Source organism: Micromonospora sp. NPDC048894 (genome assembly GCF_040649765.1).
In the GTDB taxonomy this organism is placed as follows: domain Bacteria; phylum Actinomycetota; class Actinomycetes; order Mycobacteriales; family Micromonosporaceae; genus Micromonospora; species Micromonospora antibiotica.
In genome coordinates, this window is the sequence record NZ_JBEZFY010000005.1 from 56,578 (window position 1) to 170,811 (window position 114,234).

At 72.4% G+C, this 114,234-nt stretch carries 104 protein-coding genes, 1 tRNA gene and 2 pseudogenes (2 of these 107 cut by a window edge); 54 read left to right on the forward strand and 53 right to left on the reverse strand.

What is annotated here, in order from left to right; all coding sequences use genetic code 11:
• Both AB0C22_RS12375 and ssb read right to left on the reverse strand, forming a co-directional pair.
• Positions 1-841, reverse strand: partial view of a cobalamin biosynthesis protein gene (locus AB0C22_RS12375; protein ID WP_357534921.1) — the 5' portion only. The gene continues 197 nt to the left of window position 1, outside the view; only the first 841 of its 1,038 coding nucleotides appear in the window; the start codon lies at positions 839-841; its stop codon lies beyond the left edge, outside the window.
• Between the two features lie 692 nt (positions 842-1,533).
• Positions 1,534-1,902, reverse strand: a pseudogene (gene ssb / locus AB0C22_RS12380) (single-stranded DNA-binding protein); the annotation flags it as partial.
• 433 nt (positions 1,903-2,335) lie between these two features.
• On the opposite strand from ssb, the gene AB0C22_RS12385 reads away from it, so the two are divergent.
• Positions 2,336-2,764: an HPF/RaiA family ribosome-associated protein gene (locus AB0C22_RS12385; RefSeq protein ID WP_219464356.1), complete on the forward strand. Its 429-nt coding sequence runs from the start codon at positions 2,336-2,338 to the stop codon at positions 2,762-2,764.
• 128 nt (positions 2,765-2,892) lie between these two features.
• The gene (locus AB0C22_RS12390; protein WP_357534923.1) at positions 2,893-3,885 is read left to right on the forward strand and encodes an alpha/beta hydrolase; all 993 of its coding nucleotides are present in this window, start codon (positions 2,893-2,895) and stop codon (positions 3,883-3,885) included.
• A gap of 17 nt (positions 3,886-3,902) precedes the next feature.
• Here the strand turns inward: AB0C22_RS12390 and AB0C22_RS12395 are convergent, their stop codons facing one another.
• On the reverse strand, positions 3,903-4,586 hold the full coding sequence (locus AB0C22_RS12395; RefSeq protein ID WP_357534925.1) for a hypothetical protein: 684 nt from the start codon (positions 4,584-4,586) through the stop codon (positions 3,903-3,905).
• A 150-nt stretch (positions 4,587-4,736) separates the two neighbouring features.
• Between AB0C22_RS12395 and AB0C22_RS12400 the strand changes: the two genes are divergently transcribed.
• The 3 genes from AB0C22_RS12400 (at position 4,737) to AB0C22_RS12410 (ending at position 8,374) form a co-directional block, all read left to right on the forward strand.
• Positions 4,737-4,809 (forward strand) — tRNA-Arg (locus tag AB0C22_RS12400).
• Positions 4,810-5,114: 305 nt separating this feature from the next.
• On the forward strand, positions 5,115-6,683 hold the full coding sequence (locus AB0C22_RS12405; RefSeq protein ID WP_357534927.1) for a hypothetical protein: 1,569 nt from the start codon (positions 5,115-5,117) through the stop codon (positions 6,681-6,683).
• 269 nt (positions 6,684-6,952) lie between these two features.
• Positions 6,953-8,374: a hypothetical protein gene (locus tag AB0C22_RS12410; protein WP_219464360.1), complete on the forward strand. Its 1,422-nt coding sequence runs from the start codon at positions 6,953-6,955 to the stop codon at positions 8,372-8,374.
• Between the two features lie 103 nt (positions 8,375-8,477).
• Here the strand turns inward: AB0C22_RS12410 and AB0C22_RS12415 are convergent, their stop codons facing one another.
• Entirely contained in the window at positions 8,478-9,089 is a 612-nt protein-coding gene (locus AB0C22_RS12415) for a TetR/AcrR family transcriptional regulator (RefSeq protein WP_219464362.1), read from the reverse strand.
• A gap of 77 nt (positions 9,090-9,166) precedes the next feature.
• Between AB0C22_RS12415 and AB0C22_RS12420 the strand changes: the two genes are divergently transcribed.
• Entirely contained in the window at positions 9,167-10,120 is a 954-nt protein-coding gene (locus tag AB0C22_RS12420) for a 2-dehydropantoate 2-reductase N-terminal domain-containing protein (protein WP_357534930.1), read from the forward strand.
• Positions 10,121-10,188: 68 nt separating this feature from the next.
• Here AB0C22_RS12420 and AB0C22_RS12425 read toward each other — a convergent pair whose 3' ends face one another.
• Positions 10,189-10,542, reverse strand: a complete 354-nt coding sequence (locus AB0C22_RS12425) for a hypothetical protein (protein ID WP_357535261.1) — start codon at positions 10,540-10,542, stop codon at positions 10,189-10,191.
• A 417-nt stretch (positions 10,543-10,959) separates the two neighbouring features.
• On the opposite strand from AB0C22_RS12425, the gene AB0C22_RS12430 reads away from it, so the two are divergent.
• From AB0C22_RS12430 to AB0C22_RS12465, 8 genes are all read left to right on the forward strand, one after another.
• The gene (locus tag AB0C22_RS12430; protein WP_219464364.1) at positions 10,960-11,184 is read left to right on the forward strand and encodes a winged helix-turn-helix domain-containing protein; all 225 of its coding nucleotides are present in this window, start codon (positions 10,960-10,962) and stop codon (positions 11,182-11,184) included.
• 60 nt (positions 11,185-11,244) lie between these two features.
• Entirely contained in the window at positions 11,245-11,442 is a 198-nt protein-coding gene (locus AB0C22_RS12435; RefSeq protein WP_219464365.1) for a DUF397 domain-containing protein, read from the forward strand.
• A 103-nt stretch (positions 11,443-11,545) separates the two neighbouring features.
• Positions 11,546-12,085 (forward strand): DUF4240 domain-containing protein, encoded by a 540-nt coding sequence (locus tag AB0C22_RS12440; protein WP_219464366.1) that lies wholly within the window; start codon positions 11,546-11,548, stop codon positions 12,083-12,085.
• A 25-nt stretch (positions 12,086-12,110) separates the two neighbouring features.
• Positions 12,111-12,944: an alpha/beta hydrolase gene (locus AB0C22_RS12445; RefSeq protein ID WP_308290892.1), complete on the forward strand. Its 834-nt coding sequence runs from the start codon at positions 12,111-12,113 to the stop codon at positions 12,942-12,944.
• A gap of 155 nt (positions 12,945-13,099) precedes the next feature.
• Entirely contained in the window at positions 13,100-14,293 is a 1,194-nt protein-coding gene (locus AB0C22_RS12450; RefSeq protein ID WP_357534933.1) for an ATP-binding protein, read from the forward strand.
• A complete protein-coding gene (locus AB0C22_RS12455) occupies positions 14,283-15,560 on the forward strand; it encodes a hypothetical protein (RefSeq protein WP_357534935.1) in 1,278 nt (425 codons plus the stop codon). The genes AB0C22_RS12450 and AB0C22_RS12455 overlap by 11 nt, the downstream gene beginning before the upstream one ends.
• Entirely contained in the window at positions 15,530-16,246 is a 717-nt protein-coding gene (locus AB0C22_RS12460) for a response regulator transcription factor (RefSeq protein WP_208570427.1), read from the forward strand. Before AB0C22_RS12455 ends, AB0C22_RS12460 begins: the two co-directional genes overlap by 31 nt.
• 75 nt (positions 16,247-16,321) lie before the next feature.
• Positions 16,322-17,044: a hypothetical protein gene (locus tag AB0C22_RS12465; RefSeq protein WP_208570426.1), complete on the forward strand. Its 723-nt coding sequence runs from the start codon at positions 16,322-16,324 to the stop codon at positions 17,042-17,044.
• An 894-nt stretch (positions 17,045-17,938) separates the two neighbouring features.
• Here AB0C22_RS12465 and AB0C22_RS12470 read toward each other — a convergent pair.
• The 9 genes from AB0C22_RS12470 to AB0C22_RS12510 form a co-directional block, all read right to left on the reverse strand.
• The gene (locus AB0C22_RS12470) at positions 17,939-18,688 is read right to left on the reverse strand and encodes a lysophospholipid acyltransferase family protein (protein WP_219464374.1); all 750 of its coding nucleotides are present in this window, start codon (positions 18,686-18,688) and stop codon (positions 17,939-17,941) included.
• A gap of 94 nt (positions 18,689-18,782) precedes the next feature.
• Positions 18,783-20,843 carry a glycogen debranching N-terminal domain-containing protein gene (locus AB0C22_RS12475; protein WP_357534938.1) on the reverse strand — a complete coding sequence of 687 codons (2,061 nt, stop codon included), beginning with the start codon at positions 20,841-20,843 and terminating at the stop codon, positions 18,783-18,785.
• The gene (locus AB0C22_RS12480) at positions 20,843-21,214 is read right to left on the reverse strand and encodes an SCP2 sterol-binding domain-containing protein (RefSeq protein WP_208568487.1); all 372 of its coding nucleotides are present in this window, start codon (positions 21,212-21,214) and stop codon (positions 20,843-20,845) included. The genes AB0C22_RS12475 and AB0C22_RS12480 overlap by 1 nt, the downstream gene beginning before the upstream one ends.
• A gap of 216 nt (positions 21,215-21,430) precedes the next feature.
• The gene (locus AB0C22_RS12485) at positions 21,431-21,847 is read right to left on the reverse strand and encodes a CBS domain-containing protein (protein ID WP_219464378.1); all 417 of its coding nucleotides are present in this window, start codon (positions 21,845-21,847) and stop codon (positions 21,431-21,433) included.
• Positions 21,848-21,971: 124 nt separating this feature from the next.
• Positions 21,972-22,997: an aspartate-semialdehyde dehydrogenase gene (locus tag AB0C22_RS12490; protein WP_357534941.1), complete on the reverse strand. Its 1,026-nt coding sequence runs from the start codon at positions 22,995-22,997 to the stop codon at positions 21,972-21,974.
• Positions 22,998-23,314: 317 nt separating this feature from the next.
• On the reverse strand, positions 23,315-24,661 hold the full coding sequence (locus AB0C22_RS12495) for a pitrilysin family protein (RefSeq protein ID WP_219464380.1): 1,347 nt from the start codon (positions 24,659-24,661) through the stop codon (positions 23,315-23,317).
• Positions 24,658-25,950, reverse strand: a complete 1,293-nt coding sequence (locus AB0C22_RS12500; RefSeq protein WP_219464381.1) for a pitrilysin family protein — start codon at positions 25,948-25,950, stop codon at positions 24,658-24,660. The genes AB0C22_RS12495 and AB0C22_RS12500 overlap by 4 nt, the downstream gene beginning before the upstream one ends.
• A 313-nt stretch (positions 25,951-26,263) precedes the next feature.
• Complete coding sequence (locus AB0C22_RS12505) at positions 26,264-26,533, reverse strand: hypothetical protein (RefSeq protein ID WP_307799436.1); 270 nt, start codon at positions 26,531-26,533, stop codon at positions 26,264-26,266.
• 54 nt (positions 26,534-26,587) lie between these two features.
• Entirely contained in the window at positions 26,588-27,742 is a 1,155-nt protein-coding gene (locus AB0C22_RS12510; protein ID WP_357534943.1) for an alkaline phosphatase PhoX, read from the reverse strand.
• Positions 27,743-28,055: 313 nt separating this feature from the next.
• Between AB0C22_RS12510 and AB0C22_RS12515 the strand changes: the two genes are divergently transcribed.
• From AB0C22_RS12515 to AB0C22_RS12525, 3 genes are all read left to right on the forward strand, one after another.
• On the forward strand, positions 28,056-29,159 hold the full coding sequence (locus tag AB0C22_RS12515) for a 3-deoxy-7-phosphoheptulonate synthase (RefSeq protein WP_208568481.1): 1,104 nt from the start codon (positions 28,056-28,058) through the stop codon (positions 29,157-29,159).
• Between the two features lie 37 nt (positions 29,160-29,196).
• Positions 29,197-29,439: a hypothetical protein gene (locus tag AB0C22_RS12520; RefSeq protein WP_208568480.1), complete on the forward strand. Its 243-nt coding sequence runs from the start codon at positions 29,197-29,199 to the stop codon at positions 29,437-29,439.
• Between the two features lie 64 nt (positions 29,440-29,503).
• Positions 29,504-29,713 (forward strand): hypothetical protein, encoded by a 210-nt coding sequence (locus tag AB0C22_RS12525; RefSeq protein WP_219464383.1) that lies wholly within the window; start codon positions 29,504-29,506, stop codon positions 29,711-29,713.
• Positions 29,714-29,779: 66 nt separating this feature from the next.
• On the opposite strand, the gene AB0C22_RS12530 is transcribed toward AB0C22_RS12525, so the two are convergent.
• From AB0C22_RS12530 to AB0C22_RS12540, 3 genes are read right to left on the reverse strand one after another with little or no spacing between them, the layout of a single operon-like run.
• Positions 29,780-30,322, reverse strand: a complete 543-nt coding sequence (locus AB0C22_RS12530) for a DUF1360 domain-containing protein (RefSeq protein WP_219464385.1) — start codon at positions 30,320-30,322, stop codon at positions 29,780-29,782.
• Positions 30,323-30,376: 54 nt separating this feature from the next.
• Entirely contained in the window at positions 30,377-30,694 is a 318-nt protein-coding gene (locus AB0C22_RS12535; protein WP_219464387.1) for a hypothetical protein, read from the reverse strand.
• Positions 30,694-31,014 (reverse strand): DUF6158 family protein, encoded by a 321-nt coding sequence (locus AB0C22_RS12540; protein WP_208568476.1) that lies wholly within the window; start codon positions 31,012-31,014, stop codon positions 30,694-30,696. The genes AB0C22_RS12535 and AB0C22_RS12540 overlap by 1 nt, the downstream gene beginning before the upstream one ends.
• 128 nt (positions 31,015-31,142) lie before the next feature.
• Here AB0C22_RS12540 and AB0C22_RS12545 point away from each other — a divergent pair, with 128 nt between their 5' ends.
• Both AB0C22_RS12545 and AB0C22_RS12550 read left to right on the forward strand, forming a co-directional pair.
• Positions 31,143-31,565, forward strand: a complete 423-nt coding sequence (locus AB0C22_RS12545; RefSeq protein WP_219464388.1) for a hypothetical protein — start codon at positions 31,143-31,145, stop codon at positions 31,563-31,565.
• Between the two features lie 24 nt (positions 31,566-31,589).
• Positions 31,590-31,919 (forward strand): DUF3817 domain-containing protein, encoded by a 330-nt coding sequence (locus AB0C22_RS12550; protein WP_208568474.1) that lies wholly within the window; start codon positions 31,590-31,592, stop codon positions 31,917-31,919.
• Positions 31,920-31,931: 12 nt separating this feature from the next.
• Here the strand turns inward: AB0C22_RS12550 and AB0C22_RS12555 are convergent, their stop codons facing one another.
• Positions 31,932-32,450, reverse strand: a complete 519-nt coding sequence (locus AB0C22_RS12555; RefSeq protein ID WP_219464389.1) for a DUF6232 family protein — start codon at positions 32,448-32,450, stop codon at positions 31,932-31,934.
• A gap of 483 nt (positions 32,451-32,933) precedes the next feature.
• On the opposite strand from AB0C22_RS12555, the gene AB0C22_RS12560 reads away from it, so the two are divergent.
• The gene (locus AB0C22_RS12560) at positions 32,934-33,917 is read left to right on the forward strand and encodes a C40 family peptidase (RefSeq protein ID WP_219464390.1); all 984 of its coding nucleotides are present in this window, start codon (positions 32,934-32,936) and stop codon (positions 33,915-33,917) included.
• 129 nt (positions 33,918-34,046) lie between these two features.
• Here AB0C22_RS12560 and AB0C22_RS12565 read toward each other — a convergent pair whose 3' ends face one another.
• The 4 genes from AB0C22_RS12565 to AB0C22_RS12580 all read right to left on the reverse strand — a co-directional run bounded on the left by AB0C22_RS12565 (position 34,047) and on the right by AB0C22_RS12580 (position 38,308).
• On the reverse strand, positions 34,047-35,036 hold the full coding sequence (locus tag AB0C22_RS12565) for a sigma-70 family RNA polymerase sigma factor (protein WP_208568471.1): 990 nt from the start codon (positions 35,034-35,036) through the stop codon (positions 34,047-34,049).
• A 492-nt stretch (positions 35,037-35,528) separates the two neighbouring features.
• Entirely contained in the window at positions 35,529-36,428 is a 900-nt protein-coding gene (locus AB0C22_RS12570; RefSeq protein ID WP_357535263.1) for an N-acetylmuramic acid 6-phosphate etherase, read from the reverse strand.
• Between the two features lie 71 nt (positions 36,429-36,499).
• Positions 36,500-37,414 carry a MurR/RpiR family transcriptional regulator gene (locus AB0C22_RS12575; RefSeq protein WP_208568470.1) on the reverse strand — a complete coding sequence of 305 codons (915 nt, stop codon included), beginning with the start codon at positions 37,412-37,414 and terminating at the stop codon, positions 36,500-36,502.
• Positions 37,415-37,564: 150 nt separating this feature from the next.
• Positions 37,565-38,308 (reverse strand): thymidylate kinase, encoded by a 744-nt coding sequence (locus tag AB0C22_RS12580; RefSeq protein WP_219464391.1) that lies wholly within the window; start codon positions 38,306-38,308, stop codon positions 37,565-37,567.
• Between the two features lie 156 nt (positions 38,309-38,464).
• Here AB0C22_RS12580 and AB0C22_RS12585 point away from each other — a divergent pair, with 156 nt between their 5' ends.
• From AB0C22_RS12585 to AB0C22_RS12605, 5 genes are all read left to right on the forward strand, one after another.
• Positions 38,465-39,070 (forward strand): nucleotidyltransferase, encoded by a 606-nt coding sequence (locus AB0C22_RS12585; RefSeq protein WP_208568468.1) that lies wholly within the window; start codon positions 38,465-38,467, stop codon positions 39,068-39,070.
• On the forward strand, positions 39,067-39,333 hold the full coding sequence (locus AB0C22_RS12590) for a hypothetical protein (RefSeq protein WP_219464392.1): 267 nt from the start codon (positions 39,067-39,069) through the stop codon (positions 39,331-39,333). The genes AB0C22_RS12585 and AB0C22_RS12590 overlap by 4 nt, the downstream gene beginning before the upstream one ends.
• Positions 39,334-39,343: 10 nt before the next feature.
• Positions 39,344-40,066, forward strand: a complete 723-nt coding sequence (locus tag AB0C22_RS12595; RefSeq protein WP_219464393.1) for a metallophosphoesterase — start codon at positions 39,344-39,346, stop codon at positions 40,064-40,066.
• Between the two features lie 42 nt (positions 40,067-40,108).
• Positions 40,109-40,252 (forward strand): GPGG-motif small membrane protein, encoded by a 144-nt coding sequence (locus AB0C22_RS12600; protein WP_007464364.1) that lies wholly within the window; start codon positions 40,109-40,111, stop codon positions 40,250-40,252.
• A gap of 211 nt (positions 40,253-40,463) precedes the next feature.
• Positions 40,464-40,958 carry a TspO/MBR family protein gene (locus AB0C22_RS12605; RefSeq protein ID WP_219464394.1) on the forward strand — a complete coding sequence of 165 codons (495 nt, stop codon included), beginning with the start codon at positions 40,464-40,466 and terminating at the stop codon, positions 40,956-40,958.
• Between the two features lie 76 nt (positions 40,959-41,034).
• Here the strand turns inward: AB0C22_RS12605 and AB0C22_RS12610 are convergent, their stop codons facing one another.
• A complete protein-coding gene (locus AB0C22_RS12610) occupies positions 41,035-41,787 on the reverse strand; it encodes a peptidoglycan DD-metalloendopeptidase family protein (RefSeq protein ID WP_357534949.1) in 753 nt (250 codons plus the stop codon).
• 298 nt (positions 41,788-42,085) lie between these two features.
• Here AB0C22_RS12610 and AB0C22_RS12615 point away from each other — a divergent pair, with 298 nt between their 5' ends.
• The 5 genes from AB0C22_RS12615 to AB0C22_RS12635 all read left to right on the forward strand — a co-directional run bounded on the left by AB0C22_RS12615 (position 42,086) and on the right by AB0C22_RS12635 (position 48,383).
• Positions 42,086-43,426, forward strand: coding sequence for an ABC transporter substrate-binding protein (locus AB0C22_RS12615; protein WP_219464396.1), 1,341 nt, complete (start codon positions 42,086-42,088; stop codon positions 43,424-43,426).
• Positions 43,427-43,500: 74 nt separating this feature from the next.
• Entirely contained in the window at positions 43,501-44,550 is a 1,050-nt protein-coding gene (locus AB0C22_RS12620) for a sugar ABC transporter permease (protein WP_208568462.1), read from the forward strand.
• Position 44,551: 1 nt separating this feature from the next.
• Positions 44,552-45,517, forward strand: coding sequence for a carbohydrate ABC transporter permease (locus AB0C22_RS12625; RefSeq protein WP_208568461.1), 966 nt, complete (start codon positions 44,552-44,554; stop codon positions 45,515-45,517).
• Positions 45,518-45,586: 69 nt separating this feature from the next.
• On the forward strand, positions 45,587-46,660 hold the full coding sequence (locus AB0C22_RS12630) for a LacI family DNA-binding transcriptional regulator (RefSeq protein ID WP_219464397.1): 1,074 nt from the start codon (positions 45,587-45,589) through the stop codon (positions 46,658-46,660).
• 82 nt (positions 46,661-46,742) lie between these two features.
• Positions 46,743-48,383: a glycoside hydrolase family 13 protein gene (locus tag AB0C22_RS12635; protein ID WP_357534951.1), complete on the forward strand. Its 1,641-nt coding sequence runs from the start codon at positions 46,743-46,745 to the stop codon at positions 48,381-48,383.
• Between the two features lie 512 nt (positions 48,384-48,895).
• Here AB0C22_RS12635 and AB0C22_RS12640 read toward each other — a convergent pair.
• The 3 genes from AB0C22_RS12640 to xylA all read right to left on the reverse strand — a co-directional run bounded on the left by AB0C22_RS12640 (position 48,896) and on the right by xylA (position 53,202).
• The gene (locus AB0C22_RS12640) at positions 48,896-50,308 is read right to left on the reverse strand and encodes an MFS transporter (protein ID WP_219464399.1); all 1,413 of its coding nucleotides are present in this window, start codon (positions 50,306-50,308) and stop codon (positions 48,896-48,898) included.
• Positions 50,309-50,515: 207 nt separating this feature from the next.
• The gene (gene xylB / locus AB0C22_RS12645) at positions 50,516-52,003 is read right to left on the reverse strand and encodes a xylulokinase (RefSeq protein ID WP_219464400.1); all 1,488 of its coding nucleotides are present in this window, start codon (positions 52,001-52,003) and stop codon (positions 50,516-50,518) included.
• 11 nt (positions 52,004-52,014) lie between these two features.
• Entirely contained in the window at positions 52,015-53,202 is a 1,188-nt protein-coding gene (gene xylA, locus AB0C22_RS12650) for a xylose isomerase (RefSeq protein WP_208568456.1), read from the reverse strand.
• A 73-nt stretch (positions 53,203-53,275) separates the two neighbouring features.
• Between xylA and AB0C22_RS12655 the strand changes: the two genes are divergently transcribed.
• From AB0C22_RS12655 to AB0C22_RS12665, 3 genes are all read left to right on the forward strand, one after another.
• Positions 53,276-54,538 (forward strand): ROK family protein, encoded by a 1,263-nt coding sequence (locus AB0C22_RS12655; protein WP_219464401.1) that lies wholly within the window; start codon positions 53,276-53,278, stop codon positions 54,536-54,538.
• Positions 54,539-54,720: 182 nt separating this feature from the next.
• Positions 54,721-56,343, forward strand: coding sequence for a PP2C family protein-serine/threonine phosphatase (locus AB0C22_RS12660; protein WP_357534954.1), 1,623 nt, complete (start codon positions 54,721-54,723; stop codon positions 56,341-56,343).
• Positions 56,344-56,492: 149 nt separating this feature from the next.
• On the forward strand, positions 56,493-57,476 hold the full coding sequence (locus tag AB0C22_RS12665) for a cobalamin-dependent protein (protein ID WP_357534956.1): 984 nt from the start codon (positions 56,493-56,495) through the stop codon (positions 57,474-57,476).
• Between the two features lie 10 nt (positions 57,477-57,486).
• Here AB0C22_RS12665 and AB0C22_RS12670 read toward each other — a convergent pair whose 3' ends face one another.
• Positions 57,487-57,999 (reverse strand): MarR family transcriptional regulator, encoded by a 513-nt coding sequence (locus tag AB0C22_RS12670; RefSeq protein WP_208568506.1) that lies wholly within the window; start codon positions 57,997-57,999, stop codon positions 57,487-57,489.
• Between the two features lie 93 nt (positions 58,000-58,092).
• On the opposite strand from AB0C22_RS12670, the gene AB0C22_RS12675 reads away from it, so the two are divergent.
• Positions 58,093-59,226: a PP2C family protein-serine/threonine phosphatase gene (locus AB0C22_RS12675; RefSeq protein WP_357534958.1), complete on the forward strand. Its 1,134-nt coding sequence runs from the start codon at positions 58,093-58,095 to the stop codon at positions 59,224-59,226.
• Between the two features lie 32 nt (positions 59,227-59,258).
• Here the strand turns inward: AB0C22_RS12675 and AB0C22_RS12680 are convergent, their stop codons facing one another.
• The 7 genes from AB0C22_RS12680 to AB0C22_RS12710 form a co-directional block, all read right to left on the reverse strand.
• Positions 59,259-60,731, reverse strand: coding sequence for a sugar transferase (locus AB0C22_RS12680; RefSeq protein ID WP_255598569.1), 1,473 nt, complete (start codon positions 60,729-60,731; stop codon positions 59,259-59,261).
• A 233-nt stretch (positions 60,732-60,964) separates the two neighbouring features.
• A complete protein-coding gene (locus AB0C22_RS12685; protein WP_357534960.1) occupies positions 60,965-62,707 on the reverse strand; it encodes a substrate-binding domain-containing protein in 1,743 nt (580 codons plus the stop codon).
• Between the two features lie 168 nt (positions 62,708-62,875).
• Entirely contained in the window at positions 62,876-63,907 is a 1,032-nt protein-coding gene (locus AB0C22_RS12690) for a lactonase family protein (RefSeq protein WP_219464407.1), read from the reverse strand.
• Between the two features lie 108 nt (positions 63,908-64,015).
• The gene (locus tag AB0C22_RS12695) at positions 64,016-64,618 is read right to left on the reverse strand and encodes an ATP/GTP-binding protein (protein ID WP_208568448.1); all 603 of its coding nucleotides are present in this window, start codon (positions 64,616-64,618) and stop codon (positions 64,016-64,018) included.
• A complete protein-coding gene (locus AB0C22_RS12700) occupies positions 64,599-64,988 on the reverse strand; it encodes a DUF742 domain-containing protein (protein WP_208568447.1) in 390 nt (129 codons plus the stop codon). Before AB0C22_RS12700 ends, AB0C22_RS12695 begins: the two co-directional genes overlap by 20 nt.
• Positions 64,978-65,400 (reverse strand): roadblock/LC7 domain-containing protein, encoded by a 423-nt coding sequence (locus AB0C22_RS12705; protein WP_219464408.1) that lies wholly within the window; start codon positions 65,398-65,400, stop codon positions 64,978-64,980. Before AB0C22_RS12705 ends, AB0C22_RS12700 begins: the two co-directional genes overlap by 11 nt.
• Positions 65,400-67,742, reverse strand: coding sequence for a nitrate- and nitrite sensing domain-containing protein (locus AB0C22_RS12710; protein ID WP_357534963.1), 2,343 nt, complete (start codon positions 67,740-67,742; stop codon positions 65,400-65,402). The genes AB0C22_RS12705 and AB0C22_RS12710 overlap by 1 nt, the downstream gene beginning before the upstream one ends.
• 422 nt (positions 67,743-68,164) lie before the next feature.
• Between AB0C22_RS12710 and AB0C22_RS12715 the strand changes: the two genes are divergently transcribed.
• From AB0C22_RS12715 to AB0C22_RS12735, 5 genes and pseudogenes are all read left to right on the forward strand, one after another.
• Positions 68,165-68,758: a hypothetical protein gene (locus AB0C22_RS12715; protein WP_219464411.1), complete on the forward strand. Its 594-nt coding sequence runs from the start codon at positions 68,165-68,167 to the stop codon at positions 68,756-68,758.
• Between the two features lie 340 nt (positions 68,759-69,098).
• A pseudogene (locus AB0C22_RS12720) lies at positions 69,099-69,299 on the forward strand (hypothetical protein); the annotation flags it as partial.
• Positions 69,300-70,124: 825 nt separating this feature from the next.
• Positions 70,125-71,783: a sodium:solute symporter family protein gene (locus AB0C22_RS12725; RefSeq protein ID WP_208568442.1), complete on the forward strand. Its 1,659-nt coding sequence runs from the start codon at positions 70,125-70,127 to the stop codon at positions 71,781-71,783.
• Positions 71,784-71,814: 31 nt separating this feature from the next.
• A complete protein-coding gene (locus tag AB0C22_RS12730) occupies positions 71,815-72,120 on the forward strand; it encodes a hypothetical protein (protein WP_208568441.1) in 306 nt (101 codons plus the stop codon).
• Between the two features lie 73 nt (positions 72,121-72,193).
• Positions 72,194-72,568, forward strand: coding sequence for a hypothetical protein (locus tag AB0C22_RS12735; RefSeq protein WP_219464415.1), 375 nt, complete (start codon positions 72,194-72,196; stop codon positions 72,566-72,568).
• Between the two features lie 203 nt (positions 72,569-72,771).
• On the opposite strand, the gene AB0C22_RS12740 is transcribed toward AB0C22_RS12735, so the two are convergent.
• Entirely contained in the window at positions 72,772-74,571 is a 1,800-nt protein-coding gene (locus tag AB0C22_RS12740) for a glycoside hydrolase family 6 protein (protein ID WP_357534965.1), read from the reverse strand.
• A gap of 547 nt (positions 74,572-75,118) precedes the next feature.
• Between AB0C22_RS12740 and AB0C22_RS12745 the strand changes: the two genes are divergently transcribed.
• Both AB0C22_RS12745 and AB0C22_RS12750 read left to right on the forward strand, forming a co-directional pair.
• Positions 75,119-76,138, forward strand: coding sequence for a hypothetical protein (locus tag AB0C22_RS12745; protein WP_357534967.1), 1,020 nt, complete (start codon positions 75,119-75,121; stop codon positions 76,136-76,138).
• Positions 76,125-76,862, forward strand: a complete 738-nt coding sequence (locus AB0C22_RS12750) for a class F sortase (protein ID WP_357534969.1) — start codon at positions 76,125-76,127, stop codon at positions 76,860-76,862. Before AB0C22_RS12745 ends, AB0C22_RS12750 begins: the two co-directional genes overlap by 14 nt.
• Before the next feature lie 100 nt (positions 76,863-76,962).
• On the opposite strand, the gene AB0C22_RS12755 is transcribed toward AB0C22_RS12750, so the two are convergent.
• A complete protein-coding gene (locus AB0C22_RS12755) occupies positions 76,963-82,038 on the reverse strand; it encodes an NAD-glutamate dehydrogenase (RefSeq protein WP_357534971.1) in 5,076 nt (1,691 codons plus the stop codon).
• Between the two features lie 339 nt (positions 82,039-82,377).
• Between AB0C22_RS12755 and AB0C22_RS12760 the strand changes: the two genes are divergently transcribed.
• Positions 82,378-84,339, forward strand: coding sequence for a penicillin-binding transpeptidase domain-containing protein (locus AB0C22_RS12760; RefSeq protein WP_357534973.1), 1,962 nt, complete (start codon positions 82,378-82,380; stop codon positions 84,337-84,339).
• Between the two features lie 62 nt (positions 84,340-84,401).
• Here AB0C22_RS12760 and AB0C22_RS12765 read toward each other — a convergent pair whose 3' ends face one another.
• The 4 genes from AB0C22_RS12765 to AB0C22_RS12780 form a co-directional block, all read right to left on the reverse strand.
• Positions 84,402-85,487: an arginase family protein gene (locus AB0C22_RS12765; protein ID WP_357534975.1), complete on the reverse strand. Its 1,086-nt coding sequence runs from the start codon at positions 85,485-85,487 to the stop codon at positions 84,402-84,404.
• Positions 85,488-85,552: 65 nt separating this feature from the next.
• Entirely contained in the window at positions 85,553-86,476 is a 924-nt protein-coding gene (locus tag AB0C22_RS12770) for a tetratricopeptide repeat protein (protein WP_219464419.1), read from the reverse strand.
• Between the two features lie 111 nt (positions 86,477-86,587).
• The gene (locus AB0C22_RS12775; protein WP_219464421.1) at positions 86,588-88,276 is read right to left on the reverse strand and encodes a methylmalonyl-CoA mutase family protein; all 1,689 of its coding nucleotides are present in this window, start codon (positions 88,274-88,276) and stop codon (positions 86,588-86,590) included.
• Positions 88,277-88,398: 122 nt separating this feature from the next.
• Positions 88,399-88,737, reverse strand: coding sequence for a hypothetical protein (locus AB0C22_RS12780; RefSeq protein ID WP_357014983.1), 339 nt, complete (start codon positions 88,735-88,737; stop codon positions 88,399-88,401).
• A 330-nt stretch (positions 88,738-89,067) separates the two neighbouring features.
• Between AB0C22_RS12780 and AB0C22_RS12785 the strand changes: the two genes are divergently transcribed.
• Positions 89,068-89,571, forward strand: coding sequence for a hypothetical protein (locus AB0C22_RS12785; RefSeq protein ID WP_357534978.1), 504 nt, complete (start codon positions 89,068-89,070; stop codon positions 89,569-89,571).
• 194 nt (positions 89,572-89,765) lie between these two features.
• Here the strand turns inward: AB0C22_RS12785 and meaB are convergent, their stop codons facing one another.
• Positions 89,766-90,701: a methylmalonyl Co-A mutase-associated GTPase MeaB gene (gene meaB / locus AB0C22_RS12790; protein WP_255598571.1), complete on the reverse strand. Its 936-nt coding sequence runs from the start codon at positions 90,699-90,701 to the stop codon at positions 89,766-89,768.
• A gap of 236 nt (positions 90,702-90,937) precedes the next feature.
• Positions 90,938-92,131: an acetyl-CoA C-acetyltransferase gene (locus AB0C22_RS12795; RefSeq protein ID WP_208568429.1), complete on the reverse strand. Its 1,194-nt coding sequence runs from the start codon at positions 92,129-92,131 to the stop codon at positions 90,938-90,940.
• A gap of 63 nt (positions 92,132-92,194) precedes the next feature.
• Between AB0C22_RS12795 and mce the strand changes: the two genes are divergently transcribed.
• The 4 genes from mce (at position 92,195) to AB0C22_RS12815 (ending at position 98,334) form a co-directional block, all read left to right on the forward strand.
• The gene (gene mce / locus AB0C22_RS12800; RefSeq protein WP_357534980.1) at positions 92,195-92,671 is read left to right on the forward strand and encodes a methylmalonyl-CoA epimerase; all 477 of its coding nucleotides are present in this window, start codon (positions 92,195-92,197) and stop codon (positions 92,669-92,671) included.
• 486 nt (positions 92,672-93,157) lie between these two features.
• Complete coding sequence (locus AB0C22_RS12805; protein WP_219464425.1) at positions 93,158-94,423, forward strand: DivIVA domain-containing protein; 1,266 nt, start codon at positions 93,158-93,160, stop codon at positions 94,421-94,423.
• Between the two features lie 177 nt (positions 94,424-94,600).
• Positions 94,601-96,742 (forward strand): hypothetical protein, encoded by a 2,142-nt coding sequence (locus AB0C22_RS12810; protein ID WP_357534982.1) that lies wholly within the window; start codon positions 94,601-94,603, stop codon positions 96,740-96,742.
• A 200-nt stretch (positions 96,743-96,942) separates the two neighbouring features.
• Positions 96,943-98,334, forward strand: coding sequence for an AI-2E family transporter (locus tag AB0C22_RS12815; RefSeq protein WP_357534984.1), 1,392 nt, complete (start codon positions 96,943-96,945; stop codon positions 98,332-98,334).
• A gap of 233 nt (positions 98,335-98,567) precedes the next feature.
• Here the strand turns inward: AB0C22_RS12815 and AB0C22_RS12820 are convergent, their stop codons facing one another.
• From AB0C22_RS12820 to AB0C22_RS12835, 4 genes are all read right to left on the reverse strand, one after another.
• Positions 98,568-99,368: an alpha/beta hydrolase gene (locus AB0C22_RS12820; protein ID WP_219464427.1), complete on the reverse strand. Its 801-nt coding sequence runs from the start codon at positions 99,366-99,368 to the stop codon at positions 98,568-98,570.
• Positions 99,369-99,507: 139 nt separating this feature from the next.
• Positions 99,508-99,834 carry a hypothetical protein gene (locus AB0C22_RS12825; protein ID WP_219464428.1) on the reverse strand — a complete coding sequence of 109 codons (327 nt, stop codon included), beginning with the start codon at positions 99,832-99,834 and terminating at the stop codon, positions 99,508-99,510.
• A 111-nt stretch (positions 99,835-99,945) separates the two neighbouring features.
• Positions 99,946-101,730 carry a 3-hydroxybutyryl-CoA dehydrogenase gene (locus tag AB0C22_RS12830; protein WP_219470323.1) on the reverse strand — a complete coding sequence of 595 codons (1,785 nt, stop codon included), beginning with the start codon at positions 101,728-101,730 and terminating at the stop codon, positions 99,946-99,948.
• Between the two features lie 420 nt (positions 101,731-102,150).
• Positions 102,151-102,618 (reverse strand): FHA domain-containing protein, encoded by a 468-nt coding sequence (locus AB0C22_RS12835; protein WP_357534986.1) that lies wholly within the window; start codon positions 102,616-102,618, stop codon positions 102,151-102,153.
• Between the two features lie 193 nt (positions 102,619-102,811).
• Here AB0C22_RS12835 and AB0C22_RS12840 point away from each other — a divergent pair, with 193 nt between their 5' ends.
• The gene (locus AB0C22_RS12840) at positions 102,812-104,311 is read left to right on the forward strand and encodes an aldehyde dehydrogenase family protein (protein ID WP_219464430.1); all 1,500 of its coding nucleotides are present in this window, start codon (positions 102,812-102,814) and stop codon (positions 104,309-104,311) included.
• A 147-nt stretch (positions 104,312-104,458) separates the two neighbouring features.
• Here the strand turns inward: AB0C22_RS12840 and nucS are convergent, their stop codons facing one another.
• Positions 104,459-105,118, reverse strand: a complete 660-nt coding sequence (gene nucS / locus AB0C22_RS12845) for an endonuclease NucS (protein WP_091250735.1) — start codon at positions 105,116-105,118, stop codon at positions 104,459-104,461.
• A gap of 71 nt (positions 105,119-105,189) precedes the next feature.
• On the opposite strand from nucS, the gene AB0C22_RS12850 reads away from it, so the two are divergent.
• Positions 105,190-105,807, forward strand: a complete 618-nt coding sequence (locus tag AB0C22_RS12850) for a DUF4126 domain-containing protein (RefSeq protein WP_357535267.1) — start codon at positions 105,190-105,192, stop codon at positions 105,805-105,807.
• 66 nt (positions 105,808-105,873) lie between these two features.
• On the opposite strand, the gene AB0C22_RS12855 is transcribed toward AB0C22_RS12850, so the two are convergent.
• Positions 105,874-106,470 (reverse strand): hypothetical protein, encoded by a 597-nt coding sequence (locus AB0C22_RS12855; protein WP_219464432.1) that lies wholly within the window; start codon positions 106,468-106,470, stop codon positions 105,874-105,876.
• Between the two features lie 742 nt (positions 106,471-107,212).
• On the opposite strand from AB0C22_RS12855, the gene AB0C22_RS12860 reads away from it, so the two are divergent.
• From AB0C22_RS12860 to AB0C22_RS12870, 3 genes are all read left to right on the forward strand, one after another.
• Positions 107,213-107,509, forward strand: a complete 297-nt coding sequence (locus tag AB0C22_RS12860) for a DUF1540 domain-containing protein (protein ID WP_208568419.1) — start codon at positions 107,213-107,215, stop codon at positions 107,507-107,509.
• 234 nt (positions 107,510-107,743) lie between these two features.
• Positions 107,744-108,646, forward strand: a complete 903-nt coding sequence (locus AB0C22_RS12865) for an ABC transporter ATP-binding protein (protein ID WP_219464433.1) — start codon at positions 107,744-107,746, stop codon at positions 108,644-108,646.
• The gene (locus AB0C22_RS12870) at positions 108,646-109,488 is read left to right on the forward strand and encodes an ABC transporter permease (RefSeq protein WP_219464434.1); all 843 of its coding nucleotides are present in this window, start codon (positions 108,646-108,648) and stop codon (positions 109,486-109,488) included. Before AB0C22_RS12865 ends, AB0C22_RS12870 begins: the two co-directional genes overlap by 1 nt.
• Positions 109,489-109,583: 95 nt before the next feature.
• Here AB0C22_RS12870 and AB0C22_RS12875 read toward each other — a convergent pair whose 3' ends face one another.
• A complete protein-coding gene (locus AB0C22_RS12875) occupies positions 109,584-110,432 on the reverse strand; it encodes a 3-hydroxyacyl-CoA dehydrogenase family protein (protein WP_219464435.1) in 849 nt (282 codons plus the stop codon).
• Positions 110,433-110,560: 128 nt separating this feature from the next.
• On the reverse strand, positions 110,561-112,000 hold the full coding sequence (gene murA / locus AB0C22_RS12880; protein WP_219464436.1) for a UDP-N-acetylglucosamine 1-carboxyvinyltransferase: 1,440 nt from the start codon (positions 111,998-112,000) through the stop codon (positions 110,561-110,563).
• Between murA and AB0C22_RS12885 the strand changes: the two genes are divergently transcribed.
• Positions 111,999-112,571, forward strand: a complete 573-nt coding sequence (locus AB0C22_RS12885; RefSeq protein ID WP_208568414.1) for a cob(I)yrinic acid a,c-diamide adenosyltransferase — start codon at positions 111,999-112,001, stop codon at positions 112,569-112,571. The two genes, murA and AB0C22_RS12885, sit on opposite strands and share 2 nt — an antisense overlap.
• On the forward strand, positions 112,547-112,969 hold the full coding sequence (locus AB0C22_RS12890; RefSeq protein ID WP_208568413.1) for a VOC family protein: 423 nt from the start codon (positions 112,547-112,549) through the stop codon (positions 112,967-112,969). The genes AB0C22_RS12885 and AB0C22_RS12890 overlap by 25 nt, the downstream gene beginning before the upstream one ends.
• 106 nt (positions 112,970-113,075) lie before the next feature.
• Here the strand turns inward: AB0C22_RS12890 and AB0C22_RS12895 are convergent, their stop codons facing one another.
• The 3 genes from AB0C22_RS12895 to AB0C22_RS12905 form a co-directional block, all read right to left on the reverse strand.
• Positions 113,076-113,531, reverse strand: coding sequence for a DUF2550 domain-containing protein (locus tag AB0C22_RS12895; protein WP_208568412.1), 456 nt, complete (start codon positions 113,529-113,531; stop codon positions 113,076-113,078).
• A gap of 12 nt (positions 113,532-113,543) precedes the next feature.
• Positions 113,544-113,822 carry a F0F1 ATP synthase subunit epsilon gene (locus tag AB0C22_RS12900; RefSeq protein ID WP_219464438.1) on the reverse strand — a complete coding sequence of 93 codons (279 nt, stop codon included), beginning with the start codon at positions 113,820-113,822 and terminating at the stop codon, positions 113,544-113,546.
• 134 nt (positions 113,823-113,956) lie between these two features.
• Positions 113,957-114,234: the final stretch of an LCP family protein gene (locus tag AB0C22_RS12905; RefSeq protein ID WP_308290898.1), read on the reverse strand. Its footprint extends 955 nt past the window's final position; only the last 278 of its 1,233 coding nucleotides appear in the window; its start codon lies off the right edge, out of view — the gene reads right to left on this strand; the stop codon is at positions 113,957-113,959.

Sequence of the window (114,234 nt, forward strand, 5' to 3'; positions counted from 1 at the left end):
GGCCGTCACCGAGGAACGGTCGCACCTCGGACCGCCCGAAGTAGACGTTGCGGCCGCCCAGCCGGACGCCCAGCGCGCCGGCCATGGCCGCCTCGCACTGCCCGGCGTTGGGGCTGGGGTGGTCGTGGCGGTCCCGTCGCCAGACCTGCCAGGCCCGCTCCCGGTCGCCGTGCACGGTGGGCGCGGCGGCGACGGTGAGCAGCCCGGTCAGTCGGGCCGGCACCAGGTTGAGCAGGTCGTCGAGCCGGGCGGCCGGGGTGCCGAACCGGGCGTAGCGGGGTGAGCGGTGCCCGACCATCGCGTCGAGGGTGTTGGCCGCCCGGTAGCCGAGCAGCCCGGGCAGCCCGGCGAGGGCACCCCAGACCAGCGGGGCGACCACCGCGTCGGAGGTGTTCTCGGCGACCGACTCGACGGTGGCGCGGGCCAACTCGCTCTCGTCGAGCCGGGACGGGTCCCGGCCGCAGAGGTGTCCGAGCCGGTGCCGGGCCGTCGGCAGGTCACCGGCGCGCAGGGCGGTGCCCATCACCGTCGCCTCGTGGCGCAGGGTCCGACCGCCGAGCACGGTCCAGGTGCCGGCGGCCACGACCAGGGCCCGGGCCACCGGGTGTCGCCGGGTGGCCCGGCTGGCGACCGCACCGAGCAGCACCGGCGCACCCACGGCCACGGCGGTGAAGACCGTTCCCGCCCGACGATCGGCGCGGTAGACCCGACGTTCCAGGGCACCGGCGGCCCGACCGAAACCGGCCACCGGATGCCAGCGCCGTGGATCGCCGAGCAGGCTGTCCAGCGCGTACCCGGCCACCAGGCCGACCGCGTCCGCCGCCGCTGTGCGCCGCCCCACCCGCACCACCTCCGGCCGGCCAGCCTAGTCGTACGCGGGGTGGCCACGTCGCCGTCGCCACCCCGCCCCCGTTCGTACGCACCGCGACCCGCGCCCCTTCCCCGGCGCGGGCCGGCGGCTCAGGCGGGGGCCGGCACCCGGCCCCGGCCACGTCGGGCCCGACCCGCCGGACCGAGGGCCACCTCGCCCGGCGTCGCCACCGCACCACTCGACCGGCCCGCGCCACCGGACCGGTCCCCGTCGGCCGGCTGCCCCCCGTCGGCCGGCTGCCCCTCGTCGGTCGGCTGCTCCGCGTCGTCGGGCTGCCCCTCGCCGCCCGACCGCCCCGCACCGCCGGGCACGCCCGGTCCGTCCGACCGGCTCTGTTCGCCCGACCGGTGCGGCTCGGCCCAGTCGCCGGACCGGGCCGTCGGGTCGTCACCGGTGTCGGTCCCGTCGTCGGGCAGCGGGGTGAGGTCGTCGTCGGGCTCGTCGTCGAACGGGTCGGTCGCCGGGGCGTACCCGCTGCCGGGCAGGTCGTGGTCGGGCAGGTCGTGGCCGGCGCGCGGGAAGCCGAAGCCGGACAGCTCGAAGTCGTCGTCGAGGGGCCGGTCGTCGGGCCCGGCGGGAGCCTGCCCGACCGGGACCGGCTCGGTCGGCTCACCCTGCACCCGCTGGGCCGCCTCGTCGTCCTCCACCGCGCTGGTGGCCATGCTCGGCCGGTTGCGCAGGAAGCGGGACCGGCCCCGGGACAGGTCGTGGCCGACCGCGACCGCCTCCAACTCGTAGAGGACCCGGTGGTTGCCGGCGTCGTCGGTCCAGTCGCGGGTGTAGAGCCGCCCGGCGACCACCACCGGGTCGCCGACCATGACGGAGGCGGCCACCCCCTCGGCCAGCTTGCGCCAGCAGTTGACCCGGACGCGGAGGCTGTTGCCGTCCACCCACCGGCCGCTGTCCCGGTTGAGGCGGCGGGCGGTCGAGGCCACCTTGAAGTTGGCGACCAGGGTGTTGCTCTGCGCGGTACGACGCCACTCCGGCGCGGTCAGTACGTTGCCGACAATAGTTACATAAGTGTCAAACATCGTTCCCCCTCCCAGGGGTCCTGCGGATGCGGTGGCGAGTCGACTCGGGACCGAGCCTGACCCGCGCGGCGCGACGATGCGAGCCCCGCGCCCCGCCCTGTGGACAACCGGAGCGCCTGTGGACGACGACCTGATCAAGGTCCCGTCGTGCTAGGTCGACCGGCCCTGGAGGACCCTGCCGGGCCGGGACCAGGATGGGACCAGAGGCCACCGCAGGGGCGGGTCGACGACCGGCATCGGAGGGAACGACCGGCATCGAGCGACAACGACACCGAGAAGACGGCGTTACCCGGAGTGAGGTCGACCCCGACTGGGTAATGAGTTGATCAACCAGGTACCACCAGGCACGACGTCCGAAGAGAAAGGCAGTGCTGATGATTCGGACCCCGCTCCGTACCACCGGTTCCGTCCGCACCGAGCGGGAGGTGCGGCGATGAGCGCGGTGACGAACCCGGCGACCGTGGCCGAGTGCCTGCGGATGGGCGCGGGCTTCTCCCAGGGCGACCGGAACTGGATCGTCGAGCAGTTCGGCACCCTGGACGCCCGGCTGGCCGCCTTCCACGCCGACGCCACCGAGCTGGAGGTGTCGGTCAAGGACCGGGAGGCGCGCGGGCAGAAGGTCACCCTGGAGTGCTGGATCGCCGGTCGGCAGAAGATCGTCACCACGTCGAGCGAGGAGGATCTGCGGGCCGCCCTCAACGACGCCCGGGACGACCTGCGCCGCAAGCTCAACGACGCCAAGACCAAGCAGGAGCCCCGGCACAACAAGCACATCCGGGAGATGGCCCAGCCCGTCCCCGCGCCGCTGCCGGACCTCGACGCCGACAACGACACCCACCGGGTGGACGCCGAAACCGCCTGACCGGTCACCGGGTCGCCCCTGCCCAGGCGTTACGCCAGGGCGGGGGCGACCCGTCGCGTCGACGTGGGGTTCGGCCACCCCGGCACCGGGGCTACCGCCGGGTAGTCGGCGGGCGTAGCGTCGCGGTCGTGGAACAGGACGTGCTGGGGCCGCCGTACGAGCGGCAGACGATCGACCTGGGCACCGACGACGAGGGGCCGGTGGTCGCGACGCTGGTCCGGCGGCGTGCCGAGCGCCCGACCAGGCGTGCGGTGCTCTACGTGCACGGCTTCGTCGACTACTTCTTCCAGACCCACCTGGCCGACTTCTACGCCGAGCGCGGTTGGGACTTCTACGCCCTCGACCTGCGCAAGTACGGCCGCAGCCTGCTACCCCACCAGACCCCGAACTTCTGCCGCGACCTGAGCGACTACTTCCCCGAGCTGGACGCCGCCGCGAAGATCATCCGCGACGAGGACGGGCACGACACCCTGCTCGCCATGGGCCACTCCACCGGCGGCCTGATCATCTCGCTCTGGGCGCACGCCCGCCGCGACGCCGGCAGAGTCGACGGGCTCGTCCTCAACAGCCCCTTCTTCGACCTCAACGCCCCCTGGGTGGTCCGTCGACCCCTCGCGGCGGCCGTCGCCCGGCTGGGCCGTCGCGCGCCGCACCGCATCCTCCCCTTCGGCCTGGGCACCGTGTACGGCGAGAGCCTGCACGCCGAGCATCGCGGCGAGTGGACGTACGACCTGGCCTGGAAGCCGCTCGCCGGGTTCCCCGTCCGGGCCGGCTGGCTGACCGCGATCCGTACCGCCCAACGGCAGCTCCGCGCCGGGCTGGACATCCCCATCCCGGTACTGGTGGCCTGCTCGACCCGGAGTTTCCGGGGCACCCGCTGGCACGACTCGGCGGCGCTGGCCGACGCGGTGCTGGACGTGGAACACATGGTCCGCTGGGCGCCCCGACTCGGCCGGCACGTCACCGTCACCCGCTTCGACGGCGGCAAGCACGACCTGGTGCTGTCCGGCCCCGCCGTCCGCGAGCAGGTCTTCACCGAGGTCGGTCGCTGGGCCGACGCGTTCCTCGGTGCCGGCCCGACGCCTTCCGCGGCCGGGTCGACGACCACGCCGCCTGGTTAGGCGGGCGCGGCGGCGGGTCAGGTGGCGGGGAGGGCGGCTAGCACGCGGTCGAGGGTCGCCACCGGATGCCCGTCCCCGGGTGCACCGTCCCCGGGCAGGACCACGCCGAGGCAGCGCAGGCCGATCTCCCCGTCGGCGTCGGGGCGTACCCCGAAGACGGGGGCGCCGACGTAGCCGGCGGGGAGGGCGGCGGCGATGCGCAGCGAGTCGCCGTCGCGGACGGCACGCTCGACGGCGACCTCCAGCGGTCGGGCGCCGTCGACGCCGACGCCGAGGGCCAGCACGATCGCGGTGACCGGCCCGGCACCGAAGCCGGCCAGGTCGTCCGCCCGGACGGCGACCGCGGCCGGCACCGGCTGCACCCGCCACCGCCAGCCCTGCCCGGCGGCGAACCCGTGCAGGGCGGCGGCCGGCAGGACGGCCACCCCGAGCCGGGCATCGCGCACCCACCGCGCCGGCAGGTCCGTAAGCGTCAGCGACTCCCCGGCCGTGCCGGTCGGCTCCGTGACGCTGGGCCGCAGGCCGAGCCACCGCGCCTGCGCGGCGACCACGTCGGCGGTCAGCAGGAAACCGCCCCCGGGGTGGTCGAGGAAGAAGGCCGTGCCCGGGTCACCTGCCGTGTGGACCGGCAGGATGGCCCGACCCAGGAGCTGGCACAGCTCGTAGGCGACCTCGTTCTCGGTGTCCGGTTCCAGCAGCACGGACCGAGGGTACGGGCCGGCGCGCCGGCCGGAAGCCGGGTGCCCGGATGGGGGGTGTCGTGCGACGCTGATCACGCCTGTCCGGACGCGACCCGTGCCCCCGGATGGCAGGGGGTCGGCGGTACCCTCTTGGCGCGACACGTACGCCGCGCGCCCGTAGCTCAGCGGATAGAGCAGGGGACTTCTAATCCCAAGGCCGCAGGTTCGAATCCTGCCGGGCGCACAGATACTCCTCCCTCAGTCGATGGGGCGCGTCGCAGCCACCGCCCACCTTTGCGGCCCGGCCGGGCAGGCCAACGACAACCGCTCCGCAGCGGCCGGTGCCCGCCGCACGCTGTGGCAGAATCGCCCGGTACGGCCCGATGGGGATGTGGACGCCGCTCGGAAAGGGGGGCCGTGGCAAAGCTGGCGGAAAGCAACAATCCCGTCGGGCGGGTGGGGAACGCAGGAGACACGGTAGTGGGAGCCACTGCGGGGATTCGCCTGCGGAAGTCGCTTCCATGTTGGACGGCAGCAATTCTCGGCCTTGTGGGTGTCGTCTACCGGGCGATTCTGATAGCTGTGGACGTCCCACCGGCCAACAGCGACGAGGGCACCGCCGGCCTGGCCGCTCTGCACATCGGAGAAGGCCGGGATTGGCCGACCTTCTTTTACGGCCAGGACTACATGGGCACCTTCTATTCCTATCTTGCGGCTCCGTTGGTGCAGGTGTTCGGCACGCACTGGTGGACCCTCCGGCTGCCGGCACTCGTCATGTACGCCGTGTTCCTCCTCCTCGTTTTCCGGTTGACGCGTACCCTTTATTCTTCCTGGTTCGCCGTCTTCGTCACGGGAGTCTTGGCGTTCGGGTCTGATCGGGTGGTGAAAGATCAGATCATCGGCGCCGGCGGCTATTCCGACGTCGCCACCGCCGTCGCCGGCCTCATGCTGGCGTCCGCACTGCTGGTCCTGCGGCCGGAGAAGCCGAGGACGATGCTCGTCGTGTGGGGCGGGTTGGCCGGTTACATCGTCTGGACCCACTGGCTCGCCCTGCCGTACGTTGCCGCCGCCGTCCTGCTCGTGGCATGGGTGGGACGGGCGGGGATGACGCTACGTCGGGTGTCCCTGGCGGTCTGTGGATTCCTCCTCGGCGCAGCGCCACTGATCGTGTTCAACCTTCGCCTGGACCGTCCCGATTCGTTTTCGGTGTTGCTTTCCCTGAGTGGTGCGACCGAGCCGGCCGCCTGGTCGGACAGGTTGCACGGCGCGGTCCTGGTCGGCCTACCGCTCAGCTCCGGGTTGTGTGCGCCGAGCCACTGTGCCACCTGGCAACTGTGGTGGGGGCCGACCTATCTTGTCCTGCTGGTGGCGGCAACGGCCGTCGCGGTCGCCGCATTTCGTCGCGCCGACGGCGGTGAACGTCGTGTGCACGCCGGCCGGCTGGCGCTCGTCGCCGGTGCCGCGATGACCCTCGCCGCGTATGTCGCGAGTTCCTCGTCGGCGATGACCCCCGTCGAGAGTGCCCGCTACCTCCACTATGGACTGGTGTCGCTGCCAGCCGTTCTCTGGCCGTTGTGGGTCGGTGCGGCCTCCGTGGTCGCCAGGGTGGGGTCCGGCACCTCTGGCGACCATGGTGGAATCCGACGACGGGTGACCGGCCCGAGCCTGGGCGGTGCATTCCTGGCCGCTGGTTGTATCGCACTCGCCGGTGCGTTCTTCGTCGGTCTGTCGGTCGCCACCGGGCAGTTGATCGCCCACCGGTCCGACTACGCCGCTCAGGCCGACGACGAACAGCGGCTTGTGGACGGTCTGCGAACGGCCGGCGTCAGCCATGTCTATTCCGGGTACTGGACGTGCAACCGGCTCGCTTACCGCAGTCGGGAGCAGGTGCGGTGCGCCGTCCTCGATGAGGACCTGTCGCCCGGTCTCGATCGGTACCGACCGTACCGGGACCAGGTCCGCAGGTCCGCTCGGGTGGCCTACGTCCTTCCCTCGTCGGGCGCGATGTCGGTCAACTTCGCCCGGTCCACCCAGGCGCTCGGCGTCGACGTGGTTTCTCGGTACGAGCTCGGCGGCTACGACGTGTACCTCTGCCGCCAGCGGCCGGAGCGCGGCTGACGGCAACGCCTCGCGGGTGGGAATCCACCGCCCCGCGGAGCGGTGGTCGAAGATCGGGCAGGTCGGGGTGGCCCGCGTGAGTCGACTCCGCCGCCGACGCCCATCGTGACCGGTTGCTCACTGCACGTTATATGCGCCAGGACAAGCATCTACCCAGGACCTGGGAATGACCTTGCTCACCATTCATTTACATTGATGCATGTCATGCCACTCGGTTTGGATGGAAAGCGCTGCCCACCGGCAGTGTCCCCACCAATCGAGGAGCACCCTTGCCCCGGTCCCCGTTCCGGACCCGACGGCCGCGTACCCTCACCGCCGTCGTCACCGCCGCCCTGGCCACCGCTCTCGCGGTGGTCTCCACCCCCACCGCTGCCCTGGCCTGGGGGCCAGGCACCGAGGCGGCCCAGCCGTACGCGCAACCGAGCATGCCCACCGTGCCCAAGCGCGGCTGCCAGTCCACCGTCGCCAACCCGGCCGCACCGACGGGGGCGACCCCCGCCGTCCAGGTGATCTACGCCTGGCACGACGGCGTCGGCAACAACTACGAGGCCAACGTCGAGTACATCGCCAAGGTGGTGGACCGGATCGACTGGGCGCTCGACGAGTCGACCAACTACGACCAGCACTACAACTTCAGCTGCCGCACCGGGTACGACACCAGCACGTACGCCGGCTACGCCCGCTCCCTGGTCGTCCCCGAGAAGATCGACGCCGGGGCGAACCCGAACACCCCCGCCAGCACCGTCCGCAGCGACCTGGTCTCCGCCGGATACCAGGACAGCAACCGGATCTACCTGGTCTTCACCGATTTCGCGTCGAACTCCGACGCCTACCAGTGCCCGACCGGCGGCAACTCCAGCGGCGTGCACTGCTCGGCGGTCACCGAGTCGTGGACCACCGGTGTCGCCGGGCACGAACTGCTGCACGTCCTCGGCGCGGGGCACGCCTGGATGGCCGAGACGGGGGCCTCCTACGTCCCCGACATCATGTACGGCTGGTGGGACAACTGGAACACCGACCCGGGGTTCCGCAGCTACTACGACCCGAGTGAGCTGTCGGCCAGCTTCTACATCGACCCGAGCCCGTCGACGGCGAAGGTGAACGTCGCGAACCATCCGATGCTGACCGCCCCGGTCTGCTGCGACGTGGGCGCGAACAACGACCTGCTCACCGCCGAACAGCGCACCGTCGAGGCCGCCACCCCGAGCAGCAGCACGTCGACGTTCACCACGTCGGGCGGCTGGCACCAGGTGACGCCCGCCTGCGGCATCTCGACGAACTCCTGCACCTACTTCGACGGCCGCCGGTCGGTCCAGCTCAACACCTACACCGGGCCGTCCAACACGTCGTCGATCTCGCTGACGAACCGGGCAACGGTCACCGCCGGCCGGACGTACAAGTTGTTCACCCGGTTGCGCAGTGGCGTGGCGGTCAACACCCAACTCCAGCTCGCCTGGTACAACTCGGGCGGCACCCTGCTGTCGACCAGCACCGGGGCGACCGAGACGCTCGCCAGCAACTGGCTGGAGTACCGGACGACCGCTACCGCCCCGGCGAACGCCGCCAGCGTGCGGATCACGGTGAACGTGCCGACCCAGTCGACCACCGGCAACCAGGCCATCAACCTGGACAGCCTCCAGCTCAACGACTGCACGGCGAACACCGGCGGCACCTGCCGCTACGACACCTGAGCCATCGGCAGGGTACGGGCAGCCACGAGCGTCCCGTACCCCGCCCCGGCCTCCTGTGCGGCCCGCGTTCCCCCGCCACCAGCGGTAGGGGCGCGGGCCGCACTCATCGCGCCGGTGGGCGCAGGCCGGCGAGGACGAGGGTGATCACCCCGTCCGCGTCGGGTCGGTAGGCGGGGTGGCCGTAGGCCGCGCAGACGCCCTGGAGGGCCATCATGATCGCGCCGGCTCCCACGTCGTCGCGGGCGGTCCCGGCCCGGACGGCGGCGGCCAGCAGGTCGGCGACGGCCCGGCCCAGAGCCTCGGCGCCCTCGGCCAGCACGCCTGAGTGGGTGGCCATCAGCGTGGAGAGGGTACGGGCGAGGCCCTCGTGGGCGTGCAGGTGCGCCACGAAACCTCGCAGGAAGGACGCCAGCGCCTCGTCGGCGGGGAGGGTGGCCTGCAACTCCCGGGCCCGGTCGCACATCGCGCCGAGTTCCTCCCGGTAGACCGCTTCGGCCAGGGCCTCCCGGGTGGGGAAGTGCCGGTAGAGCGTGCCGGTGCCGACCCCGGCCAGCTTGGCGAAGTCGTCGAAGCGCAGGTCGAAGCAGCCGTCGGCGAAGAGTGCGCGGGCCTTGGCGATCAGGGCGTCACGGTTGCGACGGGCGTCGGCACGCAGCGGCTTGGCGTCCGCGCGCGGCGGTTTGGCGTCGGCACGCAGCGGTTTGGCGTCGGTCATGTGGGGCCTCGCGTTGACAAGTGGAGACTGTCTCCATATTTTGGAAGTGGAGATGGCCTCCGATTATAGCCCTTGAGGTGCGCGTGAAGATCTTGATGTTCGGCCGGGGCGTGATCAGCGCGACCTACGGATGGGCCCTGGAACGGGCCGGGCACCACGTCGAGTTCTACGTCCGGCCGGGCCGGGCGGCGGCGTACGGGGAAGCGATCGACCTCGACCTGCTCGACGCCCGGCGGCGGCCCTGGGGTCGGCGGGTCGTCGAGAAGTGGTCGGTGCGCTACCGCGAATCGTTGGAGCCCGACCACGACTTCGACCTGATCGTGCTGAGCGTGCAGCACTACAACTTCGCGGAGGCTACGGCCTTCCTCGGGCCCCGGGTGGGCGGGGCCACGGTGCTCGTCTTCAACAACCTGTGGGTCGAGCCGTCGACCGCGACGGCACACCTCCCCGCCGACCAGCTGGCCTGGGGCTTTCCTGGAGCCGGCGGCGGTTTCGGCGACGACGGCGTGCTGCGCGCGTCCCTGCTGCCGGTGGTCTTCCTCGGCACGCTCGACCGGCCGCCGACCGACCGCGAGCGGGCCGTCCGCCAGGTGTTCCGGGGAGCAGGGTTCAGGGTCCGGGAGAATTCCGACTTCCGTGGCTGGCTGTCGGTCCACTTCGTCCAGAACGCCGGCCTGCACACGCAGAGCCTGCGGCGGGGCTCACTGTCCGGTCTGACCACCGGGGACATCAGCGAGGCGATCCTCGCCACCCGCGAGCTGCTGCCGCTCGTCGAGGCCCGGGGCGTCGATCTGCGGCGGCACCGCGGCGAGTTGCTGCCTTTCACCGCGCCTCTCTGGCTGGCGGCACCGGCCATGTCCTGGCTGATGGGGCATTTCCCGCCGATGCGCCGGGTGACGCAGGCGCACGCCAACCCCGAGGAGTTGCGCGCGGTCTGCCGCGACACCCTGGCGGAGGCACGCCGGCTGGGTGTGCGGGTGCCCCGGCTGGAGGCGGCCGAGCCCTACTTCGCCGCCACGACGACCCCCTGACACCCGTCACCCACGACTCCCTGACCGCACGTCACCTCCGACAGTGATCACGTCACCCACGACCGCGATCACGTCACCCACGACCGGTCGTCCGACGCCCCGGGGTCCGCCCGACGCGGCACCGGCGGCACCCCTGCCGGCCGAGGCCCCCGCCGCACGTTCGACGCCCTCCCCGCCGGGCTCGGGGTCCGGGGCGTCGGCGCGGGCCGCGACACCTGCAACCCCGCCGGCTGTACGAAGATCGACCGCCGGGCCACCGCGTCCCCCTTCGCGTCCAGTTGGTAGACGTCGAGCCAGCACCATCCGTCGTAGGTGATCCAGTCCAGCACCCGAATGACCCGGCAGGTGATCGGCGCGACGAACTGCACACTGGCCGCCCGGCCGACGACCACCAGGTCACCCGCCTTCGGCGGTGGGGCGATCACCGCCGTCCCCAGACGTGCCGGAACCTGCGCCACTGCCTGATCCGACCACGGGCGGCCTCCACCAACGGACAGAACCCGGTCTCGGCGCACCTCCCGCAGCGACCGCGCCGGTGCCGGTCCAGGCACTCCCACGCCGACCGGACCAGCAACGGCAGCTCACCGGCAGCAGGCCGGCCCGCCCGGCTGATCGAAACGTGGCACCACGCCCGGCAGGGTAGTTCCGCGCCGCAGTGGCACACCCTGCGCCAGCGCCGCCAACTCCAGACCGGTCGGTGTCGGCTGGCCAACGTCACTGCGGCGGTCAACAGGTAGTCGTCACGGTGGATCCGGCCCATCGCGTGACTGTCTTGCATCACTTGCTGACGTTGGTCGGCTCGTGGTCAGATGGCAGGGCCGAACCAAGGGACCGAAACCATGCCCTCTGCACCTGCCGAATACCGACGCATCGCCGACACGCTGACCACGAAGATCAAGAGCGGCGAGCTCACACCGGGAACGAAGCTGCCCAGCACCAGCGAGCTTGCCGAACAGTTCGACGTCAGTGTGGCCACCGCATACCGCGCCGTCTCGCTCCTGCACGACCGTGACCTGGTCGTGGGCCAACCCGGGCGTGGGGTCTACGTGACAGGAAGCAAGTAGGCCCCAGCTATGCGAGCGCGTACCCCTACTGTCGCCGGGGACGATCATCGAGGAGCGAGCATGACTGACCTGGCCGGGGCCGTCTGGCGCAAGAGCACCCGCAGCGGCGGGAGCGGCGGCGACTGCGTCGAGGTGGCCGACAACCTGCCCGGCCTGATCGGCGTACGGGACAGCAAGGACCAGTCCGGCCCGGCGTTACGGTTCACCCCGGCCGCCTGGTCCACCTTCGTCCGCGCGGTACCTCGCGGACCACGCTGAACGCTCGCGGGGCCGCCCGCCCGGGTGGGCGGCCCCGACGTCCGCAGCACCTGCACGCGGGGATGCCCGGAGAACGTCGGTGCGGCCCGCTACGGTGCTGCTCATGAGCGACACGGAAACCGCGAACCGGCTGCCCACGGCCGAGGAGGAGGCCCGGTTCTGGGGCCTGGTGGAGGCCGCCTGGGAGCGGCTCGGCCCCGAGCCGGCCGCGCTGCGCCGGGCGCTGCTCACCCGCGACCGGGCCGCCGACGACGACAGCGTGTACGCGATCGACGGCTGGCTGGACGCCTTCCTCGACCAGCTGGGCCAGCTCTGCGCCGACCTGTCCGGTCCCGAGCTGACCGCCCTCGACCGGGTCGTCGAACGCAAGCTGTACGACATCGACCGGGCCGACGTGCACGCGGTGATCGACGGTTCCGACGACGGCTTCCTCTATGGCCGGGGCCACGTGGTGGCGCTCGGGCGGGAGTTCTACGAGGCGGTCCGGGCCGACCCGACCTGGGCGTTGCCCGACGGCTACCTCCAGGGCATGGGCTACTTCTTCGCCCGCCTGCACCAGCAGCGCTTCGGCGGGTCGCCCCAAACCGGCTCCGGCATTTCCCGGGAGTCCTGCATGAACCCGACCGGCTGGGCCGACCGGTGAGCCGCCCACCCGTCGAGGAGTCGTCGTGCTGACCGAGCGTGACGTGCCGCTGCCCGACGGCGGCACCCTGCACGTCTACGACACCGGCGACGACGGCACCGGCCGGCTGCCGGTCGTCTGGCACCACGGCACCCCCAACATCGGCGCACCGCCGGCACCGCTGTTCGCCGCCGCCGACCGGCTCGGCCTGCGCTGGGTGTCCTACGACCGGCCCGGTTACGGCGGTTCGACCCGACGCCCCGGGCGGGACGTGGCCTCGGCCGCCGGTGACGTCGCCCGGGTCGCCGACGTGCTGGGCCTGCCCCGGTTCGCCACGGTGGGTCACTCCGGCGGGGCACCGCACGCGCTGGCCAGCGGCGCGTTGCACCCCGACCGGGTGGTCGCCGTCGTCGCCGTCGCCGGCCTCGCCCCCTATGGTGCGGCCGGGCTCGACTGGTTCGCCGGGATGACGCCGTCCGGGCAGGAGTCACTGCGGGCCGCCACCCAGGGCCGGGCGGTCAAGGAGCGGCACGCGGCGTCCGACACCGACTACGACCCGGAGTTCACCCCGGCCGACCTGGACACCCTGGCCGGGCCGTGGGCCTGGCTCGAAGAGGTGGTGGGTCCGGCGGTGCGGGGCGGCCCGGACGGCCTGGTCGACGACGACCTCGCCTACGTCACCCCGTGGGGTTTCGACCCGGCCCGGGTGACCGTCCCGGTGCTGCTGCTGCACGGCGGGCGCGACCGGGTGGTGCCGGCCAGCCACAGCCGCTGGTTGGCCGGGGTCTGCCCGGCGGCCGAGCTGCGGATCACCGACGACGACGGGCACCTGTCGGTGCTGGGTGGTGCGCCGGCCGCCCTGGAGTGGCTCCGCCGCTGATCGGCACCGGATGCCGACCGGCATGTTCACCGAACGCAACGCGACACGCCGCACACCAAAGGTGAACAGTTAGAGCTGCTCATGTTATTCTCCGGCGTCGATGCACCGCCGAGCAGACCCGGACGGGTCACCGCCCGAAGGACGCACTCCCTCCGATGTCGGCCCTGCCCGCTCCGACCTCGTCACCGTCGTTGCTGGACCGGCCGGCCGGTGGCGCGCTCCAGCTCATCTTCACCACCCTGCCGGCGCTGCTGCGGCTGACCTGCGGGCTGTTCGGTGCGGTGACCGCGCTGGCGGTGCGTACCCCACCGGTGCGGGTGCCGCTGCTGCTGGCCGCCGTGGCCGCACTCACCGGCTGGTCGCTGTGGTATTCGGCGCGCGCCCTGCGGGTCGGCATCGGCCCGGGGCTCGTCGCCGGGGACGTCACGTTCACCGTCGCGGCAAGCCTGCTGGCCCCGCTGCTGGTCGCCCCGGAGGTGCTGCCCGGCGAGGGTAGCTGGCTCGCCGTGCTGGCCAGCACCACCGTGATCAACGCGCAGGCCACCGCGCCGGCCCGCTGGTCGGTGCCGGCCGGCCTGCTGGTCACCGCCGGATACGCGGCCGGCACCTCGGCCGCCGGCAACACCGTCGAGGCCGGCGCGCACGCGGCGACCCTGCTCATGCAGACGGCCTGCACGGCGATGATGGCGGCGGTGATGCGCCGCTGGATCGGCCGCGCCGACACCGCTTTCGCCGACTTCCAGCGCCTGCGCCGGCACGTGGTGCTGGCCCGCACGGCCCGCGAGGTCGAACGGCGGCAGAACCGGGACCTGCACGACACCGTCCTGGCCACGCTCACCATGGTCGGATTGGGTGCCCTACCGGCCGGCTCGGCGGCGTTACGCGACCGTGCCGCCGCCGACCTGCGTACCCTGGTCGGCCTCGCGCACGCCCGGGCCGGCCCGGTGGGCGATCCGACCGACGCCGGCCCGGTCGACGCCGACGCCGGCCTGCGCGCGCTGCTCGCCACCCACCCGCAGTTGCGGGTGACCGCCACGCTGCCGCCCTGCGCGGCACCCGCCGGGGTGACCGCCGCCCTCGTCGACGCCACCGCCGCCGCGCTGGCCAACGTGGCCCGGCACGCGCCGGACGCCACCGTAACCGTGCGGCTGGGCCGCAGCCACGGCGGCATCGTGGTCGAGGTGGTCGACGACGGTCCCGGTTTCGACCCGGCCACCATCCCCCTGCACCGGTACGGGGTACGCGAGTCGATCCGGGGCCGGATGGCCGAGGTCGGTGGCCGGGCGGTGGTGACTTCCGCCCCTGGCATGGGCACCCGGATCACGCTGGAGTGGCCGCATGTCGACTGACCTCAACGCGACCGGTCTCGGCGCGACTGGACTCGGCACGACCGAACTCGGCACGACTGACCTCGGCACGACCGAACTCGGCACGACTGACCTCGGCACGACCGCCTCGGCCCGCGTACCCCGGCCGGAGCAGAGGGCGACGGACCCGGCGGCGGCCGACGGCCCGGCGGTCGACGTGGCCCGTGCCTCGGACCGGGGGGCCCGGATCGCGGCGGTCGCCATCGCCCTGGTGTGGCACGTCGCGATCGGGCTACCGGCGGTGCTCGGCGCCTGGCCCACGCTGGCCGCCCCCACGGTGGTGGCGGCGGGTTGGCTGGCCGCCTGCGCCATCGGCGGGTACGCCGCGCACCGGCTGCTGCACGGCCTGCTGCCACCGGCGCTGCCACTGGCGGCGGCCCTGCTGGTGGTCGACGCGGCGGTCTTCGCGGCGGCCGGCCGCGAGCAGCTCTTCGCCGCCGCAAACTGGGCGTGGACGGGGCTGGCCTGGTTCTTCGTGGTGGTGCTGTGGGGCCGGCGGATCCGCTGGATGATCGTCCTGCTGGCCGGGCACGCGGTGATCGCGCTCACCGCGCTGGTCGGTGACGGGGCGACCGCCCCCGCCGACCTGACCCGCTACGCGATGTACGTCTACGGCACCTCGTCGCTGCCGGTGGCGGTCTTCACCGGGGCCGCGGTGATCGCCACCCTCGCCCGGGAACGCGCCGACACCGCCACGGCGACCTTCGCCGTCCGCGCCGAACGGGACGCCGCCGAACGGGCCTGGGCAGACCGGCGGGCCCGGCTGGCGCTGGTCGGCGGGGCCGCCGAACAGGTGCTGGCGGAGTTGGCCGACGGCCGCGCCGACCCGACCGATCCGCTCGTGCAACGCCGGTGCGTGCTCGCCGCGACCCGGCTGCGTCGGCTGATCGCCGAGTCCGACGACGTGCCGGACCCGCTGCTGCACGAGCTGCGGGCCGCCGCCGACCTGGCCGAACGCAACGGGCTGCCGATCGAGTTGATCGCCATCGGCACGCCGCCACCCCTGCCGGTCGAGATCCGCCGACGGCTGGCCGACCCGCTGGCCGCCGCGCTCGCCGACGCCACCGGCTGGGCCCGGCTGACGGTGGTGGCCAACCCACAGGAGGTGGTGATCAGCCTGGTGACGCCGGACGTGGACGGTCCAGCGGCCGTCGATGCGCCAGCCGACCCGGTGGGCAAGCAGGTGGAACACGTACTCGAACGGGACGGGGAGATCAGGTGGACGCAGACCCGATGGCGTCGGCCATGAGCGGGGAAGCCCCGATCGGGGTGTCGATCGTCGACGACCATCCGGTGGTGATCGACGGGGTCCGGGCCTGGCTGACCACCGAGCCCCGACTGCGGGTGCTCGCCACCGGCGACGACCCGGACCTGGTGCTGCGGGCCGCGCCGGAGGCCGACGTGATCCTGCTGGATCTGCGACTGCACGGGCGGATGATGCTCGACAAGCTGGCCGAGCTGAGCGCCGCCGGCCGACGGGTGGTGGTCTACTCCGAGCACACCGACCCGGCGACCATGCTCGCCGTGCTCGACGCCGGGGCGACCGCGTTCCTGGCCAAGCACGAGGGGCGGGAACACTGCGTGGCGACGGTGCTGGCCGCCGCCAGCGACCGCCCGTACGTGCCGCCGGCGCTGGCCGGGGCGATGGTGGGCGATCCGCGCCCGGACCGACCGGCCCTGTCGGACAAGGAACGGGAAGCGCTGCTGCTGTGGTTCCAGTCGATGTCGAAGGCGTCGGTGGCCCGCCGGATGCAGATCAGCGAGCACACCGTCAAACAATATGTGGACCGGGCACGGATCAAGTACACCCGGGCGGGCCGACCAGCCGCCACGAAGGCCGCGTTACTGGCCCGGGCGATCGAGGACGGCCTCGTCCGGCCGGAGGAGATCGGCATCTACCGGTCACAGGCGTCGTACGACCGGCCGACCCCCTAACGGGTGTCATGACAGCACACCAGGGGTCGACAAGGCTGAACGCCCGAAGACCACTGCGCGGGGGAGGTCGTGACCATGCGCGAGGACAAGTCCCCGTTCTTCATCGCGCCACACCGGTTCGACGCACCGGAGGACGACGCCGCCCCGGTGCTCGACCGCCGTTACGAGCTGGTCCCGGAACCCGGCGAACGGGTGCTCGGCCGCTATCCGACGTCGGTGGCCGGCTGCCTGGTCAGCCCGACCGGGGCCCGGGGGCACTGGGTGCTCCCCGCCCCCGCCTCGGTCACCGTCACCGACCGCCGGCTCGCCTACGTCTGCCTCGCCGGTGACCTGGCCCTGGTCGCCGGGAAGATCGACTCGACGGGTGTCCGGCACCGGCGCAACGTCCGGCTGCCCCGCCTGGTCAGCGGACAGATCCGCTGGCAGTGGCCGTCCCGGCTGGAGCTGCGGACGACCGGCCCCACCCAGGACGCCACTGCGGAGGCGGAACTGCTGGTGGTCTGCGACGCGCTGCGTACGATCCAGCAGCCGGCCCTGGCGCTGGGCGGCACGGTCGGCACGGTGACCGAACTGGCCCGGCTGATCCGCCGGACGGTGGCCTGCTTCCGGGTCACCCGACCCGAGCTGGTGGAGTTGGCGCCCCCGGAGCGGGACGTGCTGATCCGGCGGGCCACCGCCGCACCCGTGACCGGCGAGGGGCGGGTGACCCTGCCCGGATCACTGCCGGTGGAGTTCCTGTCCCGCGAGGACTACTACCGCGTCCCGGAACGGGCCGGCAAGGACGCGGTCGGCAGCTGACCCCACCCTGACCTGGGCCTGCTGTGGGCCTGGTCTGGGCCTGCTGTGGGCCTGGTCTGGGCCTGCTGTGGGTTCGGGCTGGGCCTGCTGTGGGCCCGGGCTGGGCCTGCTGTGGGCCCGGGCTGGGCCTGCTGTGGGCCCGGGCTGGGCCTGCTGTGGGCCCGGGCTGGGCCTGGGCTGGGCTGGACCGGGCCTGGATCTGGCCCATCTGCCTGGCCGGGACGGCCGGTAGGTGTACCTCTCAGCGTCCTTTCGACCTGATGACGTTGACGAATCGCCGACGATGCCCGTCCCCCGGGTACCGGACCGGCGGGCGGCGGTTGCGTCGCAAAGCTCTCAGTGGTGGGGCGTGTATCGGCTTCCCCCACAGATGTCGAGCCACCGCGTCGACCAACCTGGCCGGGTCGGAACCCGCCAGCCGCGTCGACCAACCCGGCCAGGTCGGCCCAGCGAGCCAGGTTGTCCGGCCCGGCCAGGCCGGGACCAGCGAACCGGGTAGTCCGGCCCGGCAAGGTCCGCCCAGCGACCCGGGTTGTCCGGACCGACCAGGCCGGGACCAGTCGGCCGGGTCGGCCGGGTCGGTCGGGTCGGTCGGGTCGGTCGGGTCGGTCGGTCATGACTGAATCGCTGACGTCATCAGCTCGAAAGGACGCGAACACCACCCTCTCCCCCCGACCCGCCGACCTCCGTCCGCCCGGAATGTCCGCACCGCCCCCAGCACCGCCCGCACCGCGCCCGCGCCCGCGCCTGCGGCAGCGGCAGCGGCAGCGGCAGCGCACGAGGCCCACCCGAACGCCGGCCGGAAGGACGGCCAGGACAGCCGTCAGGGAAGGGTCGAGGGGCAGGACGACCGGCCGAGCGGCGGGGAGACCGGGCAGGGAAGGCGACCGGCAGTCAGGAGGCGGTCGAGCGGCGGGGGCGGCGGTCCAGTTCGGCGGCCTCCTGCGGGTTGGGCGCGGTCCCGCCCAAGTGGGCCGGCTGCCACCAGGTGTCGTCCGGGCCGGACGGCTTGTCCGGGTACTCCTGCTGGGCCCGGTCGACCAACGCGGACAGCCGGGTCTTCAGCTCCGCCGTCATCGTGTTGGCGTCCGGGTACGCACCCGGGTCCATCGGCTCACCGAGCAGGATGGTGATCGGGGTGTGCCGCCGGGTCAGGGTCTTCGGCCGCCCCTTGGTCCACAGCCGCTGGGTGCCCCACAGCGCCACCGGCACCAGCGGCACCTCCGCCGCCTGCGCCATCCGGGCCGCCCCGCTCTTGAGCTCCTTGACGGTGAACGAGCGGCTGATCGTGCCCTCCGGGAAGAGACCGACCGCCTCGCCGCGACGCAGCGCGTCCACCGCCGTGTTGTACGAGCCGACGCCCGCCGACCGGTTGACCGGAATGTGCTTCATGCCGCGCATCAGCGGGCCGGAGACCTTGTGCGCGAAGACCTCGTGCTTGGCCATGAACCGCACCAACCGCCGGGAGGCGTGCGCCCCGTACCCGCAGAAGATGAAGTCGAGGTAACTGACGTGGTTGCTGGCCAGCACCACCCCACCGGTCCGGGGGACGTGGTGGTTCCCGTCGACGGTCAGGCGCAGGTCGAGGACCCGGAACAGCGTCTTGGCGGCGGTGATCACGGGCGGGTACACGAGTTCCGGCATCCGGTGACTTTACCCCGCGAGGGTTGCGCGACCGTCGGACGGAGCCGCCGCAGCGGGACCCCCGGCCGACCCCGGCCGACGGGCGCAACCCCGGTCAGTCGGCCAGCCTGTCCAGGTCGAGGCGGCCCCGTGCGAAGGCGTCCACCCGCCCCCAGCGACCCGGGATGTCCAACACCTCGATGCGGCCCATCCCGACCGGCAGCACCGGCTCCACCGCCAGGTGCCCCTCGTGCGGCTCCAACCCGAGCATGGTGCGCAGCAGCAGCAGCGGCGCCCCCGTCGACCAGGCCTGCGGGCTGCACGCCGTCGGGTACTCGACCGGGAACTTGGTCTGCTCCCGGGGGTAGCCGCCGAACGCCTCGGGCAGCCGCCCGTCGAAGTAGGTGGCCGCGTCGAGGATGCCGCTGGCGATGGTGGCGGCCTCCTCGGCGAAGCCGTACCGGCGCAGGCCCCAGGCGATGAAGGAGTTGTCGAACGGCCAGATCGTGCCGTTGTGGTAGCCGATCGGGTTGTACCGCACCTCCCCCTCGGCGAGGGTCCGCACCCCCCACCCGGTGAACAGCCGGGGCCCGACCATGTGCTCGGCGATCTTCTCGGCCCGGTCGTGGTCGACGATCCCGCTCCACAGCAGGTGCCCGATGTTGGAGCTGAGCACGTCGCACTGTCGGCCGTCCGGGTCCAGGGCCAGCGCGTAGTACTCCCCGTCGGCCACCCACCAGTCCCGGTTGAAGCGTTCCTTCAGCGCCGCCGCCTCCTGCTCCAGCCGGTCGGCGAACGCCGGGTCACCCCAGAACTCCCGGGCCATCCGGGCCGCCCGCACCTTCGCGTCGTACGCGTAGCCCTGCACCTCGCAGGTGGCCCGGGGGAACGGCGGCAGGCTGCCGTCGGCGTACGAGATGGAGTCCCAGGAGTCCTTCCAGCACTGGTTCTCCAGGCCGGTCTCGGTGTTGCGTCGCTCGTACCAGATGTAGCCGTTGCCGGCCAGGTCGGCGTAGTCGTCGATCCACCTCAACGCGGCCCGGCACTCCCGTTCCAGCTCCCGGACCAGCGCGGCGTCCCCGCTCCACCGCTCGTACTCGTCGAGCAGCACCACGAACAGCGGGGTGGCGTCCACCGAGCCGTAGTAGGGCGAGTGCGGTTGTTCCTCGAACGCGGCCGTCTCGCCGTAGCGCATCTCGTGCAGGATGCGGCCCGGGTCCTCGTCGCGGAAGTCGTCGAACCGGCTGCCCTGTAGCGACGCCAGGATGCGCAGCGTGGTCTTGGACAGTTCCGGGGCGAACGGCAGCACCTGTAGGCAGGTCAGGATGCTGTCCCGCCCGAACATGGTCATGAACCAGGGCAGGCCGGCGGCGGGCAGGGTCTGGCCGCCCAGCGACAGCGGCGCGAACCGCAGCGCCGCCAGGTCGACCAGGCTGCGCCGGTAGATGGCGGCCAACTTGTCGTGCTCGCTGTTGACCTTGGGTGCCTTGGCGATCCACTCCTCCAGGTCGTGCTGGAGGGCGAGCCGCTCGTGGCCGTGCGCCGTCACCCCCAGCCGCAGGTCCCGGCCCCCGGGGCCGAGCGCGAAGGTCTGCACGTCGATCTCGGCGTTCCACTGCTCGTTGGGCTCCAGGTGCACCGAGTACACGAAACCGTTGCGGTCGTATCGGGCCGGCCGGGACGACGAGATGACCGTCTCCCGCACGAAGTTGCCCCGCCGGTAGCCCAATCGCAGCCGGTCGGACTCGGCCTCGGCGTACAACTCGCCCTTCTTGTTGAGGATCTCGTCCTTGACCTGGAAGAGATCCGCGAAGTCGGCCCCGGCGTCCATCCGGACCTCCAGGTCGACCGCCTTCTCGTCGTGGTTGAGGATGGTCAACTGTTCGCGGAAGCTACCGCCGACCGCGCGTTCCCGGATGATCGACAGCTTGGCGTCGACGTAGTGGGTGGCCATCCCGGGCACCAGGAAGAACCGCGCCTCGTAGTACTGGAGGTCGTCGTAGGACAGCGCGTTGAGCCGTTCCCCGTTGACCGTCAGCACCCAGCGGGACAGGAACCGCATGTCCAGGGAGAACAGGCCGGTCGGCTCGCTCGGCGTCGCCTCGATGTCACCGGTCTCCTCCGAGACGACGAACGTGTTGCCGTCCAGGATCCGGATCGTGTTGCTCTGTCCCATCACCGCACCTCCCGCTGGTGGCGGCCGCGGGGCCCCCGGGCGTCCGGGGAGCCGGGGAAGATCCGCTCGATCTGGACCACCAGCCGGGCGTCACCGGTCACCGTCATGTCGCCGCGCAGCACCGCCGCCAGTCCGTTCTCCCGGCCGGCGGCCATCTCCTCGAACAGCGCCGGAGTGGTGCCGACGACGGTGTCCGCCTCCCGGTCCTCCTGGCTGACCGTCAGGTCTCCCCGGTCCACCCGGAGCAGCCAGTGGGTGGTCTGCGCCCCCTCGTGCAGATCGAAGCGCAGCGTCCCGACCGCCTTGTTCAGCAGCGGCTCGTGCTCCCGCCGGTCCAGGCTCTCGAAGAACCTCGTGGTCGCGTCCACCATCGGGCCCTCTCCCCCGTCGTCCATGCGCCTGCCAGTACCCGCACCGGGTGCCCGCCGGGCCCGCCGCCAACCTCGCCCGGATCGGGTGAGGACCCGCCCGCCCGGCGGCCGGCCCGGCCCCACCCGGCGGAGGGCGGCCAGCGGCACCCGCAGACAGCGACGACGCCGGGCCCCCGGAGGTTCCCGGGGGCCCGGCGTCGTGGCCGTGGCGGCAGGTCAGTTGTTGGGGTCGTCGGCGCTGATGTCCGCGAGCACCGACTGGGGTTCCCGCTCCACCGCGAGATCACCCATCGACACCAGGCCCACCAGCCGACCGTCGTCCACCACCGGCAGCCGGCGTACGGCGTAGGTGCGCATCAGGTCGGCGGCGGCGACCGCGTCGTCGTACTGGCTGACCGTGATCACGTCCCGGCTGGTGATCTCGCTGAGCCGGGCCCGGTTCGGGTCCAGATCCTGGGCCACCCCCCGGACCGTAATGTCCCGGTCCGTCACGATCCCCACCACATCGTCACCCTTAGTCACCACCACGTCACCGATGGCGCTGTCCCGCATCTCCTGCGCGGCGGCGGCGAGGGTGTCGTTGCCGTCCATCGTCACCAACCGGGTCGTCATGAACTCTCCGACCGTTGTCATGGTGCTCCCCTCTCGGTGTCGGCACGGCGGTCTACCCGCCGGCCCCGAGCAGGTAACACCCCGCTCAGCGCAGCCCGGCAGCCGTCAGTCCAGCCCGGCGACCATCAGCGCGGCCCGGCGACCGTCAACGCAGCTCGGCGGCGACCAGCTCGGCGAGCTGCACCGCGTTCAACGCGGCACCCTTGCGCAGGTTGTCGTTGGCGCAGAACAGCGCGAGGCCGTGCTCGACGGTCTCGTCGGCGCGCAGCCGGCCGACGAAGGTCGGGTCCTGGCCGGCCGCCTGCAACGGCGTCGGGATGTCCGACAGGGTCACCCCGGGCGCACCGTCGAGCAGCTCCCGGGCCCGCTGCGGGGTGATCGGCCGGGCGAACCGGGCGTTGATCTGCAACGAGTGGCCGGTGAACACGGGCACCCGGACGCAGGTGCCGGAGACCTTCAGCTCGGGGATCTCCAGGATCTTGCGGCTCTCGTTGCGCAGCTTCTGCTCCTCGTCGGTCTCGAACGAGCCGTCGTCGACGATCGAACCGGCCAGCGGGAGCACGTTGAAGGCGATCGGCCGGGCGAAGGAGCGCGGCGCGGGGAACTCCACGGCAGACCCGTCGTGGGCCAGTGCGGTGGCCCCCTCGACGACCTTGCGGACCTGCTCGTCCAGCTCGGCGACCCCGGCCAGGCCGGCCCCGGAGACCGCCTGGTAGGTGGCGACGACCAGGCTGATCAGCCCGGCCTCGTCGTGCAGCGGGCGCAGCACCGGCATCGCGGCCATCGTGGTGCAGTTCGGGTTGGCGACGATGCCCTTCGGCCGGTCGGCGAGCGCGTGCGGGTTGACCTCGGCGACGACCAGCGGCACCTGCGGGTCGGTGCGGAACGCCGACGAGTTGTCGATCACCACCGCGCCGGTCGCGGCGACCCGGGGGGCCAACTCCTTCGCGGTGCCCTTGCCGGCGGAGAAGAGCACGATGTCCAACCCGGAGTAGTCGGCGGTCGCCGCGTCCTCCACCGCGACCTCGCCGTCCCGCCAGGGCAGAGTGCGCCCGGCCGACCGGGCCGAGGCGAACAACCGCACCTGCTCCGCCGGGAACTCGCGTTCCGCCAGCACCTGCCGCATGACCCCACCGACCTGGCCGGTGGCTCCCACAATGCCGATCCTCATGCCCGCGAGGCTACCCAGCCGCAGGCCCACGGCGGGAAACGTTTCCCACCGCCCGGATCGCCGCCCGCCTGTCGGGCCGCCGCCCCGGCCGGCCACCGGACCGCAAACCACCCGACGGTACGCCCCGAACTCCCGCAGGATCGGCCGCGACCGGGCCGTCCGGCCGCAGCATTCGCGCCGCCGGCCGGGCCCGGCCGGCCCGGGGCGACGCGACCGGAATCACACCGCCCCGGGCACCACCCGGTCCTCACCCCCGTGGCCACGCACCCGCCGGACGCCATCCCACCGGCATGGCCGCTCACCCCGCCGGACGCCGGTCAACCGGCGTGGTCGGTCACCTCGCCGAGGCCGGAGGCGACCAGTTCGTCGCGGATCAGTGCCGCGTCGCCCTCGATGACCAGGGTCAACGCCTCCGGGTGCAGGTGGGTGGCGGCAGCCGCGGAGACCTGCGCCACGTCGGCGGCGAGCAACGCCTCCCGCAACCGGGCGTGGTAGTCGTCGGGCAGGTCGTGCACGACCAGGGTGGTCAACGCCGAGGCGATCGCCCGCGGGCTCTGCAACTCGACCGAGAGCTGGCCCGCCCGCCAGGACCGGGCCACCGCCAGCTCGTCCTCGGTCACCCCACCCACCCGGGTACGGGTGATCTCGCCGACCGCCTCGACCAGGGCCGGCGCGGTCACCGCCGTCTGCACCCCGGAGCTGACCGCGAACCGGCCGAACCGGCGGGACGAGGCGAAGTCGCCCCGGATGCCGTACGTGTAGCCGCGTACCTCGCGGATCAGGTGGTTGAGCCGGGAGGTGAACGCCCCACCCAGCACGGTGCCGGCGAGCGTCATCGGCACGTGGTCGGGGTGGGCGCGGTGCGGCGCCGGGTGCCCCAGCCGCAGCGTGGACTGCACCGACCCGGGCCGGTCCACCAGGATGATCCGCCGGCCGGTGGGCAACGGCACCTCGATCGGGCCGCCCCGCTCGACGGGACCGCCGCCGGTGCCGGCGAAGGCCGCCGCGCCCAACGCGTCCAGGTCGAGCCGGTCCAGGTCACCGGCGACGACCAGGGTGCCGGGGCGCAGGAACCACTCGGAGTGGAAGACGGTGACGTCCTCCACGTCCAGTCCGGCCACCGAGTCGGGGTCGCCGTACAGCGGACGGCCCCACCGGTGCTGCGCACCGAACAGGTCGGCGCGCAACACCGCGTCGGCGCGCGGGCCGGGGTTGGCCCAGTCCATCCGCAACGCGGTCGCCTCGTCGTCGCGGACCCGACGCACGTCGTCCGGGTCGAGCCGGGGCGTCCGCACCGCCTCGGCGAGCAACTCCACGGCCGCGCCGAGCCGGTCCACCGGCACCTGCACGCTGACCTGGAAGGTGTCCCAGTCCAGGCCGGTGGCCAGTTCGGTGCCGAGGCCCTCGACGGCCAGCGCGAAACCGGTGGCGTCCCGGTGCGCGGTGCCCTCCTCCAACGCCTTGGCCAGCACCGCGCCGAGCCCCTCCTTGCCCACCGGTTCCCGGCCGGCGCCCGCGTCGAGCAGCAGCAGCGCCACGGCGAGATTCTGGCCGGGCAGGTGCGCGGCGACCACCCGGCCACCGGCGACGTCCCGCCGGACCACCGTCGGGAACCGGTACGGGCGGGCGGTGCCCGGGCCCGGCCGGGTGGTGATCAGCGTCATGAGGTCTCCTCCGGCAGGTAGGTCAGGGTCACCCGGTCGGTGGGGGTGAACAGGTCGGCGGCCAGCTCGGCGATCTGCCCGGCGGTCACCGACAGCCAGCCGGGCAGCCGGTCGGCGGTCTTCGCCGGGTCGCCGAACTGGGTGGCGTACCGGCCGAGGGCGTCGGCCCGGCCGTCCACCGTGGCCATCTGCCGCCACCACGCGGTGCTGAGCAGCGCCTTGGCCCGGTCCAGCTCGGTGGCGGTGACCGGCACGGTGGCGAGTTCGTCGACCACCTCGGCGACCCCTGCGGCGAGCCGTTGCGCGCTCACCCCGGGGCGGGCGGTGGCGGTGGCGATCACCGGTGCCGGGGCGTGCGCCAGATCCACCCCGTACGCGCCGACCAGGTCCGGTTGGGCGAGCCGTTCGCCGTCGGCGAGCCGCTGGTAGAGCCGGCTGCCCCGGCCGCTGCCGAGCACGGTGGCGGCCACCGTGGCCACGTCGTAGCCGGGGCTGCCGAACGGGTGGGTGCGGTGCGCGACGTACACCCGGGCGGCCGGTACCTCGGCGGTGACCGTCTCGACGGCGGGCCGACCGGTGCGGGCGACGGTGTGGCCGTCCGGCGCGGCGGGGATGTCCCCACGGGCCGGGATCGCCCCGAAGTACCGCTGCGCCAGCGCGAACACCTCGGCGGCGGTGGCGTCGCCGACCACGGTGAGCACGGCGTTGTCCGGCGCGTAGTAGGTCTGGTGGAACGCCTGGAAGGTGGCCAGGTCGGCGGCGTTCAGATCGGCCATCGACCCGATCGTCGCGTGGTGGTAAGGGTGCCCCGGCGGATAGAGCAGCGGGAGCAGCCGCAGCCACGCGTCGCCGTACGGGACGTTCTCGTAGCGCTGTCGACGCTCGTTCTTGACCACGTCCCGCTGGTTGTCCAGGGTATGCTGGGTCAGCGCGGGGACCAGCCCGCCCATCCGGTCGGCCTCCAGCCACAGGGCCAGTTCCAGGTGCTCGGCCGGGACGGTCTCGAAGTAGTTCGTGCGGTCCGGGTTGGTGGTGGCGTTGAGTGAGCCACCGGAACCCTGGATCAGTTTCATGTGTTCGGTCTTGGCGACGTTGACCGAGCCCTCGAACATCAGGTGCTCGAAGAGGTGGGCGAAGCCGGTCTGGCCCGCCGGCTCGTGGCGGGAGCCCACGTCGTACCAGAGGTTGACCGCGACCGCCGGGGCGGTGCGGTCCTCGCTCACCACCACGCGCAGGCCGTTGTCCAGTCGGGTCGTCTCGATGGGCCAGGGGTAACCGCTGTCGGGCATGACCCGACGCTATCCGATCTCCAGGTCGCGATGGCGACGTGTCGTCACCCGGCCACGCCGCGCCGCCACCCCACTCCTGACCACCTCTTGCCCTGACCATCTCTTGCCCGACCGCCCTCGCCCCCGCCGCCCCGCACCCCGGCCATCCCGCTCCTGACCGCCCGGCCGCCCCTCGCCCCGGCCATCCCGCTTCCGATCAGGACGGGACTGGAACGGGCCAGCGCGATACGGAATGGATCAGGACGGGACTGGACTGGTGAGCCGTGGACAGGAACAGGGCAGCGGCCGGGGCGGGGCGGGTCAGTCGGACGGGTCAGTCGGGGGGTTCGATCGGGGGGACGGTCTCTTCGGAGGTGCGGTGTTCCAGCACCGTGTCGGGGGCGGCCCCCTGGTCGGCCTCGCGGAGATCCGACTCGGCGAGGATCGCCTCGGCCTGGGCCTGCGGGTCGTCGCTGCCGACCGCCGCCTCCTCGGGCAGCAGGTGGGCCCGGGACTCCACCCGTTCCTGGTCGCTCTGCTCGTGGGTCATCATGTCGATGTCGATACCCCATCGACGCCCCCGCCACGCCACAAACTCCCCCACCCGCAACGAACCTTCACACATGCCACCCGGGAGGCGGGGCGGGGGTGGGTGTGGTCAGGAACGGAACGGGCCGCGCACCTCGTAGGTGATGCCACCGGCGGAGATGCCGGCCGTGCCGCGCTGGGAGGAGAAGTAGAGCCGGCTGCCGTCGGGGGAGAACGCCGGCCCGGTGATCTCCGAGGAGGACTGCCCGGTGATCCGCAGGAACGGCGTCACCACCCCGCTCGGGGTGATCAGGTTGATCTCCATGTTGCCGCCGTCCTCGGCGACGTAGAGGTCACCGGAGCGGGTGCCGGTGATGTTGTCCACCCCGGTCAGCGGGGCGGCGCCGGTCACCAGCGAGTCGTCGTACGCGAGGTCGATGCGCTGGCCGACCGCGTCGTACGCCCAGACCCGGTTGTCGCCCTTGGTGGTGAACCAGCAGGTGCCGTCGGCGTACCAGCAGCCCTCGCCGCCGGTGAACCGCTTCGCCCCGGCGACCTGGTTGCGGGTGGCCGTCGGCGAGCCGTCCGGGTCGGGCACCCGGGCCCAGCTCACCGGGCCGCTGGTGGCGGTGCCGGCGACCAGCACCTCCAGGGTGCCGGCGGAGAGGTCACCCCAGACGGTGGGGCGGAACCGGTAGAAGCAGCCGTCGGTCTCGTCCTCGGTCAGGTAGATCACCTGGCGGACCGGGTCGGCCGCCGCCGCCTCGTGTTTGAACCGGCCCAGCGCGGGGCGCTGCACCGCGGCGGTGCCGCCCTGCGGGTAGGTCTCGTAGACGAAGCCCCGGCTGATCTCCTCGCAGGACAGCCAGGTGCCCCACGGGGTCGCGCCACCGGCGCAGTTCTGGTTGGTGCCGGACAGGATGCGGTACGCGGAGGTGACCGTGCCGTCGGCGGCGAACCGCACCGCCGACGCGCCGCCGCTGGGGGTGACCTCCGAGTTGGAGACGTAGATCCAGCCGGTGCCGGCGGCGAAGCAGGCGCCGCCGTCGGGCGCGGGATGCCAGGCGTACGAGGTGCCCGGCACCGTCTGCCGGGAGCGGGCGATCACCCGGCTGGTGAAGCCGGCGGGGAGTTGGAGGCCGTTGCCGTCGGCGCTGCCGAGCGGCCCGTAGGGGCCGGTGCCGGGCTGGGCCGGTGCGGCGGACGCGGCGCCGGACCAGAGGCTGCCGGCGAAGGCGGCGGCCCCACCGGCGACGGTGGCGCGCAGGACGGTACGACGGTCCATCGGAACCTCCGGGGGATGCGAGCGGTGCCGCCGAAGTTACCGACGGTGGCAGTGCCGGAGGTGAACGTCAGACGAGGGTTGGCCGACGGGCGGATGAGTCCTTGCCTCCGCCTCGGGTACGCTTGCGGGCGTGACGCGTACGTATCGATGGTTTAGGCAGCCGGCTGCGGAGCCGGTGACCTCACCATGAGCTGACGTCACCGCGTTTCGAGCCGGCCGGGCAGGAGCCTTGAGCTTCCTGCCCTTCTGTTTACGAGCAGCCGGCTCGACCCGGGCACCGGCCCCGGGCACGGTCGGCGGAAGGACTCCCACCGTGACGACCCCGGACAACGGGCCCACCCCGGACAACGGCGCGGTCATCGACCAGCGGATCGACCGTGTCGTGCCGCTGACCACCCCCGCCCTGCTCCTGCACGAGCTGCCCCTGGACCCGCCGCTGGCCTCGGCCGTGCTGGCCGGTCGGCGTGACGTCGGCCGGGTGCTGGACCGCGCCGACGACCGGCTGCTGGTGGTGGTCGGCCCATGCTCGGTGCACGACCCGGCGGCGGCACTGGAGTACGCGCACCTGCTGCGCGAGGCTGCCGACCGGCACGCCGACGACCTGCTGGTGGTGATGCGGGTCTACTTCGAGAAGCCGCGTTCCACGGTGGGTTGGAAGGGCCTGATCAACGATCCGGCGCTTGACGGTTCCGGCGACGTGAACACCGGCCTGCGTACCGCGCGGGCGCTGCTGCGCGACGTGGTCCGGTTGGGGCTGCCGGTGGGCTGCGAGTTCCTCGACCCGATCACCCCGCAGTACATCGCCGACACGGTGGCCTGGGGCGCGATCGGGGCCCGGACGGTGGAGAGCCAGGTGCACCGGCAGCTCGCCTCCGGCCTGTCCATGCCGATCGGTATGAAGAACCGCCCCGACGGCAGCATCGGCACCGCCGTGGACGCGATCCGGGCCGCCGGGGTGCCGCACGTCTTCCCCGGCATCGACGTCTCCGGCACCCCGGCGATCATGCACACCCGGGGCAACGCCGACGGGCACCTGGTGCTGCGCGGCGGCGGGGGCCGACCCAACTACGACGCCGAGTCGGTGGCCGGGGCGTTGGACCTGCTGCGGGCGGCCGGGCTGCCGGAGCGGCTGGTGGTCGACGCCAGCCACGCCAACAGCGGCAAGGACCACCGCAACCAGCCGAGGGTGGCCGCCGACGTGGCCGCCCAGCTCGCCGCCGGTCAGCGCGGCATCGTCGGCATCATGTTGGAGAGTTTCCTGCTGGAGGGCCGCCAGGACCTGGACCCGACCCGGGAGCTGACCTACGGCCGGTCGGTCACCGACGCCTGCATCGACTGGGACACCACCGCGGAGGTGCTGGAGCACCTCGGGGCCGCCGTCCGGGCCCGCCGGGCCACCCTGCCCACCCCGGCCTGACGGGTTTGACCGTTTCGGCCCCGGGTAGCAGGGCGGGGTGACCGACGACGCGCCCATGACCGGCGACCTGCCCGGGACCGACCAGCCGGACCTCCGGCAGCTCGACGAGCTGCTGGACGAGATCTACCACGGCCAGGAACGGCTCAGCCAGGCCGACATCTACCGCTCGGCGGTCAGCGCGGACCTGCCGGCGGAGCTGCTCACCCGGGTCGCCGCCCTCCCCGAGGGGGAGTACGCGGTGGACGAGGTGGCCGACCTGCTGGGTGGGTCGGCAGGCTGACCGGCCGTCACCGGGGTGAGCCGGATGCCGGGGTCACGCCGCCGGCTGCCGAGAGGAGATCGAGATGTCCGACCATGAGGAACACCACGAGCGGGTGCCGGCCCTCGGCCAGCCCCCCGAAGGACTGGACACCCTGCCCGAGCCGGATTTCGCCAACGAGCACGACCGGACCGCCGTCGACCGGGACGTGATCACCGGCGCGGACGCCGACGAGCGGGAACCGGAGGCGTCGCGCGGTTGGGCGGGCGAGGACCACGGCACCACCCCCACCTGAGCGGGCGGCGACGGATGACGGGAAGGGGCCGGCGGACACGATCCGCCGGCCCCTTCCGCGTACGGGTCACCCCTCGTCGTGCCGGCCGCCCTCGGCGGCCTGCTGTGCCACCGCGTACCCCATCTGGAGGAAGTCGGACGCGGCGACGGCGGTCAGCGCGGTCGCCACCAGCCGGGTCAGCCGGGGGGCCAGCACCAGGCCGCCGGTGAGCCCGGTGGCCACCCACACGGCCAGGCAGAACGGGCAGCTGAGCAGCTCACCGATCGCGTGCCGGGTGGAGCTGCCCTGGTCGCGGACCTGCTCCATCACCTCGCCGCTGCCGATCGGGCGGTCGTAGCGGGTGAACGGGGCCCGTAGCGGGCTGGTCACCGCGTCCTTGGACAGCAGCCGGCTCAGCTTGTGGGTGGCGACGGCCAGCAGCACCACGTCGCCCGGGGCGGGCCGTTCGGGCACCGGCCGGCCGGTCACCTTCACCAGTGCCGCGATGGACGCGGTCACCCCGGCGTAGGTGCCCATCGCGGCCAGGTAGCCGCCCAGCGGCCGGTGCTCGTGCGGCGCGTACGCCTGGCGCAGTCGCGCCACCTTCTGCTTCAGACCACCGTCGGTCACCGGGGCTCCTCGCTCGTCGTTCGCATCAGTGGGCGGTTCGTGGCATCCGTCGGATCAACCCGCAGTGAGGTTCTCGGCGACCTCGCGTTCGAGGTTGGCCAGGGACTCGTCGGCCAGCCCGGCGGCCGACCCGGCGGGCAGTTCCAGCCGCACCCGGGCACCGCCGGAGTCGCCCGGGGTGACCTCCAGTTCGGCCGCCCCGTCCGGGCCGTCCCAGCGGGCCCGCAACTCGTGGTCGTACCGACTGGTCGGGGCCGCGCCGTCGGCCCGCAGCGGCGCGGGCAACCAGGCGTCGATCCGGTCGGGGTCGGTGGCGGTGCTGAACACCACCTCGGGCGGCGCGGACATGCCGCGCTCGGCGGGGGTGGCCATCACGCCCCCCGCAGCCGGTGCGGGTCCACCTCGCGGCCGGGGTGCCGGGCCAGGTACTCGGTCTCCAGTTCGGCGGTGCGCCGCAGGTGGTTGGCGAGCGCCGAGTCGGCGGCGTGCCGGAGCGTGTCGAGCCGGGTGCGGTGCAGGCTCTGCAGTTCGCGGATCAGGTCGTCGTCGCCGAGTTCGGCCGGGTCCACCCCGATCAGTTCGCCGTCGGTTTCGGAGAGCACGGTGGTCGGGTGGTGGACGTGGTCGCCGTCCCACTCGGGCATGCGCTGCTCCGGGCTGCCGTCGCCGGACCGGTGCGCTGATGCGGTCATGTCGCCCCCTCGGGTTCGACTGGGCTGGTGTCTAGACGGTTGCCCAGACCAGGTGTCACCAAACCCGTCGGCGCGCTGGCTACGACGCCGCGTCGGAGACGGCGTGCCGTCCCGGTACCCTCGACGGCATGAAGCGGCTCTGGACACCGGCGTGGATCCTCCGCCACGTGGCCCTGGTCGTCCTGGTGACGGGCTTCCTGGCGCTGGGCTGGTGGCAGATCAGCCGGGCCGCTTCCGGCAACACGCTGAGCTGGGCGTACGCGGTGGAGTGGCCGATCTTCGCCGGCTTCGTGGTCTTCGTCTGGTGGCGTGAGGTCCGGCACACGCTGCGTGGTCCGCGCGCCGGGTCGCCGTCGACCACCGCGCCGGACCCCAGCGGGGCGGCCTCCCCCGGACCGGCCACCCCGACGGTACGCCGCCCGGTGCGGGTCACCCGGGTGCCGGCCGCCCCGGCCGACGGTGCGGACGACGCCGACCTGGCCGCGTACAACCGCTATCTGACCTGGTTGAACGACAATCCGGGCGCGAGGCCCGGCGACTATCCCGGCTGAGGCCGGTCGGAAGGACGGACGACGGTGGGCGGAGCCCTTACCCGGTACCGCGTGATCGCCTGGATCGTGGGCGTGGCGCTGGCCGTGCTGGTGCTGATCGGCATGCCACTGAAGTACGCGTTCGACGAGCCGATCGTGGTGGCGGTCGTCGGCACCGCACACGGCTGGCTCTATCTGCTCTACCTGGCCGCCACCTTCGATCTGGGGCGTCGGGTGGACTGGCCGTTGAAGCGGATGCTGCTGGTGATGCTCGCCGGCACGGTGCCGTTCGTGTCGTTCGTGGCGGAGCGGAAGGTGACCCGCGAGCTGGCGGCCACCGCGCACCCCCGTACGCCGGAGCCCGCGGCTCTCTGACGGCGGCCGGTGTCAGCGGGTCGGTCGCCAGTGGCGGGTGGTGGGTGACGGGTCGTCGGCGTCGGGGTAGCGGTGTTGTTCGCGGGCCTGGTGCAGGGCGTCGACCACCTGGTCGAACTGCTCCCGGTCGTCGCTGCTGAACAGCAGCAGCTCGGTGCCGTGGCAGTGGCCGTGCAGTTCGTGGGCCGGTGGCCGCCAGCGGTCTCCGAGCAGCACCAGCAGCACGGGCAGCAGGCACACCACGCCCAGCCCCAGGTACGCCCCGGCGGTGAGCCGCTCCAGCCCTCCGGTGAAACCGAGCAGCACACCGGCCGTGCCCGCGCCGACGGCGGCGAGCGTGACGATCCGGGCGGCGAGCCGGTCGTGCGGCCCCCGTCCGGTCCGTAGGTGGGTGAGGTCGGCGACGGCGTAGCTGCTCCGGCCGGCGGTGAACCGTTCGGTGGTCACCACGATCCCGGGCCGGGCGTACAACAGGGTGGTCGGTCGGGACCAGCGTGGCGGCGGTCGGGTGCTGGTGCGGTCTGCCTGCACGGCGTCCTCCCAGGGGGCCGGCGGGGCCGGTGGACCCCACCGCGACGCCATCTGCGCACGGCGGGATTCCCGGCCGGGGCTCCATTCTGTTGCCGGCACGCCCGGCCCGCGCTCCGATTTCCGACAGTTCCGACGAGCGCCACCTACCCGACCGCCGGCATCTGACCACCAATTCGGTTTTATCCGGCTTTACCGTCTCGATCCACGCCGGCATCCGTCTGGAACGACGAATGGGACCTTCCTCGCCAACCACTCAGAAGTCGATGCCCGGTCGTCCGCCGGGCACCACCGGCGCCACCTGCCACAACGACCCGCCGCAGCGCTCCGCCAACATTCGCCGCGGCTTTGTCTGCGCGTCACTCCCGCCACAGGTTAGGTTGATCGGGCCGGCACGGTAAACGGCCGTCCATCCGGACGGGCCCGGCCGGTGTCACCGGGGGCTCAGCATCCTCCGGTGACCGGTGGGAGAGGAGTCTTCCGCTCTTGTCGTCCTTACGGATGCTGCTGCGAACCCTGGCGGTCGCCGGCCTGTCGGCCGCGCTGATCGCCCCGTCGGCGCCGGTCCGGGCCGAACCGTCGGTCGCCGACCTCACCGCCCGGATCGAGAGGTCCTCGGCGGAGCTGGAACGGATCGTCGAGTCGTACAACAAGCTCAACGAGGAGATCAAGACGAACCAGGCCACCGCAGCCGGTCTGCACGCGCGGATCGGCCCGCTGGAGGCCCAGGCCGCGCAGAGCCGCGCCGCCGTGGGGCAGATCGCCGCCACCGCCTACAAGACCGGTGGGCTGCGCACCGCCGAGGCGATCCTCGACCCGGCCGGAGGCTCGCTGGTCGACCGGCTCGGCACCCTCGACCAGCTCACCCGGCACCGCCAACAGCAGATCGACGGATACACCGCCGACCAGCGGGCGCTGCTCGACCAGAAGGCCCGCCTCGACAGCACCCTGGCCCGGCAGGCCGCCCAGTCCCGGGCGGTCGCCAAGACCAAGAAGCGCATCGAGCAGGACCTGGCGGAGCTCTACGAGATGCGCCGGGCGGCGTACGGTCGGGCGACCGAGGCACCGGTGAAGAAGCCGAAGAGTTCCGCCTCCGCCGACACCCCCGACGCACCGGCCGTCTCCGGCAGCGCCGGAGCCGCCGTCCGGTACGCCTACGGCGCGATCGGCAAGCCGTACGTCTGGGGGGCCGAAGGACCCAACGGGTACGACTGCTCCGGCCTGACCCTGGCCGCGTGGCGGTCCGCCGGCAAGCGGCTGCCGCACAACGCGGCGATGCAGTGGAACGCGACCTCCCGGGTCAGCCGTGGCGAGCTACGCCCCGGCGACCTGGTCTTCTATTCGGGGTTGGGGCACGTGGCCCTCTACGTCGGCGGCGGTCAGGTGATCGACGCGCCGAGCGCGGGCCGCAACGTGCTCAAACGCAAGATGAACATGATGAGCATCGCCGGCTACGGTCGGGTCCGCTGACCGTTACGGCAACGGCGAACGGCCGGCGTCCCCCTATCGGACGCCGGCCGTTCGCCGTCATTACTACCAGCTCATACCGTTGACGGGCCGCTCGGTTCGGGGTCGGGTGGTACGCCCGACCGGGCCGACTCAGGCCGCCTGGAGGCCCTCCGCGCGGGCCAGCTCGCGTAGCCGGCCGAGCGCCTGGATCTCCAACTGCCGGATCCGCTCGCGCGAGAGCGAGAAGCGCGACGCGACCTCGGTCAGCGAGTGCTCCCGCCCGTCCTCCAGGCCGTACCGGGCCCGCATGATGCCGGCGGACCGGTCGTCGAGGTGGTTGAGCAGGCCCTCGATGCGCTGCCGCTCCAACCCGGTGAGGACGATGTCCTCCGGCGACGGGGCGTCACTGTCGGCGACCAGGTCACCGAGGTTGGTGTCGCCGTCGTCGCCGACCGGGGTGTCCAGCGAAACGGTGTCCTGCGACCAGCGCCGCAGCTCGTTGACCCGCTCCACGGTGACGCCCAGTGCCGTCGCGATCTGCTCCGGCTCCGGGTCGCTGCCCAGCTCACGGGTGAGTTGGCGGGCCACGTTGCGCATCCGGTTGACGTCCTCGACCAGGTGCACGGGCAGCCGCACCGTACGCTCCTGCTGGGCGATCGCCCGGCTGATCGCCTGACGGATCCACCAGGTGGCGTAGGTGGAGAACTTGTAGCCCCGCTCGTAGTCGAACTTCTCGACCGCGCGCACCAGACCGGTGTTGCCCTCCTGGATCAGATCCAGCATAGGCATCCCGGACCGCACGTACCGGCGGGCGATCGACACGACCAGCCGCAGGTTGGCCCGGATGAAGAGATCCTTCGCCCGTTCCCCCTCGACGACCAGCCGCTCCAGGTCGTCCCGGTCGGCCCCGTCGGGAACCCGGTCCTCGCCGAGCAGGTGCTCGGCGTAGAGCCCGGCCTCGATCGCCTTGGAGAGGTCGACCTCCTTGGCGGCGTCCAGCAGTGGCGTCCGGGAGATCTCGTGAAGGTAGACGCCGACCAGGTCACGCTCCTCGGCGACCTCGTCGGTTCGCATGCCGATGTTCTTGTCCACGGTGTCCACGGTCCCCTCGCTCGCGCCGGTTGCCCGGTTCCTTGCCATCCCCACGTCCATCAGCCCTCCCCCGCTGCCCAGCCGGTGCTGACACCTGCACAACAGTTCGGACGGGTCGGGGATTCCATGTCGTGAGTCGAAAGTGTCACGAATGCCTGAGTGCCAGCTGAAAGCCCGGTCCACGTTTGCTGTCAGCCTCCCCGTGGGACTGCTGACGTCCTCCGGGTCGGCGCTGGTGGGACGTGGTGTCGCCGACCGAATTCCGAGTGTCGCGCCATTGCGACACTCCGACCCGGAGCGACCCTCGTCACCGTCCGACGGCGATCCCGGTCACTGCCAGATACGGGCCGGTGGACCGGTTGGTTCATCCGGCACTCCTGGATTACCCCACGCCCCGAACAACAATCGGCGTCGTGACGGACGTCCCGGTGGCACGGTGTTCTCCATCACTACGGCCCGGCGTCCGGGCCGGTGGGACGCCACGGCAGGGGTCGGGAACCGCACCGCACCGGGCGGCTCGGGGGTGGGAACCGGGACGGATCAGGACGCGAGCAGGGCGATCGCGCCACGGACCTGGTGCGCGGTACGGACCAGCGCGGCCCGTGCCACGGCGATCTCGGCACCGGAGAGCAGCGAGACCAGTGCGGTCTTGAGGTCGCCGTCGGCCTCGTGCAGGGCCCGCCGGGAGACCTCCTCGGTGCACCCGGTCGCCTCGATCAGGATGGAGATCATGCGGCCCCGCAGCTTGGCGTTGGTGGCCACCATGTCGATCATCAGGTTGGAGTAGACCCGACCCAGTCGCACCATCACCGCCGTGGAGAAGGTGTTCAGCACCAACTTCTGCGCGGTGCCCGCCTTCATCCGGGTCGAACCGGTCACCACCTCGGGGCCGGTGTCGACCCCGATGACCACGTCGACCTCGCCGGCTGCCCGGACCTCCGGATTGGCACAGAGCAACACGGTCGAGGCGCTGCGCTCCCGGGACGCACCGAGCGCACCGAGGACGTACGGTGTGCGCCCGCTGGCCGCCAGTCCGACCACCAGGTCCCCGGCGGCCACGCACCGGGCGGCCTCCGCCGCGCCGCCGCGCAGGTCGTCCTCGGCGTCCTCCACGGCCTGCCACATCGCGTCCGGGCCACCGGCCAGGTGCGCGCAGAACCAGCCGCGCGGCGAGTTGAAGGTGGGGGCCAGCTCGGCGGCGTCGATCACACCGAGCCGGCCGGACGTGCCGGCGCCGAAGTAGTGCACCCGGTGCCCGCCGCGCAGCGCGGTCACCGCGAGGTCGACGGTCACCGCGATCTCGTCCAGCACGGCCGCCACCGCCGCGGGCACCCGCCGGTCGGCGTCGTTGATGACGGTGAGCACGTCGCGGGTCGACATCAGGTCGAGATCGGTGCTGTACGGGTTGCGCCGTTCGGTGGGCGCACCGACCCGGACCACCGGCCGCAGGTCGACCACACCCTCGGTGCCCTGCTGCTCCACCGTGTCGTCCGGCCCGGTCGGGCCGGTGGTCACGAACGCCTCCGACTGCCGCCCACCCGGTGTGTCCGCACCGCCTCGGCGGTGACCTCGAGCGCCCGGCGGGCCCGTGCCCGGTTCCGGGCGGCCACCCCCACGAAGAGGCAGTCGACCACGGTGAGCTGCGCCAGCCGGCTTGCCATCGCGCCCGAGCGGTACGTCGTCTCGCGGGCGGCGGTGGTGAGGACGAAGTCGGCGACCTCGGTGATCGGCGAACGGGGGAAGTTGGTCAGCGCGACGGTGACCGCGCCCCGGGTGCGGGCCTGTTCGAGCACCTCGATCACGTCGGAGGTGGTGCCGGTGTGCGAGATGCCGACCGCCACGTCGCCCTTGCCGAGCAGCGCGGCGGAGGTCAGCGCGGTGTGCACGTCCGGGAAGGAGAAGGCGATCCGGCCGATGCGGTGCAGCTTCTGCTGGAAGTCGGAGGCGACGAACCCGCTCGCGCCGGCACCGTAGACCTCGATCCGGCCCGCGCCGACGATCGCCTCGACGACCTGCTCGCAGACGGCCGGGTCGAGCTGCTGGGCGGTCTCCTCGACGGCCCGGGCGTCGTTGAAGGCGATGGTGGCGATGATCTGGGCCAGGTCGGCGCCGGGCGGGATGTCCCCACCGACCACCCGGGCGTCCGGCGGCTCGATCCGGCGGGCGGCCTCGGCGGCGAGCCGGATCCGCAGCTGCGGATAGCCGTCCATGCCGACGGACCGGCAGAACCGGATGACGGTGGCCTCGGAGGTCTCGGCGGCGGTGGCGAGGTCGGTGATGGTCCGTCGGGCGGCGTCGGCGGGGTCGGCGACGACCAGGCGGGCGACCCGCTGCTCGGCGGGGGACAGCGACGGGAGCAGGCCGCTGATGTGGACGATCAGCCCACCCGGCTCGTGACTCACAGAAATCTTCGGACTCTTCGCCACGGATGAAACTTACTTTCATGAGCCGCGAGCCGTCAACCATGACCGCGCGTATCCGACAGGAAGTATCCCCCGGCACCGGGGGCGTTCCGGCACAGACTCCCATTTGCGCAGCCTGACGCACCTCGGCCGGTCCGGTGGAATCGCCTCGGTCTACGGTCGGGCCTGGGCGGCGACCGGCTCCCGCCCGACGCCGTCGGTCGCCGGGGCGGACGGTCCGGTGTCGTCCGGCGGATCAACGGCCACCGGGCCGGCCCCCTCCTCCGGCGGCAGCCAACGCGCCAGGTGCGCCCGGATCCGCCGGGACACCTCGTCCGGCCCGCCTCCCGCGTCGACCACCACGAAACCCGGGTACTCGGGCAACGACCGGTAGGCCGCGTCGGCGGCGGTCAACCAGCCCATCGTCTCGTGGTCCTCACCCCGTCGCTCGATGCGCCGGTACGCCTCGACCGGGTCGACGGTGAGCAGAAAGGTGACCTGCGGCGCGGGAAAGACCCGGTAGCCAGCCCGCGCCAGCCGCTCCCACCGCTGCCCACCGTGCGCCCGGATGCTGGCGTACTGGCAGGCGGAGTAGCGGTCCATCACGGCGGTCCGCCCGGTCACCAGGCAACTGAGCAGCGCGGCGGCGATCGCCAGCCAGCGCAGCACGGACTCCACGGCGAGCATCCCGTCCCGGCCCACCAGCCCCTGTGCGTCGGAGCGGCCGAACCGGTGGGCGACCCGGCCGAGCCAACGCCGACCGCTCGCGTTGCGGTGGTAGGTGGCCGGCAGCCCGGCCGAGGTCAGCGCGGCGGCGAGCCGGTGCGCCTGGGTGGTCTTGCCCGAACCGTCGATGCCGATCAACGCGACGCGACGCAGTCGGGGCCTACCGTCGGTCGCGCGCCGTGATCTGGCCACCCTGCACAGACTATCCGACCCGCGCACACCCGCTGCCCGATCGGGTCCCCGATGGGGGCGATGACCGCATCGGTCCACCGGCCCAGGTGTGGGCGGGCGGGCAGCCGGGTACGCAACGTCATTTCCCACCGACCATCCACCGACGGGAGAGACCAGATGGCCGAGCGCGGGGACGTCAGCCTCCTGCACACCCTCAAGCGGGTCGCCGCCGTGCTCAAGCAGAACGAGATCCCCTTCGCGCTCGGCGGCAGCTTCGCCGTCTATGCGCACGGCGGCCACTCCAGCGAGCACGACGTGGACTTCCTGCTCCCCGAGGAGCATGTCGAGCGGGCGTTGGAGGCGCTGACCGACGAGGGCTTCACCGCCGAACGCCCGCCAGAGGACTGGCTGGTCAAGGTCTACGACGACGGGCGGATGGTGGACCTGATCCACCGGCCGGTGGAGACCCCGGTGACGCACGAGACCCTCGCCGACACCGTGATCCGCCCGGTGGACGCCATCCGGATGCCGGTGCTGTCGGCGACCCGGCTGATGGTGCACAAGCTGCTCAGCTTCTCCCAGCACTACTGCGACTTCGCCCGGGGCCTGCCGCTGGCCCGGTCGCTGCGCGAACAGATCGACTGGGAGCGGGTACGCAAGGAGACCCAGCACTCGCCGTACGCCGAAGCGTTCCTGATGTTGCTGGACCGGCTCGACGTCGTCCCGTACGGGGGGACGCCGGTGCCGTACGCCCGTATCCCCGAGGAGAGGGAGACCCCGTGACCGAGCACAGCGCCGGCCCGCCGGACGAGTACGTCGAGGCGGCGATCCAACGGCTGCTGACCGAGGACCCGGACGTCGCCGAGCAGGGCATCACCGTGGTCCGTCGGGAACGCGGCCTGGTCCTCACCGGCGAGGTGGAGAGCCCGCAACGGCGGGCCGAGATCCTGCGTCGGGTGGCCGAACGGTTCCCGGACGAGGCGATCACCAGCGACATCGGGGTGATCCGCGCCCAGGCGCCGGTCCAGGTCGAGGAGCTGCCGTGAGGAGGACCCGATGATCCGGATCGCCGCCGTCGGCGACGTCCACCTGGACGCCGACGTGCTGGGCCGGTTCCGCCCGGCCCTGGAGGAGCTGCCCGACTGCGCCGACGTGCTGCTGCTCGCCGGTGACCTGACCCGGCACGGCACCGAGGCCGAGGCGCGCTGTGTCGCCCAGGAGTTCGGCGGCCTCGGGGTGCCGGTGGTCACCGTGCTCGGCAACCACGACCACCAGTGCGACCAGGTGCCGCAGGTGGTCAAGGTGCTCCAGGACGCCGGGATCACCGTGCTGGAGGGGACCGGCACGGTGCTGGAGTGCCCCGGCGGCCGGCTCGGGGTGGCCGGCGTCAAGGGCTTCGGCGGCGGGTTCGCCGGCCGGTGCGCCAGCGACTTCGGCGAGCCGGAGATGAAGTCGTTCGTCCGGACCAGCAACGAGAGCGCAGCGGCGTTGGGTGAGGCGCTGCGCGGGCTGGACTGCGACCTGCTCGTCGCGCTGACCCACTACGCCCCCGTGCCGGACACCCTGGCCGGTGAGCCGTTGGAGATCTACCCGTTCCTCGGGTCGTACCAGCTGGGTCAGGCGATCGACTCGGCGCCGACGGCGCTCGCCCTGCACGGACACGCGCACGCCGGCACCGAACGCGGTGTCACCCCCGGCGGGGTGCGGGTACGCAACGTCGCCCATCCGGTGATCAAGCAGGCGTACAGCGTCTTCCACCTGGGAGATCAAATCGACTGAGGAGCAGGTTTTCGGGCTCGGGCAGCCGGGTATTCAGCAGCCATGGAGCTGATTCTCTGGATTCTCGCAGTCGTACTCGTGGTCGCCGGCATCCTCGCGCTGTTCCGCCGGCAGATCCTGTGGGGCATCGTCCTCATCGTGGTCGGCCTTCTGGTCGGCCCGGGTGGTGTCAGCATCTTCAATTGACGCCGGTACCCGCACCTGACCCGCCGGGGTCGTCGCCCCCGGAAGCCCCGTCCTCCCAGACAGGGGCCTCCGGCACCGACGACCCCGGCGTCCTGCTGTGCGGGGGTGGTGCCCCGCCCGGAGCGACCGCTGCCCGGTGACGCGACCGGGCCGGCCCCCGCCGGGCCGGGGGCGGGTTTTTGCCGGGGCGTACCGGGGAAATATCTTGACCATGGAGACAACCCGGAGCGACCGGCGGACCGGCACCGCGCGGACCTGGTGGATGCTGCTCGCCTTCGGCGCGGCCGTCACCGTCGCCGCCGCGATCGGCGGGCTGGGGGTGTCCGGCACCAGCGACGAGTACGCCGCCCTGCGCCAGCCGGCCTGGGCCCCACCCTCGTGGCTGTTCGGCCCGGTCTGGACCCTGCTCTACGCGTTGATCGCGGTCGCCGGCTGGCTGGTCTGGCGGCGGGTCGGCTTCGGCCCGGCGGTCTGGGCCTGGGTGGTCCAGCTGGTGCTGAACGCGATCTGGACCCCGCTCTTCTTCGGCGCGGGCCGCTACGGGCTGGCCTTCGCCGAGATCGTGCTGATGTGGCTGGCGATCGCCGTGACGGTGGTCGCCTTCTGGCGGATCTCCCGGCCGGCGGCGGCCCTGCTGCTGCCCTACTGGGCCTGGGTCACCTTCGCCGCCGCGTTGAACTTCTCGATCTGGCAGCTCAACAGCTGACGTCGCCGCCCCGGGGCGGCCCGGGGGTCGTCGTCGGGCCGGGGGCGGACCCGCCCCCGGCCCGACGGGTCCGGTCTCAGCAGCGGGGCACGTTCGGGATGTAGCCGTCGTGGCCGGTGTAGACGTAGGCGTCGGCGATGAACCGGCCGGAGCCGATCCGGTCCCAGATCGCGCTGGTGCCGTAGGTGCCGGTGACCGTGGTGCCGCTGGTCTGGCAGCCGATGGTGACGTTGGTGCCGTCGGCGACCGTGCCGACCGACGCGTAGCCGGTGCCCGGCCCGGACCGCACGGTCAGGGGCGTGCCGGCGGTGTCGACCGTGCCCGACCCGGTGCCGCTGGAGCAGCCGTTGCCGCTGGTGTACGTCTTGGTGCCCCAGTACAGCGCGACCGTGCCGTTGAACTTGACCTTGATGTCGTCGCCGTTGAGGCGCTGCTCGTAGTGCAGGTGCGGGCCGGTGGAGCCGCCGGTGGAGCCGACCCAGCCGATCACCTTGCCGTAGCCGACCTGCTGCCCGACCGAGACGTTGAAGCCGTTGAGGTGGGCGTAGTAGGTCGTGTAGCCGCCGCCGTGGTCGATCCGGACGTACTTGCCGTAGCTCGTACCGCCGAGGTCGGTGACCCGGTCGACGGTGCCGGGGGCGCTGGCGACCACCGGGTCACCGACGTCGTCGGTGCGGTTGAAGTCGATCGCGTTCGCCGGGCTGTGGTCCGACCGGGTCTGGCCGGACCAGGACTGGTTGCAGGGGAAGGGCACCTTGAACGTGGGCGCGGCCCACGCCGGGCCGGCCGGCACCAGGATTCCGGTGGCCAGCAGAAACGCTGCCAGCAAGCTCCACCACCGTTTACGCATCCAGCACCTCCGATGTAGAGATTCTTCGATGTCCTGCCCTGAGGGTGGCAGATATCGCCATCAATGGGAAGCGGTACGGACCCCTGCCCACCCCTATTCGGTGACCACGGGTGGGAGCGCGCCCACCAGCGGTGAGAGGGTTTCGTGATTGTTACCGGGCCGTGTCCACCAGGGGGGTGGACCGATCGGGATGCAAGCGCTTACATGTGGGGACGACTCATCGGACCGGCGTCGGGTTCCCCCACCTGTGGGCGCGCCGGCAAGGAAGGAGAACGGCATGGCGTTTGCCAGATCACGCCAGGCTCTCGCGATCGCCGGCGTGCTGGGGCTGGCCCTCGGCGCCGCCGCCTGTGGCACCGGCAACGACAAGAAGAGCAGCAACGCGGGCTCCGCCGAGTGCGCCGCATTTGAGAAGTACGGCGACCTCGACGGCAAGAAGGTCACCGCCTACTCGTCTATCCGGGACATCGAGGCCGACCGGCTGGCCCAGTCCTGGAAGCAGTTCGAGGACTGCACCGGCATCGAGATCGACCACGAGGGCTCCGGCGAGTTCGAGGCCCAGATCACCGTGCGGGTCGACGGTGGCAACGCCCCCGATCTCGCCTTCATCCCGCAGCCCGGCCTGATCAAGCGGTTCGCCGACGCCGGCAAGCTCAAGCCTGTCGCCGCCGCCACCAAGACCGAGGCCGAGGCGAACTACTCCCCCGACTGGCTGAAGTACAGCACCGTCAACGGCCAGTTCTACGGCGCCCCGCTGGGCTCGAACGTCAAGTCGTTCGTCTGGTACTCGCCGAAGACCTTCAAGGAGAAGGGCTGGGCGCCCCCGACCACCTGGGACGAGCTGATCAAGCTCTCCGACACCATCGCGGCCAGCGGCACCAAGCCGTGGTGCGCCGGCATCGAGTCCCAGGACGCCACCGGCTGGCCGGCCACCGACTGGATCGAGGACGTGCTTCTGCGTACAGCCGGCCCCGAGGTCTACGACCAGTGGACCACCCACGGCATCCCGTTCAACGACCCAAAGGTGGCCGACGCGCTCAACCGGGCCGGCACCATCCTCAAGAACGAGAAGTACGTCAACGGCGGCTTCGGCGGCGTGAAGAGCATCGCCACCACCTCCTTCCAGGAGGCGGGCGTCCCGATCACCACCGGTAAGTGCGCCCTGCACCGGCAGGCGTCCTTCTATGCCAACCAGTGGCCGAAGGGCACCAAGGTGGCCGAGGACGGCGACGTCTTCGCGTTCTACTTCCCGTCCATCGACCCGGCCAAGGGCAAGCCGGTGCTGGGCGCGGGCGAGTTCGTCGCGGCCTTCACCGACCGCCCCGAGGTCCAGGCGGTGCAGACCTACCTCGCCTCCGGCGAGTACGCCAACAGCCGCGCCAAGATCGGTGACTGGGTGTCGGCGAACAAGAAGCTCGACCTGGCCAACGTCCCGAACCCGGTGGACAAGCTCTCCGTGGGCATCCTCCAGGACCCGAAGACCGTGTTCCGCTTCGACGGCTCCGACCTGATGCCGGCCGCCGTGGGCACCGGCACCTTCTGGAAGGGCATGATCGAGTGGATCAACGGCAAGGACACCGCCACCGTGCTGGGCAACATCGAGAACAGCTGGAAGTGAGCTGAGACGGTGGCCCGGTCCGTACCCACGGGCCGGGCCACCGTCTGATACCGAACCCTTGAGAGGGAGGGTCGATGGAGTTCGACTTCGCTGAGGAACAGCCGAAGTTCCTCATGCTGATGTACGGGCTGATCGCTTTCGTCGCGGTGGTGGGCGGTCTGCTCCTGCTCCTCGACGTGGTGCCGGCCTGGTTCGCCCGCCGTCGGGAGGCGCAGTTGGTCGCCGCCTCGACCGGCGGTGGTCCACTGCCCCGCCGACGCAAGCCGCGGGAGGGGCTGTTCGCGCTGTTCTTCCTGTTGCCGACGTTGCTGCTGCTCAGCATCGGGTTGGTGGTGCCGGCGCTGCGGACCGTCCTGCTCTCCTTCATGGACGCCGGCAGCAAAGACTGGGTGGGGCTGAGCAACTACAGCTGGATGTTCTCCGAGGACTCGATCGTCCGGGTCCTGCTCAACACCCTCATCTGGGTGCTGCTGGTGCCGCTGGTGGCCACCAGCTTCGGCCTGCTCTACGCCGTGATGGTGGACAAGGCCCGGTTCGAGTCCATCGCCAAGTCACTGATCTTCCTGCCGATGGCGATCTCGTTCGTCGGCGCCAGCATCATCTGGAAGTTCGTCTACGCCTACCGCAGCGAGGACCAGGACCAGATCGGCCTGCTCAACCAGGTCGTGGTCAGCCTCGGCGGAGAACCCCGGCAGTGGCTGCTCGACTCACCGCTGAACACCTTCCTGCTCATCGTCATCATGGTCTGGATCCAGGCCGGTTTCGCCATGGTGGTGCTCTCCGCGGCGATCAAGGCGATCCCGGCGGACATCGTGGAGGCGGCCCGCCTCGACGGGGTCAGCCCGTGGCAGATGTTCTGGCAGATCACCATGCCGAGCATCCGTCCGGCGCTGATCGTGGTGGTGGTGACCCTGTCGATCGCCACGCTCAAGGTCTTCGACATCGTCCGGACGGCCACCAACGGCAACTACGACACCAGCGTGATCGCCAACGAGATGTACAACCAGGCGTTCCGGTACGGCGAGAACGGGCAGGGCTCCGCCCTGGCGGTCTTCCTCTTCATCCTGGTGATCCCGATCGTGATCTACCAGATCCGCAACCTGCGTCAACAGCGGGAGGGCTGAGATGACCACCGCCACGCCCACCGTCGGAGCCGGGGCCCAGGCCGCCGGGAAACCGACCACCACCGCCGGCCGGGTCCGTAACCGGCTCAACAGCCGCACCGCCACCCTGGTCTCGATCGTGATCGCGCTGCTCTGGACGATCCCGACCTTCGGCCTGTTCATCTCCTCGTTCCGCCCCGAGGCGGAGATCAAGTCCACCGGCTGGTGGACGTTCTTCACCGACCCGCAGTTCACCCTGGAGAACTACCAGGACGTGCTCTTCGGCTCGTCCTCCTCGTCGGGGCAGCTGGCCAGCTACTTCATCAACTCGCTGGCCATCACCATCCCCTCGGTGCTGTTCCCGTTGGCCTTCGCCTCACTCGCCGCGTACGCACTGGCCTGGATCAACTTCCGGGGGCGGGACTGGCTCTACATCGCGATCTTCGCGATGCAGATCGTGCCGTTGCAGATGGCCCTGGTGCCGCTGCTGAAGTTCTTCTCGACCGGGGTCACCGTGGCCGGTGTGCAGCTGATGCCGGCCTGGAACCTGGTGGACGAGCAGAAGTTCGCCCAGGTGTGGTTCGCGCACACCTGCTTCGCGCTGCCCTTCGCGGTGTTCCTGCTGCACAACTTCGTCTCGCAGCTGCCCCGGGACCTGATGGAGGCGGCCCGGGTCGACGGGGCCACCCACCCCAAGATCTTCCGCACCATCGTGCTGCCGCTGATCACCCCGGCCCTGGCGGCCTTCGGCATCTTCCAGTTCCTCTGGGTCTGGAACGACCTGCTGGTCGCACTGATCTTCGCCGGGGGCGGCAACGAGACCGCCCCACTCACCGTGCGGCTGGCCGAGATGGCCGGCACCCGGGGCAACGAGTGGCAGCGGCTCACGGCCGGCGCGTTCGTCTCGATCGTCGTACCGCTTGTCGTGTTCCTGTCGTTGCAGCGCTTCTTCGTGCGCGGTCTGCTCGCCGGCAGCGTCAAGGGTTGAGGTCCATTCGCCGCCGCCCGGCAGCACCGGGCGGCGGCGGAGGGCGGCGCGGAGCGGGGGAACCACAGCGTGACCAGGATCGACGACGTGGCCCGGCTGGCCGGGGTCTCCACCGCCACCGTCTCACGGGCGTTGCGCGGCCTGCCGACGGTGTCGGCCGCGACGCGCCGCCGGGTGCTCGCCGCCGCCGAACAGCTCCAGTACGCGGTGTCGCCGAGCGCCTCCCGACTGGCCGGCGGCCGGACCGGCACCGTCGCCGTGGTGGTCCCCCGGATCACCCGCTGGTTCTTCGGCACCGTCGTCGAGGCGGTCGAGGAGTTCCTCCACGACTCCGGTTACGACCTGCTGCTCTACAACCTCGGCGGGCGGGAGCAGGTGCGGCAGCGGGTGCTGCGCACCGCCAACCTGCACAAGCGGGTCGACGCGATCGTGCTGGTCGCCACCCCGCTACGGCCGGCCGACCTGACCGCCCTGGCCGAGCTGGACCTGCCCGGCATCACCATCAGCTCCGGCAGCACGGTGCCGGGTTGGCCCTGCGTCCGGATCGACGACGTCGCGGCGGCCCGGACCGCCACCCGGCACCTGCTCGACCTGGGCCACCGACGGATCGCCCACATCTCCGGCGACCCGACCGACGAGTTGGCCTTCACCACCCACACCGACCGTCGTCGGGGCTACCGGGAGGCGCTGCGCCGCGCGGGTCTGCGCCCCGATCCCAGCCTGGACATGGAGTCGCAGTTCACCATCGACGGCGGCAACCAGGCCACCGTCGAACTGCTGGCCCGGGGCGAACCACCCACGGCGATCTTCGCCGCCTGCGACGAGATCGCGATGGGCGCGATGACCGCGCTGCGCGACGCCGGGTTGCGGGTGCCGCAGGACGTCAGCGTGATCGGCGTGGACGACCACGACCTGTCCGGCGTGCTCGGGCTGAGCACCATCGCCCAGCCCGCCGCCGAGCAGGGCCGGCTCGCCGCCCGGCTGCTGCTCGATCCGCTGGGCACCGGCACCGTCGAGCCGTACGCCGGACGGGTGCCGGCTCCCCGCGGGGCCGACGGCGACGGCACCACGCCGACCCCGCCGGTGATCCTGCCCACTCGGCTGGTGGTACGGGAATCGACCGCCCCTCCCCGGGCACACTGAACGGATTCACCCCCGCACGGCACGGCACGCTCGACACAGGGAGAAGGCTCTGAACACCGACGCGAGGCAGCAGGACCAGTCCATGGGCGTGGCCCACGGATGGTGGACCGAAGCCGTCATCTACCAGATCTACCCGCGGTCCTTCGCCGACTCCGACGGCGACGGCATCGGTGACCTGCCCGGCATCACCGCCCGGCTCGGGCACCTGGCCGAGCTGGGTGTCGACGCCGTCTGGCTGTCGCCGTTCTACCCGTCGCCGCAGGCCGACGCGGGCTACGACGTCGCCGACTACCGCGACGTCGACCCGCTGTTCGGGAGCCTGGCCGACGCCGACGCGCTGATCGCCGAGGCCCGCGCGAAGGGCCTCAAGGTGATCGTCGACCTGGTGCCCAACCACACCTCGTCGGCGCATCGCTGGTTCCGGGCCGCCGTCACCGCCGCCCCCGGCAGCCCCGAGCGGGCCCGGTACATCTTCCGCGACGGCCTCGGCCCGGACGGCGCGACGCCGCCCAACGACTGGCAGAGCGTCTTCGGTGGCCCCGCCTGGACCCGGCTCGTCGAGCCCGACGGCCGGCCCGGCCAGTGGTACCTGCACCTGTTCGACACCGCCCAGCCCGACCTCAACTGGGACAACCCGGAGATCCGCGCCGAGTTCCTGGACGTGCTCCGGTTCTGGCTGGACCGGGGGGTCGACGGCTTCCGGGTGGACGTGGCGCACGGCCTGATCAAACAGGCCGACCTGGCCAACTGGGAGGAGCCGCAGGAGATCCTCTCCGGCAACGAGGCGGACAAGCCGCGCCCACCCATGTGGGACCAGGACGGCGTCCACGAGATCTACCGGGACTGGCGGCAGGTGCTCGACTCCTACGACGGCGCGCGGATCCTGGTCGCCGAGGCATGGGTGGAGCCGGCCGAACGGATCGCCCGCTACGTCCGCCCCGACGAGATGCACCAGGCGTTCAACTTCGAGTACCTGCTCGCCGCCTGGACGGCCCCCGCCCAGTACGCGGTGATCACCCGCTCACTGGAGGCCACCGACGCCGTCGGCGCCCCCACCACCTGGGTGCTGTCCAACCACGACGTCATCCGGCACGCCTCCCGGATGGGCCTGTCCGCCCAGGGCGGCCGACCCAACGGCATCGGCATCGGCGACCCCCAGCCGGACGCCGCGCTGGGCCTGCGCCGGGCAAGGGCGGCCACCCTGCTGATGCTGGCCCTGCCCGGCTCGGCCTACCTCTTCCAGGGCGAGGAGTTGGGGCTGCCGGAGCACACCACGCTGCCCGACGAGGCCCGGCAGGACCCGACCTGGGAGCGCAGCGGCCACACCCAGCGGGGCCGGGACGGCTGCCGGGTGCCGATCCCGTGGGAGGCCGACGCCCCGTCGTACGGCTTCGGCCCGACCGACGCCAGCTGGCTGCCGCAACCGCCGCTGTGGGCCGAGTACGCCCTGGACCGGCAGCAGGGGGTGGCCGGTTCGACGTACGAGACGTACCGGACCGCGTTGCGGCTGCGGCGCGAGCACGGCCTGGGTCGGGGCACCCTGGAGTGGCTCTCCTCCGGCGACGAGACGCTGATCTTCCGCAACGCCGGGCTGACCGTGCTGACCAACTTCGGCACGGCCGCGGTGCCGCCCCCGGCCGGGGAGCTGCTGCACAGCAGCGCGCCGCTGGACGCCGACGGCCGGGTTCCCACCGACGTCACGGTCTGGGTCCGGCACTCCTGACCCACTCCGGCACCGCCGGGCGCTGCATCCACCCGTTGGTGCAGCGCCCGGCGGTGCCCGGCGCTCGGGCGGCTTCACTCCCGACGGTGCCCGGCGCTCAGGCGGTGCAGTTCCCCGGCGGTGCCGACGCTCGGGCTCACCGGTGACACCTGCCGGGCGGGACGGGACCGGGGCCCGGGTACTGCCGGTCGCGTCCTTTCGAGCTGATGACGTCAGCGACTCACCGACCCGGATGACACGCACCCACCAAAGTGACGACAGCAGCTCAGCGGCGGAAGACCCGCCCCAAGCCGATCGGCCGGGAACGTCCCGTCCCGCCCACACCGGCCTCTCAGCCACGATGGCGGGCCACGGACGGCGACGCGTTCGGGCTGGCTGGTGATCCGTCAACGTCATCAGCTCGAAAGGACGCGACGGGGTGTACCTGCCCGGCCCGACCGAGCGGGAGCGACACGGCCCCGGCAGGCAGGCCCCGGCAGGCAGGCCCCGGCAGGCAGGCCCCGGCGGGCAGGTCAGCGGCGGGCTGCGCGGTCGTGCAGCAGGTCGCGAACCGCGGTGATGTCGCGGGGTGAGGTGCGCGAGGCCAGCCAGTACATCAGCCCGGTAGGGATGAAGAAGAGCTGGAACGCGGCGAGCCCGACCGCGTAGTTCAACGGCGGCGGGAAGGCCACCCGCAACGCGTGGAAGGCCGCCCCGACCAGCCCGTTGCCGGCTGCCCGGCCGACCCCGTTGACCAGGTTACCCAGGCTGTAGACGGTGCCCCGGTGCTCCGGCGGGTTGACGTCGGCGATCAGGGCGAACCAGTTCGGCGAGTTCGCCGAGGTCAGCGCCAACGCCACCAGGGCCGTCAGCAGGCTCAGCCCGACCGTCGGCTCGGTCACCACGCTGGCCAGCACCGCACCCACCACCGCGCCGGTGCCGCCGCCGTCGGGCACGTCGATCCGGATCGGCACGAAGAACAGCACCAGGTAGAACGGCAGCGCCGCGAGGATGCCGACCGCCGCGACCAGGGCCCGCCCCCGGGGGGTACGCCGTTGCAGCGCGTCCCCGGCCAGCCCGCCGACGATGGAGAACACCCCGCCGAGCTGGAACAGGGTGGCGAAGACGCTGCCCACCACGACCGCCGTCGCCGCCGAGTAGCCCTGCCCCTGCGCCCGCTCGGCGAACAACACCGGCAGCCACACCAGCGAGCCGAACGCCGCCTGCGCGGTGAGGCCCTGCATGATCAACCAGCGGTTGGTCCGCCGGCCCAGGATGCGCGGCAGGTCGGCCCGGGTGATCCGGTAGTCGTACTCGACGCCCGCCTCGATCGCCCCGGCCAGCTCCGGTTCGCTCTGCCCGCGCCGGATGTCGTACGTCAGCAGGTAGGCCACCGTGGCGGCCAGACCGACCACGGTGAGCAGCAGGAACGGGCGTCGCCAGTCGGTCGCGCCGAGCAGCCCGCCGGTGAGCGTGCCGGCCAGGGTGCCGACCCCCTGGGACAGCCCCCAGAAGCTCATCACCAGCCCCCGGCGACGCGGGGAGATCAGGTCGGTCACCACAGAGAACCCGACCGAGCCGACCGCACCCAACCCGACCGCGGCGACCAGTTGCGCGGCGAGGAACGTCGGGAAACCGGTGGCGAACGCGCTGCCGCCGGTGCCGGCCGCCCAGACCAGTGTGCCCACCATCAGCAGCGGCTTGCGGTTGGTCCGGTCGCCGACGTACGCCCAGGCCACCGCCGCGACCGCGCTGACCAGGAAGCTCACCGCCGTGACCAGGCCGAGCATCCGCTGCGGCACCCCCAGCGCCCCGGAGATCGGCCCGTACAGCGGGGGCACCAGGCCGATCGCCACGTTGTCCAGCGAGGCGAGCACCACGAACACCACGACGCTGTAGAGGCGGTGCGCCGTGTTTCCGCGCCGGGGCATCCTGCTGCCGGTCATGTCCGGCAGCCAACCAGGTGGGTCTCCCGGCCCGACGGGCACCCCCGCCGGGGCGGCACCGCCGACCCCGTCCCTGCGGGATCACCACGCCCGACAGGTGGCCGGGCCCTCGTCGGAGGTGACCGGCAGGACCACGGGGGACCCGGTCGTCGACCGGTGACCGGCCCCCGTGCGCCGGTCACCGGTCGACGTCGCCGGTCGGGTGGATCACTCCCCGGTCGCGGCCACCCGGTCGAGGGTGTGGTCGCGGGCCTCGGCGTACCGCTGCCGGATGGCGGGGACGGGCTCCGCCGCGTACTCCTCGGTGTCCTTCGGCGCCCAGGTGGGCGGGGTCGCGCCACCCAGGGCGAGCCAGGCGGCCTGGCGGGCCGCGCCGTCGGCGACGTACTCCCCTGGCGGGGGCACCAGCACCGGGCGACCGAAGACCTGGGGCGCGATCCGGCGGACCGCCGCCGAGCGGGCCCCGCCACCGACCAGGATCACCCGCTCGACGGTGGCCCCCTGGGCGACCAGCGCGTCGAGGCCGTCGGCCAACGCGCAGAGCATCCCCTCGACCGCCGCCCGGGCCAGGTGGGCCGGGGTGGCGGTGCGCAGGGTGAGGCCATGCACCGAGCCGGTGGCGGTGGGCCGGTCCGGGGTCCGCTCCCCTTCCAGGTAGGGCACCATGACCAGGCCGTCCGCCCCGGGTGGGGCGCTCAACGCCAACTCGGACAACGCGTCGAGGTCGACGCCGAGCAGCGTCGCCGCCGAGTCGAGCACCCGGGCCGCGTTGAGCGTGCAGACCAGCGGCAGGAACCGGCCGGTGGCGTCGGCGAAGCCGGCCACCGCGCCCCCGGCGTCGGCGGCGGGGGTGTCCGCCACCGCGAAGACCGTGCCGGAGGTGCCGATCGAGACGACCACGTCGCCCGGACCCGCGCCGACGCCCAGCGCGGCGGCGGCGTTGTCCCCGGTGCCGGGGCCGAGCAGGACGTCCCCGCCCGGCGTGGGCGAGCCCGCAGCGCCGTCGGGCCGGCCGGCGGCACCGCCCAGCACGCCCGGGTCGAGCACCCCGGCCTGCTCGGCCGGGCCGAGCACCGTGGGCACCTCGACGACCCGACCGAACGCCTGTTCCAGCAGGTCGGGTCGGTACTGCCCGGTGGCCGGCGACCAGTAGCCGGTGCCGCTGGCGTCACCCCGGTCGGTGCGCAGCGCCGCCAGGCCCGGGGCGCCCGCCAACCGCCAGGTCAACCAGTCGTGCGGCAGGCAGACGGCGGCGACCCGGGCGGCGTGCTCCGGCTCGTGCCGGGCCAGCCAGCGCAGCTTGGTGGCGGTGAAGCTGGCCACCGGGACCAGCCCCACCGCGTCGGCCCAGAACCGGCGGCCGGTCTCCCCGCCGCCGGCCTCGGCGATCAGGTCCCGGGCCGCGTCGGCGGACCGGGTGTCGTTCCACAGCAGCGCCGGCCGGACGACCTCGCCCGCCTCGTCCAGGCAGACCATGCCGTGCTGCTGACCGGCGACCGCCACGGCCGCCACGTCGGCCAGCCCGCCGGCCGCCTCGACGGCGGCCAGCAGGGCATCCCACCAGGCCCGTGGGTCGACCTCGGTGCCGTCCGGGTGCGGCGCGCGGCCCTCACGGACCAGCGCGCCGGTCTCCGCGTCCCGGATCACCACCTTGCAGGACTGGGTGGACGAGTCCACCCCGGCGACGAGCGGCATGCCGGGCCGCCTCAGCGCGCGCCGAGCAGGTGCTCGACGGCGAGCTGGTTGAGCCGGACGAAGCCGAAGCCCTTCGCGGCCGTCGCGTCCACGTCGAACTCCTCGAACGCGGACCGGTCGGCGAGCAGCCCGGCGTAGCCCTCACCGTCGCCCAGCGTCGGGCTGGCCAGCTCGCCGACCTTGCTGGCGGCGAGCGCCTCCACGACCTCCGGGTCGGCCCGGAACGCCGCCGCCCGCTCCTTGAGCAGCAGGTAGGTCGCCATGTTGGCCTCGGCCGACGCCCACACCCCGGCGATGTCCTCGGTGCGGGAGGGCTTGTAGTCGAAGTGGCGCGGGCCGTCGTACGCCGGACCACCGTTGGGGCCGCCGTTCTCCAGCAGGTCCACCAGGGCGAACGCGTTCATCAGGTCGCCGTGGCCGAAGACCAGGTCCTGGTCGTACTTGATGCCGCGCTGGCCGTTGAGGTCGAGGTGGAACAGCTTGCCCTGCCAGAGCGCCTGGGCGATGCCGTGGGCGTAGTTGAGGCCGGCCATCTGCTCGTGCCCGACCTCCGGGTTGAGGCCGACCATCTCGGGGCGGGCCAGCTCGGAGATGAACGCCAGCGCGTGCCCGACGGTGGGCAGCAGGATGTCGCCGCGCGGCTCGTTCGGCTTGGGCTCGATGGCGAACCGCAGGTCGTAGCCCTGGTCGACGACGTACTGGCAGAGCACGTCAACGGCCTCGCGGTAGCGGTCCAGCGCGGCCCGGATGTCCTTGGCCACGTCGTACTCGGAGCCCTCCCGGCCGCCCCACATGACGAAGGTCTTGGCACCCAGGTCGGCGGCGAGGTCGACGTTGCGCAGCACCTTACGCAGCGCGTAGCGCCGGACGTCACGGTCGTTGCTGGTGAAACCGCCGTCCTTGAACACCGGGTGGGTGAAGAGGTTGGTGGTGACCATCGGCACGACCAGCCCGGTCTCGTCCAGCGCCTTGCGGAACCGGGCGAGCTGGGCCTCCCGGGCGGCGTTGTCGGCGCCGAACGGGATCAGGTCGTCGTCGTGGAAGGTGATGCCGTACGCGCCCAGCTCGGCGAGCCGGTGCACGGCCTCGACGGCGTCCAGCTCAGGGCGGGTGGCGTCGCCGAACGGGTCACGGGCCTGCCAGCCCACCGTCCAGAGCCCGAAGGAGAACTTGTCGGCGGGGGTGGGACGGGGTGCCATGGCAGACCTCCGGTGGGGATGATGGTGGTGGCGGTGGGTGTGTCGCCCGCAATTTGTTCAGTGGTTGAATTAAATGGCCGTGCTGTGGCACTGTCAAGGGGTGACCGAGACCCGGACCGTCGGCGCGGTCCGCCAGGGAAGCCTGCGCGAACTCAACCTCGCCGTGGTGCTGCGGCGGATCGCCGACACCGGCCGGCCGCCCTCCCGGGCCGAGATCGCCGCCGACACCGGCCTGACCCGGGCCACCGTGTCCGCGGTCGTCGACGACCTGATCGCCGGCCGGCTGGTCACCGAGGCCGATCCCGCGCCCCGCACCGGTGCCGGCCGGCCCGCCCGAGGGCTGCTGCTCGGCGACACCGGCCCGGCCGGGCTCGGCCTGGAGGTCAACGTCGACTACCTCGCGGCCTGCGTGGTCGACCTCACCGGTGCCGTCCGGCACCACGAGGTACGCCGGATCGACCTGCGCCCCCTCTCCCCCGCCGACGCGCTCACCGCCCTGGTCGCCCTGGCCCGCCGGGCGCGTACCGTCGCCGACGACGCCGGACTCGGCCTGGCCGGGGCGGCCCTGGCCGTGCCGGGGCTGGTCGACGCGCGGGGCCTCGTCCGGCTCGCCCCCAACCTCGGCTGGCGGGACGTGGACGTGCCGGCCCTGCTCGCCGGTCACCCCGCCCTCACCGACCCGGTCGACGGGGTGCCCCCACTGGTGGTGGAGAACGAGGCGAACCTCGCCGCGCTCGGCGAACTGCACGCCCGCCCCGGCGGCCCACAGAGCTTCCTGCACGTCTCCGGCGAGATCGGCATCGGTGCCGGGATCGTGCTCGACGGGGCGCTCTTCCGGGGTTCCCGGGGCTGGAGCGGCGAGTTGGGCCACGTACCTGTCGATCCGGGTGGTCCCACCTGCCGCTGCGGCGCCCGGGGCTGCCTGGAGACGTACGCCGGGCAGGAGGCCGTGCTGGCGGCGGCCGGGCTGGCGGGCGCGGACCTGCCCGCCGACACCGCCGCCCGCCGGCTGGCCGACCTGGCCTGCTCCGGTGACCCGGCCGCGCTCGCCGCGCTGAACGCCGCCGGCACCGCCCTCGGGGTCGCCGTCGCCGGGGTGGTGAACCTGCTCGACCTGGACACCGTCGTGCTCGGCGGCGGATACGCGACCCTCGCGCCGTGGCTGTGCCCACCGGTGCTGGCCGAACTCGACGACCGGGTGCTCACCAGCGGCTGGTCCCCGGTGACGGTGCGCCCGGCGGCGCTCGGTGCCGAATCCGCCGCCGTCGGCGGGGCCGGTTCGGTCGTCCGCCGGATCATCGCCCGGCCGTCCGGGTGGCTGTCCCACCCGCGCTGACCCCCGGTTGTCGGCTGGGCGATCGTCACCCCACCTCGGTACGCTTTCCCTGAGGCAACGATTCCTACCGAGGAGAGCACTCCCAGCATGCGCAGAGGTCGACAGACCGACGCGCCCGGCGACCGACGGTGACGACCACCCGTCGGGACGGGCGCGCCGGTCCGGTCAGCGGGGATGGCCCGGTGTCGCACGCGCCGGCCCGGCCGCCGGCGGACCAGTCGCTGCCGGCCGACCCCCAGCTGGCCCGGGAGCTGCTCGACGGTCTCGCCGAGGCCGTGGTCACCACCGACCCTGCCGGGCGGGTCACCCTGGTCAACGCGATGGCCGGGCAGCTCCTGCCCGAACTGGCCCCCGGCGTCGACCTGGCCGCGCACACCGTGCCGGCGCTGGCCCGGGCGGTCGTCGAGGGCACCGGGACGTTCGACGCCGAACACCACGGCCGCCGGCTGCGCGGCGTCTGCCGCCCCCTCGCCACCGGCGGCTGCGCCTGGTATGTCCGCGACGTCACCGACGAACAGGCCCGCACCGACGCGCTGCTCGCCGAGCGCTCCCGCACCGCCTTCCTGGCCCGCGCCGGCAGCCGACTCGGGCTGTCCCTGCACCGCGAGCAGACCCTGCGGGCCACCGTCACCCTGCCGGTGCCCTACCTCGCGGACGTCGCGCTGGTCGTGCACCGGTCACCACAGCCCGGCGAGGACCTCCCGCACTGGTTCCGGTACGCCGACGGCGAACCCGGCCCGGTCGGCGGGGTCGCCAGCCGGCAACTGGCCGGCGCGGTCCCCGGGCTCGTCGAGGCGCTCGACGGCGAGTCCACCGACCCCAGCCCCTGGCTCGACGCCGAGCTGGCCGACCTGACCGCCGTCCTGCCGGAGACCTTCGGCCGCCCCGGGACCGTGCTGATCAGCCCGATGCTCAGCGCGGGTGGGCCGGCTGGCGCGTTGATCCTGGTCCGGCGGGCGGGGCGGGCCGGTTTCGACCCGCGCGACATCGAGCTGACCAGGGAGTTCGCCGCCCGCGCCGGGTCCGCGATCGCCGCCGCCGAACTCTACGGCGAACAGGCGCACCTGGCCCGGGTGCTCCAGCACAGCCTGCTCCCCCCGCAGCTGCCCCCGGTGCCCGGCGTCACCCTCGCCGGTGGTTACCGCTCCGCCGGGGACAGCCTGCGCATCGGCGGCGACTTCTACGAGGTCTTCCCCACCGCCACCGGCGCCCTGTTCGCCCTCGGCGACGTCTGCGGCAAGGGGGTCGGCGCGGCCGTGCTCACCGGCCGGGTACGCCAGTCGTTGCAGACCCTGCGACTGGTCGAGCAGCGCCCCCACGAACTCGTCCAACTGCTCAACCGGGCACTGTTCGACTCCCCCGACGCCGCCCGGCGTAGCCAGTTCACCACCCTGCTGCTGGGCACCACCGAGCCGGGGTCCGACGGCGGGGTCCGGGTCCGGATCGCCGGCGGCGGGCACCCGTCCCCCCTGGTGGTACGCGCCGACGGGAGCATCGTCGAGGTGCGGGTGGGCGGGATGCCGATCGGTGCGTTCGCCACGGCGACGTTCGCCGAGGTGGAGGTGCGGCTCGCCCCGGGGGAACTGCTGCTGGCGTACACCGACGGGGTGACCGAGGCACGCGGTGGATCGGCGGCCGTCGAGATGTTCGGCGAACACCGGCTGCGGCAGGCGCTCGCCTCGGTGGCCGGGCTGCCGCCGTCCGCCGTGATCGACTGGTTGCTCCAGCTCGTCGACGAGTGGCTCGACGGCGAGAGCCACGACGACATCGCGATGCTGGCCGTCTGCGCGGCGGAACCTGCGTGACCCGACCGACCCCGGACGAACCCACCCGGGAGGAACCGGGCCGGGCGACCGGCGAGGAACCGGCCGGTACGCGCCGACCGCCACCGGAAGATCCTGGGCGGGTCACACCGGAAGATCCGGGGCGGGTCACACCGGACGGACCGGGGCGGGTGGCACCGGGTGTCGTCCAGGCCTACCTCGGCTGCCTGGACCGGGCCGACCTGGGCGGCGCCATCCGGCTCGCGACCGGGCTGCTGGACGCGGGTGCCTCGGTGGCCGACGTCCTGGTGGACCTGGTCGCCGTCGCGCAGCGCGAGGTGGGGCTGCGCTGGCTGTCCGGCCGGTGGAGCATCGCCCAGGAGCACGCGGCCACCCACGTCAGCGAGCAGGTGGTCGAGGCGGTCGCCGCCCACACCGCCCCGACGGACGACCGGGGCCACGTGGTCCTGGCCTGTGTCGAAGGCGAGTGGCACGCGCTGGCCGCCCGGATCGTGATGGAGGTGGTCCGCGCCGCCGGCTGGCGGGTCACCTTCCTCGGCGCCAGTGTGCCGGTCCGGCACCTGGTCTCCTACCTGCATCAGACCGGCCCGGACGCGGTGCTGCTGAGCTGCGTGCAGCCGAGCCGGTTGGTGCGGGCGGGGCGGATGGTCGAGGCGTGCCGGGCGGCCGGGGTGCCGGTGGTGGCCGGCGGGCCCGGTTTCGGCCCCGAGGGCCGCTGGGCCACCGCGGTCGGTGCCGCCGGCTGGGGCGCCACCGCCCGGGACGCCGTCCGGCTGCTGTCCGGCCCGCTGCTCGCGGCCCCGCACACCGGTGCCGCGCCGACGGCCGGCTCCGACGAGTACGTACCGGTGCTGCGTCGCCGTCGGGAACTCGTCCAGCTCGTGCTCCGCGAGGTCACCCCCGCGGCGGAACGGGCGGAGGAGGTCGCCGGGGTCGTCGCCCAACTGGTCGACGCGCTGGCTGCGGCGATCCGGATCGGCGACCCGCAGCTGCTGGTCGAGTTCGTCCGTTGGCAGGCGGGGGTGCTCGACACCAGGGACGGGGCCCGGCTGGTGGACGACGTGCTGCGGGTGTGTGCCACCGCGCTGACCGAGCATCCCCGCTCGGCCGACCACCTGCACCGGGCCCGGACCGCACTGGCCACGCCACCGTGACCGGCCCGGGTCAGGCCGAGCGGGCCGCCGGTGGGTCGGCGGAGCCCGGACCGGGCTGGGTGGGTGGGTGCGGTGCCGACCGGAACTCCACCGCCGGCCCGGTCTCCCCCTCCCGGGCCCGCGCCACCCGGTCGAACTCCACCAGACCGCGCAGCAGTGCCTGCCGCCCCTCGCCGCTCATCCCGGCCAGCACGTCGGCGAGCCGTTGCCGGCGGTCCCGCCGCAGCTCAGCGAGCAGGCGGATGGACTCCGGGGTCAGGTGCAGGGCGATCTCCCGTCGGTCCGACCGGCCCGGCTCCCGCTCCAGCATGCCGGCGGCGACCAGTCGGTCACAGAGCCGGCTCGCCGAGGAGAGCAACATGTTCAGCAGGGCGGCGAGCCGGCGCAGGTTGATCCCGTCGTACCGCTCGACCACCATGACGGCGCGCAACTGCGCGCCGGACAGCCGGCTGGTGGTGTTCTCCCGGGCCGCCTCCCACACAGACAGCAGGGTCCCCGTCGCGCCGTCCAACTCGGCGGCCATACTCACGTCTGATCCGTAAGGACCACTCTCTTCGGCCATGGTGGGCCCGAGACTACCCCCCGTACCAGGGGATCTGCGCTTTCAGGAGGCGTGATGACGAGCGGACCCGAGGCCCGGGCCCGGCAGGTGCTGACCGAATCTCCGGCGGACCTGCTGCTGGACCGGCTCGCCGGGGAGCTGACACGGGCCTATCGGATCACCGACGTGGAGCTGTTCCAGGTCGACTACCGGTTGTCGGTGCTGCTGCCGCTGGCCGGTGGGGAGCCCGTGAGCGGCCCCGGTCACCCGGCCTGGCGCTGCTTCGACCACCAGCAGCCGGTGCTCACCGAGGGGGTGGGCTGGTTCCCCGTCGGGATGCGGGGTGAACGGCGCGGGGTGCTGCGGTTGGCCCCGGTGCCCGACGACCGGGCCACCGTCGGCGAGTTGGCCCGCATCGCCACCGCCCTGGGGCACGAGTTGGCCGCCGTCACCGCCGGCACCGACGTGTACCGCACCTCGCGCCGGGCCCGCCGGCTCACCCTGGCCGCCGAGATGCAGTGGGAACTGCTGCCGGGACGCAGCCGGGACCGGCCGTCGTTCCGCCTCGCCGGCCAGCTCGAACCGGCGTACGCGGTGCGCGGGGACAGTTTCGACTGGTCCGACGACGGCGACCGGCTGTGGCTGTCGACGATCAACGGGACGGGTGAGGGGGTGGCCGCCTCGATGCTCACCGCGTTGGCCACCCACGCGCTGCGCAACGCCCGCCGGGGCGGACTGGGCCTCGCCGACCAGGTCGCCCTCGCCGACCAGGCGATCTATGCCCTGCACGGGGGTGAGCAGCACCTGTCCGCCCTGGTCATGGAGCTGGATCTGGGCAGCGGTGTGCTGACCGCGGTGGACGCCGGGTCGCCCCGGTTGATGCTGCTGCGCGACGGCGAGGTCACCGAGCAGGTGCTGGACAAACAGTTCCCGTTGGGCATGTTCGAGGGCACCGACTACCAGCACCAGCGTTTCGAGCTGCGCCGCGGTGACCGGCTCTTCGTCCTCAGTGACGGCGTGCTCGACGCGACGGACCGGCACGTCCGGTACGGGGAGACGGCGCTGGAGCGCTTCCTGCGTCGTACCGGACCGATGACGCCGCTGGACGCGGTCCGCTCGCTCATCGGTGACCTGCGCGCCTTCGTGGCCGGTGACCTGGTCGACGACGCGGTGGTCGTCTGCCTGGACTGGCCCGGCCCGCACCCGTGAACCGGAGTGCGGGCCGGGCCGCGGGGGCCGGGTCAGTAGGCCCCGCGCCCGCGCAGCACCGCGCCGAAGGTCTTCCACAGGATGGTCAGGTCGGCGGCGAGTGACCAGTTCTCCACGTAGTAGAGGTCCAGCCGGATGCCGTCCTCCCAGCTCAGGTCGGACCGGCCGCTGACCTGCCAGAGGCCGGTCATGCCGGGCTTGACCAGCAGGCGGCGGGCCACGTCGCCGTCGTAGCGGGCCACCTCGGAGGGCAGCGGCGGACGGGGGCCGACCAGGCTCATCTGCCCGAGCAGCACGTTGACCAGCTGGGGCAGCTCGTCGGCCGACCACTTCCGCAGCAGGCGGCCGATCCGGGTGACCCGCGGGTCGTCGCGCATCTTGAACATCAGCCCGTTGGTCTCGTTGCGGGCCGCCAGTTCGGCGAGGAGCGCGTCGGCGTTGACCACCATGGTGCGGAACTTCAGCACCCCGAACTCCTGGCCGCCCTGCCCGACCCGGGTCTGCCGGAACAGCACCGGGCCCCGGCTGTCCAGCTTGACGGCGAGCGCGATCACCGCCACCAGCGGCAGCAGCAGTGCCAGCGCCACCGCGGCGGCCGACCGGTCGACGAACTCCTTGACCAGCTTGCGGGCCCCCCGGAACTCGGGCGCCTCGACGTGGATCAGCGGCAGCCCGGCCACCGGCCGGGTGTGGATGCGCGGCCCGGCCACGTCGGTGAGCGCCGGGGCGACCACCAGGTCGATCCCGGTGCCTTCCAACTGCCAGCCCAGCCGGCGCAGCCGGGTCGCGGTCAACTCGCCGGACGCGGTGACCGCGACGGTGTCCGCGCCGATCGCGGCGGCCGCCTCCGGGATGCCCCGCAGGGAGCCGACCACCGGCACGTCGCTGAGCCGTTGCGGCACGGGGGCGAGCAGCGCGTCGGGGATACACGCGCCGACCACGTGGTAGCCGGCGTACGGCTCCCGACGCAGGGTGTGCACCAACTCCAGCACGTGTGCGGTGTCCCCGACGACGAGGACCCGACGGGACCATCCGTCGCCCCGGCAGCGGGCCCGGTGCAGCGCCTTACGGGCGGCGAACCGGGTGACCACCAGCCCGACCGTGCCGACGGCGAAGGAGATGCCGAGGAAACCCCGGGAGACCCCGGCGTCGAAGATGTAACCGGCGATCGCGACCCCACCGGCCAGGCGCAGGCTGGCCCCGCTGACCCGCCGGTACTCGTCGGCCCCGTAGCCGAGTACCCGGTCGTCGTAACAGCGCAGTGCCTTGAGCGAGACCAACCAGACCAGCACCAGGGCCGGTGCCACCACCACGTACGGGATCTCGGAGCCGCGCGGCACCGCGTCGCCGAAGCGGGTGGCGTAGCCGGCGAGGACCGCCAGGGACAGCACGGCGGTGTCCAGCACCACCAGGGTGCGGACGTAGCCCCGCTGGTTGGCCTGGGAACGGGTACCCGCCGATCGGCGACCTGGCGCCGACGGCGGGGTACGGACGGGCGTGGACAGCGTTGCCGAGGTCACCCAACCTCCCCCACATCACACTTGTCGGCTCCGAGCCCGATGCTCACCTCTGGCGGGGCCTGCCGGCCGGAGCGCTCCCGACATCCTGCCCCACAATGATGCTCACCTATTGCTTCGGACGCATTACTGTCAGTTTTCTTTCGCCGCCGAGATGGCGGAATCCCATCACCGCGTTATTTCTCACCGAATGCAGCGATTCGTTTGCCCTGTGCGACGGCTCAACGCGGCGCGTTCGGACGCAACGCGATGGCCTTCAGGAAGATGTCACCGATCTTGGAGGGGTCCTCGGTGACGAAGGCGCCACCACCGGTGACGCTGGTGATCGACTGGAGTTCGGTCTTGGAGACCTCACTGCCGATGCCGATGATGACCACCTGCACCGGACGCTCCGGATCGTTGAGCTGCTTGAGCCGGGTGATCAATCCGCTCTGTGAAATGCCGTTCTTGTCCTCGTTCTTACCGTCGGTGAACAGCACCACCGAATTGACCCGGCCGGGCTCCCAACCGTCCTGGACCGTCTTGTACGCCGCCAGCATGGTGTCGTACAGGCCGGTGTCGCCGCTGGACGGGCGGATGCCGGCGAGCCCCTGCTCCAGTTTGGCCCGGTTGCCGGAGAGCGGGTTGATCGGCTCGATCTCCCGCCAGTCCCGCGAACCGACCAGTTCGGTGGAGAACGTCCACAGCCCGATCGACCAGGAGTCGTCGAAGAGGTTCAGCCCCCGGCTGGCCGCCGCCACGGTCACCTGTTCGCGGCTGGCGTTGTTGGCCGACGGGACCGGGGCCTTCATCGACCCGGAGACGTCGATGACACAGAGCATCCGCCCGGACTGGGTGGCGATCGACCAGCCGGAGACCGCACGGTCTATGGCCACCGGGTCCAGGCCACCCGCGGCGGTCCCGCCGGACGGCGGCACCGCCGTACCGCCGCCGGCCGGGCTCGGCGCACCCTGCGGTGCCTTGAAGCCGTCACCCCAGTTGCCGTCCGGGGCACGCAGCGACTGCACGGCCAGCCGGTTCTTGAAGCCCTGCGTGGTGAGCAGCTCGAAGAGCACCTTCGCCGCCGACGCCTTGGTCTGGTCGATCCCGGGCAGCACCGCGTAGGGGTAGTCCAGCGGCATCGGCGACGGCTCCAGATAGAGCGCGGCCAGCGGGATCGGCGGCTTGGTGTTGTTGTAGGCGATGACGTCCTCCTCCGACAGCGCGGCGGCGCCGAGCGCGCTGGCGATGGAGGTCGGGTCGTTGGAGCGCGGGAACCGGGCCAGCAGGTCCTGCCGCAGCGCCGACCGGCCGGTGGCCAGCGCCCGCAGGGCGGCCGTGGTCGCCTGCTGGGCGTCGCCGCCTCCGCCGCTCGCGGCGGCGGTCAGGGAGAGCAGGCCGGAGAGCCCGGCGGCGTCCTGGGTCGGCTCGACGATGCCGGCCCGCAGCGGCTTGTCACTGCGGACGGCGCGCAGCATGTCGTTCCAGGTGAGCTTCTTGTCCGGCCAGCCGAACTTGGTGGTGGCGACCGGCTGCGGCATGGCCACCACGACCGGGCTGCGGGCGATGGAGGCGCCGTTGCCGGGCGCGAACGCGGTGGCGCCGCCGCTCTTGAGGCGCAGCAGCCAGGTCGACGAGTCCGGGATCCAGACGTCGGGGGTGACCGCGGTGCCGCTGGCCTGTCCCACCCCGGCGAGGCTGGCCCCGTGCTTACTGGCCACCGCGGCGGCCACCTCCACCGGCTCGGAGGCGGCGACGTTCACCTTGATGCAGGTGCCACCGACCGCCGCGCCGTCCGCCACCCACTGGGCCGCCGCCGCCTCGACGGCCGGTGCCACCTCGGGCGCGGCGGCCACGCCGAGCTGGATCCCTCCTGAGCAGGACGGTCCGGCCAGCTGCTGGTAACCGACCCAGGAGCCGCCGACCACGACGACGAGCGCGGTCGCCGCCGCGGCGGCGCCCGCTCCACGGATACTTGAACGCATGCGATGGCGGCCAGACACGCTGACCATCTTGCGTATCTCGTGCGCTTACTGCCACAACCGTTCGGACGAAAGTTACGCAGGAGAAACAGTTGATCACTATTTTCCCACTCTGCGTAATCAGACCGTTTCGTGACGTGGCCCGAATCCACCCTGGACAACCGGCATCTGTCAGGGCAGTACGCAGGTCGGGCTGCCGGTCGACACCGGCTCACCCACCGGCGACGGCACGCCCGAGTCCGGGTCGACCCAAAACACCCGGATCATGTCGGCCCGTTCGTCGGCCACATAGAGGTGCCGCCCGCTCAACGTAAAGTGCCGGGGCCACTCCCCACCGGTGTCCACCTCGTCGACCAGCCGCGGCAGGTCCCCGTCGAGAGCGAAGACCGCCACCGTGCCCACCCCGCGGTTGCCCACGTAGAGGAACCGGCCGTCCGGCCCCACGGTGATCTCCGACGGCTGGACGTGGCCGGCCCGCGCGCTCGCGTCCACCCGGCCCCGCTGGTGCAGCACCCCCTCGGCGGTCACCTCGTAGGCGGTCACCGTCGCATCCAGCTCACCGGCGAGCCAGCAGCGCCGCCCGTCGGGATGCCGGGCCAGGTGCCGGGGACCGGTGCCGGGGGCCGTCCGCACCCGGGGGGCCCGCGGCGTCAGCCGGCCGGAGGCCGCGTCCAGGTCGTACCGGTAGATCGAGTCGGTGCCCAGGTCGACGACGAGCAGCGGGCCGGCGCCGGGGTCGGGCGACACCATGTGGCAGTGCGCCTGTTCCTGCCGCTCCGGGTCCGGACCGTGCCCCTGGTGGATCACCAGGTCGGTGCGTTCCCCGGGCACCCCCCGCCCGTCCAGCGGCAGGACGGCGACGCTGCCCCCGCCGTAGTTGGCGACGAAGAGGTGCCCGCCGTCGGGAGCGACCGCCAGATGGGCCGGCTCGGCACCCCCGGTCGACCACACCCCCAGCGGGGTCAGCCCGCCGTCAGGGCCGACGTCGAAGGCGCTCACCTGCCCCTCGGGCAACTCGTTGACGGCGTACAGCACCGGCCGGGCGGGGTGGCGGGCGAGGAAGGACGGCGACGGGGTCGACGCGACCGTGCCGAGCAGGGTCAACTGCCCCGACTCCGGATCGCGTCGGGCGGCGACGATGCCCTCCCCGCGCCCGCCCGACCGTGCCGTGTAACCGCCGATGTGGACGATCGTGCCCGTCACCGAACCACCCTCCGCCGAATCCGCCGTCGATCTCCAGGCTTCCCGCAATCCCCGGCCGTCACCCCTGATTTCCGGGTTTTCCTCACCGGCGGGACCCGGCCGGCCGGTTCAGCCCACCGGCACCGGTTCCCCACGCTGGCGGGCCACGTGCTCCACCAGCGAGATCAGCACCAGCTTGCCGGACTGCCGGTCCCGGGCGTCACAGAGCACCACGGGCACCTCCGGCTCGATGTCCAGCGCCTGCCGGACCGCCTCCGCGCCGAACCGACGGGTGTCCTCGAAGCAGTTCACGCCCACCACGAACGGGATGCCGCGCTGCTCGAAGTAGTCGATCGACGGGAAACAGTCGGGCAGCCGGCGGGTGTCGGCCAGCACCACCGCGCCGAGCGCGCCGAAGGCCAACTCGTCCCAGAGGAACCAGAACCGATCCTGCCCCGGGGTGCCGAACAGATAGACCTGGAGGTCGTCGGTGATGGTGATCCGACCGAAGTCCATCGCCACCGTGGTGGTCGATTTGCCCTCCACCCCGGAGAGGTCGTCGGTGCCGATGCCGGCGTCGGTCAGCACCTCCTCGGTCTGCAACGGCCGGACCTCACTGAGCGCACTCACCAGCGTCGTCTTGCCGGCACCGAAGCCACCGGCGATGAGGATCTTGAGGGCCAGGGGCAACCGGGCCGGTGAGGGGTCGCGCTCAGAGCGCACGTAGTCCACTGACCACCGCCTTGAGAATGTCGTTGTCGGGAAGGCCGGCGGCGGCCGGCGGTTCGTGCACGGTGACCAGCCCACGGGCGAGCAGGTCACCGAGGAGGACCTGGACCACGCCGAGGGCGAGGTCCAGGTCGGCGGCGAGATCCACGACCGCCACCGGTTGCCGGGCGCACTCCACCAGCCGGCGGTGCTCGGGTTGCAACCCCGGCTGGCCGTACGGGTCGACGCCCGCCGCGGCCAGCACGAAGGCCACCAGGTCGAAGCCGCCGACGGCAGGCCGCACCCGACCACCGGTGAGGGTGTACGGGCGTACGACCGGCCCGGCTGCGCCGTCCAACCACTCGTGCTGGTGACCCGGCTGCTCAGCCCGCATCGGCGATCCCCGCCGCCGCCCTGGCCGGCGCGGTCAGGTTCTCGCCGACCCGGACGACCAGCATCGCCATCTCGTACGCCACCAGGCCGATGTCCGCGTCCGCCGCGCAGGCCACCGCCAGGCAGGCCCCCTGACCGGCGGCCGTCACGAAGAGGTACGCCTCCTCCATCTCCACCACGGTCTGCCGGACGCCACCGGCGGCCAACTGCCGGCTGGCCCCCTTCGCCAGGCTGGAGAAGCCCGAGGCCAGTGCGCAGAGGTGCTCGGCGTCGGAGCGGTCCAAATCGGCGGACGCGCCGAGCAGCAGGCCGTCGGCGGAGAGGATCACCGCCTGCCGGGCCGCCGGCACCCGTTCCACCAGCTCGTCGAGCAACCAGCCGAGATCAGCGTTCTGCCGTGTCGTGTGCACCACTAGGCGTCCCTCTCAGTCGCGGTCGAATCGGACGTCGCCGCCGGGCCGGCCGGTGACGGTGGCACCCCGACGCCGTCGGTCCGTCCCGGCTCGTCGCCGGCGGTCGGGTCGGGCCGGGCCGGCGGCGCCGGGTGGACGCCGCTGCTGTCCAGGCGCCCCCGGGCGGTACCGGCCTGGAGGGCCGACATCTGCCGGCGTACCTCCTCGGGAGAGCGGGCGGCGGGCGCGTCCTGACTGGCCGGGGGCAGCTGGTGGGCGGCCGGCCCCCGACGGCGGACCCGACGGGGCAGACCGTCGCCGTCGGGGGCGGCCTCCACCGACGAGGTACGGGCCGGGGCGAACGGCAGCACGGTCTGCTCCGGCCGTTCCCGGGTGGTCCGGGTGGTCCGTGGTCGGGGCAGCGTGGTCAGCCGGGACACCGACGCCGCCGGGCGGTCCCGGGTGGGCGCGGCGATCGGCGGCTCCTCGGTGACCAGGTCGGCGGGGATACGCACCAGCGCGGTGAGCCCGACCGGCGTGCCGGCCCGCAGGGTGACCTTGACGTCGTGCCGGGCGGCCAGCCGGGACACCACGAACAGGCCGAGCCGGGCGCTGTCGGCCGGATCGAACTCCGGCGGGGTGGCCAGCCGCCGGTTGGCGTCCTCGATCGCCTGGGGCGACATCCCCAGCCCGTGGTCGGTGATCTCGACGAGGTAGCCGTCGACGACGGGCGTCCCGGTCACCTCGACCCGACGCTCGGGCGGGGAGAACGCGGTGGCGTTCTCGATCAGCTCGGCGAGCAGGTGGATGACGTCGGCGACGGCCCGGCCGAGCAGTCCGGCCGGGCCGACCCGGCCGATGTCCACCCGGTCGTACGCCTCGACCTCGGAGATCGCGCCGCGCAGCACGTCCAGCAGGGCGACCGGCTGCCGCCAGCCCCGCCCCGGGGCCGCGCCGGCCAGGATGACCAGGTCCTCGGCGTGCCGGCGCAGCCGGGTGGCGAGGTGGTCCACGCGGAACAACTCGGCCAGTTCGTCCGGGTCCTCGGCGCGGCGTTCCATCCGGTCGAGCACCGCAAGTTGCCGGTGCACCAGCCCCTGGCTGCGCCGGGCCAGGTTGAGGAAGACCTCGTTCAACCCCCGTCGCAGCGTCACCTCGTCGATCGCCGACCGGACCGCCACCCGGCTGACCTCGGTGAACGCCCGACCGACGTCGCCGATCTCGTCGGCGCCGTAGGACAGCGGCGGGGCCTCCCGGGCCACGTCGACCTGCTCACCCCGGCGCAACCGGGTGACCACGTCGGGCAGCCGGTGCTCGGCCAGTTCCAGCGCGGCGGCGCGGACCGCGGACAGCCGGCGGGCCAGCGTCCGGCCGACCCGGACGGCGACCAGCAGCGACGCCACGATCGCCGCCAGCCCCAGCACCCCGGCCACACCGAGCCGGGCCAGGATCGTGACGGCGACCGGCACCGAACGCTCGGCCAGCCCGTCGGCCTGGCTCAGCTCGAAGTCGCGCAGCTCCTGCTGCACCGCTTCCTGACTGGCCTGCCAGGTCCGGGCGTCGATCGGCGGGACGGCGGACGGCCCGACGGTCAGCAGCTGCTCCTGCATGGTGCGCAGCCGGACGAACGCCTCCCCCTCCACCAACCGCTGGTAGGCGGCCCGGTCGGCGGCCGGCAGGTCGGCCACGGACGCCTCCGCGACGAACCGCTCGTTGGCGATGGTCTGCACCAGCCGCAGGTGCTCGCCCTCGGTGAACCGGCCGGTTACGAACGCACCGGCCAGCACCGCGTCGGTCTGGCCGAGCAGCTCGCGGGAGCGGCCGAGCGCGGTCAGGGCGAGCGCCTGCCGGTTCAGCTCCGCGTCGGGCAGGGCCGCCGTGGCGGCGAACGCCTGGAACGCCGAGGAGATCATGCCGCTGTAGAGCCCGATCGCGCCGGCCCGGTCGACCTGCCGCCGGTCGATGAACCCCCGACCGGCGGGCAGCGCCTCCAGGGCGGCGCCGAGCGCGTCCAGCCGGGCGTTGAGCAGGTCGCCTGCGGCGTCGCGTAGCTGCTCCCCGGCCATCAGCCGACGCAGCTCGACGATCGCCTCGTCGGTGCGGCGCCGCTGTTGCGCCAGGGCGGGCAGGGTGTCGGTGCCGGCCAGGTGGATCACCGAGGCCCGGCGCTCCCGTTGCAGCTCGGCCACCACCTGTTCGCCGGGCCGACCGAAGTCCGACAGCAGGGTCCGGGCGGCGAGCAGGTCGAGAGCCGGCCCGAAGGTCAACGTCGTGGCAAAGATCCAGAGCGCCAGCAGGGCGGCCACGGGGGTGACGACCAGGGCGGTCAGCTTGGCGCGGATCGGCCAGTCGCGGGTGTCCATGATTCCTCGCCCGGGCGGGAGTGTCGGCGGTGACGCCGGTACCGGCCGGGCGGTCCGGCATCGACGCCGGGCACCGGCGCGGCGCCTTGGGCAGGATACGTAATCCTGACGCTCAGCACTACCGTGCGTCTCCCGCCGTCACCGCTGCGTCGCCGCCGCCGGACCCGCCGTCGCGGCCCGGCGGATCGGGTCGCACCCGGGTTGATCAGGCATCGACGACACCCACCACGACCACCGACGACCCGTCGGCTGGCCCCGGGTACCGGCGGAAAAAACGTGACCGGGCCGCCCGCCCCGATCGACCCCGGACGTACGACGTGACCGGTTCGTCACGGTCCGGTGCGAACCGGCGAAGGAAATTCGCCGGATCGGGATTGGTGATCAGTGCGGGGAGGGAATACCGGAGGGTGAAGGAGGAGGCCATGTCGCCCACGCAGATAGTCCTACTGGTTCTCGTCGTCCTGGTGGTGGCGGCGCTGGTCGCCGTGGCCGTCGTGGCCAACCGACGACGCGCCCTCAGGTCCCGGTTCGGCCCCGAGTACGACCGGGTGGTCGCGGAGCAGGACAGCCGCAGCGCCGCCGAACGCGAACTGCGCGAGCGGGAGCGCCGGCACGCGGAGCTGACCCTGACCCCGCTCAGCCCGCAGGACCGGGCCCGGTACGCCGCCGCCTGGGAAGAGTTGCAGGTCCGCTTCGTCGACTCGCCGGCCGAGACCGTCGGCGACGCCGACGAGCTGGTCAGCCAGCTGATCACCGACCGGGGTTACCCGACCGGCGAGTTCACCGAGCAGGTCGCCCACCTCTCCGTGGAGCACGCCCGCACGCTGACCCACTACCGGGAGGCGCACGAGATCCGGCTGCGCAACGAGCGCGGTGAGGCCGGCACCGAGGACCTCCGCCAGGCCGTCGTCCACTACCGGGCGCTCTTCGCCGACCTGCTCGGCGAGGACCCGGTCGGGCACCGCCCGGCGCAGCAGCAGCACCCGGACCGCCCGCAGGACGCCACCACCCGCTGAGGAGAACCCCACCATGCGCCAGGACGAGCAGCAGCTCCACACCGACCACCCGGAGGTCGTCCGGTCCACCCCGGTGGCGGTGCCACCCCCGGACGCGGAGGACACCGACACCGCCGGCCGGCACGGCCGGGACCGGCACGCCGGGACGCCCGAGGACGCGCTCGACGACCGGGGCATCTTCGACGACCCGGGGGCCGACGGCGACCTGGACACCACCCGCCCGTACCCCGTGGACGACGCCGACCGGGACGGGCTGGACGACCGGCACGACCGGGACGCGCTGAGCGACCGGGACGCGCTGAGCGACCGGGACGACGTGACCGGTCCCGACGGTGACCGGCGGCCGGAGTTCCACGAGCCGGCGCCCCTGCCGACCGCCTTCGGCGCGACCAGCGTGGGTGACGCGGTGGCCGCCTCGGCCCTGGCCGGCGGGCGACCGCAGGACGAGCGGGACGCCCGGGACGAGGACACCGTCGCGCCCGGCGACGGGGCGCCGGGGCAGACCGGGCCGTTCGACGACGAGCGGGCCGACCCGACCGCGGCGGACCGGATCCACGACCGGGACCGTTGGTCGTCCGGGGCCACCGACCCGCACCCCACCGCCGAGGACACCGACCTCCCGGCCGCCGACCGAGCCACCACCGCCGACCCGGACACCACGACGGACCGCGCCGCCGCCGACCTGGACACCACGGGCGGCCCGGACATCACGGGCGGCCCGGACACCACCGCCGCGCCGGGCACCACGGCCGGCGGCGTCGTGACGGCGGCGGCAGCAGGCGGCGCGGCCGGCGCGGTCGCCTCGGCCGACGCCGGCCGGTCGGCGAACAGCACCGTGCCCAGCGACGCCGCCACGCTGTTCGAGGCGGACGCCGCGCAGGGCTTCCGGGACCGCTGGCGCGACGTCCAGCTGCGGTTCGTCGACGATCCCCGGGCGGCCGCCGGCGAGGCGCAGTCGCTCGTCGAGGAGGCGATCGGGGCGCTGTCCAAAGCGCTCGCCGCGCAGAAGGAGAAGCTGGGGGGCTGGCAGGGTGCCGGCGAGGCCGACACCGAGCAGCTCCGGGTGGCGGTCCGTCAGTACCGCGACTTCCTGGACCGGGTGCTGGGCCGCTGAGCCGACCCGGGACAGCCGGCCGCCGCCCCGCGCGGACCATTGCGTCCCAACGGCGGACCGGGCCGCCCGGGCCCGACCTACCGACCAACCCTGACGACCACCGCGGCACCACTCGACGCCCCGGCCGGAACACTTCCGGCCGGGGCGTCGTCGGAATCACCGCCGAATCCACACGGACGGTGTGAAACCCCGCACGGTGGGTAATAGCGCGCTCGGCGGGTGCCGACGGCGCGATCAGAGGGGTGGCGGGCGATGGACGGTGCCGGGCTCAGACTGAACATGAACGTGCTGGACTACGGGATCCTGGCGCTCTACTTCGTCACCGTGCTGGGGGTCGGCTTCGCCGCCCGCCGGGCGATCCGCACCAGCGTCGACTTCTTCCTCTCCGGGCGTTCGCTGCCCGCCTGGGTGACCGGCCTGGCCTTCGTCTCGGCCAACCTGGGCGCCCTGGAGATCATCGGGATGGCCGCCAACGGCGCGCAGTACGGCATCATGACCGTCCACTACTACTGGATCGGCGCCGTACCGGCGATGATCTTTCTGGGCATCGTGATGATGCCGTTCTACTACGGCTCCCGGGTGCGCAGCGTCCCGGAATACCTGCGACTGCGGTTCAACCGGCCGACCCACCTGCTGAACGCGATCAGCTTCGCGGTGGCCCAGGTGCTGATCGCCGGGGTCAACCTGTACGCGCTGGCGCTGATCATGCAGGCGCTGCTCGGCTGGCCGCTCTGGCTGGCGATCGTCATCGGGGCGGCGATCGTGCTGGCCTACATCACCGTCGGCGGGCTGACCGGCGCGATCTACAACGAGGTGCTCCAGTTCTTCGTCATCATCGCCGGGCTGGTGCCGATCACCGTCATCGGCCTGGTCAAGGTGGGCGGCTGGGCCGGCCTGATGGACTCGGTCCGCGACTCCAAGCTGGGCGAGGCCGGGCTGCACGCCTGGGAGGGCACCGGCAGCACCGCCAACCCGCTCGGCGCGCACTGGCTGGGCATCGTGTTCGGGCTCGGTTTCGTGCTCTCCTTCGGCTACTGGACCACCAACTTCGCCGAGGTGCAGCGGGCGCTGTCGGCCAAGAACATGAGCGCCGCCAGGCGTACGCCGATCATCGCCGCGTACCCGAAACTGGTCATCCCGGTGGTGACCGTGGTCCCGGGCCTGATCGCGCTGGTCACCGTCAAGGGGCTGGGGGCCGAGTCCGGTGACCTGGTCTACAACAACGCGATTCCGCTGCTGATGCGCGACCTGCTGCCCAACGGGGTGCTCGGGATCGCGGTCACCGGCCTGGTCGCCTCGTTCATGGCCGGCATGGCGGCCAACGTCAGCGGCTTCAACACCGTCTTCACCTACGACATCTGGCAGGCGTACGTCCGCAAGGAGCGCTCCGACGACTACTACATCCGGATCGGTCGGATCGCGACCGTGGCCGGGGTGGTGGTGGGCATCGGCACCGCGTTCATCGCCGCCGGGTTCAGCAACATCATGAACTACATCCAGGCGCTGTTCTCCCTGTTCAACGCCCCGCTGTTCGCCACCTTCATCATCGGCATGTTCTGGCGGCGGATGAGCGCCCTGGCCGGTTTCTGGTCGCTGCTGGCGGGCACCCTGGCCGCGCTGGCGACCTACCTGCTCTACAAGGCCGGCGTGGTGCACTTCAACTCCGACCTGGAGGAGAGCTTCTGGGGCGCGGGCATCGCCTTCGTCACGGTCGCCGTGGTGGCGGCGGTGGTCACCCCGCTGACCCGACCCAAGCGGGCCGAGGAGTTGCAGGGTCTGGTCTACGGCATGGGCGGGATCGACCTGAAGGGCGACGTGCTCGCCGGGGACCAGGTCTGGTGGCGTTCGCCGGTGCTGCTGGGCGCGATCGCGCTGGTGCTGGCCGTGCTCTTCTACATCCCGGTCTTCTGAGCCCGGTCCGTCACGAGAGGGAGGCGCAGGCGTGGACCAGCACAGCGAGCGGGCTAACGACCCGCAGGTCGTCGAGACGGAGAACGAGCGCAAGCGGTCCGCCGCCGCCCGGCTGTTCGACATCCGCCGGGTCATCGGTGGTCTCTTCGTGGTGTACGGGGTGATCGTCGGCCTGGTCGGTCTCTTCGACTCGGCTGCCGAGATCGACAAGGCGCAGGGCGTCCGGATCAACCTGTGGGCCGGGCTGGCGATGTTGGCTTTCGGGCTGTTCATGCTGGCCTGGCAGTGGCTGCGGCCGGTGGTGCCGCCCACCACCGAGGAGGCCCGGGAGGTCTGATCCGCCCCGGCATGGCGTCGCCCGGACGGGGTACCCGGGGCGCGGAACGCGTCTGGGACAGGAGGGCGGCACCATGACCGATCGTGACCCGAACCGACCGTTGGAGGAACGCCCGGAGGTGGCCGCCGCGGTGGACGACGACTCCACCGTGCCGCAGCTGGCCCGGGGCGGCGGTGGGCCGGCCGACCCGTCGTTCGTCGCGCCGGGTGACCAGCCCGGCGCGTCGACCGAGGAGCTGATCGGTGACCCGTACGCGGCGGGCACCGGGGCCACCGGGACCGGTACGGGGGCCGGTGGGGACAACATCCGCACCGGGGCCGAGCAGCCCTGGGAGCCGGAGGACCTGGTGATGGCGCGCGGGCAGGACCTGACGCCGCAGAACCTGGAGCGGGCCCGCCGGGACCTGGCCGAGTTGGGCCGGGCGGCGGTGGAACGAACCGTGCCCTGAGTCCCGCCGCGGTCGCCTCGCGCCCGGTGGGGTGTGCGGCGACCCGGGGACCGGGAGACCGGGGCCCCACATGACGACCGTCCGGTCCCGGCCCGGGGGCCCGGGGAGACGGGTGGGCCCCCGGCCCGACCTCTCGGTCGGACCGGGGGCCCGGGTGCGCCCGCCGCGTCAGTGCCTCACTCCAGCCGCGGCGGGCTGGTTCGTCAGAGCGCCGGGTAGGCGTTCTTCATGAGCTCCTGGAACTGGGCGGAGAACCAGGCGCCGGAGATCGGCGCGTTGGGCAGGGCGCCGCTCATGCTGTTGCCGTTACGGGCGTTACCGGTGTAGGTCGGGTCGCACATCCGGTCGAAGCCCTTGCCCTCGTTGTTCGGGATGAGGGAGCTGGAGCCGTCGGACTCACCCGGGGGCTTCACCCAGACGTAGGCGTCGATGCCCGGCTCGGGGTTGGCCTTCGGCCGCTCGCCGAGACCCGCACCGACCTGGTTGCACCAGTTGCCGGCGTGGAAGCGACGGTCGATGCGACCACCGTTGACGTAGGTGTCGACGCTGGTCGTCGCACCCGGGCCGGTGGGCCGGGCGGTGCCGCCCCAGCCGTTACGGGAGGTGTCGATCAGCATGCCGATGTTGCTGTTGAAGCCGACCGAGATCAGCTTGGTGCGGAACGCCTGGGCGAACGACAGCTCGTCGACGTAGAAGTTCCAGTCGATCCACTTGGACTGGCGGACGGTCTGGCCGTTCACCGAGTCGGTGATCTTGATGTACGGCTCCTTCAGGGCGGAGTAGTTCGCCGTGTTGGTGATGAAGCCGTGCACGTAGTTCACGTTGCTGCCGGAGGCGACGGCAGCGGTCTTCAGGATGTCGGCGGTCGGGCCGAAGTTGGTGTCCCAACCCAGCCAGCCGTGGTGACCAGCGTCGATGTAGTTGTAGACGTTACCGATCGCGCCCAGCTTGGCCAGGGCGTAGCCGACACCGTTGACGTACGCGCCGTTGGCCTTCACCACGTCGCACTGCACCGTGCCACCGGCGTTGCCGGAGGTGTTGGTGACCAGGTTCGGCAGCGAGTCGATCTCGATGATGTTGACGATCCGCAGGCTGGCGTACTTGGCCTGGCTCTGGATCGCGGCGATCGGGTCGATGTACTCCGCCTTGTAGCGCGGCAGTTCGTCGGCGGCCAGCTCACCGTTGGAGGCGAGCGCCGAGCAGTCCCGGCCGGGCAGGTTGTAGATCACGAACTGGATGTAGCCGGCACCCTGGGCCAGGGCCGCGTCCAGGTGGTCCTTGACGCCCATCGCACCGTTGGAGCTGCTGTCGGTGGTGCCGTTGATCGCGGCGATCCGGTCCAGCCACACCGCGGTCGGGTTGTTGGAGACCCGGCTGCCACCGGCCTCGGCGTCCGCCTTGGCCTTCCACTCCGGGTTCACGTACCCCTTGACCCCGACGTAGGGGTTGTCCACCTTCTGCCCCGGCGGGGGCGTGGTGGGCGGCGGGGTGGTGGGCGGCGGCGTCGTGGGCGGCGGGGTGGTGGGCGGAGGCGTGGTCGGCGGAGGCGTGGTGGGCGGAGGCGTCGTCGGCGTGACGCCGCCACAGACCACCCCGTTCAGGGTGAACGAGGCCGGCTTGGGGTTGCTGCCGCTCCACGAGCCGTTGAAGCCGAGGGTGGTGCTGCCGCCGCGACCCAGCGAGCCGTTGTAGGACTCGTTGGTGGCGGTCACGTTCTGGCCGCTCTGCGACCACTTGGCCGACCAGCCCTGGGTGACCCGCTGGCTGCTGTTGGGGAAGGTGAAGCCGAGGGTCCAGTTGCTGATCGGGTCACCCACGTTGCGGATGGTGACGTTCGCGGTGAAACCGCCGGACCAGTCGTTGGTGGTGTAGTCGATGCTGCACTGGGTGGCGGCCTGCGCCGCGGTGACCGGGATGGTCACCAGCCCGCCCGCGACCAGCACGCTCGCCCCGGTGAGGGCGAACGCCCGGCGTCGGGCGGACAGACTTCTCCACAGATTCATGCCTTTTGCACTCCTTGGGCGAGACCGGCACCGCATGGGGACCGGCAAGTGGCGCGTGAGCGTCCTGGGGTACGGACGAGCCCGGCGCCAACGGGACATCTCGGGGGGTGCCCGACCCGGAGGGCGGGCATGGTGGTGGCGAGCTGCACCGGCCCCGTGGGACCGGTCGGCGGCGACGTCGTCCGGTGCACCGGTTGCCCTCGACATCTGCCGTGCGCGGTGTGGCTCCCCGAACCGCGTGCAGCGATTCTTGCATGGGAGCGCTTCCATGGCAATGGCTCGATACTTGGCGGCAACCTGGCGGCAACGCCGGACCGACACCCGGGGCCCTGGCGAGCCTATCCCCGCCCAGCTCGGCCGGCAGGGCACCAACCGCCCCCCGAGGCGGCAAATGACGACACAAGCGCTCTAGCTCCCTTAAGCCCCGCATCATCGGTAAAGCCGAAAACACGAATCTTTCCCCGAATAAGTCGTGAAACGGTCTAACGTCGGTCATAGCTCGACTGTCGTCGGGCTCAGGACAACAGGGGATGGAGTGACGCAGGTCATGGCTAACAAGATGCTCGGGAAGGTTGTCGCGGGTGCCGCTCTCGGTGGCGCGTCCCTTCTGGTGTTCACGCCGGGGATCGCGTTCGCGGACGGTCACCACGACGGCGAGAGCCGGGACGGCAAGGTCATCGCCAAGCCACACGTCGTCAAGCCCGGCGACGAGGTCAAGCTCATCGAGATCTGCCCGGAGGCACAGGAACACGCCTTCGTCTGGTCCGAGGTCACCGGCAAGGTCAAGCTCAAGCCCGAGGGCCGCGGCGAGGACCACGGCAAGGGCGACGAGCACGGCAAGGGCGAAGAGGGCAAGGGCGAGGACCACGGCAAGGGCGAAGAGGGCAAGGGCGAGGACCACGGCAAGGGCGAAGAGGGCAAGGGCGAGGACCACGGCAAGGGACCCGACGGGAAGGGCCCCGACGACAACGGCCCCAAGCCGCAGCCGCCGGCCGAGGGTGGCCAACCCCCGGCTGACGGCGGGCAGCCGCCGGCCGACGGCCGGGGCGGTGGCTTCATGGCCGCCGACCAGGGGCCGGACCATGGCGACAAGGGCGACGAGGGCAAGGGCGAGGAGCACGGCAAGCCCGGCGAAGAGTCCGGCGAGCACGGCAAGCCCGGCGCCGAAGAGGAGCACGGCAAGCCGGGCTACGGCGAGGAGTCCGACGAGGACGACTGGCTGGGCCACGACGAGTACGGCCAGGACGAGGAGTACGGATACGGCAAGGGCGAGGAGTCCGACCACGGCAAGGACGAGGGTGGCTGGGAGCACAAGAAGGACTTCGTCTACTACGGCGAGGCCGAGGTCTCCGAGCACGCCCGTCCGGGCCGGTACGAGCTGAAGGGCTCGTGCGGCGAAGGCGAACTGGTCGTCCTGCCGAAGGGCCACGTCGACGGCGGTGACGGTGGGATGACCACCACCGCCGCCGACCGGAGCATGGCCGTCGGCGGAGCGGGCATGATCGGCGCGGCTGCCCTCGGCGGCATCGTGCTGATGCGTCGGCGTCGGGCCGATGAGCTCGGCTGACCCGACGGCGACACGGGCCGGCGGCCGTCACGGGAGACCGTGGCGTGCCGCCGGCGCGGCCGTCGTCGTCCTGCTCGCCATGGCCGGCTCCGGCATGGTCGGCGCGTCACTGCGCACCACGCCCCCGCCGCGCCCCCCACAGCCGGCGGCCCAGGGTGCGCCGCAGACCACCCCGGCGACCACCCCCGCCGGGGAGACCGGGCCGGTCGACGACCCGGACGCCCAGGTCCCCGCCGACGCGAGCGTGCCACCGGGCCCCGATCCGCTGCTCCGGGCCGCCCCCACCGCCATCGTGATCCCGCGGATCGGGGTCGACGCGGAGATCATGCCGCTGGGCACCAACCCGGACGGCACGGTCCAGGTGCCCCCGCTGGACCAGGCCCAGCGCGCCGGCTGGTACGAGCCGGGCGTCAGCCCCGGGGAGACCGGCAATGCGGTGATCGTCGGGCACGTCGACTCGGCGAAGCTCGGGCCGGCGGTCTTCTTCCAACTCGGCGCGCTCCTGCCGGGCGACACCATCACGGTGTCCCGGGCCGATGGCGGCGTCGCCATCTTCACCGTCGACGAGGTGCGTTCCTATCCCAAGGACCAGTTCCCCACCGAGCTGGTGTACGGCCCGAACGACCGACCCGGACTGCGGGTGGTGACCTGCGGCGGCCAGTTCGACCAGGGCGCCGGCAGCTACCAGGACAACGTGATCGTCTTCGCCACCCTGACGTCCTGACTCCTACCGCACCTCCCGGCGGGACACCGCCGGCCGAGCACACCGGTGCCGCGCCTGCGGCGGGACGAGGATCCCACCGCAGGCGCGGCCGGTGTCACGGTCAGGCGGCGGCGGACGTCCGGACCAGGGTGCGGATCTGCCGCAGCAGCACCGACAACGAGGCGAGGTCCGCCCGCGACTCGTCGAACTCCCCCATCGCCCGGTGCGCCCGGTGGATCGAGGTGGCGTTCGACTGTTCCCACTGGAGCACCCGCTCCTGCGGCGGCAGGTCGCCCGAGGTGGAGTCGAGCACCTCCCCGGTGAGCGCGGCCAGCGCGGCGTACAGGTCGTAGCGCAACGCCATCCGGGCCAACGTCTGCCAGCGGTCCTCGCGCGGCAGCAGGGAGATCTTCGACAGCAGCGAGTCGACCCGGAACCGGTCGGAGAGCACGAAGTAGACCGAGGCCACCTCACCGACGTCGCGGCCACTGGTCCGCGCCGTCTCCACCACGTCCAGCAGACCGAAGCTGTACATCAGCCGGGTCGCCTGCTCGGCCAGGCCGGCCGGCAGCCCCCGGGCGGTCATCGCGTCGATGTGCTCCCGCAACGACTCCCGCTCGCTGCCGTGGAACCGGTCCTGGAGGTCGGGCAGTAGCCGGGCCACCCCGTCGCGGAGCCGCTCGATCTCGGCCGGCACGTCGATCGGCGAGCGCCGGTTGGTCACCAGCCAGCGCACCGCCCGGTCGAGCAGCCGCCGGGTGTCGAGGTAGACGCTGGTCTGCAACTCCGGCGAGACCTGGTTGTCCAGCGCCTCGACCGCGTCCCACAGCTCCCGCAGCCCGAAGACCTCCCGGACCACCACGTACGCCCGGATGACGTCGGCCGGCGACGCGGCCGTCTCCTCGACGACCCGGAAGACGAACGAGATGCCGCCCCGGTTGATCGCCTCGTTGACCAGGACCGTGGTGACGATGTCCCGACGCAGCCGGTGCTGGGCCATCCGGTCGGCGAACCGCTCGCGCATCGGCGTCGGGAAGTAGTCGACCAGCACCCTGGTCGTCCACTCCTCGTCCGCGAGGCCCTCGGCGAGGATCTCCCGCTCCAGCACGATCTTGACGTACGCGAGCAGCACCGCGAACTCCGGCGCGGTCAGCCCGGACTCGGTGCGTACCGCCAGCTCCTCGTCCGGGGGCAGCGCCTCCAGCGCCCGGTCGAGCTGACCGGCCCGCTCCAGTTCGCTGATCATCCGGCGGTGCACCGGCAGCAGCGAGGCGGCCTGGGCCTGCGAGTTGTTGATCGCCCGTGCCTGGTCGTAGTTGTCCCGCAGGACCAGCTCGGCGACCTCGTCGGTCATCTGGGCCAGCAGCTCGTCACGGGCGGGGACGTCCAGCGCCCCGTCGGCGACCGCCGTGTTCAGCAGGATCTTGATGTTCACCTCGTGGTCGGAGCAGTCCACTCCGGCCGCGTTGTCGATGAAGTCGGTGTAGATCCGGCCGCCGGTAGACGCGTACTCGATCCGGCCGAGCTGGGTGCAGCCCAGGTTGCCGCCCTCGCCGACGACCCGGCAGCGCAGGCTCCTGCCGTCCACCCGGATCGCGTCGTTGGACTTGTCGCCCACCTCGGCGTTGGTCTGGCTGGACGCCTTCACGTAGGTGCCGATGCCGCCGTTCCAGAACAGGTCCACCGGCGCGGTGAGGATCGCCTTCATCAGCTCCGGCGGGCTGAGCTGGGTGACGTCGTCGGCCAGGCCGATGGCCGCCCGCACCTGAGGGGTGATCGGGATCGACTTGGCCCCGCGCGGGAAGATCCCGCCGCCTTCGGAGATCAGCTTCGGGTCGTAGTCCTCCCAGGACGACCGGGGCAGCCCGAACAGCCGCTGACGTTCCCGGAAGGAGGTGGCGGCGTCCGGGTCCGGGTCGAGGAAGATGTGCCGGTGGTCGAACGCGGCCACCAACCGGATGTGTTCGGAGAGCAGCATCCCGTTGCCGAACACGTCGCCGGACATGTCGCCGACGCCGACCACGGTGAAGTCAGCCGTCTGGGTGTCGTGGCCCAGCTCGCGGAAGTGCCGCTTGACCGACTCCCAGGCCCCCCGGGCGGTGATGCCCATCTTCTTGTGGTCGTAGCCGGCCGAACCGCCGGAGGCGAACGCGTCACCCAGCCAGAAGCCGTGCGCCGCCGAGATCTGGTTGGCGATGTCGGAGAACGTCGCGGTGCCCTTGTCCGCCGCCACCACCAGGTACGGGTCGTCCGGGTCGTGCCGCACCACGTCCACCGGCGGCACGATGTCCCCGGCGACGATGTTGTCGGTGACGTCGAGCATCGCGCCGACGAACTCCTGGTAGCAGGCGACCGCCTCGTCCCGGTCCCCCGGCTTCTGCTTCAGCACGAAGCCGCCCTTGGCACCCACCGGCACGATCACCGCGTTCTTCACCATCTGCGCCTTGACCAGGCCGAGCACCTCGGTGCGGAAGTCCTCCCGCCGGTCGGACCAGCGCAGCCCGCCCCGGGCCACCGCCCCGTAGCGCAGGTGCACGCCCTCGAACCGGGGCGAGTAGACGAAGATCTCGAACCTGGGTCGGGGCGCCGGCAGGTCCGGGATGGCCTGCGGGTCCAGCTTGAACGCCACGTACGGCTTGGGTCGCCCGTCGGCGCGCTTCTGGTAGAAGCTGGTCCGCAGGGTGGCCTGCATCAACGTCAGGTAGGCGCGCAGGATGCGGTCCTGGTCGAGGCTGGCCACGTCGTCCAGCGCGACACCGATCGCGTCGACCAGCTCGCCGCTGCGTTCCCGGCGTTGCTCCGCCTCGCGCCCGTCCGGGGCGAACCGCACCTCGAACAGTTCCACCAGCAGCGCCGCGATCCGCGGGTACGCGATGAAGGTCTGCTCCATGTACTCCTGGGAGAAGACCGCCCCGGTCTGCCGCAGGTACTTCGCGTACGCCCGCAGCACCACCACCTGCCGCCAGGTCAGGCCGCCGCGCAGGACCAGCTCGTTGAAGCCGTCCACCTCGGCCTCACCCCGCCAGGCGGCGGCGAAGGCGTTCTCCACGTGCGGGCGCACCTCGGCCAGCTCCTGGTGCCCCTCGGGCAGGCGCAGCCCGAAGTCGTACAGGAAGACCCGGCCGTCGATCCGGTCCACCTCGTACGGGTGCTCGTCGACCACCCGTACGCCCAGCGAGTGCAGCACCGGCAGCACGGCGGAGAGCATCATCGGCTCGCCGTACCGGTAGACCTTGAACCGGACGTCCATCGCCTCGTCGGCCCCGGCGTCGCGCTGCCCCGGCCGGGGCGCCCACTGCTTACGGAACAGGTGCATCTCCAGCTGGCCGGGCTCCTCCAGCAGCTCCAGCTTGGCCAGGTCCTTCATCGCCTCGTACGGCGTGTGCCCGTCCTTGTAGCCCTCCGGGAACGCGTCGGCGTACCGGACGAAGAGCCGTTTGGACTGTTCGTCGCCGAGCTTGCGCTCCAGCACCAGCCGGTAGTCGTCGTCCCAGAGCCGGGTGGCGTCGGCCAACTCCTCGGCGAGCAGGTCGGCGTCGATCTCCCCGGGCGGCCGGTTCGGATCGGTCCGGACGATGAAGTGCACCCGGGCCAGCATCGACTCGGTGACCCGGGTGGTGTAGTCCACCCCCACCCCGTTCAGCTCACGCAGCAGGATGTCCTGCATGCGCAGCCGGTTCTGGGTGGTGAACCGGTCCCGGGGCAGGTAGATCAGGCAGGAGATGAACCGCCCGTACGCGTCGCGGCGCAGGAACACCCGCAGCTGCCGGCGGCCGGCCATCCGCAACACCCCGACCACCGCGTGGTACAGGTCGTCGGTCTTGATCTGGAACAGCTCGTCGCGCGGGTAGGTCTCCAGGATCTGGAGCAGGTCCTTGCCGGAGTGGCTGCGCTGACTCAGCCCGGACCGGTCCAGCACCTCGGCCACCTTGCGGCGGACCACCGGCAGCTCCCGCACGCTCGTCCGGTAGGCGGCGGTGGAGAACAGGCCCAGGAACCGCCGCTCGCCGACCACCCGGCCGGCCTCGTCGAAGATCTTGAAGCCGATGTAGTCCAGGTAGGCCGAGCGGTGCACGGTGGCCCGGGAGTTCGCCTTGGTGATGATCAGCAGCCGCTTCTCCATCACCTTCTCGTGCGCCTCCGGCGTCATCGACGACAGCGCGCGCGCCTCGGGCGAGTCCGACCGCAGGATGCCCAGGCCGGTGCCGAGCACCGCCTCCAGCGCCGGGCCGCCCTGCCCGCCGGAGTCGACCAGCCGGTACTCCCGGTAGCCGAGGAAGGTGAAGTGGTCGTGGGCCAGCCAGCGCAGCAGCTCCACCGAGTCGGTGATGTCCTTTTCCGGCACCGGTGGGCGGTCGTTCGCCGTCCGGGCGGTGGACAACTCGTCGGCGAGCGCCAGGGCCCGCTGCCGCATCTTCGGCCAGTCCTCGACGGCCTCCCGCACGTCGGTGAGCACCCGCTGCAACTCGCGGCGCAGCTTGTCCCGCTGGTCGGCGTCCCGGACCGGGTCGATCTCGATCCGCATCCAGCTCTCGACCAGGTCACCGGCGATCGCGTCGTCCGGCTCCACGTCGGCGGAGACCTCGGTCAGCCGGCCCAGCGGCTCCCGCCGCACCACCACCAACGGGTGCACCAGCAGGTGTACATCGAGGTGGTGGGCGTTGAGCAGGGCGGTCACCGAGTCGACCAGGAACGGCATGTCGTCGGTGACGATCTCGACGACGGTGTGGTGCTGGTCGGCGTCGGGGGGCAGGATGCGCAGCTTCAGCTCACCCGGCACCCGCTGCTGGGCGAGGTCACGGTGGGCCCGGGCGGCGTCGAGCATCTCCTCGGCGGTGAACCCGATCAGCTCCTCGTCCGGCGCGAACCGCCAGAACCGGCCCACCAGGGTCGCCGCGTCGTGGTCGTCACCGGCCAACGCCACCGCCTGGGCCACCAGGCGCTCCGCGTTGGGCACCGGCTCGTCGAGCTCGGCGTCCTCCACGTCGTCACCGAGCGCTTCCACCGGAAGCCCCAGGTCGTAGAGGGTGTCGATGCTCGAACCGGTCAACCCGGTCACTCCTGTGTCGAGTCGACCGTAGCCGTCCCCGTCGATCGGCGGGCTGTCCCCGTCGGTCACCGAATCGAAGCTGTCGTCCCGGCCGGTGTCAGTCTGCCGGAGGTCGGGTCCCGGTTTGATCGCCGGACGCCGGTCCATGGGTGCCACTCCCCTCGACGACCCACCGCGTTGTGGGTCACTCTGCCGCCCCACCTTAGGCCCTGCCGTTCCGGTCATCGGTCGGCGGACCGTCGGCCGGACGTCCGGTCCGCGACTCCGGGCCGGTCGCCTGTTGCAGATCCACGTCGGCCGGCTGCCGAGTACCCCGCTGTGGGATGTTCACAACACCCGGGGGCCCACCTCTTCGCCCTGCCCACCGGGGCGGGAAGGGCGTCGACCGCTCCCGCCCGGCGACCCGGTCCGGCCGCGCGGGGCGGTACGGGCGGCCGCCGCGTACTAGCGTGCAGGGCAGCCCGCCACCCGGAAGGTGCCAGCTCCATGCCCCTGTCGTACCCGTACCACCGCCCCGGCACTCCCCTGCGGCGGGCTCTCGCGGCCGTGGCCGCCACGGTGCTGGCGGCCGGTGCCCTCGTCGGCTGCTCCGGCGACGACGACCTGGCGGGCAGCGTGGACGCGTTCCTCGCCGGCTGGCGCAGCGGCAAGCTGGACAAGGTGGGATTTGTCGACCCGACCGGCGCGAGAGTGCCCGCCGCGACCGTCACCGAGCAGATCAAGGCACTCTCCGGCGATCTCGCCACCACCGTGCCCACCCTGGGTCGCGCCGGGGACGCCGAGGTCACCAAGAACCTCGCCACCGCGAAGGTCGACATCAGCTGGGCGTTGCCGGGCGGGGCCACCTGGGCCTACCAGCGGCCGGTCCGGCTGCGGCAGAACAGCGGCGACGACCGGTGGCAGGTGATCTGGGAACCCCAGGTGCTGCACGAGCAACTGGAGAAGGGCGACCGGCTGGCGCTGCGGCGGACCGCCGCGCCCCGGGCCGGGGTGCTCGACGGCGCGGGGCAGCCGATCGTGGCACCCCGCCCGGTGGTCCGCATCGGCGTGCAGCCGGGCGAGGTCACCGACGCCAAGGCCCTGGTGGGAGGGCTCGATGCCGCGTTCAAGGCGGTCAAGCCGCCGATCAGCCCACCGGTGGACCTCAGCGACCTGCCGCAACGGCTGCGCGACGCCGATCCGGGCGCCTTCGTCGAGGTGGTGACGTTACGCGACGAGGCGTACCGGCAGATCCGGCCCCGGATCTACGACCTGCCGGGGACGAAGTTCCGGGCCGAGAAGCTCGACCTGGCCCCCACCCGGGAGTTCGCCCGCGCCCTGCTCGGCACAGTCGACCAGGCGCAGGCCGACGACCTGGCCGCCCACCCCGACCGGTACGCCAAGGGTGACCTGGTCGGCCACGGTGGTCTCCAGGGCCGCTACGACGAGCGGCTGCGCGGTGCTCCCGGCACCATCGTGGAGATCCGCCGACCCACCCCGGAGGGCGGCAGCACCGTCGTCACCGAGGCGTTCCGGCAGGACCCGACCGCCGGTAAGCCGGTCCGTACCAGCCTCGACGTGGCCGTCCAGAACGCCGCCGACGGCGCGTTGCGGGCGGAGAAGCGGCGGTCGGCCCTGGTCGCGGTGCGGATCAGCGACGGCGCGGTGCTCGCCGCCGCCAACGGCCCCGGAGCGGCCGGGGAGAACCTGGCCTTCACCGCCCAGGTGCCGCCGGGCTCCACCTTCAAGACGGTCAGCGCCCTCGCCCTGCTGGACAAGGGCGCGGTGACCCCACAGACCATCGTCGACTGTCCCAAGACCCGCGCGGTGGACGGTCGGCCGTTCAAGAACTCCGACGACTTCGTCCTCGGCAAGGTGCCGTTCCGCACCGACTTCGCCAAGTCCTGCAACACGGCCTTCGTGGCGCTGGCCCCGCAACTCGGCCCGGACGGGCTGGCCGCCACCGGCCGTACCCTCGGCCTGGAGGGCAGCTGGGACCTCGGCGCGGACGTCTTCACCGGCAAGGTCTCCACCGGCGGCGCCCCCACCGAGCAGGCCGCTGCGGCGATCGGTCAGGGCACCACCGTGGTCAGTCCGCTGGCCATGGCCGGCGCCACCGCCGCTGTCGCCCGGGGCCGCTGGGAGCAGCCGAAGCTGGTGCTCGACCCGGCCCCGGCCGCACCCGCCGAGGCCGGCCCGTCGTTGAAGGCCGAGTCGGTGGCGGGGCTCAAGACGATGATGCGCGAGGTGGTCACGGCCGGCACCGGCAATGCGCTGTCCGACGTGCCCGGTGGCCCGGTGTACGGCAAGACCGGCACCGCCGAGTACGACAACGACCCGGCGCACACCCACGCCTGGTTCGTCGGTTGGCGGGGGGACGTCGCGTTCGCCGTCTTCGTCGAGCAGGGCGGGTCGAGTACGGCCAGCGCCGTCCCGATCGTCGAACGCTTCCTGCGCGCCCGCCCCTGACCCGCCCCGGCGGGCGCTGTCGGGGCGGTGGAGCGCAACGTCGACCCTTCCGGGGATCGTGCTCAGGCGACCGGCTCTTCGGCACGCCCCGGCACGTCGGCCGGCCCGGAAACAGCCGGCCCGGAGGCGAAGGACTCGGGAACGGACGGCCCCGGGACGGATCGTCCGGAGTGGGACGGGCCGGGATCGGTGGGGTGTGGCTGGGGTGGCAGCAGTCGGGGCGCGACGGCGTCCGGGGCGACCACCGGGGCCAGTCCGGCGACGACCGTGTTGACGATCTCGGCGGCGTACGCACCGTCCGGGTCGTAGTCGGGGTCGAAGACGGTCAGCTCGACGCCGAGGCAGTGTGGGGTGTCCACCAGCCCGGCGAGCAGGATCTCCAGCTCGGCGAAGGCGATCCCGCCGGGGTCGGGGGCGTCCACGGCCGGCATCACCGCCGGGTCGAGCACGTCGACGTCGATGTGCACCCAGTAGCCGGCGCAGTCGGCCAGTTGCTCGTGCGCCCACTGGGCGCTGCGGGCGGCCCCCTCGGCGCGCAGGGCCGGCACCGGTCGGGTGGTGATCCCGGCGGCTTGGAGGTCGAGCCGGTACTCGTCCTGTGCCCGGATGCCGAGCACCACCACGTCGATGTCCCGGAAGTACGGTCGACGCCCCTCGATCGCGGCCAGGTCGGCCTGGCCGCGCCCGGTCACCAGGGCGAGGTCCTCGCCGGCTGCCGCACCCACGTAGGAGGCGTTGCCGGGGTGCCGGAAGTCGGAGTGGCCGTCGACGAAGACCAGCCCGATCCGCCCGCCGACCGCCTCGCCGAGCCGGTGCATGGCCAGCGCCGAGCCGAGCAGCACCGAGCAGTCCCCGCCGAGGACCAGGGGGAACTCGTCCCGGTCGATGATCGCGCTGATCCGGTCGGCCAGCGCCGTCGAATAGCCGGAGATCTCCCGGGCGTGGCAGACCCCGTCACCGGGCCGCCAGTCGCCCGGGTCGTACCGGGGGGCGGTGAGGCAGCCGGCGTCCCGGGCGCCCAGTCGGGCCAGCAGCCCGTGGTCGCGCAGCGCGCCGGGGGCCTTGCCGCAGCCGGGGACGGAGGTGGAGGTGGGTGGGCGCAGACCCAGGTTGGTCGGCGCGTCGAGGACGGCGATTCGGCGCATCACAGGCTCCCGTCCTCGATGGGTGGCGGGCCGGCCGGGGGGCCGGCCCGCGCGGGGATGTCAGGGGTTCAGAACAGGGCGCTGGCCAGGGCGCGTCGGGCGGAGGCCACGGCGGGGTCGTCCGGGCCGGCGATGCTGAACAGGGCGATCAGGTGTTGGCGGGCCTTGTCCCGGTCGTCACCGGCGGTCCGCCGGACCACCCCGACCAGCCGCGCGTACGCCTGCTCGGCCATCCCGCTGAGCACCTCGATGTCGGCGGCGAGCAGTTGGGCGTCGACGTCGTCGGGGTTGGCCTGCGCGGCGGCGAGGGCGGCCTGCGGGTCCGCGCCGGCGACCCGCCGGGCCACCCCGACCTGGGCCAGCCCGGCCTCGGCCGCGGCGTCCGCCGGGGACTCGGCGAGGATCTTGCGGTACGCCTGCTCGGCGGCGTCCAGGTCGCCGCTCATCAACGCGTCGTCGGCCTCGTCGAGGCGCGGGTCCTCCGGCTCGGCCACGGTGACGCCACCGGCCTTGAGCACGGCGGCGAGCCACTGGCGCAGCTGGGGCTCGGGGATCACCCCGGGGAAGGCGTCGATGGGCCGCCCGCCGACGATCGCGTAGACGGTGGGGATGGCCTGGATCTGGAACATCTGCGCGATCCGCGGGTTTTCCTGGACGTCGACCCGGGCGAGGACCCACTGGCCGGCGCCCTCGGCCGCCAACCGCTCCAGCACCGGGGCGAACTGGTCGCTGTCCGGGTAGCCGGCCGCGCCGAAGAAGACCACCACGGGTGTGGTCATCGACCGTTCCAGCACCTCGGACTGGATGTTCGCCTCGGTCACGTCGAGCGCGGCGGCGGCGCCACCTGTGGCGGGACCGCCCGCCAGGCCGGTGGAGGCACCGGTCTGGCTCGGTGTGGCGGGACGGGAACTGGCCGGGGCGGTGCCGCGCAGCGCGCTGAGGTCGACCGCGCCGCGGGTGAAGATCGACGAGGTGATCCGTGGGTCGCTCATGGTTATCTAGTCTCGCACGATCCCCACCGTCCCCGGCTCAGCCACAACGCCCACAGTTGCCACTCTCACCTCCCGTTCTCCCCCTCCCACCCCCCACCCCCACCCCGGGGGTCAGAAGCGGGCGGGTTCGCGGTAGGTGCCCCATTCGGCGCGCAGGGCGTCGCAGATCTCGCCGAGGGTGGCTTCGGCGCGGACGGCGTCGAGCATGGGCGGGATCATGTTGCCGCCGGTGCGGCTGACCTCGATCATGCGCTGCACCGCCGCCGTCACCGCGGCGTCGTCACGGGCGGCCTTGCGCTCGGCGAGGACCCGGCGCTGCTCCAGCTCCACCTCGTGCGAGATGCGCAGGATCTCCAGTTCCTTGGCGGTCGTGCTGGTGTGGCAGTTGACCCCGACGATCTTCTTGTCGCCCTTCTCCAGCGCCTGCTGGTAGACGAAGGCCGACTCGGCGATGTGGCCGGTGAACCAACCGTCCTCGATGCCGCGCAGGATGCCGGAGGTCATCGGGCCGATCTGGTGCGGGCCCTCGCCGCCGAGCTGCCGGATCCGGGCGAAGATCGCCTCCGCCTCGGCCTCGATGGCGTCGGTGAGCGCCTCGACGTACCAGGAGCCGCCGAGCGGGTCGGCCACGTTGGTCACCCCGATCTCCTCCATCAGCACCTGCTGGGTACGCAGGGCGATCTCGGCGGATTCGTCGGTGGGCAGGGCCAGGGTCTCGTCGAGGGCGTTGGTGTGCAGCGAGTTGGTGCCGCCGAGCACCGCGGCGAGGGCCTCCACTGCGGTGCGTACCACGTTGTTGACCGGTTGTTGCGCGGTCAGCGACACCCCGGCGGTCTGGGTGTGGAACCGCAGCCAGAGGGCCTTCTCGCTGGTCGCGCCGTAGACGTCGCGCAGCCAGCGGGCCCAGATCCGGCGGGCGGCCCGGAACTTGGCGATCTCCTCGAAGAAGTCCAGGTGCGCGTCGAAGAAGAAGCTCAGCCCGGGGGCGAAGACGTTGACGTCCAACCCCCGCGAGAGTCCCAGCTCGACGTAGCCGAACCCGTCGGCCAGGGTGTACGCCAGCTCCTGCGCGGCGGTGGAACCGGCCTCGCGGATGTGGTAGCCGGAGACCGACAGCGGCTTGTAGCGGGGGATCTCGGCGGCGCAGTACTCCATCAGGTCGCCGATCAGGCGCAGGTGCGGCTCGGGGTCGAACAGCCACTCCTTCTGCGCGATGTACTCCTTGAAGATGTCGGTCTGCAACGTGCCGTCCAGCCGGGACAGGTCGACGCCCTGCCGCTCGGCGGCGACCAGGTACATGCAGAACACCGGCACCGCCGGCCCGGAGATGGTCATCGAGGTGGTGACGCCGGCCAGGTCGATGCCGTCGAAGAGCGTCTCCATGTCGGCGGCGGTGTCCACCGCGACCCCGCAGTGGCCGACCTCGCCGAGCGCCTGCGGGTCGTCGGAGTCGCGCCCCATCAGGGTCGGCATGTCGAACGCGACGGAGAGCCCACCGCCGCCCGCGCCGAGGATCATCTTGTACCGCTCGTTGGTCTGCTGGGCGTTGCCGAAGCCGGCGAACTGTCGGATCGTCCAGGCCCGCCCCCGGTAGCCGGTCGGGTGCAACCCCCGGGTGTACGGGAACTCGCCCGGCCAGCCGATCCGTTCGAACCCGGGGTAGGCGGTGCCCTCGGGTGGCCCGTACACCGGTTGCACGGTGGCTCCGGACAGGGTGGTGAAGTCCGCGTCCCGCTTGCGCGCGGCGTCGTACCGGGCCTGCCAGCGTGCCCGTCCGGCGGCGATCTCGTCGGCGTTCATCCGCGGGGCTCCTCCTCGAGTCCTCGACCGAACCCCGAGTGTAGAACGAAGCCTGAACGATCGCTAAGGAAGCTCGTACCCGCCGGTAGCCCGCCGAGCACCGCGAAGGGAGGCGAGCGGAGTCAGGCCGCCGGCAGTGCGGGCACCTCGAAGTCGTAGGTGAAGCTGTCCAGCGCGACCTTGACGAGCACCCGACTCGCCTTCGTGACCTTCTCCCTGCCGGCACAGATCAATTCCGTCTGCCAGTTGGAAGTCGCCGGCAGGCCCGGCGGGCGGGACGCAACTTCACCCAACTCCACCTGACGGCACTCACCCTTCTTTCCGGCCGCGTCGCGCAGGCCGTACCGGGCGCCCTTCGGGCCGACCACGTCGAAGCGCACTTCGGCCGAAGCGCTACGCACGGCCACGACACGGACGGCGTCGGGGCCGAAGACGGGAAGCTCGCTCGGGACCTCGGACACCGCCTGCCGGGGAGTCTCCGAGACTTCCGTGGCGGGCGAAGAATCAGGAGATGCATCTTCCGGTCCCGCGGAACAACCTACGAGGGAAACGGTGACGCTGAGCGACAATCCACATAAAAGCAAGATCCCCGAAACTCTGTCTTTCATTGTCACCCGTTTCGCATTAATAGCTTTTTCGCGATGATACAGAATGGGTCTGGGCAAGTCAAGGGACAACAATGCCGACCTTCCCCTGATATCTTGGCGGCATTCGTGGCGGCCTAATCAACGAGCCGCCCCGCGCATCCACGGGGAGACAGCTTGAACTTCAGGAAACGTATGTTGAGTGTCGTGTCGGCGATTGCGGTTCTGCCGCTGCCCGTGGTGGCCCTCCAGGCCCCGGCCCTGGCAGGTCCGCAGGGCTGCCCGGCCGAGGGTGAGAACCCGATCTACACCTTCACCAACATCAGCAAGTCGACGCGGCCGACCGACGTCTACAGCGCCTACATCACTGGCCCCGGCACCATCTCCTACAGCGAGAACGAGACCGCCAACGTCGCCGCGACGGCGTCGGCGACGGTATCCGCCGAAGCCGGCGTCGTTTTCGCGAAGGCGAGCACGTCCATCGGGGTGTCGGTGACAGCCGGACGCTCGTGGACTGCCGGCTTCAGTTACGCGCTGGAAGTGCCGAGTGGGCAACGTCGCAGGATGCGGCTCTTTCAGGAGTCTCGCTCTTTTGTGGTGAAGAAGCAGACCTGGAACGTCGCGCAGTGCAAATTCCTCACCAACTATTCGGGAGCCAGCGCGAACGCTCCCCGAACCGCCCGGGTCGACGAATGGAAGCTCGAGTCCTGAGGACCGGCCGCTGACCCTGACAGATCATTGCCAGCGGAAGCAGAAATGCAGCGAGGGTACGGCTGATCGGCCGGAAATGCTCCGGCGACCGATCGGCCGTACCCTCGTGCCGGACCACTTCCGCGTCAGATCCTGCGTGGCCCGGGCACCACCGAATTCCACCGCGTGTCAGGCGCGTGCCCCGGGTGGACGGCTCAGGTGCCGATCTGGGCGAGCAGTTCGTCGGCCGCCGCGTACGGGTCGAGGGCCCCCTCGGCGACCTTCGCGGCGAGCGCCGGCAACTCCGTACCGTCGCGTAGGGAACCGATGCGGGCGCGCAGGGTGCCCAGCGCGATCGCCTCGATCTCGGCGGCGGCCCGCTTCTCCCGACGTAGGCGGAGCTGGTCGTGCTGCTCAAGCCAGGCACGGTGCTTGTCGATCGCGGCGGCGATGTCGTCGATCCCCTCGCCGCGCGCGGCGATCGACCGCACCACCTGCGGACGCCACTGCCCCGGCCCCCGCTCACCCAACGCGATCATGCCCTGGATGTCCCGGACGGTGTTGTCCGCGCCGTCCCGGTCGGCCTTGTTGACCACGAAGACGTCGGCGATCTCCAGGATGCCGGCCTTGACCGCCTGGATCGCGTCACCCATCCCCGGGGCGAGCAGCACCAGCGTGGTGTCGGCGAGCGACGCCACCTCGACCTCGGCCTGGCCGACCCCGACGGTCTCCACCAGCACCACGTCGCAGCCGGCGCCCTCCAACACCCGGACCGCCTGCGGGGTCGCCGACGACAGCCCACCGAGGTGCCCCCGGCTGGACATCGACCGGATGTAGACGCCCGGGTCGGTGGCGTGGTCCTGCATCCGGACCCGGTCGCCGAGGATCGCGCCGCCGGTGAACGGGCTGGACGGGTCGATGGCCAGCACCCCGACCCGGTGCCCACCCGCCCGCAACGCCCGGACCAGCTCGTTGGTGGTGGTCGACTTGCCCACCCCCGGGGAGCCGGTCAACCCGACCACCTGGGCCTGCCCCGCATAGGGCGCGAGCGCCGCCGCCACCTGCGGCAGCATCTCGTCACCGGACTCGACCAGGGTGATCAGCCGGGCCACCGCCCGGGGGTCACCCTCGCGCGCCCTCTCCACCAGCATCGGTACGTCCCGACTGCGGCGCACCGGGACAGCGGCGGGGGTGGGGGCGCTCTCGACACTCACCGGGTCACCTTCGCCCACGACTGCGGTGCTCGCCAACCCCACTCACTCCTCGCACTCACACGCCCACCTCGCCCGACGACCGTGAGCTGGGAAGTTCCCGCCCCCGACCGTTGTCTTCGCCGCACCGACCCGGACCCGCGACCACGCTCCGCGCCATCCGGCCCGACGGCCGGTCAGTTCCCGGTGTCGGCGGGTACGTGGATGATCAGGGCGTCACCCTGGCCACCGCCGCCGCACAGCGCCGCCGCGCCGGTGCCACCACCACGGCGCTGGAGTTCCAGCGCGAGGGTGAGCACCAGCCGGGCCCCGGACATGCCGATCGGGTGGCCGAGCGCGATCGCCCCACCGTTGACGTTGACCTTGTCGGTGCTGACGCCGAGGTCCCGCGTGGACTGGATGCCGACCTGGGCGAACGCCTCGTTGATCTCGATGAGGTCGAGGTCCTCGACGCTCAGGCCGCCCTTCTTCAGGGCGTGCTGGATGGCGTTCGACGGCTGCGAGTGCAGGGAGTTGTCCGGGCCGGCCACGTTGCCGTGCGCGCCGATCTCGGCCAACCAGGTCAGGCCCAACTCGTTCGCCTTGGCTTTGCTCATCACCACCACGGCCGCCGCGCCGTCCGAGATCGGCGACGAGGTGCCGGCCGTGATCGTGCCGTCCTTGGCGAACGCCGGGCGCAACTTCGCCAGCGACTCGACGGTGGTGTCCGGGCGGATGCCCTCGTCCTCGCTGATCACCAGCGGGTCGCCCTTGCGCTGCGGGATGACCACCGGGGTGATCTCGTCGGCGAAGTGACCGTTCTTCTGCGCGGCGGCGGCCCGCTGGTGGCTGGCCGCCGCGAACGCGTCCTGCTCCTCGCGGGTGATCCCGTGCCGTCCGCCGAGCCGCTCGGTGGACTCCCCCATCGAGCAGCAGTCCCAGGCGTCGCTGAGCCCGTCGTGGGCCATGTGGTCCTTGACCGTCACGTCGCCGTACTTGTAACCGGCGCGCTGGCCGAGCAGCAGGTGCGGGGCGTTGGTCATCGACTCCATGCCACCGGCCACCACGATGTCGAACTCGCCGGCCCGGATGAGCTGGTCGGCCAGGGCGATCGCATCCAGGCCGGAGAGGCACACCTTGTTGATGGTCAGCGCCGGCACCGACATCGGGACGCCCGCCTCCACCGCCGCCTGCCGGGCCGGGATCTGCCCCGCACCGGCCTGGAGCACCTGACCCATGATCACGTACTGCACCTGGTCCGGGGCCACCCCGGCGCGCTCCAGCGCCGCCTTGATCGCGATGCCGCCGAGCTTCGTCGCCGGGAGGTCCTTGAGGTTGCCCAGCAGCCGGCCCATCGGGGTCCGCGCGCCGCTGACGATCACCGATGCCACTGCCTGCCTCCGAGGGGGGTACCAACCTGTACGCCTTAACGCCTGTTCGGCCAGACTAGCGGCATGGCTGAAAACTCCTCCGTCGAGCCCGCTGCCGACTACGTCACAGACATCGGGCTGCTCCGTATCGATCACGTCGGGGTCGCGGTCGCCGACCTCGACGCCGCGATCGACTTCTATCAGCGCACCTTCGGGATGCGCTGCATACACCAGGAGACCAACACCGAGCAGGGGGTACGCGAAGCGATGCTGGCCGTCGGCCCGACCGCCGAGGGCGGCTGCGTGCAGCTGCTCGCCCCGTTGTCGCCGGAGTCGACCATCGCCAAGTTCCTCGACCGCAACGGACCCGGGGTGCAGCAGGTGGCGTACACGGTCGCCGACATCGACGTGGCCTGTGCGACCCTGCGCGAACGTGGCGTACGACTGCTCTACGACACCCCGAAGCGCGGCACCGCCAACTCCCGGGTCAACTTCGTCCACCCCAAGGCCGCCGGTGGCGTCCTCGTCGAACTCGTCCAACCCGCCACCACCCCCCACTGACCCCACCCCCTCACTCCCCACCCCGCCCCCGCCCCCGCTCCCCCACCCCACCCCACCCCGCCCCACCCGGCCCTGCCCCGCCCCGCCCTGCCTCGCCCCGGTGATCAAGAGGTTTGCGTCAGATCTGAAGATCAAAGTGACCTAAACCTCTTGATCACCGGGGCCTGGCCGGGTGGGCCGGGTGGGCCAGGGCGGTTGGGGGTGTGGGTGGGAGGGGTGGTGGGGTGGAGTGGGGTGGGATTGGGTTTTGGGCGGGGGTGGTGGGCGTATTGCGGTGGCTTGCCAATTGGGGGTGGTGGAAAGGGCGCCGGGGGCGGGGGCGGGGCCTCAGTTTCGTTACTTCGCGTGACGGCGGGTCCGCCCGGACCTGCCAAGATCGCCGTTTGGGCGGGGCCGACGGGACGACCCGGTGGACCCTGTAAAGAGGACACGAAAGCTCGGCACCGCTCTTGCGAACGACCCCGGGGGGTCTGCAAGTATGTCCCAATGCCCCAGCAGCAGTCCTCCCCTCTCGCGTTCTTCGATAACGCGAACTCGCAGCCGGACTTCACGGTCGGCCTACGCGGCTACAACACCCACCAGGTCGACGACTTTCTCGGCCGGATGACGGCCGCGCTGACCCAGTCGGAGCAGGCCCGCGCCGAGGCCGAGCAGCGGATGAACGACGCCCAGCGTCGACTTCGCCAGGCCGAGCAGCGGCAGGCCGCGCTCGAGCAGAAGCTCACCGACACCAACAAGCAGCTCGAGGAGAACAGCCGGCCGACCCTCTCCGGTCTCGGTACCCGGGTCGAGCAGATCCTCCGGCTGGCCGAGGAGCAGGCCAACGACCACCGCAACGAGGCCAAGCGCGAGTCGGAAGGGATCCTCTCCGCTGCCCGGCTGGAGGCGCGGGAGATCACCGACAAGGCGCGCGCCGAAGCCGCCGCGATGAAGGCCACCGCCGAGCGGGAGGCCGGCACCGTCCGTACCGCCGCCGAGCGGGAGGCCGCCGAGGCCCGGGTGCAGGCCCGCCGGGAGGCCGACACGCTGCGCGCCGACGCCGACCGGGAGACCAAGCAGCTGCGTACGGTCACCGCGCACGAGGTGGCCGAGCTGAAGTCGACCGTCGAGCGGGAAGTCGCCACCCTGCGCGCCACCGCCGAGCGGGAGATCACCCAGCAGCGGGCGAAGGCCGCCCGGGAGGCCGAGGAGAAGCGCGCCGAGGCGACGAAGCTGCTCACCGACGCCCGTGACAAGCGGGACAAGGACCTCCAGGCCCTGGAGCTCCAGCTCGCCGAGCGCCGGGAGAAGGCCGAGCGCGAGGAGTCCGAGCGGCACGCCGCCCAGGTGGCGCAGACCCAGAAGCTGGTCGGCGAGGCTGAGCAGCGGGCCCGGGCCGCCCAGGAGCGGGCCAAGGAGATCGAGCAGCGCGCCGAGGCCCGCCGGGTCGAGTCCGAGCGCACCGCCAACGAGACCGTCGACAAAGCCAAGGCGCTGTCCGAGAAGACCCTCAACGAGGCCAAGGCCGAAGCGAAGCGGCTGCTCACCGAGGCGCGCACCGAGGCGGACCTGACCACCCAGGCGGCCCGCCGCGAGGTGGAGGACCTCACCCGCCAGAAGGACGCGGTCACCTCGCAGCTCGGTCAGATGCTCTCCGGCCTGGCCGGGATCGTGCCGGGCGTACCGGCCCAGCAGCCGGCCGCCGCGCCGGCCAAGTCGGAGCCGGCAAAGGCCGACGCCGACTCGCGGGCCACCGCGGAGACCGCCAGCTGACCGGCTGCACCGACGGGGCATGTGTCACGGCGCGGGATGACACCGGGTAACCGGTGGACCCCCGCGCCGTACGCGTTCCGGCCCTGTGACACCCTGTCGCGCGACCACAGTGAAACAGCTCCCCACAGCGGCGTCCGTATCGCCCCCGGAGGGCAGGATGCGTGTGAGGATGGGGGCATGTCGCACGGCGAGGAACTGTTCGCTCTCGGCGGGGACGTGACGACGGAGCCCAGCTTCGAGTCCGCCCTGCGTGGATACGACAAACGACAGGTCGACCGGTACGTCGCTCGTGCGGAGCACGAGATCACCACCCTGACGGGTGAGCGGGAGCAGGCGTACACCCAGATCCACAAGCTGGCCGGCCAGGTCGAGCATCTCCAGCGGGATCTCGCCCAGGTGCGCAAGCAGATCGGCGTGGTGGACCGGGCCTCCTTCAAGCACCTCGGCCCCCGGGTCGAGCAGATCCTCGCCCTCGCCGAGGAGCAGGCGGACGCCATCCTGGCCGCCGCCAACGAGGAGATCGAGGCCCGCCGGGCCGCCGCCGAACACATCATCGACGAGGCCCGTGAGCAGGCCGCCCGGGCGCTCAAGGACTTCGAGATCGCCCTCGCCGCGCGGCGTGCCGAGGAGGAACGGCACACCACGGCCCGCAAAGCCGAGGCGGACGCCGCCGTGCGTACGGCGAAGGAGGAGGCCGCCCGGCTGCGGGCCACCGCCAAGGACGAGTCGACTCTGCTGCGGGCCACCGCCGAGGACGAGTCGAACCGGCTGCGGGCCACCGCCCAGGAGGCCCTGAGCCGCGCCCAGCAGGAGGCCACCCAGCTGCGCGACACCGCTCGGGAGATCCACACCCGGGCCCAGCAGGAGGCCGCGAAGCTGCGTGAGGCGGCCAAGGCGGCGCTGGCCACGGCCCAGAAGGAGGCCACCGACCTGCGTGAGGCCGCCAAGGAGGTGCACACCAAGGCGCAGCAGGAGGCCCGGCGGCTCACCGAGTCGGCCACCGAGGCCAGCCGGGCCACCCGTGCCAAGGCGCTCCAGGAGGCCAAGCAGGTCACCGACGACGCCGAGGGGGCGGCGAAGGCGACCCGGACCCGGTCCCAGCAGGAGGCGCACCGGCTGACCACCGAGGCGACCGAGGCGGCGCAGCGCAGCCGGGCCGAGGCCGAGGCGTACGTGCAGCGGATGCGCACCGAGACCGAGGCGTACGTGCAGCAGTCCCGCGCCCAGACGCAGCAGGAGCTGGGTGCCTGGCGCGCGGGGGTGGAGCAGGAGGTCAACGGCCGGCGGGAGGCCGCCGACCGGGAGCTGACCCAGCGTCGCGCCGCCGCCGAGCAGGAGTTCGCCAAGCGCCGCGACGAGCTGGACCGCAAGCACCAGACCCGGCACAACGAGCTGGAGCAGCAGCACCGGACCCGGCAGGAGGAGCTGGAGCGGGAGTGGGCCGCCCGGCGTGACGAGATCGAGCAGGGCGCGGCGGAGATCCGCCGCTCCGCCGAGGCGGACGCGGCGACGCTGCGCCGGCAGGCCGAGCAGGAGACCGGCGAGCTACGTCGGCGGGTCGAGCAGGAGACCGCCGAGTTGCTCGACCGGGCCGAACGGGAGAGCGCCGACAAGCGTCGCCAGGCAGACGAGCACGTCGCCGCCTCGCGTCGGCAGTTCGACGAGTACGCGGCCACCACCCAGCAGCACCTCGCCACCACCCAGCAGCACCTCGCCACCACCCAGCAGGAGGCGGCGGCCGGCCGGCAGCAGCTCGCCCGGGTGATGTTGGAGATCGCCCAGGCTCAGCAGCAGCTCGCCGACCTGCGTCAGGAAACCTGGCAGGCGCGGCAGGAACACGACGAGGTGCAGCGGGACGTCACCGCGCTCCGGATGCACGCCGCGACGCCGGTGGGCCCCGACGCGGTGGCACCGTCACCGGACGGCGACCGACCCGGGACTGGCGTACGCGGCAACGGCACGAAGCCGAAGCCGACCCCCGGCACCGGCGAGCCGGCACCGGAGCCGGTGGGTGCCGGTGGCAGGCCGGATTCGGCCGTGGCGGTCACGAAGCCGGCGGGTGCCCCGGCCGTCAACGGCACCCGACCGGATGGCACGGGTACGAAGCCCAAGGCGGAGCCGGTGACCACGGTGGACGGTGGGACGGCCAGCGCCGGGGTGGACGGCGAACCGACCGTCGCCGCGGTCCCCGGCACCGCCGGTCGGGAGGCCACCCCGACAAAGATCACCAGTACCGGTGAGAACGGCAAGCGACCCACCAAGCCGACCACCGACGAGCGCAGCGCCACCCCGAGCACGGTGACCGTCGAGTCCGAGTGACCACGACCCGCGCGACCACGAACCGGCCGATCGCGAACCGGGTGACTGCGAACCGTAGGTGCGCTGCCGGGTGACCCGGGGTGGCTGGCGGTACCGGACCCCACTACCCTGCGGGCGGAGGCCCGTACGGTAGGTGTTCACCGGACGGGCATGGTGATCCACTCCGGTGAGCAGCGCCGGGGCGGAACTGGGGAGGCTCGGTGGCACAGCACGACCCGGCACGCGACGACGTGACCGGGGACGACACCCCTGCCGGCGGAACGTCGGACCGTTCGGGGGTGGCACCGGCCGCGGACCGTTCGAGGGCTGTACCGGCGGCGGACCGCACCGGTACGACGGACCAGATCACGGGCGGGGCGTCGTCCACCGCCCTGGCCGGCGCGGCGAGCACCGGGCCGGTCGCCGACTCCCGCACAGCTTCCGACCCCACCGAAGACCCCACCACCGCCGAGGACACCGGCACCGCCGTCAGGGCGAAGGCAGCGGCGGGTGCCGCGACGGAGCAGGTCGAGCCGGGGGAACCCGGGTCGGTCGCCACCGGTTCGGGACGGTTCGGTCGGCCCGGCCGGCCACTGCGCCGCAGCAGCTTCCTGGTCGGCTTCACCGGCGCGCTCGGCGTGCTGCTGGCGTACACCGTGTTCCTGGGCATCCGCAATGCCAGCGGGATCCTGGTGCTGGTGGTGATCGCGCTCTTTCTGGCGGTGGGGCTCAACCCGGCGGTGGTGCGGCTGCGCCGTTGGGGGCTGCCGCACGGCCTGGCCGTGACGGTGGTGGTGCTGACCCTGGTGCTGCTGATCATCGCGGGGCTGGTGGCGTTGGTGCCGCCGGTGGTGACCCAGACCGGGCAGTTCATCGAACAACTACCCAGCTATGTCGAGGAGCTACGCCGCAACCGTACCGTCAACGACCTGGTGGTGCGGTACGACGTGATGCAGCGGGTGCAGGAGCTGGCCAACGCCGACACCGTCGGTCGGGCGCTCGGCGGGGTCCTCGGCGGCGCCCAGTTGATCTTCGGCACCCTCTTCCGGGTGCTCACCGTGCTGGTGCTGACGATCTACTTCCTGGCCTACTTCGACAAACTGCGCGACCTCGGGTACGCGCTGGTGCCGAGGTCCCGCCGGCAACGGGTCAGCCTGATCGGCGACGAGATCCTGACCAAGGTCGGCGCGTACATGGTAGGGGCGCTGAGCATCGCCGTGCTGGCCGGCGCGACCACCTTCGTCTTCGCCCTGGTCGTCGAGCTGCCCTACCCGTTCGCGCTGGCCGTGGTGGTGGCGGTGACCGACCTGATCCCGCAGATCGGGGCCACCCTCGGCGCGGTGATCGTGAGCCTGGTCGGGTTCGCCACCGGGCTGCCGGTCGGCATCGCCTGCGTGGTCTTCTTCGTGCTCTACCAGCAGGTGGAGAACTACCTCATCTACCCCAAGATCATGCGAAGGTCGGTGGAGGTCAACGAGGTGGCCGCCCTGCTCGCCGCACTGCTCGGGGTGGCGCTGATGGGTGTGGTCGGCGCGTTGATCGCCATCCCGGTGGTGGCCGCCCTCCAACTGATCCTGCGCGAGGTGGTGCTCCCCCGCCAGGAACGCCGCTGACCAAGCCCACCCCGGCCCGCCCCACCCGGACAACCCCCATGCCCAACCCGCCGGGTTCCGGCCACAACAACAATGTTGTAGTGGGCTCCTCCGGCCAGGAGGCCACTACAACATGGATCGAGCACGATCTTGGACCGTCGCGCGCGGTCAGGGGAAGGCGGAGCGGGCAGCGGGAGGGGCAGGGCGGCGGGAGGGGTGGGGCGGAGCGGGCGGCAGGAGGGGTGGGGCGGGCCTCAGCCGGCGGCGGGACCCGGCACGGGGGTGTCGGCGAAGGCGGCCACCGTGCGGTCGGCGTACGCGCTGACGTCGCCGGTCTCCATCGGGCCGTCCCAGCTTGTCGGCAGCGGCAGCGGCACCGCCGGGTTCACCCGCCGGACGATCTCGTCGAGCACCCGCTCGGCGTCGCCCACCCAGAGGTGCTTGGCCCCGGGCACCCCGACCACCTCGGCCTGCGGCACCGCCGCGAAGCGTTCCCGAGCCTCGTCGGGGCGCAGGTAGTCGTCGAACTCGGGCACCAGCGCGGTCAGCGGCCGGCCCGACTCCGCCCAGACGGCCAGGTCCGCGGGGTTCGAAAAACGCAACGGCGGGGAGAGCAGGATCGCCCCGGCCACCGCCGGGTCGCAGCCGTACTTGAGGGTCAGGTCGGTGCCGAACGACCAGCCCACCAGCCAGACGTTCGGCAGCTCGTGGAACTCGGCGTACTCGATCGCGGCGGCGACGTCGAAGCGCTCGCCCACCGCGTTGTCGAAGGCCCCCTCGCTGGTGCCCCGGACGCTGCTGGTGCCCCGGGTGTTGAACCGGAGCACCGCCAGGTCGGCCAGGGCGGGCAACCGCCAGGCCGCCTTGCGGAAGACGTGGCTGTCCATCATCCCGCCGTGGGTGGGCAGCGGGTGCAGGCAGACCAGGGTGCCCACCGGGTCCCGGTCGGCCGGGCGGGCCAGCTCGCCGACGAGGCGCAGGCCGTCGGCGGTGTGCAGCTCGATGTCCTCCCGGTGGCCGGGCAGGATCGACGACGCGCGGATCGGTGTGCTCACCGCCCAAGTCTGCCGCGAAGTCGTCGCCGCCGCGCGCCCGGGGCGCAACCGGGGTGACCAGGATCGCCCGACCGGCCCCACCGGCCGCCGCCCACCGGAATCCGCCGGCCGGCGGGCAGCACCTCGTCGGCCGGGCCGGTCAGCCGTAGCGGGGTGCGCCCCGGCCGCGCAGCAGGTTGGGCCCCCGCCGGTCCCGGGCCCGCCAACAGCCGCTGTGCCAGTGCCGCCGGTCGGTCAGGTCGCCCGCGCCGTCGGCCGGCCAGGCCACCAGGTGCGCCACCCCGGGTCGGATCTCCTGGTCACATCCGGGGCAGCGGTACGTCTTGACCGACGCCCCGCCGCTGATCCCGCGTACCTGCCACTCGCCGTCGCGCCACTGCTGCACCGATTCCACGCCGTGGCGGGCCCGGCCGGCGTCCAACTGGGTGGTGTCCTCGCGGCGGGGACGGTTGCGACGGGGGCTCACCTTGCCAAGGTTACGGTCAGTTCCCGGGCTGCTGCGCGGTGAGGTACGCCGCCCGGCCCGACAGCGGTGCGGCGGTCCGGATCAGCGGCGGGTGGCCGACCGTCGCCCCGGTCAGTGCCCGGAGTGGTCCCGGAAGCCCTGGCCGGACCGGTGACCCAGGTGACCGGCGGTGACCAGGTGTTCCAGCAGCGGCGCGGGGGCGAGGCCCGGCTCGCGCTGCTCCCGGTATACCGCCCGCTGGCCCGCCAGCGCCACGTCCAGGCCGATCGCGTCGAGCACCTCGAACGGGCCCGTCGGGTACCCGCAGCCGAGCTTCATCGCGTGGTCGATGTCGTCGACGGAGGCGTAGCCCGCCTCCAGCATCCGCACCGCGTCGTTCAGGTAGGGCAGGAGCAGCGCGTCGACCACGAAGCCGGCCCGGTCGCCACAGACCACCGTGGTCCGGCCGAGCGCGGCGCAGACCGCGGTGGCGGTGGCGGTGGCCTCCGCCGAGGTACGGATGGTGCGTACCACCTCGACGAGCGGTCGCCTCGCCGCCGGGTCGGGGAAGTGCAGGCCGAGCACGTCGGCCGGACGCTGGGTGGCCATCGCCACCTCGATCACCGGCAGCGACGAGGTGGTGGTGGCGAGCAGCACGCCCGGCTTGCAGACCTCGTCAAGGCGGGCGAACAGGGCCTGTTTGACGCTCGACTCCTCGGCCACCGCCTCGACCACCAGGTCGACGTCGGCGAGCTGTTCCAGGGTGGCCGACCAGGTGATCCGGGCCAGGGTCGCCTCGTGGTCGGCCGCGTCGAGCTCGCCCCGGGCCACGTCCTCGTCGAGCGCGCTCCGGACCGCGCCGGAGATCCCGGCCGACGAGCCGGTGTCGCCGTCCACCGAGAGCACCGGGTAGCCGGCCCGGGCGAAGACCTCGACGAGGCCGGCCGCCAGCGCCCCCGCCCCGACCACGCCGACCGTGGTCACCGGCGCGCTGTCGGGCGCCGTCCGCGTCGGGGCCGGCGTCTGCCCGTCGGGTACGACCTTCGGAGAGCCCGGTTTGTCATAGGTGTAGAAGCCGCGTCCGGACTTGCGCCCGAGCAACCCGGCGGTGACCATCTGCCTGATCAGCGGTGTCGGGGCGTGCCGCCGGTCCCGTCCGCCGTGCCGGTACATGGTGTTGAGGATCTCGTACGCGGTGTCCAGGCCGATCAGGTCCAGCAGGGCGAGCGGGCCCATCGGCAGGCCGCAACCGAGCTTCATCGCGAGGTCGATGTCCTCCCGGGTGGCGTACCGGGCCTCGACCATGCTGACCGCCTGGTTGAGGTAGCCGAACAGCAGGGCGTTGGCGATGAAGCCGGCCCGGTCGCTGATCGTGACGTCGACCTTGCCGAGCCGGGCGCAGAGCGCCTCGACGTCGTCGACCACGTCGGCGGCGGTGACCACCGTGCGAACCACCTCGACCAGCTTCATCACCGGCGCCGGATTGAAGAAGTGCAGGCCGACGACCTGCTGGGGCCGGTCGGTGGCGACGGCGATGTCGGTGACGCTCAGCGAGGAGGTGTTGGTGGCCAGGATGGTGTCGGGCTGGCAGATCCGGTCCAGCTCGGCGAAGAGCCGTCGCTTCAGGTCGAGGTGTTCGGGCACCGCCTCGACCACCAGATCCACCGCGTGCAGCGCCTCCAGCCCGACCTGGAAGTCGACCCGGGAGTGCAGGGCGTCCCGGTCGTTCTCGGCCAGCTTGCCCTTGGCCACCGCCCGGTCGGTCGACCGCGCGAGGGTGGCCCGACCCCGCGCCAGGGCCGGCTCGGAGATCTCCACCGCGACCACGTCGACACCGTTGCGGGCGAACACCTCGACGATGCCGGCACCCATGGTGCCCAGACCGACCACGCCCACCCTGGTGAACTCCCGCGCCACGACCGGCCTCCCCTGGTTGACTCCGCCGCCGCCGACACGGACGGACGCTGCGCACATGAACGAACGCTAAGGTTATCCGTCGGAGTGTGCCACGCGGCGGTGCGCCGTCGCGACGCCCTGGGAGATTTCCCGCACCCGGCCGGGGCTGCCCCGCCGCACCGGCCGGGCCGCGTCGTCGAACCCATCGGGGCCGCGTCGTCGAACCCATCGGGCCACGCCGCCGCACCAGTCACGGCCACGCCATCGCACCAGTCACGGCCATGCCGTCGCACCAGTCCGCGCCGTCGCACCAGTCAGGGCCGTCGCACCAGTCAGGGCCGCGCCGTCGCACCGGCCGGGGTAGCGCCGTCGAACCCGAGGCGGCAACCGGTCAGGCCGGCCCGGCGGCGGAAGCCCCGGCGGTCGGCCGTGTCCCCGCGGTCAGGTGTCGACGCCACGTACCGCGGCGACGGGGCGACCGGCCACGGCGTCGGCCGGGCCGGGGGCACGCGGCGGCAGCGGCAGCGTGGGCCGGTGGTCCCGACGGCCGCCGAGGCCCCCGGTGAAGCTCAGGCCGACCGGGTCGGTGGTGGCCAGCCCGGGGTCGAAGTAGCGCAGCTCGGTACGGCCCAGCCGGATCACGTCGCCGTCGGTGAGCGGCTCGGCGTCGGTGATCCGCTGGTCGTTGAGCCAGGTGCCGTTGGTCGACCCCAGGTCGACCAGGACCACCCCGTCCTCGGTCAGCCGCACCTCGGCGTGCCGCCGGCTCAGGTGCGCGTCCGCCACCGGGATGTCGACGTCCGGCGCCCGGCCGATCACCTGCGGTCGGGGCCGGACGCGGAAACTCGCCCCCCGCATCGGCCCGCCGGCCACCGTCAACAGCGGCATCAGTTCCGGATGATCCTGCATGGACAGTCAGCTCCCCATCCGCCGTCGCCTCGCGCCCAGCCTGCCAGCTCCGCGTGACCAGCTCACCACCCGCCCGGCCACCTCCGCGACCCCTGGCGGACATCGACCGTCCACCGAACAGGCGGCGGCGGAAGCAATAGACGAGCAGCACTCACAACTACCAGCTGGTAGCTTCCGGGTCTAGACTTCCGCCATGACGGCTGTACAGGTCCCGGGTACCCCGGTAGTCACCGATGGTCAGTTGGTTTCGACCAGCCCGGCCACCGGCGCGGAAGCCGGCAGGCTGCCGGTCGCCACCGCCGAGGAGGTGCAGCGCGCGGTCGACCGCGCCCGCACGGCCGGGCAGTGGTGGGCCGGGCTCGGCTTCGACGGCCGCCGGACGCGCCTGCTGCGCTGGCGGGCCCTGCTCGCCCAGCGGATCGAGGAACTGGCCGAACTGCTCCACGTCGAGGGCGGCAAACCGGTCGGTGACGCGGTCGTCGAGATCCTCACCGCCATCGAGCACATCGACTGGGCGGCCCGCAACGCCCGCCGGGTGCTGGGGCCGCGCCGGGTCCGGTCCCGGTTGATCCTGGCCGAGTTCTCCGGCCACCTGGAATACCAGCCGCACGGCGTGGTCGGGGTGATCGGCCCGTGGAACTACCCGGTCTTCACCCCGGTCGGCTCCGCCGCGTACGCGCTGGCCGCCGGCAACGCGGTGGTGCTCAAGCCCAGCGAGTACACCCCGGTGGCCGGTCAGTGGCTGGTCGACGCGTTCGCCGAGGTGGTGCCGGAGCAGCCGGTGTTCACGGCGGTGCACGGCCTGGGCGACGTCGGCGCGGCACTGTGCCGCTCGGGCGTCGACAAGGTGGCGTTCACCGGCTCCACGGCGACCGCCCGTGCGGTGATGGCGGCCTGCGCCGAGTCGCTGACCCCGGTGCTGCTGGAGGCCGGCGGCAAGGACGCGATGATCGTGGACGCCGACGCCGACCTGGACGCCGCCGCCGACGCCTGCGTCTGGGGCGCGCTCACCAATGCCGGCCAGACCTGCATCGGCATCGAACGGGTCTACGCGGTGGCACCGGTCTACGACGAGTTCGTCGCCCGGGTGGTCGCCCGCGCCGGACGGCTGACCGTCGGCGCGGACTCCGCCGACCTCGGCCCGATCACCATGCCGAGCCAGCTCGACGTGATCCGCCGGCACATCGACGAGGCCATCGCCGCCGGGGGGCGGGCGGTGCTGGGTGGCCCCGCCGCCGTCCAGCCGCCGTACGTACATCCGACGGTGCTGGTGGACGTCCCCGAGTCCGCCTCGGCCATCCGCGAGGAGACGTTCGGCCCGACCGTGACCATCAGCCGGGTCGCCGACGCCGACGAGGCCGTACGCCGGGCCAACGCCCTGCCGTACGGCCTGGGGGGTTCGGTGTTCGGTCGGCGTGACGCGGTGGCGATCGCCCGGCGGCTGCGGTCGGGGATGGCGTCGGTCAACTCGGCGCTCACCTTCGCCGGGATGTCCACGCTGCCGTTCGGCGGGGTGGGCGACTCGGGCTTCGGCCGGATCCACGGCGAGGACGGGCTGCGCGAGTTCGGGCGGGCCAAGTCGGTCACCCGACGGCGGGCCCGGTCGTTGCTGCCCTCGATGACCTTCGAGCGGACCCCGACCGACGTGGCCCGCCTCGTCAAGGTCGCCAAGGCGCTCTACGGCCGCCGCTGACCGACCGCACGGGCGGTGCCGGGCCGCACAGCGCAACGCCAGCCGCACGGGCGGTGCCGGGCCGCACGGGGTACGGGGGTGCTGGCCACCGGGCCGCGTGCCCGGCGGGGCGGTGGTGCCCGCAGCGCGCCGACGCCAGCCTCACAGTCAGAACAGGGTCAGCTCGTCGCGCACGATGCCCCGCAGCCGGTCGTAGTCGACGACCACGCAGCGGATGCCCCGGTCGGTGGCGAGGACCCGGGCCTGCGGCTTGATCTCCTGAGCGGCGAACACACCGGCCACCGGGGCGAGCAGCGGGTCCCGGTTCATCAGTTCGAGGTAGCGGGTGAGCTGCTCGACGCCGTCGATGTCGCCACGCCGCTTCACCTCGACGGCGACCGCGCCGGAGTTGGCGTCCCGGCAGAGCAGGTCGACCGGGCCGATCGCGGTCATGTACTCCCGCCGGACCAGGGTGAAGCCCTCCCCCAGCGTCTCCGGGTTGGCGGCCAGCAACTCCTGCAGGTGCGCCTCGACGCCGTCCTTGCGCAGCCCCGGGTCGACGCCCAGCTCGTACGAGGTGTCCTGGAAGATCTCCGTCAGGTTGATCCGCAACTCCTCGCCGGCCTTGTTGACCACCCGCCACACGCCGGGGGCCTCCTCCAGCCGACAGGGCGGACTCATCCAGTTCAACGGCTTGTACGCCCGGTCGTCGGCGTGGATCGACACCGACCCGTCCGCCTTCACCATGAGTAGGCGGGTGGCCAGCGGCAGGTGCGCCGAGAGCCGTCCGACGTAGTCCACCGAGCACTTCGCAATCACCAGACGCACCCGACGAGGGTAGCCGAGGACCGGCCGGTCACCGTCGCGCGGCACTGGCGTGCCGGTGCGATGCTGAGATGGTGCTCGAAGTCCTCACCGGTACCGGTCTCGCCGCCTCGGCGGGCCTCAACGCCTACATCCCCCTGCTCACCATGGGTCTGCTCGCCCGCTACACCAGCCTGATCGACCTGCCCAGCGGCTGGCAGTGGCTGGGCAACGGGTGGGTACTGGCGATCCTCGCCGCACTGCTCGCGGTCGAGGTCGTCGCCGACAAGGTGCCCGTGGTCGACCACGTCAACGACGTCGTGCAGACGGTGGTCCGGCCCACCGCCGGCGGGCTCGCCTTCGGCGCCGGTTCGGGCTCCGAGACGGTGACGGTCAGCGACCCGGGCGGGTTCTTCTCGTCCCACCAGTGGGTGCCGGTGGCCGCCGGGGTCGCCATCGCGCTCGGCGTACACCTGTTCAAAGCAGCGGCCAGGCCGGTGGTCAACGCGACCACGGCGGGCTTCGGCGCACCGGTGGCCAGCACCGCCGAAGACGCGACCAGCGTGCTGATGTCCCTGGTGGCGATCATCCTGCCGGTGCTGGTGCTGGCGTTCCTGCTGGGCATGGTGGCGTTCGTGATCTGGTTCCTGCGGCGACGCCGGGAGCGACGCCGGGACCGCGAGGCGGCCCGCGCCGCCGGCTACCGGGTCTGACCCGCCGCCGCACACGCCGATGGCCGGCACCCCGGGCGGGGTGCCGGCCATCGTGTCGTACGCGGGTCAGCTGTTCCAGTGCTGGGCGACGAGGTCGGCGGCCTGGGTTTCCCACTGGGCGTAGTGGTCGGGGTACGCCGACACCTGGACCGTCTGGGCGGCCTTGGTCAGGGGCATGTCCTGCCAGCCGTCGACCTGCTTGAGGCCCTTGAGGAACGCCAGGGTGGCGTACTCGGGGTCGGTGATCTGCTCCACCGTGCCCCAACCGGAGGACGGGCGCTGCTGGAACAGACCCTGCGAGTCGTGGTCGTTGCGGTCGCCCAGGTGGCCCAGGTTCTCCAGCTTCGACTCCTGCAGGGCGGTGGCGATGGACACCACGGCGGCGCGTTCGTCCATGCTGGCCTTCTTCGTCGCGGCGATGATCGCCTTGACGTTGCCGGTCTGCTCGTCGCCCAGGTCGATGCGGGACTGCTCGCCCTGCACGCCGTGCGGGATCAGCTTGCCCTTGTCCACGGCCGGCTTGTCGGCCTGTACCACGGCCACGGTGTGGTCGGTGGCGGTCGACTCGGCGGTGCCGTGGTTCAGCGGGCCGGCGGCCAGACCACCGGCGACGGCCAGACCGGCGATACCGAGGACACTCTTACGCAGAATGGTGGTCTTCATGGGGGATGCTCCTTCGAGGGGGTCGACGCCCCCCGGACCGGTCGGGGGACCGGAACACCGGCGGAACCGGCGGAGGGGGCGTAAGCACCACGACGAGGCGCTCATGAGGGAGAAGTCGTCGGTCTCCGGTGGGGCCTGCCGCCCATGCCGGAACCAGATGTAACGACCGGGGGCCCCGCATCATTCCGGGGCGCCCACCCACTTCCGGGCTGGCCGGGCGGGGTGCTGCTGCGGTCGTACAGAGGGTGTAACGACCGCTGGCCGGCCAGCATTCCGCCGCAGGGGTGCCGCCGGTCACGGGACACCCCCACCCGGTCGCCCCCACACCGGACACCGGTGACGCCCCGACCGCACCAAACCGGACATCCAGACCAGATGCAACGCCCCCAACCGGTCGACCGCAGACCCGCCAACCCACCCCCACCCACCCCGACCCACCCAGCCGGCCCCCGCCGAGCCGCCCCGCTGGGCCGCCCCGGTGGGCCGCCCCGGTGATCAAGAGGTTTGCGTCATCGAGAGCGCTCTCCCTGCCGCAATTCTCTTGATCACCGGGGCAAAAGGGCGGGGCGGGGCGGGGCGGGGCGGGGCGGGGCGGGGCGGGGCGGGGCGGGGCGGGGGCGGGGGCGTTGGGGGCGCGGGCACCGTGGGGTGGCTTCCTACGGGGGGATCAGTGGTGGAACGGCCCGCGCCCGCCGGAACGATGCCTATCATTTGTGGCATATCTACCGAAAGTGAGGTTGTCATGACCGCAGCGCTGGAAATGCCCCGGGTTCAGGAGTGCGCGGCCTCGTCCTGCGCGTACAACCACACCAACGACTGCCACGCGTTCGCCATCACCATCGGCAGCACCGACCATGCCCACTGCCACACCTTCGTGGAGCTTCCGGTACGTGGCGGCCTCGACCGGCTGATCGCCCAGGTCGGCGCGTGCAGCCGGGCCGACTGCCAGCACAACGCCGAGCTGGAGTGCCGCGCCCCGGCGATCACCGTCGGCCCCGACAACGACCTGGCCGACTGCATGACCTACCAGCGCCGCTGACCGACCGCCATCGGGGCCGGGGCCACACGCCCCGGCCCCGGCCCCGGCGACCATGCCCGGCACGGCCGAATATCCCTCGCACCGCCGGACCTCCCTGGCCCGGCCGGCCACGCCCGGCCGGGCAGCACCTCACCGGTCCGCACCGGGCGCGAGCGGGCCGCCGCGACGCGCCCCGACCGGCACCGGCACACCCCGGACCGCCGCGCCGGACGGCCTGGTCGCACACTGGACGCCATGGAAGACGAGCTCGCGATCTCCGTACGGGGACTGCGTAAGGCGTACGGCGACAACGTCGCGGTGGCGGGGGTGGACCTCGACGTCCGCCGGGGCGAGGTGTTCGCCCTGCTCGGCCCCAACGGCGCGGGCAAGACGACCACGGTGGAGATCCTGGAGGGCTACCGGCAGCGCGACGCCGGTGAGGTGAGCGTGCTCGGCAGCGATCCCGGGCTCGTCCTCGGGTCGAGACCGCGGGGATCGCGGGTGGGATCGTCACGTACGCCCCGACGCGGGGCGGCCGACTGGCGTTCCCGGGTCGGCATCGTGCTCCAGGGCACCGGCGAGTTCGACGAGCTGACCGTGGCCGAGGTGGTGCGGCACTTCTCCGGCTTCTATCCCGAGGCGGACGACCCGGACAGGGTCGTCGAGCGGGTGGGGCTGGGTGCCAAGGCCAACGCCCGCACGCACACCCTCTCCGGCGGGCAGAAGCGACGGCTCGACGTGGCGCTGGGCATCATCGGCCGCCCCGAGCTGCTCTTCCTCGACGAGCCCACCACCGGTTTCGACCCGGAGGCGCGGCGCGAGTTCTGGGAGCTGATCCGGGACCTCGCCGCCGCCGGTACCACCATCGTGCTCACCACCCACTACCTGGACGAGGCCGAGTCGCTCGCCGACCGGGTCGGGGTGATCGCCGCCGGCCGGGTGATCGAGGTGGCCCCGCCGAACCTGCTCGGCAACCGGCAGGACGCCCTGGCGACGGTCTCCTGGCGTACGCCGGACGGGACGCCGGAGACGGCGCAGAGCGCGACGCCAACGGCGCTGGTGGCGGAGCTGGCCGCGCGTTTCGGTGGCGAGGTGCCCGGCCTGACCGTGACCCGGCCGACCCTGGAAGACGTCTACCTGAGCATGATCGGACACTGATGACGACCACCACCAGGCCGGGGAACCCGGTCGCCGCCGGCAGTCGACGGCTCGGGCCGGGCGCACTCGCCCTGCGCCAGGGCCGGTTGGAGATCACCCAGTTCCTGCGCAGCCGGGAGTCCGTCGTGTTCACGATGGGCTTCCCGATCATCATGATCCTGATCTTCGCGTCGATCTTCGACGGGACGATCGGCGGCGGGGTGAAGTTCACCCAGTACTTCATCACCGGCATGATCGCGACCGGCCTGATGACGGTGAGCTTCCAGAACCTCGGCATCTGGATCCCGATCGAACGGGACCGGGGCGTGCTCAAGCGCTACCGCGGCACCCCGATGCCCAAGTGGGTCTGGTTCGCCGGCAAAGTGATCATGGTGGTGGCGATCGGCGTCGCCGAGACCGCGCTGCTGCTGGCGGTCGCCGTGGCGCTGTTCGACCTCGACCTGCCGGCCACCGCCGCCAAGTGGTTCACCTTCGGCTGGGTCGCCGTGCTCGGGGTGACCGCCTGCACCCTGTGCGGCATCGCCATCTCGTCGCTGGCCCGCACCGCACGCAGCGGCTCCGCCGTGGTCACCCCGGTCTCCCTGGTGCTCCAGTTCATCTCCGGGGTGTTCTTCGTCTTCACCGACCTGCCCAGCTGGATGCAGCAGGTGGCCGCGCTCTTCCCGCTGAAGTGGATGTGCCAGGGCCTGCGCGCGGTGTTCCTGCCGGAGAGCTTCGGCGCCCAGGAACCCGGCGGTTCCTTCGAGCTGGGCCGGGTCGCCCTGGTCCTCGCCCTGTGGTGCGTGATCGGCCTGGTCCTCTGCCTGACCACCTTCCGCTGGACCACCAAGCGCGACGGCTGATCCGCCACCCCGGCCAGCGTGATCGACGCGGTTGTGCCGATACTGCGGTGCCCGTCGACGGGAGACCGCAGTATCGGCGACCGTGTGCCCCGGGATCAGTAGGAGTAGAAGCCCTGGCCGGTCTTGCGGCCCAGGTCACCGGCGGTGGCCATCCGCTGGAGCAGCTCCGGCGGGAAGAACTTCTCGTCGGCGGTGTCGGTGTAGATGTTCTTCGTGGCGTTCAGCAGGACGTCCACGCCGGTCAGGTCGACCGTGGCCAGCGGGCCCATGGCGTGACCGAAGCCCAGCTTGCAGGCGGTGTCCAGGTCCTCGGCCGACATCACCCCGGACTCGACCAGCTTGACCGCCTCCATGGCCAGCGCGCAGATCAGCCGGGTGGTGACGAAACCGGCGATGTCCCGGTTGACCACCACCACCGTCTTGCCGATCTCCTCGGCGAACGCCTTCGCCGTGGCGAGCGTCGCATCGCTGGTCTTGTAGCCACGGACCAGCTCGCAGAGCTTCATCATCGGCACCGGGGAGAAGAAGTGGGTGCCCACCACCGACTCCGGCCGCTCGGTGGCCGTGGCGATCTGGGTCACCGGAATGGCCGAGGTGTTGGTCGCGAGCACCGCGTCGGACTTGCAGACCTTGTCCAACGCACGGAACACCTCGTGCTTGATCTCGATCTTCTCGAAGACCGCCTCCACCACGATGTCCGCGTCGGCCGCCGCCTCCAGCTCGGTGGTCGGGGTGATCCGGGCCAGGGTCGCCTCGACCTCGGACGGGTCGATCTTGCCCTTCTCGGCGAACTTCGCCAGCGACTTCCGGATGCCGTCCAGCCCTCGGGTGGTGGCCGCGTCGTCCACGTCCCGCATGGTCACCTGCCACCCGGCCTGCGCCGCCACCTGGGCGATGCCGGAACCCATCAGCCCGGCCCCGACGACCGCGAGTCGACCCGCCATCTGCTTCTCCCTCGCTGCGATTGAGTGTCTGCCAGCACCCTAGTCGGCGAGCCTGAACGACCGCTAAGCCCCCGACCGGGGCAGGGCGAGCTCGGGCGGCAGGTCAGCGCGGGTCAGGTGGTGCGGGGTCAGATGGTCAGCTCCGGGGCCTCCGGGGCGGTGCCGCGTTCCACCTTCACGCCGAGCGCCCGCAGGTCGGCCACGAAGTCCGGGTAGCCCCGGTCCACGTGGTGCACGTGCGAGACCTCGGTGACTCCGTCCGCGCAGAGCCCGGCGATGATCAGCCCGGCACCGGCCCGGATGTCGGTGGCGCGTACCGGGGCGCCGGAGAGCCGGTCCCGACCCCGTACCACCGCGTGGTGGCCGTCGGTCTTGATGTCGGCGCCGAGCCGGGTCATCTCGTTGGCGAACATGAACCGGCCGTCGAAGATGTTCTCGGTGATCAGCGACGCCCCGTCGCTGACCGCCGCCAGCCCGATCGCCATCGGCAGCAGATCGGTGGCGAAACCCGGGTAGGGCAGGGTGACCACGTCGACGGCGGTGGGCCGGTCGTCGGCGCGTACCCGGAAGGCGTCGCCCCGGGTCTCCACCAGCGCGCCGGCCGACACCAACTTGTCCAGCGCGACCTCCAGACAGGCCGGGTCGATCCCGGTGACCGTCACGTCCCCCCGGGTCATCGCCGCACCGAACGCCCAGGTGCCGGCCACGATCCGGTCCCCCACCGTGGCGTGGCGCACCGGGTGCAGCGCAGGCACCCCGGCGATACGCAGGGTGGAGCTGCCGCAGCCGGAGATCCGGGCGCCCATCCGGTTGAGCATGGTGCAGAGGTCGACGATCTCCGGCTCCCGGGCCGCGTTGTCGATCACGGTGACCCCCCGGGCCAGCACCGCCGCCATCACCAGGTTCTCGGTGGCCCCCACGCTGGGGAAGTCCAGCACGATCTCGGCACCCCGCAGGCCGTCCGGGGCGGCGGCGATGACGAAACCGTGCTCCCCGGAGACGTCCGCGCCCATCCGGGCCAGGCCGGCGATGTGCATGTCCAGGCCCCGGGAACCGATCGCGTCCCCGCCCGGATGCGCCACCCGCACGTACCCCCGGCGGGCCAGCAACGGGCCCAGCACGCAGATCGACGCCCGCAGTCGCCGTACCAGGTCGTAGTCGGCGTCCGCACCGGGCTGTTCGGGTACGTCGATGACGACCGACCGGGACCGGGCCTGCCCACCGTGGCCGACCATCGGGTCCACCGGGTCGTCCGCCTCGAACCGCACCAGGCAGCCGAGCCGGCGCAGCACCTCGCCCATGATGGCGATGTCGGTGATCCGGGGGACGTTCGTGATGACCGTCCGTCCCGGTGCCAGCAGCGCCGCCGCCATCAGCTTCAACGCCGAGTTCTTCGCCCCGACGACGTGCACCGTGCCGGCCAGCCGGGCGTCCCCGCCGACCCGGATCACCTCGACGTCGTCGACCGCCGGGTCACCGGCGTCACCCGGCCCCACCCCCATCGGCCACCCGGTCGGGGCCGGCCGGGCCGGGATCGTCAGGTCCGGTATCCGTAGGCTGTGCGTCATGGCCGTCCACCTCACGCGCATCTACACCAAGGCCGGCGACGCCGGCATGACCAGGCTGAGCAACAACGAGCAGGTGCCGAAGACCGATCCCCGGATCGCCGCGTACGCGGATGTCGACGAGTGCAACGCCGCGCTCGGCGTGGCGCTCGCCCTGGGGCAGCTCGACGACGGGCTGCGGGCCGTGCTGGAGTCGATCCAGAACGACCTGTTCGACGTCGGCGCCGACCTGGCCACCCCCGTCGAGCCGGACCCGGCGTACCCGCCGCTGCGGGTCACCGAGGAGTACGTCGAACGCCTCGAAGGCTGGTGCGACGAGTACAACGGGCGACTGGGCAAGCTCGACTCCTTCATCCTCCCCGGCGGCACCGCAGGCGCGGCACTGCTGCACGTGGCACGGACGATCGCCCGGCGCGCCGAACGGACGGCCTGGGCCCTGGTCGCCCACGATCCGGATCGCACCAGCTCCCTTCCGGCAAAGTATCTCAACCGCCTCTCCGACCTGCTGTTCATCCTGTCAAGAACGGCCAATCCGGGCGGCGATGTGCTATGGGTGCCGGGCGGCAAGCGCTGAGCACGGGCGGGCTGCACCACGTCGAGGTCTGGGTGCCCGACCTGGCCGCCGCGCAGCGGAGCTGGGGCTGGCTGCTCGGTGCGCTCGGCTGGACGCCGTACCAGGACTGGCCGGCCGGTCGGTCCTGGCGGCACGGCCCGACGTACCTGGTCATGGAGGAGTCCCCGGCGCTGTCCGGGCGGATCCACGACCGGCTCGCCCCAGGCCTCAACCACCTGGCGTTCCACGCCGGTCCGCCGGACGCGGTGGACCGGCTGGTGGCTGCCGCACCGGCCCACGGCTGGACGCTGCTCTTCGCCGACCGTCACCCGCACGCCGGTGGCCCGGACAGCTACGCCGGCTACCTCACCGACGAGCAGGGGTACGAGGTCGAACTGGTCGCCGCCACGCAACCGTAGGACCACCGGTCCGGCGGCGGGCATCGACGGTCCCGGCGGTGCGCAGCCCCTCGGTCCCGGCGCACCTGGCCGGGCGCGATCCCGATGGCCGGGCCGGCCCGGGGGGTCAGGCGGCGGGCCAGTCCTGGGACGCCATACGTGGCGAGGCCGCCCCGGGCGGGGCGGCCTCGAGCCAGGAGGAGAATCCGGTCACCGTGGAGCGGGCCATGGCGATCTCGACCGGCGCGTGTTGACTGGTACAGCGGAGGATCACCCAGTCGGACGGCATGGAGAGCCGTTCCTGCCCCTCGGGGAGACGCCGTCGTTCCACCACCAGTTCCTTGCGGGAGAGCACCCGCTTGGGCCGGAGGGCGAAGCTGAACATCCGGTACCACCGCAGTTGGTCGCCGACGAAGCGGGCGAAGCCCGGGGACCAGCCCCGACCGTCCAACACGGTGGTGACCCGGACGCTCAACCGGATGATGCCGCCGCTACGGGTGACCAGTGCCCGCCGGACGAAGAGGATCAGGACCGCGACCAGGATCACCGCGATGCCGATTGCGATCCCTTCGACGATCTCCATCGGCGGGTGGGCTCAGCGGGCCGGAGTGGCCGGGGTGGCGCTCTCGGCGAGCACTGTCACGCTCTGGGCGCCGACCGACAGGAATCCGCCGGTGATGTCGTAGGCGACCTGCTGGCCGCCGGCCTGCTTGATCCGGATCTGGCTGGGCTCGGCGAGCTGGCCGAGCAGCGGCGCGTGCCCCGGCAGCACACCCAGCTCGCCCTCGGTCGTGCGGGCGACGACCATCTCGGCCTCGCCGGACCAGACCTTCTCCTCGACGGCTACGAGGTCGACGTGAAGCTGCTGTGCCACGCTGTCTCCTTGCTGCGGCGGCGGATTGTCGAAAGTCTAGTCGGAGCCTGGTGACCTACCCAACGCGGGTGCCGAGACGTACGCCACCACCCGGCGTGTCGGCTGGCCGGGCGGTGGCGTCGGCATCTGGCGGATCACTTGGTCTTGTTACGGAACTCCGGGTGCTCCAGCAGGAAGGCGTCCAACTTCTCGTTGCCGAGGGCGGTGAAGAAGTCGTCGGCGACGGGCAGCAGCCGCTCGCCCCGGTAGCCGTTGCCGGTGCCGATCCCCTCCCCCGGCAGCTTGATCAACTCGACGTTCTCCGAGCGGATGCCCTTGAGCGCGATGGCGAAGTCGACCACGCTGCTGCCCCGGCCGTTGAAGGTCAGCGACTGACCGGCAGCCCGGATCACCCGGTCCAGCTTGATCGGGT

Excerpts from the sequence above, each read along its gene's own strand:
- AB0C22_RS12385 (WP_219464356.1), top strand. The coding sequence starts at position 2,336 with ATGAGCGCGGTGACGAACCCGGCGACCGTGGCCGAGTGCCTGCGGATG.
- AB0C22_RS12415 (WP_219464362.1), bottom strand. The coding sequence starts at position 9,089 with ATGACCGACGCCAAACCGCTGCGTGCCGACGCCAAACCGCCGCGCGCG.
- AB0C22_RS12430 (WP_219464364.1), top strand. The coding sequence starts at position 10,960 with ATGCCCTCTGCACCTGCCGAATACCGACGCATCGCCGACACGCTGACC.
- AB0C22_RS12435 (WP_219464365.1), top strand. The coding sequence starts at position 11,245 with ATGACTGACCTGGCCGGGGCCGTCTGGCGCAAGAGCACCCGCAGCGGC.
- AB0C22_RS12440 (WP_219464366.1), top strand. The coding sequence starts at position 11,546 with ATGAGCGACACGGAAACCGCGAACCGGCTGCCCACGGCCGAGGAGGAG.
- AB0C22_RS12450 (WP_357534933.1), top strand. The coding sequence starts at position 13,100 with ATGTCGGCCCTGCCCGCTCCGACCTCGTCACCGTCGTTGCTGGACCGG.
- AB0C22_RS12455 (WP_357534935.1), top strand. The coding sequence starts at position 14,283 with ATGTCGACTGACCTCAACGCGACCGGTCTCGGCGCGACTGGACTCGGC.
- AB0C22_RS12465 (WP_208570426.1), top strand. The coding sequence starts at position 16,322 with ATGCGCGAGGACAAGTCCCCGTTCTTCATCGCGCCACACCGGTTCGAC.
- AB0C22_RS12470 (WP_219464374.1), bottom strand. The coding sequence starts at position 18,688 with ATGCCGGAACTCGTGTACCCGCCCGTGATCACCGCCGCCAAGACGCTG.
- AB0C22_RS12475 (WP_357534938.1), bottom strand. The coding sequence starts at position 20,843 with ATGGGACAGAGCAACACGATCCGGATCCTGGACGGCAACACGTTCGTC.
- AB0C22_RS12480 (WP_208568487.1), bottom strand. The coding sequence starts at position 21,214 with ATGGTGGACGCGACCACGAGGTTCTTCGAGAGCCTGGACCGGCGGGAG.
- AB0C22_RS12485 (WP_219464378.1), bottom strand. The coding sequence starts at position 21,847 with ATGACAACGGTCGGAGAGTTCATGACGACCCGGTTGGTGACGATGGAC.
- AB0C22_RS12490 (WP_357534941.1), bottom strand. The coding sequence starts at position 22,997 with ATGAGGATCGGCATTGTGGGAGCCACCGGCCAGGTCGGTGGGGTCATG.
- AB0C22_RS12495 (WP_219464380.1), bottom strand. The coding sequence starts at position 24,661 with ATGACGCTGATCACCACCCGGCCGGGCCCGGGCACCGCCCGCCCGTAC.
- AB0C22_RS12500 (WP_219464381.1), bottom strand. The coding sequence starts at position 25,950 with ATGCCCGACAGCGGTTACCCCTGGCCCATCGAGACGACCCGACTGGAC.
- AB0C22_RS12510 (WP_357534943.1), bottom strand. The coding sequence starts at position 27,742 with ATGGACCGTCGTACCGTCCTGCGCGCCACCGTCGCCGGTGGGGCCGCC.
- AB0C22_RS12525 (WP_219464383.1), top strand. The coding sequence starts at position 29,504 with ATGTCCGACCATGAGGAACACCACGAGCGGGTGCCGGCCCTCGGCCAG.
- AB0C22_RS12535 (WP_219464387.1), bottom strand. The coding sequence starts at position 30,694 with ATGGCCACCCCCGCCGAGCGCGGCATGTCCGCGCCGCCCGAGGTGGTG.
- AB0C22_RS12540 (WP_208568476.1), bottom strand. The coding sequence starts at position 31,014 with ATGACCGCATCAGCGCACCGGTCCGGCGACGGCAGCCCGGAGCAGCGC.
- AB0C22_RS12545 (WP_219464388.1), top strand. The coding sequence starts at position 31,143 with ATGAAGCGGCTCTGGACACCGGCGTGGATCCTCCGCCACGTGGCCCTG.
- AB0C22_RS12565 (WP_208568471.1), bottom strand. The coding sequence starts at position 35,036 with ATGGCAAGGAACCGGGCAACCGGCGCGAGCGAGGGGACCGTGGACACC.
- AB0C22_RS12585 (WP_208568468.1), top strand. The coding sequence starts at position 38,465 with ATGGCCGAGCGCGGGGACGTCAGCCTCCTGCACACCCTCAAGCGGGTC.
- AB0C22_RS12595 (WP_219464393.1), top strand. The coding sequence starts at position 39,344 with ATGATCCGGATCGCCGCCGTCGGCGACGTCCACCTGGACGCCGACGTG.
- AB0C22_RS12600 (WP_007464364.1), top strand. The coding sequence starts at position 40,109 with ATGGAGCTGATTCTCTGGATTCTCGCAGTCGTACTCGTGGTCGCCGGC.
- AB0C22_RS12605 (WP_219464394.1), top strand. The coding sequence starts at position 40,464 with ATGGAGACAACCCGGAGCGACCGGCGGACCGGCACCGCGCGGACCTGG.
- AB0C22_RS12615 (WP_219464396.1), top strand. The coding sequence starts at position 42,086 with ATGGCGTTTGCCAGATCACGCCAGGCTCTCGCGATCGCCGGCGTGCTG.
- AB0C22_RS12620 (WP_208568462.1), top strand. The coding sequence starts at position 43,501 with ATGGAGTTCGACTTCGCTGAGGAACAGCCGAAGTTCCTCATGCTGATG.
- AB0C22_RS12625 (WP_208568461.1), top strand. The coding sequence starts at position 44,552 with ATGACCACCGCCACGCCCACCGTCGGAGCCGGGGCCCAGGCCGCCGGG.
- AB0C22_RS12635 (WP_357534951.1), top strand. The coding sequence starts at position 46,743 with ATGGGCGTGGCCCACGGATGGTGGACCGAAGCCGTCATCTACCAGATC.
- AB0C22_RS12640 (WP_219464399.1), bottom strand. The coding sequence starts at position 50,308 with ATGACCGGCAGCAGGATGCCCCGGCGCGGAAACACGGCGCACCGCCTC.
- xylB (WP_219464400.1), bottom strand. The coding sequence starts at position 52,003 with ATGCCGCTCGTCGCCGGGGTGGACTCGTCCACCCAGTCCTGCAAGGTG.
- xylA (WP_208568456.1), bottom strand. The coding sequence starts at position 53,202 with ATGGCACCCCGTCCCACCCCCGCCGACAAGTTCTCCTTCGGGCTCTGG.
- AB0C22_RS12655 (WP_219464401.1), top strand. The coding sequence starts at position 53,276 with ATGGCCGTGCTGTGGCACTGTCAAGGGGTGACCGAGACCCGGACCGTC.
- AB0C22_RS12670 (WP_208568506.1), bottom strand. The coding sequence starts at position 57,999 with ATGGCCGCCGAGTTGGACGGCGCGACGGGGACCCTGCTGTCTGTGTGG.
- AB0C22_RS12675 (WP_357534958.1), top strand. The coding sequence starts at position 58,093 with ATGACGAGCGGACCCGAGGCCCGGGCCCGGCAGGTGCTGACCGAATCT.
- AB0C22_RS12685 (WP_357534960.1), bottom strand. The coding sequence starts at position 62,707 with ATGCGTTCAAGTATCCGTGGAGCGGGCGCCGCCGCGGCGGCGACCGCG.
- AB0C22_RS12700 (WP_208568447.1), bottom strand. The coding sequence starts at position 64,988 with ATGCGGGCTGAGCAGCCGGGTCACCAGCACGAGTGGTTGGACGGCGCA.
- AB0C22_RS12710 (WP_357534963.1), bottom strand. The coding sequence starts at position 67,742 with ATGGACACCCGCGACTGGCCGATCCGCGCCAAGCTGACCGCCCTGGTC.
- AB0C22_RS12715 (WP_219464411.1), top strand. The coding sequence starts at position 68,165 with ATGTCGCCCACGCAGATAGTCCTACTGGTTCTCGTCGTCCTGGTGGTG.
- AB0C22_RS12725 (WP_208568442.1), top strand. The coding sequence starts at position 70,125 with ATGGACGGTGCCGGGCTCAGACTGAACATGAACGTGCTGGACTACGGG.
- AB0C22_RS12735 (WP_219464415.1), top strand. The coding sequence starts at position 72,194 with ATGACCGATCGTGACCCGAACCGACCGTTGGAGGAACGCCCGGAGGTG.
- AB0C22_RS12740 (WP_357534965.1), bottom strand. The coding sequence starts at position 74,571 with ATGAATCTGTGGAGAAGTCTGTCCGCCCGACGCCGGGCGTTCGCCCTC.
- AB0C22_RS12745 (WP_357534967.1), top strand. The coding sequence starts at position 75,119 with ATGGCTAACAAGATGCTCGGGAAGGTTGTCGCGGGTGCCGCTCTCGGT.
- AB0C22_RS12750 (WP_357534969.1), top strand. The coding sequence starts at position 76,125 with ATGAGCTCGGCTGACCCGACGGCGACACGGGCCGGCGGCCGTCACGGG.
- AB0C22_RS12755 (WP_357534971.1), bottom strand. The coding sequence starts at position 82,038 with ATGGACCGGCGTCCGGCGATCAAACCGGGACCCGACCTCCGGCAGACT.
- AB0C22_RS12760 (WP_357534973.1), top strand. The coding sequence starts at position 82,378 with ATGCCCCTGTCGTACCCGTACCACCGCCCCGGCACTCCCCTGCGGCGG.
- AB0C22_RS12770 (WP_219464419.1), bottom strand. The coding sequence starts at position 86,476 with ATGAGCGACCCACGGATCACCTCGTCGATCTTCACCCGCGGCGCGGTC.
- AB0C22_RS12775 (WP_219464421.1), bottom strand. The coding sequence starts at position 88,276 with ATGAACGCCGACGAGATCGCCGCCGGACGGGCACGCTGGCAGGCCCGG.
- meaB (WP_255598571.1), bottom strand. The coding sequence starts at position 90,701 with ATGCTGGTGGAGAGGGCGCGCGAGGGTGACCCCCGGGCGGTGGCCCGG.
- mce (WP_357534980.1), top strand. The coding sequence starts at position 92,195 with ATGGCTGAAAACTCCTCCGTCGAGCCCGCTGCCGACTACGTCACAGAC.
- AB0C22_RS12805 (WP_219464425.1), top strand. The coding sequence starts at position 93,158 with ATGCCCCAGCAGCAGTCCTCCCCTCTCGCGTTCTTCGATAACGCGAAC.
- AB0C22_RS12810 (WP_357534982.1), top strand. The coding sequence starts at position 94,601 with ATGTCGCACGGCGAGGAACTGTTCGCTCTCGGCGGGGACGTGACGACG.
- AB0C22_RS12835 (WP_357534986.1), bottom strand. The coding sequence starts at position 102,618 with ATGCAGGATCATCCGGAACTGATGCCGCTGTTGACGGTGGCCGGCGGG.
- AB0C22_RS12840 (WP_219464430.1), top strand. The coding sequence starts at position 102,812 with ATGACGGCTGTACAGGTCCCGGGTACCCCGGTAGTCACCGATGGTCAG.
- AB0C22_RS12855 (WP_219464432.1), bottom strand. The coding sequence starts at position 106,470 with ATGAAGACCACCATTCTGCGTAAGAGTGTCCTCGGTATCGCCGGTCTG.
- AB0C22_RS12860 (WP_208568419.1), top strand. The coding sequence starts at position 107,213 with ATGACCGCAGCGCTGGAAATGCCCCGGGTTCAGGAGTGCGCGGCCTCG.
- AB0C22_RS12865 (WP_219464433.1), top strand. The coding sequence starts at position 107,744 with ATGGAAGACGAGCTCGCGATCTCCGTACGGGGACTGCGTAAGGCGTAC.
- AB0C22_RS12870 (WP_219464434.1), top strand. The coding sequence starts at position 108,646 with ATGACGACCACCACCAGGCCGGGGAACCCGGTCGCCGCCGGCAGTCGA.
- AB0C22_RS12875 (WP_219464435.1), bottom strand. The coding sequence starts at position 110,432 with ATGGCGGGTCGACTCGCGGTCGTCGGGGCCGGGCTGATGGGTTCCGGC.
- AB0C22_RS12885 (WP_208568414.1), top strand. The coding sequence starts at position 111,999 with ATGGCCGTCCACCTCACGCGCATCTACACCAAGGCCGGCGACGCCGGC.
- murA (WP_219464436.1), bottom strand. The coding sequence starts at position 112,000 with ATGACGCACAGCCTACGGATACCGGACCTGACGATCCCGGCCCGGCCG.
- AB0C22_RS12890 (WP_208568413.1), top strand. The coding sequence starts at position 112,547 with ATGGGTGCCGGGCGGCAAGCGCTGAGCACGGGCGGGCTGCACCACGTC.
- AB0C22_RS12895 (WP_208568412.1), bottom strand. The coding sequence starts at position 113,531 with ATGGAGATCGTCGAAGGGATCGCAATCGGCATCGCGGTGATCCTGGTC.